We start from the raw sequence: 111,088 nt of genomic DNA, 5'->3' as shown, positions 1-111,088 counted from the left end.
ACCATCTCCATCGACGACGACCTGGCCCGTGATTTCGACGCATGGATCGCCGCGCGCGGCTACGACAACCGCTCCGAGGCCATCCGCGACGTGCTGCGCGCCCACCTGGCCCAGGTGCGCGAGCGCGAGGACGCCGACGGCCTGTGCGTGGCCAACCTGTCCTATGTCTACAACCACCACGAGCGCGACCTGTCCGAGCGCCTGGCCAGCCTGCAGCATGACCACCATGAGCTGCACATGGCCACCACCCATGTGCACCTGGACCATGAGCAGTGCATAGAGACGGTGATGCTGCGCGGCCCGGCCAGCGCCGTGCGGCGCTTTGCCGACACCATCACGGCCGAGCGCGGCGTGCACCACGGCCAGCTCAACGTGGTGATGGTGCGCAGGGCAGAGCCTGGCGGGCACGATCACGCGCACCACCATCCGCATTCGCACGACGATTGAGGCAGTCCGGGGCCGGGCGCGCAGCCCCTGTCATGCAGGTCGGTATGAAGTTTGCTTTTTTCTTCATACAACTCCTGGAAACGCATGACACATCCTCTGAAATTTCCTTCTCGGCCCTGCGCCTTGCACCAGATTGCGGCGGCCGGCCTGCTGGGCCTGGCCGCCATTCCCCAGGCTGGTGCACAGCAGGCGACGGATGCCTCGCCCAGCCTGCAGCCCGTCGAGGTCAAGGGCCAGACCGCGCGCGGCGCCTCGGCCGCCTACACCACCAGCGTGATCGAGGCAGAGGACATCGCCAACGCCCATGTCAGCCATCCGCAGGAGCTGCTGCGCCAGGTGCCGGGCATGAATGTGCAGAACTACCAGCTGTCCGGCGTGGGTGACGCCATCGTCATGCGCGGCTTCGGCGGTGGCGGCCATGGCGGCGATGTGGGCGTGGTGCTGGACGGCATTCCACTGAACGAGGCCATGTCGCATGCCGACGGCTATGTGGACCTGGGCGTGATCGTGCCGCTGGAGATGGAGCGCATCAGCATCTACAAGGGGCCGGTGTCGGCGCTGTACGGCAACTTCAACCGCGCAGGGCTGATGGCGATAGAGACGCGCAAGCAGGGCGACTACACCCCCTACCGCGAGGCCGACGTGAGCCTGGCCTCGCACGGCACGCTGGACGCCCAGGCGGCGCTGGGGCTGAAGCCGGGCGAGGGCGAGTTCCTGAACCTTGCGGCCCAGCACTACCGCACGGACGGTTTCCGCGCGCAGTCGCAAATGCAGCGCAGCACGGCATCCCTGCGCTGGAGCAAGCGGCTCTCGTCGCAGCTGGAGGTGGCGCTGTCGGCACGGCTGCACCACGGCGAGGGCGACTCGCCTTCGTACCTGACGGCGGGGCAGTTCGCACGCGATCCGCATGGCATCGATCCGCGCGCCATGAACGATGGCACGCGCAAGAACTTCGCCACGCTGCGCGCCGATGTGCAGTACGCGCTTTCGCCACGGCTGACCTGGCTGGGCCATGCCTACACCACGCAGCAGAGCTTCACGCGCTGGTTCAGCCGGCCCATCGACGCACTGCAGTGGCGCCAGCGCGAGGAAAGCTATGACCGCGCCGTCTACGGCGCAGGCACCAGCCTCAATGGCCGCCATGTCACGGCGCTGACCCCGATCAACTGGGTGGCTGGGCTGGAGGCCGTGCGCGAGTCCACCGACTACCAGTTCTACGATGGCCTGCAGTGGCGCGAGCGCACCGGCGCTGCCCTGGATGACCGCAATTCCAAGCTCAACACCCTCTCGGCCTTTGCCGAGGTGGATGCGCCCATCCACCGCCTGCTGCAGCTGTCCGCCGGCCTGCGCTGGGATCGCTTCACGGGCGGCTGCCGTCCCAATGGCCCCGAGACGGGCAGCGACCCCTGCGGCCCGCTGGCGCGCACCTCGCATGCCAGCCCCAAGCTGGGCCTGCGCTCGCAGGTGGCGCCGGGTGTGCTGCTGCGCGCCAGCTGGTCCGAAGGATTTGCGCTGGCCAGCGATTTCGCCAAGTACGCGCTGGGCGCCGCGCAGCTCGATCCCAATATCTTCCGGCAGACCGAAGTGGGCGCGCAGATCAAGCCCATGCCGGGCCTGGTGCTGGATGTGGCCGCCTACCGCCTGCAGTCCTCGGGCGAGATCCGCAACGTGGCGCCTGGCGTGTACGAGAACTTCGGCGCCACGCGCCGCACGGGCGTGGAGGCCAGCGCGCTGTGGGCGGTGCGCAAGAACCTGGACCTGCAAGTGGCCTGGGGCAGCGCCCATTCGCGCGTGACCGAGAACGGCAACCCGGCCCTGGTCGGCAACCAGGTGGCCGGCGTGCCCCGGCAGACCGCCACCGTGGGCCTGGCCTGGCGCCCGCTGGCGCAGTGGGAGGGCACGCTCACCTGGCGCCGCGTGGGCCGCTATGCCGTCACGGCCGACAACAGCGTCTTCTACGGCGGCTACGCCACCTGGGACCTGGGCCTGAGCTGGCGCCTGCCTTCGGCGCGCAGCCGCATCTATGCCGTGGTCTCCAACCTGGGGGATAAGGCCTATGCCACGTCGGCCTCGGTCATCCGCGGCGTGCCTCTGTTCGCGCCCGGCGCGCCGCGCACGCTCAAGGTCGGCGTGCAGACACAGTTTTGAGGAGGAAAAAATGAAATCCAACCCCTGTTTCGCATCCGTCGCAACCGCCGCATTCGTGGTCCTGCTGGCCTGCGCGCCGCTGGCCCAGGCCCACAACGTCTGGCTGGAGCCCGACGCCGACGGCGCCTACACCGTGCAGTTCGGCGGCCATGAGGGCCAGCTGGAGAACTTTGCGGCCGGCAAGCTCAAGAGCGTTGAGGCGTATGACGCGCGCGGCCGCCGCATCGACGTGGCCGTGCAGCCCGTGCCCGGCGGCGCCCGCGCCACGCCGGCGCGCAAGGCCGCGCTGCTGGCCGCGCATTTCGACAACGGCTTCTTCAGCCGCGTGGGCGAGGGGCCGATGGTCGAAAAGCCCATGACCGAGAACCCCGGCGCCACCAGCGGCGTGCATGCGCTCAAGTTCCACAAGACCATCCTCGAATGGGGCCCGGTCACCCGCGAGAAGCTGGGCCAGACCCTGGAGATCATTGCCAGGACCCGCCGCTCGCCCCACGCGGGCGAGCCCCAGCAATTCCAGGTGCTGCTCAACGGCCAGCCCCGGGCCGGCGTGCGGGTGTCGCTGGGAGAAAAGGGCGAGCCCCTGGAGACCGATGCCGACGGCTTGGTGACCGTGCTGCCGCGTGCCGGGCTCAACCAGCTGCTGGCCATCGTGCGGCTGCCTGTCTCCGGCGATGCGCGCACCACCAGCCTCAGCTACGAATACCTGCTGGGGTTCTCAGCGCATTGAGTGGGGGCGGCGCCCGGCCGCGCTCAGGACGCTCAGGCGGAGACGGGCGTGGAGCTGCCCCCCAGGTGCCGGGCCGGCCGGTGCGTGTAGCGGTCCAGGGCCAGGCCGTCGGTGCTGATCTCCGGGCTGCGGCCGGTGATCAGGTCGGCGATCAGGCGGCCCGAGCCGCAGGCCATGGTCCAGCCCAGAGTGCCGTGGCCGGTGTTCAGGAACAGGTTGGCATAGCGCGTGGCGCCGATGATGGGCGTGCCGTCCGGCGTCATGGGCCGCAGCCCGGTCCAGAAGCTGGCGCGCGCCACATCGCCGCCCGGGAACAGGTCGTTGACCACCAGTTCCAGCGTGGCGCGGCGGCGCGGGTCCAGGCGCAGGTCGAACCCGCCCAGCTCGGCCATGCCGCCCACGCGGATGCGGTCGTCAAAGCGGGTGACGGCAATCTTGTAGGTCTCGTCCAGCACCGTGGACTGCGGCGCCAGCGCCGGGTTGCCCAGCGGCACGGTGAGCGAATAGCCCTTGACGGGGTAGACGGGCAGGTCCAGCCCCAGCGGCTCCAGCGCCTGGCGCGAGTAGCTGCCGAAGGCCATCACGTAGCGGTCGGCGGTCAGCAGCTCGCCATTCACGCGCACGCCGGCAATGCGGCCGCCTTCGACCACCAGGCCATCCACGTTCTGGTTGAAGCGCAACTCCACGCCCAGCCCGCTGGCGATGCGGGCCAGCTCGTTGGTGAAGCGGTGGCAGTCGCCGGTCTCGTCCTTGGGCAGGCGCAGGCCGCCCGTCAGCCGGTCGCGCGCCTGGGCCAGGGCGGGCTCCACCTGGGCCAGCTGGTCGCGGTCCAGCAGCTCGAAGGGCACGGCGCATTCGCGCAGCACGGCCACGTCGCGCTCCACGGCGTCCAGCTGGGCCTGGGTGCGGAACAGTTGCAAGGTGCCGCCGGTGCGCTGCTCGTAGGCGATGCCGGTGTCGGCGCGCAACTGCTGCAGGCAGCTGCGGCTGTACTCGGCCACGCGCATCATGCGTTCCTTGTTGACGGCATAGCGCTGGGCAGAGCAGTTGCGCAGCATCTGCGCCATCCAGCGCAGCTGGAACAGGCTGCCGTCCAGGCGCACGGCCAGCGGCGCGTGTTCCTGCAGTATCCACTTCAGGGCCTTGAGCGGAATGCCGGGCGCCGCCCAGGGCGTGGAGTAGCCGGGCGAGACCTGGCCCGCGTTGGCAAAGCTGGTTTCGGACGCGGGCGCATCCTGCCGATCCAGCACCGTGACCTCGGCGCCGGCCCGCGCCAGGTAGTACGCACTGGTCACGCCGATGACACCGCCGCCAAGAACAAGGACTTTCATACGATTCACCGCCAGGTCAACAAGATGAAATCAAAGTCTATTGACGATGAGGCAGTGGAAACCACTGAAATATTGCTACTCTCCAGTGATTGATAAGCCCCGGGAATCGCCGCCATGGCCGCCAAAAGTGAAAACCGCGTGCTCGACCGCACCGACCGCAAGATCCTCGACATCCTGCAGCGGGACGGCCGCATCTCCATGACCGAACTGGCCGAGCAGGTCAGCCTCTCGGCCACGCCCTGCTCGGAGCGCGTGCGCCGCCTGGAGCGCGATGGCGTGATCACGGGCTACCACGCCCACCTCTCGCCCGAGGCGCTGGGCAAGACGCTGCTGGTGTTCGTGGAGATCAAGCTCTCGTCCAAGTCGGGCGAGGTCTTCGACAAGGTGCGCCAGGAACTGCTGCACGTGCCCGACGTGCTGGAGTGCTTCCTGGTCTCGGGCAGCTTCGACTACCTGGTCAAGGCCCGCCTGGGCGGCATGCGCGAGTACCGCCGCCTGCTGGGCGACATCCTCAAGAAACTGCCCGTGCCGGCCGAGTCGCACAGCTATGTGGTGATGGAAGAGGTCAAGGAGACGCTGGCGCTGCCTGTGGACCGGTGAGGGAGCCGTCCTCGGCGTTCCAGGTTCGGATCTACCGCCATTCATCACTGTCATTTACTATTTGAAACTTTTGTCACAATATATTCGATTCAAATTGGGTATTGTGCATTCAAATAAAGAAAGATATTGGGCGGCAGATGGGTTGTTATGCAGTTCCGCATTCATCGGCGCTCTCCGTTGAAAAGTAGGCAGGACGACAACTTGGAGTTCCATTCCAATGGCGGGATTGCAAATATTTGTCATTGGATGGTGGCTGTAGGGGATTGGTGATTTTTAAAGTTCAATACCAGTGATACCTTGATAGCGCAAATCTATCTATCACTGGGAGTTCTATGAAAAATCACGCCCTCATGGCTGCCTTGATGGCCGGCGCAGCACTCTCGGCCTGCCCCCTCGCCAGCGCGCAAGTGACCCGTTACTACGGGGAGATGAGAACCTCCTACTCGGATTTCCAGGATCGCACGGCTTGTCCCCTGGGGTCTCACGGCTCATGCCAGGATTTTCCGAGGACCGCCCGTCTGGCCGGCTGGTTTGAAACGGCCGCACCCTTGCAGCCCAATCTGGACGAGAGCGAAATAAGGGCGCTGGTGACTTCCTATAGTTTCTCGGACGGATTGAACACCTACAGCAGCTCCGATCCGGATGTGCGCGCATTCATATTCAGGGTTTCCACGGACAGTGGGTCCAATATCGTGAGAAACAGAATCCACCTTCAACGCTGGCTGACGGGAAACAATCCGCACCGCTCCATCAATCAAATTGGCCCGGGTGGATCTACCAATGATGTGGATATGCTGAGCCGGTTTGAAATGGCCACGGAACAGGTGGGTGCCGTGAACAACGCGATGTGCGCTTCCTTGTTCTCGGAAACATCCCAGCAGGTCAGTTATTCGGGGGAAAGCGACACCTGCTTGGGGACCTACGAGATACCCGGCAACGGCGTGTCCGTTGCGTGGACCGGGGCGCCCGTGCAAAACCAGAACGTCATGTCCTGGCACAGGGAGGCCGTGCATCCTGCCCTGTCGTTGACCCACAGCATCTCGCCCGCAGGCCAGGTGCAGGCGGGGCAGGAGGTGCGCTACACCATCACCGTCAGGAATACGGGGACCGTGCCCGCCACCCAGGCGCAGATTGCCGACAGCCTGCCTGCCGGCCTGGAGCGCGCCACCTGGACCTGTACGCCCGGCGCCAGCACGCCATGTCCCGTGGCGTCAGGCTCCGGATCGCTGGCAGTCACGGTGCCCGTGTTCGCGGCAGGAGATTCGCTGGTTTTCACCGTGATGGCCAGCGTGTCCAACCCGGCGCCCGCAACCATTACCAATGTGGCCACCGTGGATGCCGGGGACCCGTCGGTGCAGTGCATGCAAGCAGGGCAGGTCGTGGGAACGGTGCCGTGCATGGCTTCCGCGTCCATCAATACGGTGGCGGCTCCCCCCGGCGGTGGCCAGGTGACCCCCGTGCCGACGCTGCAGCACACAGCCCTTGCGGTCCTGAGCCTGCTGGCTGCAGCCATCGGATGGATGGGGCTGGGGCAGCGCCAGCGGGTCGGCGCGGGCCGCTGACGCGGCCAGGACGCGCCGGCCCGGGCTCAGTCGATCAACCGCCCGTCCGCATCCCAGAACGGGTGTGGCCCGTCGAATTGCCCGCTGGCCACGGCATGGCTGACCAGTCGGCCGCCGTGCGGCAGGGCGTGCAGCATGAAGCCCGGCGGCTCCAGCGTCCAGGCCGATGCGGCATCGGGTGCCAGGTCCAGGCAGACCTGGTGGGCGGGCGCGGGCGAGGTCATGGCCACCGTGCCGCCGAAGGCGACCTGGATGCTGCGGTGCAGGTGGCCGCAGATGACGCGCTGCACGTTGGGGTGGCGGCGCACAAGGTCTTCCAGCGCCTGGGCGCCTTGAAGCAGGCCGATCTTGTCCATGTGGCCTATCAGGGTCTCGAAGGGCGGGTGGTGCATGGCGATCACCACGGGGCGGCCTTCGCTGGCGGCCAGCTGCAGCTCCAGCCATTGCAGGCGTTCCTCGCACAGCGCGCCCTCGCTGTGGCCCGGCACCACGGTGTCCAGCGCGATCAGCCGCAGATCGCCGATGTCCACCGCGTACTGTATGAAGCCGTCGCTGCGCAGCCAGGTGTGCTCGGGAAAGGCGGTGCGCAGCGCGTCGCGGTCATCGTGGTTGCCGGGCAGCAGGTAGGTGGGAAGCGTGCCCAGCGGCGCCAGCAGGCTGCGCAGGTGGGCGTATTCGGCGGGCCGGCCGAAGTCGGTCAGGTCGCCCGTGATCACGACGGCGTGCGGCTGCTGCGGCAGGGCCAGCACGCTTTGCACCGTGCGCTCCAGGTATTGGGCGGTATCGATGCGGCGGTAGGTCAGGCGGCCGGGTTCGCGGATGTGCAGGTCGGTGAGCTGGGCCAGGAAGGTGGTCATGGAAGTGCGGGAAGTGCGATGGCTTTCAGGCGTGGGCATGGTTGGGCATCCATTGGTGGGGGGCGATGCGCAAGGCCACGCGGTCGCCCGATTGCGCGGCGTGGTCGCGGGCCACGTCGGCCATCAGCGGCGTGTGGCCCGCCAGTTCCAGCGTGAGCTGCAGGCGGTCGCCCAGGAAGACGCGGCGCGCCACCGATGCGGGCACGCCGCCCGGCGTGCCGGCGGCGCAGACCTCGATGTCTTCAGGGCGCAGCAGCAGCCGGGCTGCGCCCGTGCATTCGGCCGGGCAGGCCAGCTCCATGCCGGCCAGCGCCAGCCGGTTGCTGCGCGCATCGTCTTCGCTGCGTTCGACCTGGTTCACGCGCCCCAGGAAGGTGGCGACAAACGGATGGGCCGGTCGGCGGTACAGGCTCTCACCGTCGCCCACCTGCAGGATGCGGCCTGCCTGCATGACGGCCATGCGGTCGGCAATGGCCATGGCCTCCTGCTGGTCGTGCGTGACATGGACGGCGGTGATGCGCAGCTGGCGCAGCAGCTGTGCCAGCTCGTCGCGCAGGGTTTCCTTGAGCTTGGCGTCCAGCGCGGTCAGCGGCTCGTCCAGCAGCAGCACGCGCGGGCGCGATGCCACGGCGCGGGCCAGGGCCACGCGCTGGCGCTGGCCGCCGGACAGTTCGGCCGGGCGCTTGTGCTCCAGGCCGTTCAGGCGCACCAGGTCCACCAGTTCGCCCACCACGCGGCGCTGCTCCTGCTCGGACACGCCGCGTATGCGCAGGCCGTAGGCTATGTTGGCCTGCACGCTCATCTGCGGGAACAGCGCGTAGTGCTGGAACACCATGCCCACCTGGCGCTTTTCTATGGGCACGCGGGTGACGTCGGTGTCGCCGAAGGCGATGCGGCTGCCCGCGTCCGGTGTCTCCAGCCCCGCGATGATGCGCAGCAGCGTGGTCTTGCCGCAGCCCGAGGGGCCGAGCAGGGCCAGCACCTCGCCGGGCTCCACGCGCAGGTCGGTGGCCTGCAGGCCGCGGGTGCCGTCGGCATAGGTCTTGGCGCATTGCCGGATGTCGATGGCGACGCTGTTACTTTCCATAATGCTTCTCGATGAAATGCCCCAGCGCCTGCAGCAGCCACATCACGGGCAGGATGACGATGAGGAAGATGAGGGTGTAGGCCGAGCCCACCTCAATGCGCATGGACGCATAGCTGTCGGCCAGGCCCACGGGCAGGGTGCGCGTCAGCGGCGTGTGCAGCATCCAGGTCAGGTTGAACTCGCCCATGGACAGGGTGAACACCATCAGGCAGGCGGCCACGATGGCGGGCAGCACGGCAGGCACCAGCACGCCCAGGAAGCGCTGCGTGAACGAGGCGCCCAGGCTGCGCGCAGCCTCCTCCAGCGCCACCAGCTCCTGGCGGCGCAGTGCCGAGCCCACCATGCGCACCATGAAGGGCAGGGTGAACACCACATGGCCCACCAGGATGAAGGCAAAGCTCTGGCGGAAGGCGGCCACGCTGCCATAGGCCAGCAGCAGGGCCAGGGCGCTGGCCAGGCCCGGAATCGCCACGGGCAGCGTCAGCAGCTCCTCGAAATGCCGGGCCCAGGGCGAGCGGCTGCGCGCCAGCGCATAGGCGCAGGGCACGCCCAGCACCAAGGTCATGGCCACGCAGGCGCAGGCCAGCAGCAGCGACATCAGCACGGTATTGCCGTAGCCGGCCCAGACCTCGGCCAGCCAGCGGGTGGTCAAGCCACTGGCCAGGCCCTGGCCGTAGTTCTGCACCAGCCCGGCCAGCACCGACAGCAGCATGGGCGCCAGCATGAACACGGTGACGGTGGCCGTCACCAGCCACATCAGCGGCGGCATTTTTGGCCGCCGGGCCGCCCCAAGGCAAAAAGCGGCCCCTTCGGGGGGCAGCGGACCTTGCGCTGCAAGGGCAGCGTGGGGGTTATTTTTTTGTGTGGTCCGCATGTTCAGACTCCTGTGGCGGCCGGGCCCGCCCAGCGCCGCGACAGCCACAGCACCAGCCAGGTGATCAGCCCCAGGCTGATCGACAGGCTGGCGGCCAGGGCGAAGTTGGCGTAGTTGGTGAACTCGTTGTAGATGGTGATGGGCAGCACCTCGAACTTGCTCGACAGCGTGAAGGCCGTGCCGAAGGCGCCGACCGACGTGGCGAACACGATGGCGCCGCAGGCCAGCGTGGTGGGCAGCAGCTGCGGCCACCACACATCGCGCGCCACGCGCCAGCCATTGCCGCCCAGCGAGCGAGCGGCCTCTTCCAGGTGCGGGTCCAGCGCCTCGGCCGCTGCCGTGTAGGAGGCAATGGCGCGCGGCAGCGAGAAATACAGGTAGCCCAGGAACAGGCCCAGCAGCCCGTAGGCGAAGGTGATCCGCTCGCCGCCCAGGGCCACCGACAGATCGGCCAGCGCGCCCTGGCGCCCGCCCAGCAGGATGATGAAAAAGCCGATGATCACGCCCGGAAACGACAGCGGTAGCGTCAGCAGCGACAGCAGCAGGCCGCGCCCCGTGAAGCGGTGGCGCGCCAGCGCAATGCCCATCACCGCGCCGATCAGCAGCGTGGCCAGGGTCACTGCCAGCGACAGGGCCAGCGTCTGCAGCAGGCTTTGCAGATACAGCGCGTCGGTCAGCGTGGCGAAGTAGGTGCGCCAGCCTTCACGCGCCGGCAGCGCCAGCAGCAGGCCGGCCGGCAGCAGCCAGAACGCGGCGAAGAAGGCCACGGCCGGCGCGCTGCAGGCCAGCAGCAGCGCGCGGGCGCGCCAGTCGCCTGGCGCTTGGGAGGGAATGCCCACGATGCAGTCCGCCTGGCTCAACGCACTTCACGCAGGTAGCGCGTGGAGAAGCCCTTTTGCACATCGGCCATCTTCTGGTAGTCCACCGAGGTGGCGCGTGCGTACTCGCTGGCGGGCAGGAAATGGCCGGCCACCTCCTTGGGCAGGGCCACGTCGCGCACGGGGCGCAGGTAGGCGTTGGCCCAGATGGACTGGCCCTTGTCTGACAGCACATAGTCCAGCACCTTCTTGCCGTTGTCCGTGTGCGGCGCCTTGTTCACCAGGCTCATCACATAGGGCATGACCACGGTGCCTTCCTTGGGGATCACGAAGTCCACGTCGGCCTTGTCCTTGTAGCGGGCGCGGTAGGCGTTGAAGTCGTAGTCCAGCAGGATGCCGATCTCGCCCGACAGCAGGCGTGCATACGAGGTCTGCTTGGGCACGATGGGCTCGTTCTTCTGCAGCTTCTTGAAGTAGTCGATGGCCGGCTGGAAGTTGTCCAGCGTGCCGCCCATGGCCTGGTTCACCGCCACGGCGCCCACATAGCCCACGAAGGCCGAGGCCGGGTCCAGGTAGCCGACCAGGCCCTTGTATTCGGGCTTGAGCAGGTCTGCCCAGGACTGCGGCACGGGCTTGCCGCCCAGCGCCGCCTTGTTGACCATGAAGCCCAGCGTGCCCGAGTGGATGGTCACCCACTCGCCCTTGGGGTCCTTGAGGCCGGCGGGAATCTGGTCCCAGTTGGCGGGCTTGTAGGCGGCAACCACGCCGTCTTTCTGCGCCTGGATGGCGAAGGTCACGCCCAGGTAGGTCACATCGGCCACGGGGCTGGCCTTCTCGGCCACCAGCTGGGCCAGCGACTGGCCCGAGTTCTTGTTGTCGGGCGGCACGGTGATGCCGGTATCGGCCTTGATGGCCTTGATCTGCGTGCCCCAGTCGGCCCATTCGGGCGGGCAGTTGTAGCAGATGGCGCTCTGGGCCAGGGCCGTGCCGCAGACGGCGGTGGTGGCGGCCAGCAAGGCAAGGCGCTTGATGGAGGGCTTGAAGGAGAGCTTGAAGGGGAGGGCAGTCAGTTTCATGGTGCGTACTCGAAGAGGTTGGGGAGCGTGGGGAAGGGAAGGGCGCGGCCTTGGCTTGCGCGGGCCGCTGTTGTTGGTTTCAGAGCCTGCAGGACTCGCCGCTGCGCCAGCCATGCGGCAGGCACAGGCTGTCTTGCGCGGCCAGGGTTTTCTTGCCCGCCAGCGCATCGCACAGCAGGCGCACGCAGGCCGAGCCGATCTCGTGGTTGGGTTGGGAAATCGAGGCCAGCGAAGGCGTGAGATCGCCCGCCATGGCAATCCCGTCAAAGCCGACCACGCTCAGGTCCGCAGGCACGCGGAACCCGGCCAGCGATGCCGCGCGGATGGTGCGTATCGCCAGCAGATCGTTGCTGCAGACGATGGCCGTGGGCGGAGCCTGCTCGCTCAGGTGCTGCTTCAGCATCTGCACGGCGGTGGAGGCAAAGGGCACCTCCCAGACCGGCAGCGGCGACAGGCCTGCGGCCTGCATGCCCAGCGCATAGCCACGGCAGCGCTGCTGGGCGCGGTCGGACGCGCGCAACTGGCCCGTGACCATGCCGATGCGGCTGTGGCCTGCCGCAGCCAGGCGCAGCACCAGCTCCCTGACGGCGCCCGTGTTGTCCACGCCCACGCAGGCATGCTCATGGGTGTGGTGATAGGCCAGCACATAGGGCTTGCCGGCCTGGCGCACACGCGCCAGCGCCGCCGAATCGCCAGGATTGGAGACCACCAGCACCAGCGCATCCACCCCGCTGGCCAGCAGCCGCGTGGTGGCCGCGTCTTCACCGGCGTGGTCGTATTCGGTGGTGCAAGGCGAAATCGCATAGCCGCGCAGCGCCGCCTGTGAGGCAATGCCCTGCAGGCACTCGGCAAATACCGGATTGGTGAGCGTGGGCAGCACCACGCCCAGCACCTTGCTGCTGCGCGTGCGCAGCGTGCGGGCGCTGGCATTGGCCACATAGCCTACTTCCTGCGCCACGCGCAGCACCGTGCTGCGCGTTTGCGCATTGACCACCTCCGGCGAATTGAAAACCCGCGAAACAGTGGCGACGGACAGCCCCGCGCGGCGTGCAACCTCGGTGATGCTCATGGATGTAAACGATTTCTTGAAAACGTTTACATTGCACCCGCTGCGCGTGACGGTGCGGTGACGGAGGAGTGAAGGTTTTGTTGCGTATCAGGCGCTTGGCGGCTTGGGCCCTGACGTTGCCCGGTACCTAGACTGCCGTAGATGCAGCTCGCTGGCGCCGAATCCAGCTGATGAAGGCCGAAAGCTCTGCGTTGAAACGAGCTCTGGGTGCCTCGGGCGTCCTTGACTGCGCCAGAAAGAAAGCCATGGACTGCGCCATTTCCGGATAGAGCTGCGCAAAGCAATCGGCGAACTCCTCCAGCGTGCGCGGCCAGAAGCCGCCTGAGCAGGGGCGCAGCACATTGGTGGCCCGGATCAGCTTGCGTGCGGCTTCGCGTTGCAGACGCAGGGCCTCCATGTCGTCCCTGGTTCCGGAAATGCGCTGCAGGTAGTCGTTCAGCACCTGCACGTAGTCGCCATTGACGGCCTGTGCAATCGCCCTGGACGGCTCGAACGCCTCAAACTGCTGCGCCAGGTCCGCGCCGTGGATGCAGCGGCACTCATGCTTGAGCCAGTAGCCCCAGCTGTAGAGATGGGCCGGGTCCAGCACCTCTTGCCGAGTGCCCAGGTCGAAATCGATCTTCGCGACTTCTTTGTGACGTAGTTGCAGGTCCTGGCGCCGCTGCTCCAGCCGGGCGCTCTCCTGCCTGGACAGGGGGCGGGCCAGCACGATCGTCAGGTCCAAGTCCGAGAAGCCCGCCCTTGCGCAGCCGCGCGCCACGCTGCCATACAGGTAGAGGCTGTCCAGCGCCTCGCCAAGGTCGCTGGCGATGGCTGCGCGCGCATCGTCCACCAGGCGCTGGAACTCGGGCTGGACAGGATCGTTGGGGATGAGGTCCAGAGTGCGGGTCGCGTGAGGATCGTTGCAGGAGTGCATGGGGATGCCTGGGCTTATCGCCCGCTCATTCGTCTGCCGCAAGCCGCGCATAGAGCGCATAGTCCCTGGGCATTCCGCGAACCAGCCTGAACGAACGCAGCAGCCCCTCATGCCGGTACCCGCAGGCCTGCACGACCTTGGCCGAGGCCTGGTTCGACTCCAGCACCGCAGCCTGGATGCGGATGAAGCCGTATTCCTGAAAGGCCCATCGTGTCACTGTCGCGCACAGGGCCTTGGCTATGCCGCGTCCCCAGTACTCCGGGGCGAGGTCGTAGGCGATTTCGGCGGTGCGGTTCACGTCGGAGATGGTGTGGAAGCCGATGCTGCCCACCATCCGGCCACTGCGGGCATCGACGACGGCCAGGCGGCGCTGGGAGTCGGCGGACGGGGACTCGAACGCATCGAACAGCGGCAGCAGATCGTCGCCTGAGGCGAGGTTCCAACTGGTGTGCTCGGTGACGGCGGGCAGCCTCAGGTAGGCGTACCAGGCACCGATGTCCGAGCGTTCGATCTGGCGAAGGGAGATTCCGGGCAGCTCCGGTACGGGGGGATGGTGTATGCGCATGGGTTCCGGGATGGCAGCACCGGGCTTGCCCGGCAGGCACGATTGTGGACCGGCGCCAGCGCGAACTCTGTGAACAAGCCTGAAACCTACAACCCGCCGACAGGCCCAGGCATACGATTTGTAGCGATTGGAAACTGCCTACCGCTTGCGGCATGCCGCAAGCGCGCAGGCGGGCTCCAACGCCAAGAATCACAACTCCAAGCTTCCTATGTCTTCATTCGATACCCAACTGCTGCTCATCGCGCTGGCCAGCGTGCTGGTCCTGGTCGCGCTGATCGTCTCGCGCATCCGTCTTCATCCCCTGCTGGCCCTGCTGGTGGTTTCCATCGGCGTGGGCTTTGCCACGGGCATGGCGCCGGGCGAGATCGTCAAGAACCTCACCAACGGGGCCGGCAAGACGTTGGGCGCGGTGGGCGTGGTGATCGCCCTGGGCGCCATGCTGGGCAAGATCCTGGCGGACTCCGGCACCACCGAGCGGCTGGCCAGTGCCATCCTGCAGCGCACGTCCGAGCGCATGATTCCCTGGGCCATGACCCTGGTGGCCTTCGTGATCGGCATTCCCATGTTCTTCGAGGTGGGGCTGGTGGTCATGCTGCCGCTGATCTTCAGCGTGGCGCGCAAGCTGGAAAGCAATGAGCGCTTCAAGGGATCGGCCTATGTCTATGTGGGCGTGCCCGTGATCGCCGCGCTGGCCGCCATGCATGGCATGGTGCCGCCGCACCCGGGCCCGCTCACCGCCATTGCCACGCTGCACACCACGGTCGGCCCGACCATGCTGTACGGCTTTCTGGCCGTGATTCCCGCCATGGTGCTGGGTGGCCCGCTGTACGGCGCCTTCATCACGCCGCGCATGAGTACGCGCCCCGATGCAGCCCTGCTGGAGCAGTTCACATCAGGCAAGAAGGAAGGCGGGGAGGGCAGTGCGCCCAGCATCGGCATGGGCGTGCTGTGCGCCTTGCTGCCCGCGCTGCTGATGCTGGTGCATGCGCTGGCCGAGGTGCTGCTGCCCAAGGATTCGGGCCTGCTGCATGCGGCGGCCTTCCTGGGCAATCCGCTGGTGGCCATGCTGCTGGGCGTGGTGTTTGCCTCCATCACCCTGGGCTATCTGCGCGGCGCCGATGCAGAGAAGTTGCGAGACGCGCTGGGCCAGAGCCTCAAGCCCATCGCCGGCATCATGCTCATCATTGCGGGCGGCGGCGCCTTCCAGCAGATCCTGACCAGCGCCAAGGTGGGCGATGCCATCGTCCACATGACCCAGCAGTTCGCCCTGCCTCCGCTGGTGCTGGGCTGGATGATCGCCATGCTGCTGTCGGTGTCCACCGGCTCGGCCACCGTGGGCATCGTGGGCGCGGCGGGCCTGCTGGCGCCGCTGGCGGCCTCCGATCCTTCACTGAACGTGCCGCTGCTGGCGCTGGCCATTGGCTGCGGCTCGCTGTTCTTCAACTACGCCAACCACGCGGGCTTCTGGATGGTGAAGGAGTCCTTCGGCATGAGCATGGGCGAGGCCACCAAGACCATTACCGTGGTCCAGTCCATCGTGTCCTTTGTGGGCCTGCTGATGGTGCTGCTGTTCAACCTGCTGCCCAAGCTGGGATAGGTGAAAGGCATGAGGCGGGCTGCCGGCGGCCGCTGCGATGCCGCGGCAACCACCAAGAGAGGGCACTACTTCCGGTTCGACTGCGAATTGCCCCAGTCGCGACAGGGAAAATGCCGCCCCGTACAGGTGCGGTACCTGGCGCCGCTTCAACGCATGGCCGGCAATTCACCTATACTGATGGAGGTGCTGTCCTTGTTGTTCGCCTCCTCAGTGCCCGTCTGACACCTTCGCGGTCTCCGGGCTGCCGTTAGCCGCCCACTGTCACAAAGTCTGTGACGAGGTCCGCAACTGTCACTCTCAACGGCGAGCACCACGCGAATCCAACCCACCTCCCGGGTCCGCACTCTCCCTGCCACCTGCAGGGTCCTCTTTTCCCTTTTTCGATGCTCCGCTGTCTGCGTGCAGCGGTCATCCTGCGCTGGCCCAAGGCCGCAGCATGGTGCTGCACCAGCAACTTGCGGCGACGCAACCCTTTCAACATGTACTCACAGGAGTCCCATTGGCTAAAGAAGAACTGATCGAAATGCAAGGCCGGGTAGACGAAGTGCTGCCTGATTCCCGCTTCCGCGTAACGCTGGAAAACGGCCACCAGCTCATCGCCTATACCGGCGGAAAAATGCGCAAGCACCGCATCCGCGTGCTGGCCGGCGACAAGGTGACGCTTGAAATGTCGCCCTATGACCTGAACAAGGGTCGCCTCACGTTCCGCCACATCGAGCAACGCTCCGGCGCACCGGGCCCGCGTCCTCCGCAGCGCCGCTGAAGCCCGCCGGCCCGCTTCTGTTGCAGAGCGGGCATTCGGGGCGCAGGCAGGACCGGGCTCTGTGCCTGGTTGCCTGATCGGCAGCCCCAGTCAGCTTTCCAAGTAGCCCCGACGGCCCGACCGCCTGGAGGGCACCAGACGGATCAGGCGAGTCCGTCTGCTTATTTGGACATGGCGTCCTTGCCCATGGAATCCTTCTTCATTCCATCCTTGGACATGCCGTCCTTGTGCATGCCGTCCTTGGACATCGAGTCCTTCTTCATCCCGTCCTTGGACATGGAGTCCTTCTTCATGCCGTCCTTGGCCATGGAGTCCTTCTTCATTCCATCCTTGGACATCGAATCCTTGGACATGGCTCCGTTGGACATGCCGTCCTTCGCCATCTCATCCGCAGCGAATGCCGTGGTGGCGCCAGCCAGGGCGAGGCAGGTGGCGAGCAGGGTGGTGGTGAGCTTGGTCATTTGAGTCTTCCTTTGGATTAGCGGTTTGCGGGATTGCAAATCGGCCGGCTTTGGATGGGCCCGGCCTCGCACCTTCGTTGGCGGCCCAGCGGCTTGGAAGGCCGCTCAGCTGCCTCCGAACCAGTTGTAGCCCTGGTCTTCCCAGTAGCCGCCGGAGTAGGTGTTGGTGACGAACATGGCCTGGATGTGCTTCGGGTTCTTGTAGCCCAGCTTGGTGGGCATGCGCAGCTTCATCGGAAAGCCATATTTGGGCGGCAGGGGCTGCCCGTCGTAAGTCAATGCCATCAGCGTCTGCGGATGCAGGGCCGTGGCCATGTCGATGCTGGTGAAGTAGTCGTCAACGCACTTGAAGCCGACGTACTTGGCGCTGGTGTCGGCGCCTATGTGGCGCAGGAAATCGGCAAAGCGCACGCCGCCCCAGCGGCCTATGGCGCTCCAGCCTTCCACGCAGATGTGGCGCGTGATCTGTTCGTCCTGCGGCATGGCGCGTAGCTCGGCCAGGGTCCAGGCATGGCGGTCGGCGACCATGCCGGTCACCTCCAGGCGCCAGCTGGCCCCGTCCACCTCGCGCACCTCGTCCTCTCCGTAATAGGCATTGAAGGGGAAGGGACGCGTGATCTCGGCTGCGGAATAGGTGGGCGCCAGCCGCGTGGGGCTGAAGAGCAGGCCCTGCATGCGGTCGTTGAAGCGCGATACCTGGCTGAGCGCGGCCTCGACGTGGCTGTCATCGCTGATGCTGCAGCCCGTGAGCAGGGACAGGCCGCCCAGCGTCAGCGAGCGTTGCAAGAAGGCGCGGCGTGCGGGCTGGTCCAGCTTGCGGGCGATCAGCGAGCGTGCCTCGCGCACCACGGCCTCGCCATCGACGCCGGGCAGGGAAGGGGCTTTGAAGATTTTCATGGGGACTTGGGCGCACGGCCGTGGATCATGGTCAGGAAGGTCCGGGGCACCAGGGCGACCATTGCCAGGTGCACCACCACAAAGGCGACCAGTGCAGCCATGCCGAAGAAGTGCACGCGCCGTGCGGATTCATAGCCGCCCAGCAACTCGCGCAGCAGCGGGAACTGCACCGACTTCCACAGCACCAGGCCCGACAGCACGATCACCACCAGGTCCAGCACCACGAATAGGTAGGCCAGCTTTTGCACATGGTTGTAGCGGGCCGGGTCGGCGTGCGAGAGCCGGCCCTTGAGGGCGGCCACCAGGTCCTGGCGCACGCCCTGCACGCTGACGGGAAAGAACTTGCGCAGCCACCGGCCGCTGGCGATGTTGAGCAACAGGTACAGCAATCCGTTGAACACCAACAGCCACATGGCCGCGAAATGCCATTGCAGCGCCCCGCCCAGCCAGCCGCCCAGCGTGATCGAGCCCGGAAAGCTGAAATCAAAGAACGGCGCCGCGTTGTAGATGCGCCAGCCGCTGGTCACCAGGATGACCACGGCCAGCGCATTGAGCCAATGCGTGAGGCGCAGCCACAGCGGGTGGATGCGCTGGCCATCCTGGGGCTGTGCCGGTTGGGGGGTGATGAGGGCGGTGTTCATGGGTCCCATTGTTGGAGGGACCCTGTAGCGGATGTATCACGCAAACTTCAATTAATCGTGATAACTCCCAAGGCCTGTTCAGCCCGCCTGGGCGCACCCGGCCAGATAGTCCACCAGCGTGCGCGCCGCAGGCGATAGCCGGCTGCCGTCCCTGAAGCAGATGGCGAACTGCCGCCGCGCCCAGGCATCGGTGAGCGGCACCATGTGCACACCCTGCACACCCTGCGCACCCTGACCGCCCTGACCGGAGCCCGCCATGCCCAGGATCTCCCTGGGCATGATGGCCACGCCCAGGCCGGCGCGCACGCAGCGGATCGTGGCGTCGAAGGAGCTGACCACGGCGCGGTAATTGAGGGGCCGGCCGATGATGGCAGCCGCCCGTGCCAGCATGGTGTAGACGGCCGTGGAGGCGGGCAGGCCCACATGCTCGCAATCCAGCGTTTCGCTGAAGCTGCAGCTGTCGCGCAAGGCCAGCGGGTGGCCGGCCGGCACGGCCACGGCCAGGGTGTCGCAGCGGTAGGGCAGGGTCTGCAGGCCCTCCAGATCGGCCGCGTTCCAGCACACGCCCACCAGGGCCAGGCCTTCGCGGATGGACCGGATGATTTCGCTGCTGGTCAGCTCCTCGATGTCCACGCGGATCTGCGCGTGCTCGGGCTTTTGCAGAAAGGCCGCAATGTCATCGGGCAGCGACTCGGCAATCGACGAGACCGAGGCCAGTATCCGCACCTGTCCCTTCACGCCATGCTGGTAGGCCGCCATGTCGCGCGCCGCGCGGTCGGCGCTGGCCAGCATGGCGCGTGCATGCTCCAGCAGCATCAGCCCGGCTGCCGTGGGCACCACGCCCCGGCGGTGGCGCTCCAGCAGCGGGGCCTGCACCTGCTCTTCCAGCAGCGCCATGCGCTTGCTGATGGCCGATGAGCCGATGTGCTGCTGCTCGCCAGCGCGGGCAATGTTGCCCAGGTCGCAGGCCGCGACAAAGAGCCGCAGGGTGGTCAGGTCCAGGTCTTTCATGGCGGTTATGGATTTCCATTTGGGAAACTCTGAGGCGAAAAATTATCGCTTCTGCACGCTGATGGGAATGTCTAAAGTGCCATTCAAGACAAACCACCCCACGCGAACCTTCCCATGCCAGAACCCATCCGTGCCCCGCAGTCCGCCGTCATCCGCGAGGTCGGCCTGCGCGATGGCCTGCAAAGCATCCAGACCGTGCTGTCCACCGAGCGCAAGAAGGAATGGATACGCGATGCCTACGCTGCCGGCCAGCGCGAGATCGAAGTCGGCTCCTTCGTCCCCGCGCGCCTGCTGCCCCAACTGGCCGACACGGCCGAGCTGGTGGCCTATGCCCGAACGCTGCCGGGCCTGTTCGTCTCCGTGCTGGTGCCCAACATGCGTGGTGCCGAAAGCGCCATCGCCAGCGGGGCCGACCTGATGCTGGTGCCGCTGTCGGCCAGCCATGCCCACAGCCTGGCCAACCTGCGCAAGACGCCCGATGAGGTCGTGGCCGAGGTGGCCCGCATGCGTGCCGCACGCGATGCGGCGGGTTCGACGATGCTGATCGAGGGCGGCATTGGCACGGCCTTCGGCTGCACGCTGCAGGGCAGGGTGGAGCCGGCCGAGGTGCTGCGCTGCATGCAGGCGCTGCTGGACGCAGGGGCCGACCGCGTCAGCATGGCCGACACCGTGGGCCATGGCGGGCCGGGCCAGGTGCAATCGCTGTTCGAGCAGGCGCGGCGCATTGCGGGCGAACGCTTTTGGTGCGGCCACTTCCACGACACGCGCGGCCTGGCGCTGGCCAATGTGCATGCGGCCCTGCAGACCGGCGTCACGCGCTTTGACGCCACGCTGGCCGGCATTGGTGGCTGCCCCCATGCGCCCGGCGCCAGCGGCAATGCCTCCACCGAAGACCTGGCCTTCATGCTGGACACCATGGACATCGACACGGGCCTGGACATCGAGGCCCTGCTGCGCCTGCGCGCCAAGGTGGCCGCCTGGCTGGACGGCGAAAGCCTGCATGGCGCGCTGTGGCGCGCGGGCTTGCCGCGCAGCGTCACCGCCGACGCAGCCCCCGCCGCTGCATGAACCCCTTACCTTCCCACGAGCACACCTGTATGGCCACCGAACCCCTGCTGCCGCTGTCCGGCATCCGCGTCATCGAATTCACCCACATGGTCATGGGCCCCACCTGCGGCATGATCCTGGCCGACCTGGGCGCCGAAGTCATCAAGGTCGAGCCACCGGGCGGCGACAAAACGCGCACGCTGCCCGGCCTGGGCATCGGCTTTTTCCGCAGCTTCAACCGCAACAAGAAAAGCGTGGTGCTGGACATCACTACCGAAGCGGGCCGCGCCACCGCTGCCGAGCTGGCCGCTGGCAGCGACGTGGTGCTGGAGAACTTCCGCCCCGGCCTCATGCAATCCCTGGGCCTGGACTACGCCACGCTGTCGCAGCGCTCGCCCGGCCTCATCTACGTCAGCCACAAGGGCTTTCTGCCCGGCCCCTACGAAAAGCGCCTGGCGCTGGACGAGGTGGTGCAGATGATGGGCGGCCTGTCGTACATGACCGGCCCCGTGGGCCGGCCGCTGCGCGCGGGCACCAGCGTCAACGACATCATGGGCGGCATGTTCGGCGCCATCGGCGTGCTCGCCGCCCTGCGCGAGCGTGAGCGCACCGGGCGCGGCCAGGAGGTGCAAAGCGCGCTGTTCGAGAACTGCGTCTTCCTGTCATCCCAGCACATGCAGCAGTACCTGATGACGGGAGAGGCACCGCCGCCCATGCCCTCGCGCGTATCGGCCTGGAGCGTCTACGACGTGTTCACCCTGGCCGGTGGCGAGCAGCTGTTCATCGGCGCCGTCAGCGACAAGCAGTTCGCCACCCTGTGCCGCGTGCTGGACCGCGCCGACCTGCTGCAGCGCCCCGAATACGCCGACAACGCCGCCCGCGTGGCCGTGCGCCCCCAACTGCTGGCCGAGCTGGGCGCCATCCTGGCCGGCCATGAATCGGCCCGGCTCGCGACGCAGCTGGAGGCCGCAGGCATTCCCTACGCGCCCATCACGCGGCCCGAGCAACTGGTGGACGACCCGCACCTGCGCCAAAGCGGCGGCCTGGCTTCCATGCAGACCGAAGACGGCGGCCAGACCGACGTGGTGCTGCTGCCCCTGCTCATGAACGGCCACCGTCCCGGCGTGCGCATGCCGCTGGCCGGAATTGGCGAGCACACCGAAGAAATCCTCGGAGCCCTTGCATCACGGACCTGACAGCCAACCCCGGGCGCCGAAGGCCGCAGAAAAACCACCCCGGCGCGCATGAGACAACACAAAAAGGAGACAACCCCATGCACTCGTCCCATCCCTTCCGCCGCCGCACCCTGCTGGCCCTGGCCGGCGCATCGCTGGGGGCCGCTGCCCTGGGCGTGCGCGCCCAAAATGGCACGCCGCTGCGCGTCATCCTGCCCGTGGGGGCAGGCTCGGGCGCCGACACCATCGTGCGCTCGGCCCAGACTGCGCTGGTGCGCTCGCTGGGCGGCCAGCCCGTGGTCATGGAGAACCTGCCGGGTGCGGGCGGCATCACGGGAACGCAGATGCTGGTCAAGGCGCCGGCCGATGGCAACACCATCGCCTTCATCTCCAACAACCACGCCGTCAACCCCAGCGTCTTCAAGAAGCTGCCCTACGACAGCCTGGCCGACATCACGCCGCTGTCCATCGTCGGCGGCTCGCCCTTCGTGCTGGTCGTCCATCCCAAGGTGGCGGCGCGCAATGCGCGCGAACTGCAGGCGCTCATGAAGGCGCGGCCCGGCGACCTCAACTACGCCTCGTCCGGCAACGGCACCATCTTCCACCTCGCGGCCGAAGTCTTTCTGGACGCGGCCGGCACCACGGCACGCCACATTCCCTACAAGGGCGTGGGCCAGATGGTGGTGGACCTGCTCAGCGGGCAGGTGGACTTCGGCGTGATCGCCGTGGGCACGGCGCAGGCGCACCTCAAATCCGGCGCGCTGCGTGCCATCGGCATCATGGGCCGCGAGCGCGTGGCATCGCTGCCCGATGTGCCCACCGTGGCAGAGCAGGGCTTTCCCGGCGTGGACATCGCCGGCTGGGTGGCCGCCATAGGCCCCAAGGGCATGCCGCCCGCCCAGGTGCGGCGCCTGCACGACGGCATCGCCACCGCCTTTGCCGACCCCGAGGTCAAGGCCGGCTTTGCACGGCGCGACGAATACACCGTGCTCAACAGCCCCGAGGCCGCAGCCCAGTTCCTGCGCTCCGAGCAGGAACGCTTTGCGCGCCTGGTCAAAAAAGCCAATGTCACGCTGGAGTAAGCGCATGGCCCTCTATCGTTATCGGAACAAGGCACCGCAGCTGCCCGCATCCGCCTATGTGGCGGCCGAGGCCACGCTCATCGGCGACGTCACACTGGGCGAGGGCGCCAGCCTCTGGCCCGGCGCCGTGGCGCGCGGCGACAACGAACCCGTGCGCATAGGCGAGGGCAGCAACGTGCAGGAAGGCGCCGTGCTGCATGCCGATCCCGGCTTCGCGCTCACCCTGGCTGCCCATGTCACCGTGGGCCACCAGGCCATGCTGCATGGCTGCAGCGTGGGGGAGGGCTCGCTCATCGGCATACAGGCCGTGGTGCTCAACGGTGCCGTCATCGGCGCGCACAGCCTGGTGGGTGCCGGCGCCATCGTCACCGAAGGCAAGCAGTTCCCTCCGCGCTCGCTGATTCTTGGCGCCCCCGCCAAGCTGGTGCGTACGCTCAGTGACGAAGAAGTCGCGGGCCTGCTGCAAAGCGCCGCCAGCTACGTGGAGCGTGCAATGTCCTTTCGCCAGGAGCTGCAGCGCATTGACTGATTCCCTGAACCCGCTGACCGACGCCGTGCGCATGCCCGCCGCAGCGCTGCAAGCCTGGGCTGCTGGCGTGCTCCAGGCCTTTGATGTGAGCGCATGCCACGCGCAGGCCACCGCCCAGGCACTGGTGCGCACCAGCCTGCGCGGCGTGGACACGCATGGCGTGGCAAGACTGCCGCCCTATGTGCAGCGCATCCGCGAAGGCACCATCCATACCCGGGCCAAGCCCAACCTGCAGGAGCACAACGGCCTGCTGCGCTGCCATGGCGACCATGCCCTGGGCCAGCCCGTGCTGGAGCTGGCGCTGCAAGCCTGCCTGGACAGGGCCGCAAGCCAGGCCGTGGTGGCCTGTCACATCGAGGCCTGCGGCCACCTCGGCGCCCTGGGCGTGCTGCTGCTGCCCGCCGTGGAACAGGGCTGCATGGCCCTGCTGTGCCAGCGCACGCCGCCCATCATGGCCATGCCCGGTGCCACGCGGCCTGCGCTGGGCAACAACCCCATCGCCTTCGCCGCGCCCGTGGCCGGACGGCCGCCACTGGTCTTCGACATGGCCCTGAGTGCGGTCGCACGCGGCGCCGTCATGGCTGCCGTCCGCGACGGCCATGCGCAAATCCCGCCGCATTGGGCGCTGGACGAACACGGCCATCCCACCACCGATCCCCACGCCGCACTGCAGGGCGCCATGCAGCCCATGGCCGGCCACAAGGGCCTGGGCCTGGCCATGGTGGTCGAATGCCTGGCGGGCGCGCTGGGCGGCGGCCTGTTCCAGCCCGCTGTACCCGGATCGGCGGAAGGTTCCACCGCCAACGCCTGCGCCTTTCTGCTGGTCATCAACCCAGCCCTGGCCGCACCGTCACCCCGGGGATTTGACAACTACATGGCCAGCTGGATCACCGGCCTGCTCGCGGCCCAGGGCACCCAAGGCCGCTATCCCGGACTGCGCCAGCATGAATGCGAGCTCCAGCGCCGCGCCGAAGGCATCCCTCTGTCGTCTGCGCTGATCAATGAGTTGCAAGCGCTGGCGCGGCTCAGCGGGGTGGCACTGGCGTTGTGAGCGACGGATCTGCAGCCGATTGGCCGGACGACATCGCCGCCTCCAGCCCGCTTCTCGGGAAGACCGGGCTGTAGTTCACCTGGATCTCGGAGAGCTTGTCATTCACCCGCGTCGTCATGAAATAGCGTGGCATGCCGAATCCCACTTTCATCACCAGACCGCGAAGCTCGGAGAGGGCTCCGACCTTCACATCGGGATCGACCAGCACGGCAATGCGTGCCGTGCTTTTGGCATCGGGGGCTGCGGTCAGCTTCTTGGAGAGTGTGTTTCTCAACTGAGCCGGACTGACCCGCTGGCCATCCAGGCTGTACGGCCGATCATTGCCGCTTGCCGCATGCATTTCGATCACGGTCAGATCTGCAGCAAGAGCGGGTGGGCCGAGCAGGGCGGCCAGCAGCAGGAATCTTGTTGGTTTCATGGTTCTGTTGTGCGATGCAGAGCTTGTTGACCCACTCGCTCTGTGAGCTTGTACCAGCTCGTCCCCACTTCTCCCAATTTCCCCCCAGATTGGTCGCAAGAATTCCTTGGCAACTCCAGGAAAAGACCATGATTGATTTCTCGCAAACCAACGCTTCACGCATTCGCCCGGCCCTTGTGCTGGCTGTGGCGGCCTTCGCGGCGGCCTGCAGCCATGCGCAGGGCCACGGGGGGCACGGCAATCCGCCGTCGCCGCCGCCCGAGGCCTATACCGCCTGCCAGGGCAAGGCCGAGGGCGACAGCGTGACGCTGACCATGCCCGATGGCAAGACGCTGGCCGGCACCTGCCGCAGCCTGAACGGGCAGCTGGTGGCCATGCCGGCCGGCGGGCCCGGCGCAGGCGGGCCGCCGCCCCATCCGCAGCAGTGATCGCGTGGCCCGGCGGGCCACGCCGCCGGGCTGTCTGCAACCCCACGGGCCTGCGCACAGGCCCTCATGAAAAAGCCATCCCCATGAACCACTCTCAAGATGCCCATGATCTTGCCCACGACCTGGGCCTTCAGCACGATCTGCAAGTCATGGCGCGCCGCCTGTTCGACCGGCGCCGCATGCTGGGCCTGATGGCCACTGGCGGCGCTGCAGCGCTTCTGTCCGCCTGTGGCGGCGGTGGTGATTCCAGTGATTCGACAGGAACCGGCACGGGCACCGGAACCGGGACAGGAACGGGCACCGGCACGGGTACGGGCACAGGTACGGGCACGGGTACTGGAACCACGACCGGCACCTGCATGGTCGATCCCACGGAAACCGAAGGCCCTTACCCCGCCGACGGCTCCAACGGCTCGCGCGGCAGCCTGGTCAATGTGCTGTCGCAAAGCGGCGTGGTGCGCAGCGACCTGCGCAGCAGCTTTGGCGGCATGAGCGGCACGGCCGCAGGCCTGCCGCTGACGCTCAAGATCACCCTGGTCAACGTCAGCACCAACTGCAGCCCGCTGGAAGGCTATGCCATCTACCTGTGGCACTGCACCCGCGAGGGCGAGTATTCGCTGTACTCCACCGACCTGCTCAACCAGAACTTCCTGCGCGGCGTACAGGCGACGGACAGCAATGGCGAATGCACCTTTGTGACCATCTTCCCGGGCTGCTATGACGGGCGTTGGCCGCACATGCACTTCGAGGTGTTCCGCAGCCTCAACACGGCCGGCAGCTACACCAACAAGCTGCTGACCTCGCAGATGGCCATGCCCAAGGACATCGCCAGCGCCGTCTATGCCGGTGTCAGCGGCTACAGCGCCAGCGTCTCCAACCTGTCGCGGGTCAGCGTGACATCGGACAATGTCTTCGGCGACAACACCAGCGAGCAGATCGCCTGGCAGACGCCCACCTTCACCGGAGACACCACCAATGGCCATACCGCCACGATATCCATCGGCATTGCCGTCTGACGCAGCAACTGAATGAACCTCCGCCTCCCGCGCCTGAAGCTGCAGCACAAGGCCTTCTTCGCCCTGGCCGTGCTGCTGGTGGCCCTGCTGCTGGTGTTTCTCGGGTTCTCGCGCCTGGGGCTGCAGCGGGGCCTGGGCCCGTACATGGCCGAGGTGGAGCTGACCGGCATGGACGGGCTGGCCGAGCGGCTGGTCCAGCACCATGAGCAAAACGGCGGCTGGGATGCGGCGCGCGCCAACCCCGGTTTCTGGCGCGACATGGTGCGCCCGGGCGCAGGCATGGGCCGGGGCTTTCCTGCGGGCGAGCCCGGGCCACGGCCCCCCATGCCCATGCCCATGCCGGAGCCGAGGCCTGGTTTTGAAGGAAGCCACGGTCCGGGCCCGGGCCCGGAGTTTCCCCCGCCACCTGGGCCGGAAGGCGGAGAGCCTGCAGATCGCTCCGACCGCCCAGACCGCCCTGGCCCGCCGCCAGACCGCCCGTTCGGCGGCCCGTGGGCGCGCGTGGGCCTGCTGGATGCCCAGGGCCAGCTCATCTCCGGCATGGCGCCGCAGCCCGGTGCGGCGCACCGCGTTCTGCGCGCCGCCAATGGGCAGGCCATTGGCGAGATCGTGCTGTCCCCCGTGCAGACCGGGCAGGGCATGCAGCGCGACCTGGACCGCGCCTTCCTCGCGCAGCAGATGGACTTCGTGGCCTGGACCGGGCTGGCCGGCCTGCTGTTGGCGCTGCTGCTGTCGGCCTGGCTCACGCGGCGCTGGCTGGAGCCGCTGACCGCCTTTGTCGACGGCCTGCGCGGCATTGCGGCCGGGCGGCTGGACACGCGCGTGGCCATCAAGGGCGATGCGGAGCTGGCCCGCCTTGCGGAAACCTTCAACGACATGGCCGTGCAACTGGCCACCATGGAGGCCTCGCGCCAGCGCTGGCTGGCCGACGTGGCGCATGAGCTGCGCACACCGCTGTCCACCATGCGCGCCGAGGTCGAGGCCGTGCAGGACGGCGTGCTGCCGCTGGACGACCGCATGGCGCTGCGCCTGCACCGGCAGATCATGCGGCTGATACGGCTGGTCAGCGACCTGCGCGTGAGCCTGGACGACCCGCAGGCCCTGCACGGCTCGGGCCATGTGCCCGTGCATGTGCTGACCCTGCTGGGCGAGGCGCTGGACGGCGCGCGGCCCGGCTTCGAGCAGGTCGGCATTGGCCTGGACCGCTCCACCGTGGACCAGCTGGCCGCGCGCATTCCGCCGCCGCTGGTGCAGGGCGACCCGCACCGGCTGCACCAGGTGTTTGCCAACCTGCTGGAAAACAGCCTGCGCTACACGGCTGCGGGCGGGCAGCTGCAGGTGTCTGCCGAAATTGTCCAGATGCAGGACCGCAGCATGCTGCAGCTGTGCTGGGACGACACGGCTCCCGGCGTGGCCAGCCCGCACCTGCCGCGCCTGTTCGATCGCCTCTATCGCGTGGACGCCTCCCGCGTGCGCGACGGCGACGGCCTGGGCGGCTCCGGCCTGGGGCTGGCCATCTGCCGCACCATCGTCCAGGCCCATGGCGGCAGCATCGAGGCCGCCGCCTCGCCGCTCGGCGGCCTGCGCATCACGCTGTGGCTGCCCTTGCTGGAAAATCCCGCGCCATGAAGCCTGCCCGCATCCTCCTGGTCGAAGACGAGACCGACATGGCCGCCATCGTCATCGACTACCTGCGCCATGCAGGCTACGAAGTCGAGCACATCCGCCACGGGCGCGAGGCGCTGGACCGCATGCTGCGCTCCCCGCCCGACCTCACTTTGCTGGACATCATGCTGCCGGGGCTGGACGGCCTGGACATCCTGCGCCAGTTCCGCCCCCACAGTGCCAGCCCCGTCATCCTGCTCACCGCGCGTGTCGAGGAAATGGACCGCCTGCTGGGCCTGGAGCTGGGCGCGGACGACTACATCTGCAAACCCTTCGCCCCGCGCGAAGTCGTGGCCCGCGTCAAGGCCGTGCTGCGCCGCAGTGCCGGCCCCGGCCCCGCGCAGCAACGCCTGACGCTGCTGCCCGAGCAGGGCCGCGCCATGCTCAACGGCAGCGTGCTGCCGCTGACCAAGCGGGAGCTGACCTTGCTGCAGGCCCTGATGCGCCAGCCCGGTCGCCTCTACTCGCGCGCGCAACTGCTGGAGCTGGCCTGCGCCGACACGCTGGACGTGAACGAGCGCGCCATCGACAGCCACATCAAGAACCTGCGCAAGAAACTCAAGGCGGCGGACGACCGCCATGAGTGGATTCGCTCCGTGTACGGCGTGGGCTTTGCGTTCGAGCCCGATGGCGGGTCCGACACGCGGGCTCAGTGAAGGCCCGGCGAGGGCAGGGCGCAGCCCCTACCTCGACTCTTCGAGGTGCTCCATGAACGTGGTGCCCGTGTAGCGGGAGCGGAACAGGCCGGCCTCCACCAGGCGCGGCACCAGCTGCTCCAGCACGCAATGCAGGGACTCGACGGAGCCGCCGGGCGCGGCCAGAAAGCCGTCGATGGCGCCGGCGGTGCTCCACTCGGTGATCTGCGCCACGGCATCGTCCACCGTGCCGACCACCTGCCAGTGCGCGGCGGAGAGGATTTCCGGCCGCAGCAGCAGCTCGTCGATGCGCAATGACTCGCGCTCCATCAGGCGCCTGAGCAGGCCCGCATGCGTGCGGCTGGACGGGGTTGCCACAGGGGCCGGAAGGTCGGCTGCGGTGATCGGCCGGTCTGCGGGCCAGTCCGTCAGGTCCAGGCCGACCATGGCCTTGATCGATGCCAGCTTGCGGCCCCTGTCCACCCGGCCGTGCGTCTGCTGGAACATCTCCCGGGCCTGTTCGCGGGTGTCGGCCAGGTACAGGCTCAGGCCGGGCAGCAGGCGCACATCCTGCGCCCGGCGGCCATGGCGCTGTGCGCGCCGAGACAGGTCCCGGCGCAGCTCCAGCGCCGCGTCCAGGTCCGGCGTGGGCGCGAAAACAATGTCTGCCACCGATGCGGCAAAGTCGCGCCCGGTGCTGGATGCTCCCGCCTGCACCAGCGGAATGCGCGGGCCGCCGAACTCCGGCAGGTTCAGCGGGCCGCGCACCTTCAGGTGCGGTCCCTCGTGGTCTATGGGGTGGACCAGCGAGGCATCGGCGTAGCGGCCGCTGTCCCGGTCGATCTTCAAGGCCTCGTTGGGGAAGCTGGCCCACAGCCGGCGCACCACGTCGGTGAACTCTGCGGCCCGCGCATAGCGTTCATCGGCATCGGGCATGGCCTGCAGCCCGAAGTTCTCGTGGCCCTGCAGGGCCGTGACGATGTTCCACCCGGCGCGGCCGTTGCTGATCCAGTGCAGCGACTGCAGCTGGCGCGCCACCGCATAGGGCGGGAAAAACGTGGTCGATATCGTGGACACCAGGCCGATGCGCGAGGTCTCGCGCGCCAGCGCGGCCATCAGCACCGTGGGGTCCAGGCTGGCGAAGCCCGCGCCCGTCTCCAGCGCCTCCATGGGCAGAAAGCTCACGTCCGGGCGGAAGACGAAGTCCAGGTGCGCGGCCTCGGCGCGCCGGGCCAGGTCCAGGGCGAAGTCGCTGGAGTACAGCCCTTCGATATTGCTGCCGGGCCGCCGCCAGGCGTCGCCGCTCAGCCAGGTGGGGGCCAGCGAAAGGCCGATGTGCAGGGGTTTGCGGGTTGTCATGTCTGCTGTCATTCCCATCTCAGAACGTTCCGCGCACGCCCACGCCGATCATGCGCGGCGCGGTCATGCTGGCCTCGATGCCGCCGATGCCGCGGTTTTGCTGCAGGTACGTCGGTGCGCGCCTGTCGAAGACGTTCTTGATATAGCCGTACAGCTGCACGCGTGGGCTGTAGGCATAGGTCATGCGCAGGTCGGCGATGGTGTTGGAGCCGACCGCATAGGCGCGGGTGTTGGCGGTATCGGAGTAGTAGCCGTCCAGGTGGCGCACCTGGCCGGAGACATTGAACCGGGGGCTGGCGTCCCAGCTCACGCCCAGGCTCAGGTTGTAGCCGGGCGAGCGGGCGAAGCGGTTGTGCTCGTAGCCGGGGTTGCTGCCCATCTCTTCGATGCGGGTGCGCAGCACGCCCACGCCGGCCTTGATCCGCAGGTTGTCCAGCGCGCGGTAGTCGGCGCCCAGCTCGAAGCCGTAGGCATGGGCCTTCTCCGCGTTGATGGTGTAGGACTGGGCCACGCCCGGGGAGATGACCACGGGGATGTTGTACTGCGCATCCCGCATGTCCATGTAGAACAGGTTGGTGTTGAGCATCAGCCGGTCATCGAGCAGGCTGGCACGGCTGAACAGCTCGTAGTTCCAGATCGACTCCTTCTTGAAATACGCCCATTGGCGGCTGGTGAGGTTCAGCGACACGCCGCCCGGGTTGTAGCCCCGGCTGACCAGCGCGCCCACGGTCCAGCGCGGTGTGGCGGCATAGGCCAGGGACAGCTTGGGCAGCAGGGCCGAGAAGGTTTTCGTGTAGTCGAGGGCGGTGGGTGCCAGCACCGAAGTGCCGGTGCGCACCACCTCGTCCTGTTGGTAGCGCAGGCCGCTGGTCAGGGTCCAGCGGTCGGCCAGGCGCCAGTTCAGCTCGCCGAAGACGCCCAGGTTCTTCTTCGTGTCGTCGAAGGCGGACAGGCCGCGCAGCAGCAGGCTTTCGTCCGTGCCGGTGCGCGCGTAGTAGACGCCGCCGAAGCCGCTCAGGCGGTCCTTGTCGCTGCCCACCAGGGCGCGGAACTCATTGGAGACATTGTTCTGGCGGATATCGGCATCGCCCTCGCCGGGAATGCCCGTGTATCGCTGCACGGACGAGCGCGAATACTGGGACTGGTTGACCAGCCGCACGCCGTTGCCCAGCTCGTAGCTGAGGTCGAGGATGCCGGTGTCGGTCTTCTGCTTCCAGCTGGGCATGGTCGTCGTCCAGTGCTCCAGCGCGTTGAACGGAGCGGACGCTGCCTCCTGGCTGGGGCGGTTGCTGTCGTTGTGGGAATAGGTGAACTTGGCCTCCAGGCCCGGAATGCGGCTGGGCAGCCACAGGAACTTCATGCGTGCGTTCAGCGCGCGGAAATCCTGATCGGCCTGGCCCCGCTGGAACTGCGGATTGGTGTAGTCGATGAAGGTATCGCGCCCCGAGTAGTCCACGGCCAGCCGCGCGGCCAGCTCCTCGCCCACGGGGCCGGAGACGGCGATGGACGCACGCCGCGAGTGGTAGTCGCCCGCCTCCAGCTGGTAGGCCCCTTCGCGCTTGAAGCTGGGGTCCTTGGTGTTCACGACGATGGCGCCCGCAATGGCATTGGCGCCCTGCGAGGTGGTCTGCGGGCCGCGGAACACCTCGATGCTCTCCACATCCCAGACCGAGGTCGCGCCGAAGAACATCTCGTTGTAGTTGAGGTAGTGCCCATCCAGGTTGATGGTGGCGCGCGGCACCGTGCCGCCCCAGAAGACGTTCTGGCCGTTGTTGGGGCCCTGCGTGTCCTGCCCGCGGATGATGGGCGCGCCCACCGTGTCGGTGTAGACCACGTTGGGCACATCGTGCAGCACCTCGTGGACCGAGGCATTGCCGGACTCCTGCCGGGCCAGGTCCTTGCCGGCCTTGACCGACACGGAGGAGGCCGTGTCCTTGAGTTCGCGCCTGACCTTTTCTCCGCTGACCACGACCGCTTCAAGCGCGTTGGATTCCCCCCCGGAACCCGATGCGCCCTGCGCGAAGGCGCCGGCCGGCGCCATCAGGGTAGAGAGTGCGATGGCGCCCGCCCGGGACGGGAGCCTGCGATGGAAACACAGCTTCACAGCATCTTCCTTTGATGAGAATGATTCGTATTTTTCAAAGGTCGCCATCATGCATTGAAATTCCACAGTAGGGAATGCATTCCCACATGCGGAAGAAAAAAACAGCGGCGAAATGGTGTGTGCGCACCTGTGCAGACCCTTCGGCAGAGCCGGTATCATCGACACCGGCGGCGCCTGCGCCCCCACCTGCGATGCGCCTGGTACAGGCAAGAAAGCCCAGCCCTTGAAAACAACAACACCTCAGACGACAGCCGGCGAGAAGCGCTCCGGCACCATCCAGTCCGTCTCCATCGCCACCCGGTTTCTCATGGTCCTGGCCAATGCCGAAAGCGAGCTGGCGCTGGGCGAGGTGGCCCGGCGAACGGGAACGGGGGGCTCCACGGCCCACCGCTACCTGCAAAGCCTCGTCAAGGAAGGCCTGGCCAAGCAGGACCCGGCCAGCGGCCTGTATGACTTGGGCAGCGCGGCGCTGAGCATCGGCATTGGCGCGCTCAAGCGTGTGGATGCGGTGGAGATTGCGGCGCAGCGCATGAAGGCGCTGACGCACAGCCATGCGCTCAGCGGCGGCGTCGCCATCTGGACCGACCGGGGGCCCACCCTGGTGCGCTGGTACCGCAGCGCCTACTTCTCGATCAACCCGCTGGCGCTGGGCGACATCCTGCCCATAGACAACACCGCCTGCGGCCTGGTGTTCCAGGCCTTCCTGCCCAAGGCCACCATCGACGCCGCACGGCGCCAGCAGCCCGCCCATTTCCGTGGCAAGCCGCCGGCCAAGGCCGTGCTCGACGAAGTGCGCGAGCGCTGCTGGTCCGAGATGACCAGCCACCTGCTGTCCAACGTCACGGGCCAGGCGGCGCCGGTGTTCGATGCGCAGCATGAAATCGTCTGCGCGGTCACCACCGTCTCGGACCTGGGCCAGCTCAAATCACCGGAAGACCGGGTCGCGCTGTTCCGCGAGGCCAGCCTGATCAACCAGTCCACGGGCGGGCGGGCCTTCAGCGCAGATTCGCCTTGAAAGCCGCGCCGGGAAAAATGCCCGGGCGCCTCAGTTCCCTGCAGTGCGCTCCATGGCATTCACGGCCCTGCGTCCCCTGGGCACCACCAGGGGTGTCCCCGACACAGGGTCTGCCATGATCACGGCCGGCAGGCCGAACACCTCCTGCACCAACTGCTCCGTGAAGATCGCCCCGGGCGCGCCCTGCGCGGCAATGCGCCCGTCGCGCATGGCGATCAGGTGCGAGGCATAGCGGCAGGCCTGGTTGAGGTCGTGCAGCACCGCAACCACCGTGCGGCCGGCATCGTTGAGATCCGCCAGCAGCTCCATCAGCTCGATCTGGTGGGCGATGTCCAGGAACGTCGTGGGCTCGTCCAGCAGCAGGATCGGCGTCTGCTGCGCCAGCACCATCGCAATCCACACCCGCTGGCGCTGGCCGCCTGACAGCTCGTCCAGCAGTCGGTCGGACAGCGCTGCCACATCGGTGGCCTGCATGGCCTCGGCCACGGCCTGCTCATCCGCGTCCGTCCACTGCCTCAGGAAGGATTGATGGGGGTAGCGCCCCCGCGCCACCAGGTCCGCCACCGTGATGCCCTCGGGCGCCACCGCGCTTTGCGGCAGCAGGCCCAGGCGCCGCGCCACCTCCTTGGCGGGAAATTGCGAGATGTGCCGGCCGTCCAGGATGACCTGCCCGGCCACCGGCACCAGCAGCCGCGACAGCGCGCGCAGCAGGGTGGACTTGCCGCAGGCGTTTGGTCCCACGATGACGGTGAAGGAGCCATTGGGAATGGCAAGGGACAGGCCCTGCGAAATCGTGCGCTCGCCGTAGCGCAGCGTCACCGCATCAGCACTCAGGCGCTGCGTCATGGCCGGTCATTTCCCACAATCGATAGGTCCTTCGGTGTTTGCAATGTGGAATAAATTCTACAATACGGAATATGCTGAAGACGCCGCCCTGGCGCCCGGCCCCGTCGCTTCGGATCGAGATGAACAGACTCAAACTTGCCGCCCTGGGCGCGGCCGCCGCACTGGCCGTGCTGGCCTGTTTCGCATGGTTTCCACGCGCCGCCGTTCCCGTGGCGGGCGCCGCACCGCATACATCGGATACGCCGGCTGCAGCACACGCAGACCATGCACCGCTGCCCCGACGCATCGTCTCCACCTCGCCCAGCGTGACCGGCATCCTGCTGGCCATCGATGCGCCGGTCGTCGCGACCGCCGCGACCACGCCCAGCCGCATGACCGACGACAAGGGCTTTTTCTCGCAATGGGCCGCAGTTGCTGACAAGCGCGGCGTGCAGGTGCTCTACCGCAACCTGCAATTCGACATCGAGGCCGCCATCGGCGCCAGTCCCGACCTGCTGGTGGCCTCCGCCACCGGGGCCGACAGCGTGGCCCAGCACCGCACCGAACTGCAGGCGCAGGGCGTGCCCATGGTCGTGGTCGACTACTCCAGCCAGTCCTGGCAGGACATCGCCACCGAGCTGGGCCGCATCACGGGCCATGCGAAGCAGGCCGCCGCAGCCATTGCCCGCTTCGATGCCCATGTGGCGCAGACCGCCGCCTCCATCACGCCCCCGGCCCAGCCCGCCAGCATCGTCGCCTACAACCTGGCCGGCAGCTACTCCATAGCCCGCGCCGCCAGCCCCCATGCGCGGCTGCTGGCCGCACTGGGCTTCAAGGTGGAGGGCCTGCCGCCCGCGCTGGCCGCCCAGGTCACACGCGCCTCGGACTTCGAATTCATCTCCCGCGAGAATCTCTCGGCCGCCATCACCGGCGACTCCGTCTTCCTGCTCGGCGCCTCGCAGGGCGACGTGCAGGCCTTCCTGGACGATCCGCTGCTGGCCAACCTGCCCGCCGTTGCCGGCCGGCGCGTCTATCCGCTGGGACCGACCTCGTTTCGCATCGACTACTACTCGGGGCAGCAGATGGTCGACGCCGTGGCAAGCCATTTCCGCTGAGCCATGCGTGCACGGCTCCAAGGCGCGGTGGCTCGGCCTGCCCAGCGCTCCTGTTCGCGCTCCTCCCTGCTCTGCAGGCGTTGGCTGGGCCTTGCAGGCGGGCTGCTGGCGCTGGCCATCATCGCCGTGCTCGGCATCACCGTCGGCTCGCGCGACATTGCGCTGGCCGACATCCTCGGCGCGCTGCGGGCTCCGGACCTGCGTGATGACCAGCACCTGATCGTCAGCCTGCTGCGCATGCCCCGCACCGTGGTGGCCATCCTGGCCGGCATGGCGCTGGGCGTGGCTGGCGCGCTCATGCAGGCCGTCACCCGCAATCCCCTGGCGGAGCCGGGCCTGCTGGGCGTCAACGCGGGTGCGGCGCTGGCCGTGCTCATCGGCATGACGGCCTTCGGCCTGACGTCCGTGCTCCAGTACGTCTGGTGCGCCTTTGCCGGCGCGGGGCTGGCGGGCGCTGCCGTCTTCGCGTTCGGCCAGTCCCGGGGCGCGGGCGCGCACCCGGTGCGCCTGGTCCTGGCCGGGGCGGGCCTGTCGGTCATGCTCACCTCCAGCGCCGGCATCATCCTGCTCAACGCGCCCCCGGAAGTCTTCGACGGCTTCCGCCACTGGGCGGCCGGCTCCCTAGAGGGCAGCGGCTATGCCAGCGCCGCCGTGCTGGCGGCCGCCGTGGCGGCAGGGCTGGCGGCGGCCTGGGCCATCGTCGGCCAGCTCAACGCCATGGCGCTGGGGCATGACGTGGGCCTGGCGCTGGGCGTCAATGTGCGCGCCACCGCGCAACTGGCCTGCCTTGCGGTCATGCTGCTGGCCGGGGCGGCCACGGCGGCCGTGGGGCCCATCGCCTTCGTCGGCCTGGTGGCGCCGCATCTTGCACGCCTCTCGTGCGGGCCGGACTACCGCTGGATACTGCCGCTGTCCGCGCTCTACGCGGCGGTGCTGCTGCTGGGTGCCGACGTGCTGGGCCGCGTCGTCGCGGCACCTGCCGAAGTGGCTGCGGGCATCGTCGCCTGCCTGATCGGCGGGCCGTTCTTTGTCTGGGTGGCGTGCAGATACCGGTTGAGCAGGCTATGAAGACCTCCGTGAACACATCGGTTGTGCGCTGGGGAGCCTGTTCGTTTCTCTGGCGGCCCAGGCCGCTGGCCGTGGGCATGGCGCTGGTCGTGCTGGCCCTGGTGCTGGGTGTGCTGCTGCTGGGCACGGGAACCCTGTCCCTCAGCCCCGCCGAAGTGCTCGACAGCCTGCTGGGCACGGGCTCCAACCTCGCAGCTGAGCGCATCGTGCAGCGGGTGCGGCTGCCGCGTGTCCTCACGGCCGTCTTCGTGGGCGCGTCGCTTGGCATGGCGGGCGCCATCTTCCAGTCCATCTCCCGCAACGCGCTGGGCTCGCCGGACGTGATCGGCTTCACCACCGGCGCGGCCAGCGGGGCGATTGCGCTCATCGTGCTGGGTGACGCCGGGCCGCTGTGGACATCGCTGGCCGCCGTGCTGTCGGGCATGGCCACGGCGGCGGTCGTGCTTGCGCTGTCCGGTGGCCGGCGTGCTGTCGGCGGTTACCGGCTGGTGCTGGTGGGCATAGGCGTGGGGGCCACGCTCTCGGGCCTGAACACCATCTTGCTGGTCATGGGGGACCTGGACCGGGCCGTCGCCGCGCAGCGCTGGCTGGCCGGCTCGCTCAGCGCGCGGACCTGGGCGCATGTCGTGCCCGCCGCGCTGGGCTTCATCGCCATCGTGCCCGTCGTGCTGTGGTGCGCCCGCCGCATCAACCTGCTTGAGCTGGGCGACGATGCCGCCACCCAGCTCGGCGTCAACGTGCCGCGCACGCGGCTCACCATGGTGATGGCTGCCGTGGCCCTGACCGCCATCGCCACGGCAGCGGCGGGGCCCATCGCCTTCATCGCGCTGGCCGCGCCCCAAGTGGCCAGGCGCCTGGGCCTGTCGCCCGACGTGCCCCTGTTCACGGCGGCAGCCATGGGCGCCGTTCTGCTGCTGGCGGCCGACATGCTCAGCCAGTGGGCACCCGTGCGCCTGCATCTGCCCATCGGGTTGGTAACGGGGCTGCTGGGCGGGGTGTATCTGCTGTGGCTGCTGTTTCGCACGCGCAAGGGGTAGACGGCCATGCAGGGTGCAGCGGCGCGCAGACCCGTTGCCTCCGGGACTACCTGCCGCCGCGCGCCACCGCAGGCCCCGCCACGGTGTACACATGCCCGGCCTCTTCGGCAGCCACCTTGGCCGCCTCGCTGCGGCGCACCTCCGCCTGGTCCTCGTACTCGCAGTTCATCACCCGGGCTTCACTGCCCGCGAACTCCGCGAGCGATTCAGCGCTGTTGCGAATGGTCACCAGCGCCTGCGCCACCACGTCCAGCCGCTGATGGCCCTCCGGGATCTCCAGCCATGCCAGCGCCAGCTGGGCCAAGGCGGAAACCTCGGCACAGCCTTGCTGCACGAAGCGGTCCATTTCATACAGCGCTGTTGCGAGCTTCTGGGCGTGGGTGTTTTCGGGGGGAGGGGATGGGGGGATGTGCTTCATGGGTTCGACTCTCCACGAAGCATTCCATTGGCGTCTGACATTGCATCTCCTTCAGAAAGGGATGATGCTTGCCGGTTTGCCGTGACGCAGATACTACGAGTTGCGTAGCTGATTAACAGGGCGTTCAAGAAGATGGGGGCTGCCGGATGGACTTGAGGCAGGTGCCTACCAGTTTGTGGTTGGCCACGGGTCAATCGCTATGAGCTGGGGAAGCACAGACCGGACCTCCTGACCGTGCGCAAGTTGGCGGAAGTGCTCAAGGTTCCGATGGCGTTTTTCTATTCGGATACGGATGATGAGGTGGCGGAGTTGTTGCTCAGGTATGGGCAGGCGAGCAGGGCGGGGCGCAAGAGGGTGGGCGAGGTGTTGGGGTAGGGCGTTCGGGTGGCGTGGAGGGCGGCTTGCGACCCACTACAGACCTTCAGCTCGCTGATCTTGCAACCTCAGAGGGGTCGTTCAACTTCCAAGATGCGACGCAGGCAAGAGCTGGCCCCGCCAAGGCAACAACGACAAGACGCCGCGGCGGGGCCAACTCTTGGCGGCGCAAAAATCAACGCGGCTTGTCGCCATGAGCCAGTCTCATAACACTTAGCAGCGGTCAGACCTTCTGCTTGGTTCGGGCACCCCCTACAGTTTTCCGACGTATCGAGGGCAAAAGGCCTCCCCACCAAAACTTAGGACCTGGCCATGAACATCATTCGCAACGGCACCAAGCCGTCCGTCAAGGGGTCCTCCACATACTTCACCGGCACGGTCCGCATTGACAGCCCGTTTCAGGCGGACGGAGAAGGCCGCTCCGGTGGGGCCATCGTGACCTTCGAGCCGGGTGCCCGCACCAACTGGCACTTGCATCCGGCCGGTCAGACCCTCGTCGTCCTCTCCGGCGTGGGCTGGACACAGTGCGAAGGAGGTGCGCGCACTGAAATTCGCGCCGGTGACGTGGTCTGGTGTCCATGCCGTCGACGCCACTGGCACGGCGCCACCCCCACCAACGCGATGTCCCATTTGGCCATCACTGAAATTGTCGACGGCAAGAACGTCGAATGGATGGAGCCGGTTTCGGACGAGCAGTACCAGGCCGGTCCGCTCGAGACCGCCTGAAGCCCCGCAACCCAACGACCGGATTGCCTATGCGCAAGCTCTTCGCGGCGGCTTTGCTTGCCTGCTACTTCTGCCTCGCCATATCGGCCGCCACTCCCGCCACCGCCACCGCCACCGCCACCGCCACCGCCATGATGAACTCGCAACCCGCATCAGACACACTCTCCGCTCGACAGCAAGCCATCGTCCCCATCGCCGCGCTCGCTGCGGCCGGCGACATCCCGCGCCTGAGCGTCGCCCTCAACCGAGGTCTGGATGCCGGCCTGACGGTGAACGATGCCAAGGAGGTCCTGGTCCAGTTGTACGCCTATGCCGGGTTCCCCCGCAGCCTCAATGCCCTCGGTGAGCTCATGAAGGTCGTCGATGCCCGCAAGCACCGCGGCGTGCAAGACGCGTGGGGAAAGGAACCGACGCGTCCCACCCCGCAAGGCGACGAGTTGCTAGCCGCTGGCACTGCCAACCAGACCCGGCTTGTCGGTGCGCCGGTCAAGGGCGCGCTGTTCGACTTCGCACCGGCAGCGGACGTCTACCTGAAGGCCCATCTGTTCGGCGACATCTTCGAACGCGACAACCTCGACTGGCAGAGCCGCGAGTTCGCGACGGTCGGCATGCTCTCCGCATTGCTAGGCGTGGAACCGCAACTGCAGTCGCATGTGAGCATCAGCATGAACGTCGGCATCACAGAGGCCCAATTGAACCAGGTTGCGGATGTCGTGAGCGAGCAAGTCAATGCCGACGCCGGAAGTCGGGTTCGCGCGGCCATCAAGCGCCATCTGGCGACGAAGACCGCGAAGTGATCCGCCGCTCTCCAGCAACCACGAAGGCACTTGCCGCATTATTGACATCGCTCGCCCTCATCGGCGGTGTGCAAGCCGCCGACATGGTGGTCACCCGCAACGGCTCTCAAGCGTCAGTCAAGGGCGCAGCCGCGACCTTTACCGGGTCGGTGCGTGCCGATCCGCTGTTTGATGCGGTGGCGCCGTCAAGGACCTCGGCTGGCCTCGTCACCTTTGATGCCGGAGCCCGCTCGGCCTGGCACACCCATCCGCTGGGCCAGACGCTGATCGTGACGGCCGGCAAGGGCTGGGTGCAGCAGGAAGGCGGGCCACGCATCGAGATTCACCCCGGCGATGTCATCTGGACGCCGCCCGGCGTGAAGCACTGGCATGGCGCCACTACCACCACGGGCATGAGCCACATCGCCATCCAGGAGGCCCTGGACGGCAAGCGGGTCGAGTGGCTGGAGAAGGTCTCTAACGAGCAGTACGGCAAGTAGCAGCCCAGCCCATCGTCGGAAGACGCTGGTAATAACCGGCTTCACGGCCGAGGTTGCAGTGCTGCAAGCGGCCATCGACGGCATCGCCGTTGGCGACACGGTGCAAGTTCTCTTGATGCCATCGGTAGCCGCTCGGAGCGCACCGAGGCGCCAGCAATCCGATAGATTGAGGTGGCGGGCGGGATGACGAGCTCAGTCCCGAGCCTGGTCACACGATGGCCCCCTGATTTCTCGCGTCCACCAGGGTCAGAGACGCTCAAGGCCTTGGCGGCCTCAGGTAGAGCTCCGTCTCAAGCCCGTAGTTTGAGCGCCTCAACCACGAGCGCGAACGCAGGCAAGGACTGGCGGCGGCTGGGGTAGTAGAGGTGGTAGCCCGGGAAAGTCGGGCTCCAGTCTTCCAGCACACGCACCAGACGCCCTGCCTCCACATGCGGCTGGATGATGTCCTCCGGCGCGTAGGTCAGGGCATAACCTTCCAGCGCGGCGTTGAGCAGCTGTACCGAGGTGTTGAAGATGATTTGCCCAGGCACCTGGACGTTCAACTCCTTGCCATCCTGCGCAAACTCCCAGGCGTACAGCCCCCCATGAGTTGCCATGCGCAGGTTGCCGCAATTGTGCGAGGTGAGGTCCTGGGGCGTCTGAGGCTTCGACCGGTTCGCAAAGTAGGCGGGCGAGGCCGCGACGGCCATCCGGAAGTCCGGCGAGATGCGCACCGCAATCATGTCCTTGGCAATCTGGTCGCCGATGCGCACGCCGGCGTCGAATCGCTCGGCCACGATGTCGATCAGCCCGTAGCCGATGTTTATTTCCAACCGGATGTCGGGGTACTCGGGCAACAGCTTGGAGAGCTTGGGCCAGAGGATGGTGGAGGCCGCGTGGTCGTGGGTCGTGATGCGGATGGTGCCCGCGGGCTTCTCGCGCAGCTCACTGAGGGCGGCCAGCTCCGCCTCGATGCCTTCGTAGTGCGGAGCCAGGCTCAACAGCAGCCGCTCCCCCGCCTCGGTCGGCGATGCACCCCGGGTCGTCCGGGCCAGCAGCCTCACACCCAGGCGCTCCTCGAGTGCTCGCATGCTGTGACTCAGGGCCGACTGCGTCACGCCTAGTTGGGCTGCCGCGCGCGTGAAGCTGCGTTCGCGCGCCACCACGATGAAGGACGAAAGGCTGTTGAGGTCGATCCGATCTGCCATGAACAAAACTCATATCGTTTAGACAAGTATGCCGGGTTCTCACATGGCCTTCAAATTTCTAAAGTACGCACATGCCTTCCGGACACCGCCATACCGGCACCTCCAAGGGGGCAACCACCAACCTTTTGAAGGAGCTGAAAATGCAAAAACGCACACTGGGCAAGAACGGTCTCGAGGTCTCAGCCATCGGCCTGGGCTGCATGGGCCTGACCTTTGGCTACGGCCCCGCCACGGAGATGTCGGCTGGCATCGAATTGATTCGCGCGGCCTTCGAACGCGGCGTCACCTTCTTTGACAGCGCAGAAGCCTACGGCGCGGTGAACGAAGAGATGCTCGGCGAGGCCGTCGCACCCTTCCGCGACCAGATCGTCCTGGCCACCAAGTTCGGCTTCAAGGACGGCATCGCTACCGCTGGCCTTGACAGCACCCCGGCCCGCATCCGCCTGGTCGCGGAACAGTCCCTCAAGCGTCTGAAGACCGACCGCATCGACTTGTTCTACCAACACCGCGTCGACCCGAACGTTCCGATGGAAGACGTCGCCGGCACCGTGCGCGACCTCATCAAGGAAGGCAAGGTCAAACATTTCGGCCTGAGCGAAGCCGGCGTGAAGGCCATCCGCGCCGCCCACGCCGTGCAGCCTGTGGCCGCTCTGCAGAGTGAATACTCGATGTTCACCCGTGAGCCGGAACAGGAAATCATTCCGACCCTGGAGGAACTGGGCATCGGCTTCGTGACCTTCAGTCCGCTGGGCAAGGGTTTCCTGGCCGGCAAGATCGACGCCTCCACGACCTTTGCTGACGGCGACGTGCGCAAGAACTTGCCGCGCTTTGCCGATGAGGCCCGTGAGGCGAACCACAAGCTGGTCGAGCTAATCGGCGACGTGGCCAAGCGCAAGAACGCGACGCCGGCGCAGGTGGCCCTGGCCTGGCTGCTGGCACAGAAACCTTGGATCACCCCGATCCCGGGTACCACCAAGCTACATCGCCTGGAAGAGAACATCGGTGGCGCCACCGTCGAACTATCGGCCGCCGACCTGAAGGAACTGGCCGATGTGATGGCCAAGGTCCCCGTCACCGGCGAGCGCTACACCGCCGCCATGATGAAGACCGTCAACCGTTGAGACGACCGCGATGACTGCACAAACACTAGAAGGGCGCGTCGCGCTCGTCACTGGCGGCACCACGGGCATCGGTTTCGGCTCAGCCAAGCGACTGCTTGAGCACGGTGCGACCGTCTACATCACGGGGCGCCGGCAAGAAGTCCTCGACGCGGCGGTGGCCAAGCTTGGCGACGGAGCCCTTGGCATCCGGGCCGACGTGAGCGTCAAGGCCGACATGCAGCGGGTGGCTGACACCATCCAGGCGGCCCATGGCCGGCTCGACATCTTGTTCGCGAATGCCGGCGGTGGCCATGCCACTCCGCTCGAAGAGCTGACGGAAGCGCAGATCGACAGCGAACTGTCCATCAACATCAAGGGCGTCGTGCTGACGATGCAGACGATGTTGGGCGTGCTGCGCAACGGTGCCTCGGTGGTGCTCAACGCGTCCATCACGGCGGACATGGGCTTGTCAGGCTTCGCGGTCTATGCCGCAACCAAGGCGGCGGTGCGCTCACTCGCCCGCAGTTGGACGACGGACCTCAAGCGCCGCGACATCCGGGTGAACACCATCAGCCCTGGCGTGGTGCCGACCGAAGGGTACGGTAAGGAGCAAAAGATGACCGACCAGCAGGTGGTCGACTACGTCGAGCGCGTTTCGACGGAAATCCCGGCAGGGCGTGTCGGTTCCACGCAAGACATCGGCGATGCCCTGGTGTTCCTGGCGTCGGATACCAGTTCCTACATCCGCGGCATCGACCTGGTGGTGGACGGCGGCATGACCCGCGTCTACGCCGGCAAGAACTGAAGGGCGAGACACCATGCCTGCAAACCGATTGGACGAAGTCCACATCATCTGCGAGCTGCGCTGCAAGACGGCTGACAGGGAGCGTGTGAAAGAGCTTGCGTTGCAGTTTGTTGAACCGGCAAGGCTGGAAGAGGGTTGTCTCTACTACGACCTGCATCAGAAGCGCGATGAGCCCGACACTTTCTTCATCGCCGATGGTTGGGTGAACCAAGCAGCCGTCGATGCCCACGCTCAAAGCAGCCATGTGGCCGAGGTGATGAAGGAACTGGGGCCGCTGCTGACCTTCGGTCCCTCGCTCACCTTCACTTCAAGGGTGAGCGAGTAAGAAGCTCAACCGCCACTGCTGAATCCCACCATCGACGTGAACACGTTCATCCAGGACGTCATCGCCGTGGTGGAAGCAGAGAAGCTGCAAGGGATCACGTTGGTGGTCCACAGTTTCCATGGATACGTGGTCAGTGGTGTCATCCGAACGGTTCAGGAACGGCTCAGCCTCGTCGACGTCGCCACGACCGTGATCTACACGCATGTAGTCAAAGTCGGCAGTGGAGCCGTGCGCAGCCCCATGGACTCGATGCTTGCTTGATCGAGCGCTTGAATCAACAGTGCTGGGGCGCCGTAAAGTTGCCGGTCGTCGGTGCCCGCTTTTGGCCGGCAGTACTCATTCGTTGGCAGGGACTGTATCTCAGCAAACAGCCTAAGTGGGTCGTGCGGTGGTGCACTGCGGCTGTCCGCAGGTGGCCGCTATCAAGCGCCTTGGAACCATCTTCGACAAGTCTTGGCAAGACGGAACATGAGTTGGTGCAATCCATGATGAGGCTGTTTGCTTACGCAATTTCGGCGGGGCGGACCTCATCGAAAATTCTGGCATGGGCTTAAAACATGGTCGAGGCGGGGTGCATCCATCTCTTCCTCATCTTCGAGGAGAAGGCCATGACTGCATCGATTTCACTGAGGTCACTGCTTGGCAGGCCGCAGGACCCTGATCTTGCCGACCAGGCGGTTCCAGGGCACGGTGTTCCTTCGCAGGACCCCGACCCGGCAGCACAGATTCGAATGGGCAAGGCAGAGGCCTTGCGGGAGTCCAAATCAACCATGGTGGCCGGCTTCATGATTTTTGGCGCAGCACTGGGGTCTGTGCTTGGCGCGGCCGTGGGAGGACCGGTTGGAATATTCGTTGGGGGCGCCGTCGGTGGCCTGGTGGGCGCCGGATGCGGGGAGGCGGCTGGAGCCACGTGGATCAAACACAAGGATTGATGGACCGGCCGAATGCAGAAACCCGTCCTTTGCGTCCATTGAAATCAAAAAGGGCCCGAGGGCCCTTTTTCGTTACGGAGCGGCTGGATTACTGCTTCGGTTGCCCTTGATGGGCTTGCTTCTTTTGCTCTTCAGCGGAGCCCGGCTGATGCTGCTTGGGAGCAGTTTGCTGTGGCTGGGGCTTGCTGGGCTGGCCAACGGGCTGCTGGCTTTTGCCTGGCGTGTTCTGGGAAACGGACATGTGAAACTCCTATGGTCTTCAAAAGCCAAGATGGCTCCTGAAAGTCCACTGTGTTCCTGGTCCAGGTGATGGGATGTAGTCAAACCGGCCGCGGACAGATTATGTTGTAAGCGTGGCGGCACAAGGGTTTTCGGGGGGCTTTCTGGATGCGGGGGTCCCGCAGGGCCAGGTACAGATGCCACTGCCGGTATGTGCGGTACCGCACAGAGCTGGTGGGCCTGGCCCGTAAGATGCAAGAGCGTCATTTCTGCTGCCTCCAGACTCTCTTGAAGTGCCGGGATGACTGCACTGGAATTGCCTTTATGCCCTCTTGCGCCGCGTCCACAGGCAATCATTTGCTCGACTCCTTGCCACCCGAGCCATGGCAGCGGTGGGAGCCTGCGCTGGAGCCTGTGGAGCTTGCCCTGGGCCAGGTGCTGTATGAAGCGGGCCGGGTCATGAGTCACGTGTACTTCCCCACGACGGCGATCGTCTCCCTGCTGTACGTGATGGAGAACGGTGCGTCGGCGGAGATCGCGGTGGTGGGCAACGAAGGGATTGTGGGCATTTCCCTCTTCATGGGCGGAGGGTCCACGACCAGCAGGGCGGTCGTGCAAAGCGCCGGCAGGGGCTATCGGCTGAAGGTCGGTGCCATGCAGGCGGAGTTCGAGCGCGGTGGCCCGGTTCTTCACTTGTTGCTGCGCTACACGCAGGCGTTGATCACCCAGATGGCCCAGACCGCCGTCTGCAACCGTCACCATTCACTTGACCAGCAGCTTTGCCGCTGGTTGCTGCTGAGCCTGGACCGGCTCCAGGGCACGGACCTGGTGATGACGCAGGAGCTGATCTCCAACATGCTCGGAGTCCGCCGCGAGGGAGTGACCGAGGCCGCGCTGAAGCTGCAGCGCGCCGAGATCATCCGCTATTCGCGTGGCCGCATCAGTGTGCTGGACCGTACGGGCCTGGAGCAGCGCTCCTGCGAGTGTTATGCGGTGGTGAGAAAAGAGTACGACCGGTTGCTGCCGGACATCACGGCTTGCTAGGTCCCGATCGCGGCCTCTTGCAAAGGGATGACAAAGCAGCTGTGCGCTGCCAGCTCTGTCCAGCGCAGCCTCTGCGATACCTGCAGCATGACCGCCCCCTCCCCGTCACACCTGGCCGCCAGCGCGTCGGTGCTGCCGCGGATCAGGAGAAAGCGCATGCTGCGGCCCTCCCGTTTCAATACCAGTTCGGCCTGGGGCCAATGGGAAGGAAGGCAGGGGGTGAAGAACAGTTCCCCGGCGTGGATGTGCAGCCCCAGGATGGATTCCACCGCGGCGCGATGCATCCATGCAGCCGAGCCCGTGTACCAGCTCCATCCGCCCCGTCCGACAAAAGGGGGCTGGGTGTATACGTCTGCTGCCATGGCGTAAGGCTCGATGGCGTATTGGCTGCCCCATACGGGATGGCTGGCGCGATGGGCCGGACTCAGGTAGGTGAAGTACCGGTAGGGTGTGTCCTGGAGGCGCTCGCTGCCGGTGGCGGTGGCGGTGGCGGTGGCGGTGGCGGTGGCGTGCGCCGCCTGGCGCAGGGCCAGCGAAGCGGCGGCCATCACGGCCCACGCTCCGGCATGGGTGTACTGCCCGCCGTTTTCCCGCACCCCTGCCGGGTAGGCCTGGATGTAGCCCGCATTCGGAAGGCCATGGACCAGGGGCGGTGCCAGCAGCGGGATCAGGCCTGTATCGGGCTGGACCAGCTCCGTGTCCACCGCTTCCATGGCAATGCGCGGGCGCGAGGTGCCTGACGTGGTGACCAGGACCGACCAGGCCTGCGCAATCAGATCGATGCGCGCCTCGGGCTGCCGGGCCGAGCCCAGCACCGTGCCGTCATCGAAGAACGCCCGCCGGTACCAGCGCCCATCCCAGCCCGCAACATCCAGGGCCTGGCGCCAGCCGGCCAGGGCTGTCTGCCAGGCGTCGGCGCGTGCTTCGTCGCCGCAGCCGCGTGCCAGCGGTATCCAGTCCGTGACGATGGCGCACAGGAACCAGGCGAGCCATACCGATTCGCCCCGGCCTTGGTGACCAACAGCGCTCATGCCATCGTTCCAGTCTCCTGCGCCCATCAGGGGCAGGCCGTGCACGCCCACGGCAAGGCTGCGGTCGATGGCGCGCGCCGCATGCTCGTAGACCGATGCCGAAACTTCGCTGATGCCCGGTGTTTCGTAGACATCGTCCACGCCGTCGGCAATGGCGGGCGCCTCCAGGAACGGAACCTGCTGCTGCAGCAGCGCCGTGTCGCCAGTGGCCTGGAGATAGTGCGAGCAGGCGAAGGGCAGCCACAGCAGGTCGTCGCTGCAGCGGGTTCGCACGCCGGCACCCGCAGGCGCATGCCACCAGTGCTGCACGTCCCCTTCGAGGAATTGCCGTGACGCGCACAGCGTGATCTGTTGCCGCAGCACGCCGGGATCGGCCCAGACAAGCGCCATGGCGTCCTGCAATTGGTCGCGGTAGCCGGTGGCGCCTCCCGCCTGGTAGAAACCGGCCTTGGACCACAGCCGCGAGGAGACCGTCTGGTAGGGCAGCCAGCGGTTCACAAGCACGTCCATCAGCGGGTCGGGCGTGTGGATCTGCGTGGCCTGGAGCAGGCCATCCCAGTAGTCGCTGTTGGCCTGTTCTCGTGCCCGGGGGGCCAGGACGGTGGCTTGCTCCAGCAACTGGCGCGCCGCATCGGGACTCGTGGCATGGCCGATCAGATAGGTCTGCTCCCAGGTCACGCCGGGCCGAAGCGTGGCCAGGCGCGACAGGGCTGCGCAGGGTTCGAGCCCGTATCCGCTGCGCTGCCCCAGCTGTGCCGGGAGCTGCAAATGTCCGTCGGATGCAAAGAACTCGCTGCGGTCGCAGGTCCAGTCAAGGCTGTCGTGCTTTCCCGGGAGGGTGCCTTCGCCGGCATGCGATTCGCAGAAGAAAGCCGTGCCGCCGCCAAAGCCGCCCGCAGCCTCGGTCTGGGTGCATAGCAGGCCCAGAAAGCGCTTGTCGGGCGCCGGTGCCCACAGGGCCATGGTCTCCAGCGTGGCGCGGTCGGCCCGGCGCTCGCCCAGCATCCACTCCACCATGCCCGCCATCCTCAGGTGCATCTTGGAGTTGCCATGGTTGACCACGGTGATGCGCACTTGCTTGACGGCCGTCCTGATGTCCACGCACCAGCGCGCACGGATGCCCAGGTCGCCATGGCGGTGGGCGATTTCAGTGAAGCCCTGGCCATGCACCACGCTGTAGCGGGCCTGGGCATGCCCCCAGGCGCTGGGGGCCACGCTCCATGTCTCGCGTGTGCGCCGGTTCTGGAGAAAAAACCACTCGGACGGCATGTCGCAGACGGGATCATTGGACCAGGCCGTGACCTGATTGAGCCGGCTGTTGATCGCCCAGGTATTGCCTGCGCCGCTTTCGGATATCTGCCCTCCGAAGCCGGGGTTGGCCAGGACGTTGATCCAGGGCCTGCCCGGACGCCGGGATGCGCTGACATCGAATTGGAAGTGGCCATGGTCGCCGAGGAACTGTCCGGTCGATGCGGGGACAGCTGAGCCCCGGCTTGGCTGGACCGGTATTTTCTGGGGCAGATCCGCTGTGCGCCGCCGGCTGGCCTGGACCTCGAACTGCTCGCTCCAGGCATGGATCTGTTGCAGCAATGCACGGCCATCGGCATGCAGGCGCACACATGCCAGGCGCTCCAGGCAGGCTGCCTGCGCGGGGGTGAGCGTGTCCTGGCCCAGGACATGAAAGCCTGTCGTGCTCAGCCCTGGGCGGGCGTTGCCGGCCGCCTCATGCTGTTCGCCGATGGCGTTCAGCTCGGCCTGCACCGGCATGTAGTAGGAGTGGAACTCGCTGCTGAGCACGACCAGGTCGCAGGCCACGCCGGCGCGCGACCATTCGCCCAGGGCCTGTCCCAGTATGCGCAGCAGGCCCAGGCCCTGGGGCGCCGCGGCACTCACCACGATGATCGGCCTGTCGCCCGAAAGGCCCAACTGCCACAGCACGCGCCGGTCCTGGATCTGCGGCAGGCGGACGGCGCCTGCGCGATGCGGGTGCAGGCCGGGCTGCAGCTTGGGCAGGGTGAACATCAGCGCCGTGCCCAGCAGTTGCAGTGCCGGCAGGTACTCGGGCCGGGGCCGGTGCTGCAGGGCATCCTGGCCCTGCGCCAAGGTGGCGGAGATCACGGAGGTGCGCTCCACATAGCTGGGCTGGCGGTACTTGTCCAGGATGGCCATGAGGGTGCTGGCACTGTCGCAGGCAGCCGTCGCAAACACCACGCTCACTTGTCCGCCAGGGCCCACGCGCATGCGCACACCCAGCACGGCGACGGGGTCCAGGCCGGTGTCCAGCGCGACAGCTTCACCCGGTGCGGGCTCCAGGCACGCCAGCGGCTGGCTGGCCGCGTGATTGCGGCCGGCCCATTTCGCCCGATCGCTCTGGTAGCGCAGGCCCAGGACCTCCCCCTGCGTGCCGGCCACGAAATGGGCCATCTGCACCACCTTCTCCTCCTTGTGGCGGGCCACCCGCTCAAAACGCATGCCCTGCTGCTGCGCCAGCCACTGCGCCTTCACGAACATGCTGGAGAACGCCGGGTGGGCCTCGTCCGCGCCCGCGCCGGCCAGGACCACCTCCATGGCCGATATCAGCTCCACGTCCATGGGCAGGTTACCCAGGTTGTTCAGCACGACCTTGCGCAGCTCGATATCGTCTTCAGGGCTGATCCAGACCGTGGTGCGCACACGCCATTGCGGCCAGCGGGCATCGAAGCACATGCGGTCCGGGTGGAACGTGCTGGTGTAGGCCGCCTGCGGATCGGGTGCCGGGCTGCGGGTCACGGACACCGGGGCGCTGTCCCTGTCCGTTCGCAGGTAGACAAAGCTCCCGTGCGCATCGCGCAGCAGGTCGTCGCGCCAGCGCGTGATGTGGGTGTTGCCCAGGCGGCTCCATCCGGCTCCGTTGGCGCGCAATGCAACGCTGTAGCGCCCATTGCTCAGCAAGAGGGTCGGCTCGAGGGCCCGGGCCCCCGGGACGACGGTGCGGATCGCGTTGGCAGGCCTTCGGGACTGGGCATGCAAAAAGGGTGCGGCCAGCGCGCCGGGCCTCAGGCCTGCAAGCTCGCGGGGGGTGCGCTCCTGCAGCAGAGTGGACATGGCCTGGATGCGGGGGTGGTCAGAGCCCCAGCGCTGTGCAACCCCTTGCAGCAGCACATTGGCCAGGGCCACGATGGTCATGCCCTGGTGATGGGCCATGTAGGTGCTGACGAGCGTGAACCTTCCGCCATGGATTTGCCGTGCGGCAGAAAAGTCCAGGGCCTCGTAGAAGCCATAGCGCCCGCGCGCAGCCAGGGCGGCCAGCGCGCGGAAGTTCGCGCACGCAGGTACCGCCGCCACCTGGCAGGCCAGCGCCGTGGCGTAGGGGGCGATGACTTTCTCTGCCATCGGCGTGCGGCGCAGTGCCAGGCAGGGCACTCCCTGGGATGCGTACTGGTAGGCCAGCGACTGGTCGCGCGCCGCATAGGCGCTTTCCGACATGCCCCAGGGAATGCCCAGGCCCTTGGCAAAAGCCATCTGTTCGCGCAGTGCGCAGCGGTTGGCCTCGTCCAGCGCGCTGCCCGCTGGCTCCACTGCCACCAGCGAAGGCATCAGATACTCGAACATGGACCCCGACCAGGACCGCAAAATCGCGTTGCGGCCATGGGCGAAGAACGGCCGGCCCAATGCCTTCCAGTGCCTGGCGGGAAGGTCGCCCTTGGCAATGGCCAGCAAGCTGGTGGTGCGGGACTCGGAGGCCAGCAGGTCGTAGAACGATGCGTCGAGCTGCTGCTCCTCGAGCCGGTAGCCTATGTGCAGCAATTGCCGCCGCGGGTCGAGCAGGAAACGGAAATCCGCATCCCACGCCAGCTGCTCCAGGGTGTGGGCCATCGTCCGCAGGCGCAGGGAGATCGCATCTTGCTGCCCCGCGCCGACGGCGCTGACGTCCAGGGCCGCCGACTGCAGGGTGGCCAGCAGGTCGGCCAGCAGCCATGGCAAGGGGGCCTGCGGCCCGGGCGGGGTGTCGGCCACGGCCCCAGGTTCCGGCAGATCGAGCGCGTGAAGCTCCGCAAAGGCGTCGCGCAGCAATCCCTGCAGCATCATCTGGGCCGATATGTCTGCGGGATCGGCCAGGGGGCTGTCCAGCAATTGGCCGATCGCCGTCTGCTGCAGCGGGCGCTGCAACAGGCGCGCTGCGCCCGCCAGGCAGGGTTTCAACCGGCGCCTGGCCGCATGGATCGCCTGCTGGCTGGCCGCAGGATGCAGCGGGGCGCGGGCCAGCTCAAGGCAGGCGCGGGATACGGCAAGCAGATGGGCTCCGAGGTTGCCGCTGTCCACGGTGGAGACATAGCGAGGCAGCAGCGGCTGCAGGCTCTGGGTGTCATACCAGTTGAGGAAGTGGCCGTTGTGGCGCTCCATCCTGGCCAGCGTGGCCGAGGTCGCTTCCAGGCGCATCAGCAGATCCTGGGTGCCGATCCAGCCGAACTGCCGCGCACAGGCGGCGCTAAGCAGATAAAGGCCGATGTTGGTGGGAGAGGTCCGGTGGGCGAGCACCTCGAACGGCGCCGTCTGAAGGTTGTCCGGGGGCAGGTGGTTGTCGCCTTCGCTCACGCAGCGCTCGAAAAGCCGCCAGGTGTCACGCGCAATGTCCTGCAGCAGTTCGCGGTCTGTGGTCTGCAGCCCTGCATGGCTGAAAGGGGCCCGCCACGGGGCATTGCACAGCCAGACCAGGGCCGGGGTGAAAACCCAGGCGGACAGCAGCAGCCATGCCGCGGCTGGCAGCGGGGCGGGCAGCAGCCACAGGGCCGCCAGCAGCGCAAGCGCGAGCACGGTGCTGTGCCAGTGCCTTGACAAGGCCGGCGCCCAGCCGGGCCGGATGGCGGCATGGGATGCTTCGGCGGTGGTCCATTCCAGCAGATGCCTTTTGCTTACGGCCATGCGGTACAGCGTGCGGGCCACGGCATCCGCGTGGAGCATGGCCTGCGGCAGCAGTTGCGCCAGGTACCACACGCCGGACAGTGCCACCTGCAGCAACTGCCTTGCGCACTGCAGGGCGAAGCGGCTGCCCACGAATCGCGCATGGTGGGGAAGGGCACCGGCGATGGCGCCTATCAACGGCCCGGTGATGCAGGCCGCCGCCGCCAGTGCCAGGGACAAAGGCAGGGCCAGGCCATGTCCTGCCATGGACAGCACGATCAGCAGCAGCGACACGGGCGCAACCAGGGAGCGGCGCAGGTTGTCGAACAGCTTCCAGCGGTGGATGGCCGCCAGTTGCCAGTACCTGCCGTGCCACAGCACGGGCAGCAATTGCCAGTCCCCGCGCACCCAGCGATGCAGCCGGGCTGCTGCCGTGTCGCTGTGCAGCGGGTCCGACTCCATCACGGTCACATCGGAGATCGCCGCGCAGCGGGCCAGCGAGCCTTCCAGCAGGTCATGGCTGAGGATGCGGTCCTCGGGCAGGCGCTGCGACAGCACGGCGTGCAGGGCCTGCACATGGAGAAGGCCCTTGCCGATGAAACTGCCTTCTCCAAAGAGGTCCTGGTACACATCCGAAGTGGCTGCGCTGTAGGGGTCCATGCCCCGCTGTCCGGAAAAAAGCCACTGCCAGGCAGAGGTTTGCCGCGTCTGCGGCAAGGGTGCCACCACGTGCGGCTGCAGGATGCCGTAGCCGCGTATGACCTTGCGCCCGGTGGCATCCAGTTCAGGCTGGTTGTGCGGGTGCTCGGCGATGCCTACCAAGGCCCTGACCTGGCCCGGCGGCAGTTCGGTGTCGCTGTCCAGCGTCAGCACATAGCGCACGCCGGCAGGCAGGTCGGACAGCACGCCCATCTCCAGGAAGGGGGCCGGCATTTCCGTCGCCAGCGCCGTCACCAGTTGCTCGAGCTTGCCGCGCTTGCGCTCCCAGCCCATCCACAGGCCCTGCGTCGCGCTGAAGGACCGGGGGCGGTGCAGCAGCAAAAAGCGCTGCGCCTGGCCCTCGCCGGCGGGGTAGCGCAGGTTGAGCGCCTGTATCTGTTCGCGTGCCTGCGCGAGCAGCGGCTCATCGTCGGCCGTGCCCTGCCGGTCCGCATCCGCCCAATCGCTCAGCAGCGCGAAATGGACACAGTGCTCCGGATTGGCGAGATAGTGCAGCTGCAGGCGGTGTGCCAGTTCGGAGATGGCAGCAGGCTTGCTCAGCAGCGCAGGAATGACGACCAGGGTGCGCGCCGAGGGGTCGATCCCCTCCTTCAAGAGAAAGCGCGGCAGATGCGCTGGAGTGGCGGACTCGCAGATGAGCCGGTTCACCAGGGCCAAAACCGCCTCGGAGGCCGGGAAAAACATGAGCAGTCCCAGCAGGGCCAGGCCTGCATGGCCCACCCATGCGTCCAGCGGGCCCAGGGGACCCAGCGGACCCTGCATCGCGGCGGCATTGCCTGCGCCGTTGAGGTGCAGCATCCATGCCACCAGGGCCAGCGAAGCTGCCACAACGGCGCCGATGTAGGTGACCGTGCGCGACAGCAGGAGGATGGCATACCAGCGGTCCGCCAGGGGCCGTCGCGCGCCGAACATGTCCTCCAGTTGGGCGCGTCCCTCGCCCTGCAGCCAGTACCCGGCCAGTTGGGCTGCGCCCTGCGACTGGCCCATCAACCGGATGAGGGCCCTGGCCACGGCGGCCTCGGAGCGATCAGGGCTGCGCGCGGCCAGGCGCTCTATGCCATGCAGCGTAGTGTTGCGGCTGGCATCGTCCTCGGCCAGGAAAACGGGCGAGGCTTGCAGTGCGCGCACAACCAGGCTGGTCCTGCCCACGATACCGGGCCAGTCCCCGGCGCCCACCAGCCGCAGCGAGGCCACCGCATTGCCCACGCTCAGGTGGTCGGCCGCGCTGTCGGCATGCTGCTGCACCTGCAGTGCCGCCAGATCGGGCACTGCACTGCGCAGCCACTCTTCGATCTGCATGTACGCGCCGTCGCTGAAGACCGAGCGATGCCCAAAGAGTGTTTGCGCCAGATGGGACAGGAAGACCTGACCTACACCGCGCAATTGCATCAAGCGGTGGATTTCGTGGAAGCCGGCGGCATCGAGCCTGTCGATATGGCCCGCAGCCAGGGTGGCCACCTCCTTGGCCGCCGCCTGGCACGCAATCCGCTCCGCCAGGCGCCTCAAATTCTCGACCAGAATCACCCGCAGCGTGGTGGGCAGCGCCCAGAGCTCACCCTGGCTGAGTTCGCTCTTGCTCTGGTATGCGTCAAGAAAGCAGGTCAATAGCGATTCATCGAAGGCACCATCGGTGTGGGCGACAAAGGACCATGCCACCTGGTAGATGCGAGGAAGGCCTGTGAGCGGGGCCTCCTGCAAGACGGGCAGCGAGCGGTAGTAGCGGGTGGAAAGGCCTTCGCTGATCTCCCGCAGCTGATCCTCGATCAGGTGGAAATTGTCGAAAAGCCACTCTGCGCCGGATCCCAGCTCATGGCCCTCCTGGTGCAGGCCGGCGATGTACCTGAATGAGGTGCGCAGGGATCTGAGATTGTTTTCAAGACGTGGATAGAACGTCGCCTGGCCAAAACGTGGGCGGCCCACGGCATGCGCGCCCCCCAGGGTCATCCCATACTGTTCAAAGTGTGCGCAGCCAAAAAGCTCCGACCTGATGGGTGCCAGGACTTCTCCATGGCGGGCATCCAGCAGGTGGCTGATATGTGGCGGTATCCATTTCCAGCGCTTGCGCATTTGCATTCATGGCTTCCGGGCAGCGCACTACAGAGCAAGCCACACGACGGCGGCCAGGGTTGCGATCAGCAGCATTCCCGTCAGCGTGCGCTCGCCCAGCATGCGGTGGATGGCCGTGAATCCCGTCCAAAGCGCGAGCAATGGCCTTCTCAGCGCATCGCAGTGCGCCAGGTGATCGGTGAGCATGAGGCGATCCATCTGGGACAGGCTGGCAGGCCCGCCGACGCAGGAGGTGTCCCAGGTCGGGACGAGGTTGGAAAAGCGGGGCATGGGCGGAACTCCTGGTGCGGATTGCGCGGATGCAATCCCTTGGACACATGCCCTCTTGTAGGGAGCGCAGGCCGCGGCGTCTGTGCGCAGACGAACATTCACGGGCAACACGCGGCGATGTGCCCTACCGCACCGACGGCGATGTGCGAACAGGCCACTGTGGGACGGCATGGCAGGCACAGCGCAGCGCGTGGGTGCGGTGGACGGCGTTCCTGACCAGGGCGGGCAGCCTCCACGCCATGCGCCAGTCCACTACGTTTCAAAGAGGTTCTCCCATGAAAAAAATCAAGGTCAATGCGCTCGCCCTGGCGGCGACAGTCCTGCTGATGGGCCTGGCCGGCTGCGGCAATATGTCCAAAAGGGATCAAAGCACGGCGATCGGTGCGGGTGCAGGAGCGATCGGCGGGGCCGTGCTCACAGGAGGCAGCGCTGTGGGAACGGTCGGTGGTGCCGCCGTGGGTGGAGTCATCGGCAACCAGGTCGGCAAGGACAAGAAGTAAACCTGGCCATGCAAGCTTGGCATCCTGCATGGCCATGCAGAAATCGCTGGCGGATCAAGGGCTTGTCTGTGAAATGGTGAAGGCGATATTCATCTTCCGGATCTGCGAATCATCCGTTTCCCTCAAGCATGGCGAATTCTGAGGAACACCATGGCTCAAAGGTATCCAAGGCACATCGGATCAAGAAGAACAGGTGCTTTTTTTGCAGACGAAGCAGGCCTTCGCCCCAACGCCATCCAGTCGGATTTCGAGCGAAATCACTGGCTGGGCATTTCCGTGGAAAATCGAATGCGCAAGGGGCTTGAAGCCTGTTTGCAAGGCCTGCAGCGGCAATGCGACTCACTGCGCGAGGAGTTGCACAACACGCGTATCGCCCTGGGAAAGGCGCATTTCGAGCTTGACAGGACCAAGGCGGATGAACGCGCAGCGCATCACCTGGCGACACATGACCATCTGACCTCCCTGCCGAACAGGTTCTCATTCCTGGATCGGCTTTCCAGAGCGATCGGCTTTGCCATGCCCCAGGCCATTCCCATCGCGGTGTTGTATATGGATCTGGATGGCTTCAAGACAATCAACGATCTCCATGGCCACAGTGCAGGAGATGAAGTCCTCAAGGTCGTATCGGGCCGCCTGAGATCCTTCATCCGCCGCGAGGATCTGGTGTGCAGGCTGGGAGGCGACGAGTTCGCATGCCTGCTGGAGCCCTCTCCGGAAATGGAGCAGCTGCGCGCCTTGGCCAGAATGATCTGCAGGGAAATAGCCAACCCCATTCACTGCAACGGGCTGGAGCTGAAAGTGGAGGCCAGCATGGGCATCGTGATCGCACACGAATGGCCTGTGTCTGCGGAGCAATTGATTGCTGATGCGGATCGCGCCATGTATCGGGCCAAGCGCATGCGCAGCGGCTATCAGTTCAGTGTTTTTGAGGGCACTTAGGCCCGCCCCGTAAGCAGCAATACCACGACCACCACCACCAGCAGGCTTATCGCGATGCTGGGAGCGTATCCCCAATTGCGGCTGTGGGGCCATGAAGGCAGAGCGCCTACAAGCACCAGGATCAGGATGATTAGAAGAATGGTGGTCAGACTCATGATGCTCTCCAAGGCGCTTTGCAATGCACTGCGTAGAGTTGCATTGCATCCTGTTCCCAAGCGATGGTCTGTGCGCTGGCGCACGTCCTTGGATTTTTGACTTGTTGACTTTTGGCCTTTCAGGCCGGGGTGCCCATGATTCTTGAATAGATTTGTCTGTCTGCCGCGTAGCAGCTGCACGCCCTGTTTTCCAGCGCTGCGCGGTTCAATACCATCATCTCGCCACGTTTGTAGGCAATCATGCCGTCGTTCTGAAATCTGCTGGCGATGTTGGTGATGCTGACACGCCGTACGCCCAGTATCAATGCCATGAATTGCTGTGTGACATGAAAGCTGCCGGCACATCGGTCGCTGCTCATCAACAGCCATCGTGCCAGACGGGAGGCTGCCGTATGGTAGTTCAGGCAGACTGTGAAACGTGCCTGTTGATGCAAGCGTACAAGTATGAATTTCCTGATCAATTCACCGAGCATGGGGATCTCTGTGCACTGCTTTTCTAAATCCGTGAGGCTTATTCGCCAGCAGGTACCAGTTTGCTGTACCAAGATCTTCCAAGGAGGAGGTGTTGCATGGCCTAGAATGCTTTCGGACCCGACCATCGCCTCGTTCCCTACCATGCCTATTCCCAGGGAATGTTCGTTGTTGATTTCCATAACCAAGGAGATGCATCCGCTTTCAGGAAAGTAAGCGTGCTCCATGGGGTTGCCTGCTTTGCTCAATTCTGATGATGCGATCAATTCGAAGATTTCACAGTGCTCAACAAAGTCATCTGCCGATGAAGGATAAAGCAGGCGTATTATCCTGTTTTCAATATTGGCATGATGGGTGCCCGGATTTTTCATACAATTCCAATGAAATGATTTTCTTTCATTTCTCGTGACGGATACCTCGATGACTGAGGCTGCAGCCGTGTCATCAGATGATTTTTCTTCGAGCAGCCCGCACTATTGATCATGGTGCTTTTTTGATTCCATGTATGTGCGGCTGCGTACGCAAAGCCAGCTGCCGGGAAGGCGATGCTTCATGGCCAGCACTCCTTGCGTCAGGTGCAGTCATTGTGTTGCATCGACCGGTTGAATTCACAGTCGACAGCAGCCAACCGAGCTGCGCGAAGTCGGTTCTTCGAACCGATGCACGGCGAATGGAGCAATCGGCTGGCGGCTTCCAAGGATGAAGACGTCGTCTACGACCGGAAGGGTTCAACGGCCGGTGGTGCTGGTCGTCGCGGTCACTCGCGCACTGCACCGCGAATGTCGCAGAACAGCCTGCCGCGCTCAGCCGTTGAGAACATGTTGACCGCTGCTTCTGGCCCTAACCCGCTCCCCACCAACCGCCAAAACCCTCACCCAAACAACCCCCCCTCATCCAACAACTCAAACGCCACCTCCGGCGTCCTCTCCATCCCCCGCCGAATCGCCGCAGGAATCGCCTGCCGTGTCTTGCTGCATAACCCGCGCATGGGCAAGACCTCGATCTGGATGCCGCGCACGGTGCGCACTTCGCTGGCGCCGGGCTCGATGCGCACGCGGATGCCAAGCTGCTCATACATGCGCTGCTCCACATGGCGCAGGTCCTGCAGGCTGGTGATCTGCTCCAGCCGCTGCAGCAGGCGTTTTTCCTCTTCCCTGGTGAGTCGCAGGATGCGCTGGTCGGCCATGGAGTCGGCTAGCAGGGCGTCGTGCTCGCAGATGCAGGCGCCCGGAGGGCAGGGGACTCGGATCGGAATCTGAACGGGAAAGCTCATCGATGTCCAGGGAAGATCCGCCCCGGCCGGGGCGGTGCCGGCCATGCTAGTTCAAGGCTGCAGCGGGGCCAAGGGGAAAGTCCTGGGCGCGCCTGCTGCCTGCGCCTGCTGTCTCGTCCCCCTCCCGTATGTCCGCGCCTGCGTCGTGGCGGTTGCGGGGTTGCAAGCCTGCCGAAGGACAGGCTTGCTTCGTCATCTGACTCGCCGTGATGTTTGAGTGAAGCGCGCAGCGCGCAACGAGTTTCACGGCGAACCCCGCAGCCGTCACGACGCAGGTGGCCCCGCAGCGAAGCGAAGGGGTCGCGGACATCCGGGTCGCCTTCTTTGATCTGACCTTTCTTGGCGAATCAAGAAAGGGCAGTCGGCTGCCGGGCCGAGACCCGGCCTCTAAAAGAAACCGCCCGGCAGGGGCAAGAAGAGCGCGCGGCGCTCAAATTTACAGACGTTCAACAACGCAAGGCCGCAGCCGCCAAGTCACACAAACTGACCCGCCCGCCTCACGACTTCTGACTCCTCCCATAAAGATTCTCCAACCCCGCCCACACCCTGCGCGTGAGCGGCTTGCTCTGCGCCGCAGGCCGCCGGTAGAGCCGCACGTTGATGGGCACGTCCTTGTCGGGCCCGGCCGCGCGGGCCAGGCGGCCCTCGGTCAGGTCGGCTTTGACGAGGGTGAGCGGCAGCCAGGCCAGGCCCAGGCCCTGGTGGACCATGGCGTGCAGGGAGTCGGCGAGGTCGGCCTCGTAGACAGTGCGCAGGCGCGTGGTGTCGCACAGCTCGTGCAGGTGGCTGCGCAGGATCTTGCCCAGGGACATGCTTTGCGCGTAGTCCAGGTAGGGCACCAGCGGGCCGCCGCCGTGGGCGGGCAGGGCGTACTTGGGCAATTGGGGGACCAGGGGGATGCTGACGGGGATCAGCGTGTCCTGGCCCACGGGCAGCCAGGCCAGGTGGTGGCCCTGCAGGCTGCCTTCGATGGCGGGCTGGGCGTGGCACATGAGCAGGTCCACCTTGCCTTGCAGCAGCATTTCCACGCCGTAGTCCAGGCTGGTGGTGACCACTTTCCAGCACAGCTGGGGCATGGCCTGGTTGAGGGCGGTGATGATGCCCGGCAGGACGGTGTGCGACAGCGTGCGGCCGGCCGCGATGGTGATGGTTTCATCGCGCGTGCGGTGGGGGCGCTGCAGCAGGCCGTGGGTCTGCTCCAGGATGCCCAGCACTTCATGGGCCGAGGCCAGCAGCGTCTTGCCGGCGGCCGTGAGCGTGGTGGATTGGTGGCCGCGCTCGACCAGGGGCGTGCCCGCCCATTCCTCCAGCGCGCGGATGCGGCGGCCAAAGGCAGGGTGGGTGATGTGGCGGCGCTCGGCGGCCTTGTAGAGGCTGCCGGTGTCGGCCAGGGCCTGCAGGTCCTGCAGCAGTTTGAGGTTGAGTTCGTGCATGGGTAGGGTGGGTGCAGGGCTGTGCTGATCCGGCACAGCCCCGCCGCAATCGGCACAGCACCAAGGCGGGGCATGCCTAGCATGGCGGCATGCGAGAGAAGCCCTGTTATGCCTGAAGTTTGCCTCAGGAAGATGCAAAGCCATTTCATTGGCGGTGCGCAGCGCACGGTGCGGGATCTGCCGATCCAGCACAGGGAAGTGGTGCGCAATGGCGGCGAGCGGCCGCTGGACATGAATGGCAGCTATGCCGTGGGCCAGATGTATGCCATGGAGTACCGGCTGGCGCGTCCGCGCAGCCCCCTGCCCGTGCTGCTGTGGCACGGCGGCGGCATGACGGGTGCGCAGTGGGAGTCCACGCCCGATGGGCGCCAGGGCTGGCTGTGGCGCCTGCTGGAGGCGGGCCACGACGTGGTGGTCTGCGATGCCGTGGAGCGCGGCCGCGCGGGCTGGGCGATGTTCCCCGAGATCTATGCCGAGGCGCCCGTGTTCCGCAGTGCCGAGGAGGCGTGGCAGCTGTTTCGCATAGGCCATGGCGCGCCCTCGGGCGACGGTGTGGGCGAGCCCTTCGTCGGCCAGCGGTTTCCACATGAGAATTTTGGCGCCCTGGTGCGGCAGATGGTGCCGCGCTGGCTGGGGCATGAGGCCATGGCCATGGCGGCCTATGACGCGCTGCTGGAGCAGTTCGGCCCCTGTGTGGTGATGGGCCACAGCCAGGGCGGTGGCTTTGCCGCGCATGCGGCCGTCCGCAAGCCGCACCTGGTGCGCGCCGTGGTGGGGGTGGAGCCTACGGGCATGCCGGTGGTGCAGCAGGAGCAACAGGGGCAACAGGGGCAGGAGGGGGCGGATGCCTTCGCGCCTGCCTCGGCCATCCCGCACCTGGCGGTGTGGGGCGACCATTTCGCGCACAGCCCGCAGTGGCTGAAGTACCGCGCGCAGACCGATGTGTATTGGCAGCTGCTGCGCCGCCTGGGCGGCCGTGCCGAGGTGCTGGACCTGCCGGCCGCGGGCATTACCGGCAATTCGCATTTCTGCATGCTGGACACCAATGGCGACGAGGTGCTGGGCCGGGTGCTGGCCTGGCTGGAGCGCCTGGGCCGGTGACTGGAGAGTGCTGGTCCCGAAGAATTTCAACGAGGAGAAAAATCTCATGCAACGCCGCAATTTCATGATCCGCAGCCTGTCTGCAACCACGGCGGCCCTGGCCCTGGGCACCCTGGCGCCCGCGCAGTCGGCCCTGGCGGCCGATGCCGGCTGGCCCACGGCCGAGCCCATCCGCCTGATCGTGCCGTTCCCGCCCGGAGGCACGGCCGATGTGGTGAACCGCCTGTTCGCGCAGCAGCTGGGCAAGGTGCTGGGCGCCTCGGTGATCGTGGAGAACAAGGCCGGGGCCGGTGGCTCGCTGGGCACGCGCTTCGTGGCCGATGCCAAGCCGGATGGCTATACGCTGCTGGGCGCCACGTCCAGCACGCACGGCACGAATCCGGCCGTCTACACCAAGCTGCCCTATGACGCGGTGAAGGATTTCACGCCCATCACCCAGGTGATCACGGTGCCGGGCGTGCTCAGCGTGCATCCCTCGGTCAAGGCGGCCAATCTGAAGGAGCTGATCGCGCTGGCCAAGGCGCAGCCGGGCCATCTGTCGTATGCGTCCTCGGGCGCGGGCGGTCTGGGCCATCTGGCCATGGAGCTGTTCAAGGCCAAGGCGGGCGTGCAGATCATGCATGTGCCCTACCGCGGCGCGGGCCCGGCCTTCACCGATCTGATCGGCGGCCAGGTGTCCATGCTGTGGGAGCCGCTGCCGGCTTCGCTGCCGCACATCAAGTCCGGCAAGATCCGCCCGCTGGCCGTGGCCACGGCCCAGCGCAGCAGCGAGCTGCCCGATGTGCCGACCTTTGCAGAGTCCGGCGTGTCCGGCTACGCCGTGCAGGCCTGGAACGGCCTGCTGGCGCCCAAGGGCCTGCCCAAGGACATCCGCGACAAGCTGCACAAGGCCAGCGTGCAGGCCCTGGCCGATCCGCAACTGCGCCAGCGCCTGGCAGAGCTGGGCGGCACGGTGGTGGCCAATACGCCGGAGCAGTTCGGCGCGGTGATCCTCAAGGATGTGACGACCTGGAAGCAGGTGGCCTCTTCGTCGCAGATCAGCCTGGATTGATGCGGCGGGCACCGGGGAAAGCCCTGTGTCCCGGCGCCCACGGGTGGCGGGGCCAGGCGTCGTGACGGTGCCATAGTCCGGGGGTGGCGGTCCGGGCGCGTTGCCTGCGGCCGCGCACAAGGCCGCGAACAAGGCGGACCGCCTGACCTGCCGCTCTCAAGCCATGGACATCAACCTCATCCGCAATTTCGTAGAGATCGTGGACGCTCGCAGCCTCAGCGCTGCGGCGCGCAAGCGCGACATCACGCGCTCCAAGGTGAGCAAGGAGCTCAAGGCGCTGGAGACGGCGCTGGGCGTGACCCTGCTGCACCGCACGACGCGCAGCTTTTTGCTGACGGCGGCGGGCGAGGTGCTGTACGAGCACGGGCGCAGCATCATCCAGGAGGTGGAGGCGGCGCAGGGCGCCATCGACGCGCTGCAGCATGTGGTGACGGGCTCGGTGCGGCTGAGCATTCCCACGGGCCTGGGCGAGCTGTACCTGGCCGACATGCTGCTGGCCTTCCAGAAACGGCACCCGCAGGTGCGCATCCGCGTGCTGTTCTCCAACCGGGTGAGCGATCCCATGAGCGCCCAGGTGGATGTGGCCGTGCGCGTGGCGCGCGACGTGCAGGAGCACCTGGTGGCGCGCGACCTGGGGCCGGTGGGCTTTGGCCTGTATGCCAGCAGCGCCTATGCCAAGGCGCGGCCGTTCCACGACCCTGCCGAGATTCCCCACGGCGTGCTGCTGACGCCGCCCGGCGACGGCAAGACCTATGCCGTCTCGGTGAAAAAGGGGCAGCAGGAGATTGCGCTCAAGTGCGAGCCCTGCATCACCAGCGAGCATTTCCCCTTCCTCAAGCAGTCCATGCTCCGGGGCAGCGGCGTGGCCACCTTGCCCAACTACATGGTGATGGACGAGCTGCGATCGGGCGCGGTGCAGCGCGTGTGCCCGGACTGGACGGTGTCCGGCCTGGGCGACAGGCTGTACATCATCACGGCCGAGGACCGGCGGCCCTCGCATGCCGTCAAGGTGATGACCGAGTTCCTCAGGGCCAGCCTGCTGCGCTTCGTGGAGCAGGCCGAGGTGTCCGGCCCTTAGGCCCTTAGTTCATCACCTTTTCGGTCTTCAGTTCTCCAGCGCAATCGCGTTGTCCGCGATCACCTTGCGCCACATCTGGCCGTCAGCGGCCAGGAAGTCGTCGAGCTGGGCCTGGGTCTGGGGCTTCCTGGCGGCCAGGGTCTGGTTGCCCAGGGCACTGGCGAACTCGGGGTTGAGCATGACCTTGTTGACGGCTGCCTGCAACGTGTTGCGCGCGTCCGCGGGCGTGCCTGCGGGCACGGCAATGCCGAACCAGGTGGAGGCCCTGAAGCCGGGCACGCCCGATTCGGCAATGGTGGGCGTCTGCGGCAGGAACTGCGAGCGCTCCGGCCCGGTGGTGGCAATGGCCACCAGCTTGCCGGCCTTGATGTGGGGCAGGGAGGTGCCGGCCACGTCCACCATGAGCTGGGTGTCGTTGGCCATGAGGGCGGTGAGGGCCGGCGCGCTGCCGTTGAAGGGAATGTGGGTGGCGGCCACGTCCAGGCGGGACTTGATCAGCTCGGTGGTCAGCTGCAGCGGGTTGCCCAGGCCGACCGAGCTGTAGTTGAGCTTGCCCGCGTGCGCCTTGGAGTAGGCCTTGAGGTCGGCCACGTTTTTGATGCCGGTCTGGCTGTTGGTGACCAGCACCAGCGGGGCCTCGGCCAGGATGTTGGTGAGCTTCAGCTCCCGGTCGGGGTTGTAGCTGAGCTTCTTGTAGAGCAGGGGGTTGAGGACCATGCTGGCATTGCTGGCCAGCAGCAGGGTGTAGCCGTCGGCCGGCGAGCGCGCCACGGCCGAGGCGGCAATCATGGTGTTGGCGCCCGGCCGGTTCTCCACGACCACGGACTGCTTGAGCTCGGTGGACAGGTGCGTGGCCAGGGTGCGGGCCAGCACATCGACCGAGCCGCCCGGCGCATACGGGGCGATGAGCTTGATGGGCTTGCTGGGGTAGTCGGACTGGGCGAACCCGGGGGCTGCGGCTGCGGTGGCCGCAGCGGCAAGCAGCAATGCGATGGCCTTGTTCATGCGTTGTCTCCTTCTCTTTCGGTGTTGGCGGGTTCAGATCTTGCGCTGCGTCGCGCCCCAGTGGGCGTCGCGCAGCTTTCTTTTGGCGATCTTTCCGTTGTCGTCGCGGGGCAGGCGCTGGAAGACGAAGCTGCGCGGCAGCTTGTAGGCCGCCAGCCGGCCGCGCAGCCATTCTTTCAGTTCCGCCTCGGGCAGTGTGCCTGACTGGCCGGGCTCGACCAGGGCCAGCAGCCGTTCGCCGTACTCGGCATCGGGCACGCCGATGACGGCGCAGTCTGCTATGCCGGGGTGCCTGAGCAGCTCGTTCTCAATCTCGGCCGGGTAGATGTTCACGCCGCCGGAGATCACCATGTCCGAGTCGCGGTCGCAGACGTAGAGAAAGCCTTCCTCGTCCAGGTAGCCCATGTCGCCCAGGGTGATCAGGCCGCCCTGGTCCATCTTGCGGCGGGCCTCTTCATTGCCCTTGTAGGTGAAGTCGGCATAGGCGGGCTGGCGCACGTAGATCAGGCCCACCTCGCCGGTGGACAGGGCCTGGCCCTGCCTGTCGAGGATGCGGACTTCGGCGTCCTGCAGCGGCAGGCCCGCGCTGCCCGGGTGGGTGAGGGCGTCGGCCGAGCCGATGAAGGTGACCAGGCCCGACTCGCTGGAGGCATAGGTCTCGTTGATGATGGGCCCCATCCACTCGATCATGGCCTTCTTGACCTCGGGCGCGCAGGGCGAGCCGGTGGAGGCGATGAAGCGCAGCGAGGAGATGTCGTAGCGCTCGCGCACTTCGCGCGGCAGCCTGAGCAGGCGCACGTACATGATGGGCACCATGTAGGCGGTGTCGATGCGGTGCTCCTGCACCAGCTGCAGGAAGCGCTCGGGGTCGAAGCGCGGCTCCAGCACCACCAGCTCGCTGAGCATGAGCGCGTTCTGGAAGTACAGGCTGGGCGCGCTGTGGTAGATGGGCGCGGTCAGCAGGGTGCGCGCGCCGGGCTGCAGGCCGTAGGCGGTGGCGATCAGCGCCTGGTTCACGGCCAGGCGCCGGGGCAGTTCTTCCACGGGAAACGCCTTGCGCAGCACGCCCTTGGGGCGGCCCGTGGTGCCCGATGTATAGGCCATGTGGCCGCGCGGCGCGACCAGCGGCCCGTCGTAGGGGGCCTGGGCGGCCAGCCAGGTTTCGTAGTCCTGCTCCGGCTCGCGTGCGTGGGCGACGCGCCGGGGCAGGTCCGCATAGAGTTCGCCCTTGAGGCCGTCGAGCAGGTCCTGGCTGGTGATGAGGGCGCGGGCGCCGCTGTCGGCCAGGATGTAGTCGATCTCCGTGGCCGTGAAATGCCAGTTGATGGGGCAGTAGTAGATGCCCGCAATGCGGCAGGCATGGACCACGTCGGCGTATTCGATGCCGTTGCGCAGGAAGACGGCCAGCACGTCGCCTTCGGCCAGGCCCAGGCTGCGCAGGCCCTGGGCCAGCTGGCGGCCGCGCTGCTGCTGGGCGGCGCCGGTCAGCGTGCGCTGTTCGAAGACCAGGGTGGAATGGGGCGTGGCGGCGGTGCTCATGTGGGCGTGGCCTCCTGCTCCCCATCGTTGACGTTGGGCTGGTTGGCGGCCTTGGCCATCTGCCGGGCGCGCGCCCAGTCGGCATCGTCCCAGGCCTGGTATTCGGTGAAGTAGGCGCCGTTGGCCAGGGCGTCGCCGCCGTCCAGCGTGATGGTCTGGCCGTTGAGCCAGGTGTTGCCCGGGGCCAGGATGAAGGCGGCCATGTTGCCGATGTCCTCGCCCGTGCCCAGGCGGCGCGTGGGGTTGTCCAGGCGGCGGCGGTCGGCCGAGTCCTCGTTGCCGTCGATCCTGGGGCGCAGGCGCTGGCTGGCTCCCTGGGTGGGAATCACGCCCGGTGCAATCGCGTTGAACCGTATGCGCTTGGGGCCCCATTCCACGGCCAGCGATTTGGTCATGGCGTCCAGCCCGGCCTTGGACATGGCCGAGGGCACGACGAAGGGCGAACCCGTGTCCACCCAGGTGACGACGATGGACAGCACCGAGCCCGGCAGCCCTTCGGCGATCCAGCGGCGGCCCACGGCCTGGGTGACGTAGAAGGTGCCCCGGAAGACGATGTCCGATATGGCATGGAAGCCGTTGATGCTCAGGTCCTCGGTGCGGCTGACGAAGTTGCCGGCCGCGTTGTTGACCAGGCTCGTCAGCGGGCCGTGTTCGGCCCAGATGCGGTCGATGACGGTGTGCACGGCCTCGGGCTGGCGAATGTCGAGTTCATGCGCAAAGGCCTGCGCGCCCGTGTCGTTGTTCAGCATCTCGCAGGCCTGCTGCACCACGGAATGCCGCCGGCCGCACAGGTGCAGCTCGGCACCCAGCTCCGCCAGCTTGGCCGCCATGGCCAGGCCCAGCCCCGTGCCGCCCCCGGTGATCAGGACGCGCTGGCCCTGGAATAGATTGGCTTCGAACATGCTTGTCTCCTTTTGCTTTCACTCTAGGGAGACAGGGGCGGCTGGCAAAGGAGGGTGGTGGAACGCGGTTGGTTCCGTGGTGGAAACAATGGGCGGGGTTTCGGGCTGTGATCACAGCCAGTTCACGAAGCAGTCCTGTCCTTCGGCAGGACTGCAACCCCGCAACCGCCGCAAGCTGCAAGACGCAGGCGGGGCATACGGGGCGGGGTCTGCAGAACCGCCCGGGGGTTCAGGGCGCAGCCCTGTGTCCCGCCTTGCCCGCTGCGCTGCGCAGGTCGGCCACCTGGGCGGCCGTCACGTCGGCGGGCTGGCCGCCCAAGGTGGCGCGGGTGTAGTTGGCCAGGGCGGCGACTTCGCCATCGGTCAGTTCCTGCATGAAGCCGGGCATGCCGGGCAGGGGCGTGGGGCCCTGCTGGGTGGCCGGGTGCTTGGGCAGGCCGACGAGGATGGCCAGCACCAGGTTGCGGGCGTCGGCCTGGCGCACGGTGCTGTTGCCCTTGAGCGGGGGCATGGTGAGGCTGCGGCCCAGGCCCTCGCTGCCGTGGCAGCTGGCGCACAGCGCCATGTAGTGGCCCCGGCCCGCGTCCAGCGTGCCCGCGCCGGAGCTGTTGCCGGTGCCGGAATCCGGGGGCGCGGCGGCCGGCAGGGACTGGGGCGCGGGCGGGTTGTCGCCCAGCAGGAAGGTGGACAGCGCCGTCATGTCCTCGGCCGTGAGGTGCCGGGTGCTGTTGGCGATGACCTCGTGCATTTCATCGAAGGCGCTGCCGTGGGCCGAGAAGCCCGTCTGCAGGAACTGGGCCATGCCCTCGCGCGTCCAGCCGCGTGCGGCCAGGGCTTCGGCGGTGATGCCGGGGGCCGTGAACAGCGACAGCGTGCCGCCCTGCAGCCAGCGGTCCTTCTGCATCTGGCCGAACATGCCGCGCGGCGTGTGGCATTCGGCGCAGTGGCCCATGACATTGCCCAGATACTGCCCGCGCAGCCAGGCCGGGCTCTGGCCCTGCGAGCCTACGGGCAGGGGAGCGCTGGACAGGAACAGCGTCTTCCAGCCGAACATGAGCACGCGCAGGTTGAAGGGGAAGGGCAGGGCGGGCTTGGTGTTGGGCTGGGCCACGGGCCGGATGTTCATCAGGTAGCCGTAGATCAGGTCCGAGTCTTCGCGGCTCATCAGGTGGTAGGAGGCATAGGGCATGGCCGGGTAGAGCTGGCGCCCGCCCGGTGCCGTGCCGCGGGTGACGGCGGCGTGGAATTCCTCGGCCGTCCAGCGGCCTATGCCGTGGTCCGGGTCGGGGGTGATGTTGGTGCCGTAGAGCGTGCCGAAGGGCGTGGGCAGGGGCTTGCCGCCCGCAAAGGGCTGGCCTTCCCGGGCGCCACCCATGCCACCCACCCCGTCATGGCAGGCCATGCAGTCGGCGGCGCGCGCCAGGTACAGGCCCTGGGCCAGCTGCTGGGGGCTGCGGTGCACGGCCTGCGGCTCGCGCTGGGGCACATGGGGCCGGTTGCCCCAGACGGCGGCAATGGCAAACAGCACGGCCAGCAGCAGGAGGACGAGCAGCAACCCGCGCCAGCGGCGCCTGGGCCTGCGCGGTGGCGGGGGGCGGGCACCGCTGTAGTCGGCAGGTGGCGCGGCGGTGGCGGCGGTGGGGGCGGCTGCGCTGGGGTCGGCGGCGGACATGGCGCTCATCCTTTCAAGGTCAGCCCGGGCGTGTTCAGGACCAGGTCCTTCACGGCCGCGTAGTAGCGCACATAGCCGGTGCAGCGGCACAGGTGGGGCTGCAGCGCCTCGCCCACGACCTGTTCCACATCGGCCGCGCGGATGGGCGCCTTGGCCAGGCGCTCGACCAGCACCGTGGCCGCGATGACGAAGCCCGGCGTGCAGTAGCCGCACTGGAAGCTGAAATGCTCCAGGTACTTCTGCTGCACGGGGCTGATGGCGATGACCTTGCGCGGCTGGCCCGAGGTACCCGAGGCGCCCGGGGCTGATGGGGGGGCGGTGTCCGCGCCGGCCGGGTCGGCAATGCCTTCGATGGTGCGGACCTTGCGGCCCTGGAAGTAGTGGGCGCCGGTGATGCAGGTGCGCATCTCGCGGCTGCCCTCGGGACCGTCCACGATGATGGTGCAGGCCCTGCATTCGCCGATGCCGCAGCCCAGGCGCGAGCCGGTGAGGTTCAGGTATTCGTGCAGGAAGTCGATCATGGGCATGCCTTCGGGCACGTCCATGGGGCCAACGGTCTGGCCGTTGACGGTCAGCGACAAGGGGCGCGGGACAAGGCTCATGGTGCGAGTGCCTCCCTGATCTTTTGCGGGGTCACGGGCAGGTCGTGGAAGCGCTTGCCTATGGCGTGGTGCAGTCCGTTGACGATGGCGGCGACGATGGGAATCATCACCACCTCGGCAATGCCCTTGGGCGGATCTGTGTCCGACAGCGGTGCCAGCAGCTCGGCCGTCTGCTTCCAGACCGCCACCTCGCTGCCACGCGGCAGGTGGTAGCGGTGGAAGTTCCAGTTGCCGTCGCCGGGGCCGCCCTCGTACAGCGGCATGGTTTCGTACAGTGCATGGCCTATGCCCATGGCGATGCCGCCTTCGAGCTGGCCGTGCACCAACTCGGGCACGATGGGCCGCCCGCACTCCATGATGGAGTGGTGGGCCAGCAGCTCGACCGCGCCCGTGCCCGTGTCCACCGCCAGCTCGACCAGGGCCGCATTGGCGCTGTAGTAGGTGACGCCCGCGTTGTTGCGCTGCATGGGCGGATAGAACAGGTTGCGCCGCGCAATCATGCGGTAGCCGGCGGCGCTGCGCCGCGCGGTGACAGAGGCCTCGACGGGCGTGGCCGCCTGCGGCGTGTCGGTGGCGTCAGGGGCCGGCGTGACGGCGCCGGCATCGGGCGCGCTGCCCAGGCGCACGGCCAGCGCGTCCAGCGGCCGGCGCGCGCTGGTGCCCAGGATGTCGAAGTCCGCCTCGGCCCATTGCCAGCGGTTGAAGGTATGGCCCACGGCGCCCGTGACCAGCTGCATGGCATGGGCCTTCTGGGCCAGCGCCTGCAGGGACAGCGGCTGCATGCCGTTGGCCGTGAGCATGCCGTTGACCCAGCGCGCGTCCTCGCGGCGCACCACGTAGGGCGCCTTCTGGCCGCCGCCCGTGCCCTGGCTCCAGATGGCGACGGCGGCCGGCCACAGGCCGTGCTCGAAGACCACGCGCGCCGTCTCGCTGGTGGCGTGGCTGTAGTAGTAGGCCGAGTTGCTGGCGCTGGCCGGCGAGGCGTAGACCGGCGTCCACAGCGGCCGGGTGGCGAAGCGGTCCTGGTCGGCCTGGGGCATGGTGTAGTTGTCGCCCTCGGCCTTGAGCGGCAGCTCCGGCCAGTCCAGGCAGGCGGTCTGCAGCTCGTCGGCGGGCTTGCCGAACCATTGCACGCACAGCTGGGCCTGCGAGGTGCCCATGCCCGTGCCGATCTCGGTGCCCGAGTGGTGCAGCAGCACGCGGCCCTGGGGCGATATCTCGATGCGGGCGAAGGCCGCCTCGCCGCCCGTGCCGAAGTCCTTTTGCACGCAGGCAAAGCCCACGCCGTAGCGCTGGCCCGGGTGGCTGGCCTCGTAGGCGGTCTTGCGCTTGGCGCGCTCGGTCCACAGCGGATGGCGGCGGGCGCGCTCCAGCACCTCGTCGGCGCGCAGGGCACCGGCGGCAATGGCGCCCTGGGTGTTCTTGGCGCCCGAGGTCAGCACGTTGCGCAGGCGCAGCTCGATGGGGTCGATCTGCAGCAGTTCGGCGATTTCGTCCACCATCATCTCGGTGGCCGCCATGCTCTGCAGCGTGCCGTAGCCGCGTGCCGAGCCCGCGTCCAGCGCGCGGCTGGCCAGGGCCACGGCGGTGATGTCGTTCTTGGGAAAGTAGTAGATGGACTGCGCCGCCGTGCCGCCGACCATGGCGACCGAGGGCGAGAAGTTGGCCCGGCCGCCGCCATTGGCCGTCATGTTGGCCACCAGGCTCTGGAAGAGGCCGGTCTTCCTGTCGATGGCCATGGTGTAGTCGATCTCGAAGGCATGGCGCTTGAGCGAGGACTGGAACTGCTCGAACCGGTCATTGGCCAGGCGCACGGGCTTGCCGTCCGCATACAGCGCGCAGACCAGGCCGTAGTAGGGCATGGGGGCGTGGTCCTTGGATCCATATCCCACCGTGTAGCACGGGTGGATGAAGAGGTTCTTGAGCGGGAACCTGCTGGCCTGCACCATCTGCGCAGCCCATTCGGCCACCTCGTGCGGCGACTGCGTGGCCAGCACCATGTGCAGGCTTTGCGTGGCCGCGTCATACCAGCAGTTGGCGTTGTCGGGCTCCAGCGCGGCCGTGTCCACCGATTGCGTGGCGTAGTGGCGCTGCAGCACCAGCCAGTCGGCGGGCGGCGTGGCCAGCTCCTGGGCGATCTGCTCGGCAGCGCGCAGGCCGCGTGCCGTGACCGCGTCGGCCTTGGAGATCTGCGGCCAGACCAGCGGCTTGCGTTCGGCGGGGAACAGCGGGGCATCGCGCAGGCTGGAGAACACGTCGTCGTCAAAGGCCGTGGCGCCGCCCTGGCGCACATAGCGGAACACGCCCCAGGGCGGACGGTCCAGCGCGCCCGTGACGCGGCCGTAGCGGATGACGCCGGCCGTGGCCTGCAGCCTTTCCTTGGCAAAGCGAAAGCGCGCGAAGTCGTGGTAGATGAGGATGGCTACGGCCTGGCCCAGGTATGCGGGGGTCTTGCCTGCGGGCAGCAGCATGTCTTCGCCATAGAACTCGGGAAAGGCCAGGCCATCGCGCGCCAGGTCCTCGGCCGTGACCACGCGGTCGGGCGCCAGTTCGCCGTCCAGGGAAGACAGGTCCATGCCGTCGAACAGCCGGTCGGCCAGGGTGGTGCGCACGATGAAGGCATGGGATTGCTGCTGGGGCCAGTGCGGCATGTCGCGTGCGCGGATGTCGCGGGCGAAGACCTTGGCGCCCATGACCTTGGAGCGGCCATCGAGCCGCATGCGCGGCAGCTGCGTGGCCGGCTCGCGGGCCACGCTGCCCAGGACGCGGTCTTCAAAGAGGGCTGCATAGGCCTGGCTGGCCAGCGGCGCCACCCAGACGCTGACGCCTGCGATGCTGGCGGCCTGCAGAAAGCCGCGCCGCGACAAGGGAGCCGTGCCGGCCTGGCTGCCGGCGCCGGAGTGTTGTTCTGGGCGCATGGCGCTCTTCTCCTGTGGGGTTGAGCCCACTGTAGGAGGGCGCATGCCGCGCGGCCTGTCAGCAAAGGCTGCTTCTGGCGTCAGCGCGGCGGCAGCGGCAGGTGCCTGCCATCGTCAAAAGCAGGAGCGGGCCAGGGCCGCCAGGCCGCGATGGCAGCGTGCCGGCCGCACTGTCAATCAGATGCCGCCGCAAGAAGGGCCTTGCCGCCGTGCTCCGTGGCGCCGCGCATAGCCCGGCAGGGCCAGGGCGTGTCCACATTCAGGCATAGTTGAGGGTTGTGCAGAAAGTAGTGAAGTCCCGGGCATAACCGGAGCTTCTTATTACTTTATTTTTTTATAGTTTGCGTTTTTATACGCGCAACCTATATTTGCTCCCACTTCCCAACAATGCGCAGCGGCGTCCCCAGGCCGTCCTGCGCCGCGGCGTTTTTTCATGATCGAGATTCGGGATCTTTCCCTGACCTACAAGGGCCCCACCGGGCCCGTCCATGCCTTGCGGGGCATCAACCTGCAGATCGAGTCGGGCGAGGTGTTCGGCATCATCGGCCGCAGCGGCGCGGGCAAAAGCTCGCTGGTGCGCTGCCTGAACCTGCTCAACCGCCCGACCTCCGGCCAGGTGCTGGTGGGCGGCCGTGACCTGATGCAGCTCAGCGATGCCGAGCTGCGCACGGCGCGCCGCGACATCGGCATGGTGTTCCAGCATTTCAACCTGCTGTCCTCGCGCACGGTGTTCGACAACGCCGCGCTGCCGCTGGAGATGGCGGGCATGTCGGCCGACGACATCAAAAAGCGCGTGGACCCGCTGCTGGACCTGGTGGGCCTGAGCGCGCTGCGCGACCGCTATCCGGCGCAGATCTCGGGCGGGCAAAAGCAGCGCGTGGGCATTGCGCGCGCGCTGGCCAGCCACCCCAAGGTGCTGCTGTCGGACGAGGCCACCTCGGCACTGGACCCCGAGACCACGCGTTCCATCCTGGACCTGCTGCGCAAGGTCAACCGCGAGCTGGGCCTGACCGTGGTGCTGATCACGCACCAGATGCAGGTGATCAAGCAGATCGCCGACCGCGTGGCCGTGATCGACGGCGGCGAGATTGCCGAGCTGGGCCCCGTGATCGACGTGTTCACGCGCCCGCAGCAGGCCATCACGCGCAGCCTGATCGACGAGATCGTTCCCCAGCAACTGCCCGAGTCGGTGGCCGTGCGCGTGAATGCGCTGGCCGCCCAGCTGGCGCCCGGCCAGCAAGGCCGGCTGCTGCGCCTGTCGTATGCGGGCGAGAGCGCCTACCAGCCCATCCTGTCGCACCTGATCCGCGAGCTGGGGCTGGACCTGTCCATCCTGCATGGCCAGATCGACGAGATCCAGGAGCAGACCTTCGGCTCGCTGGCTGTCTTCGCCAGCGGCGACGCGGCAAAGATCGATGCCGCCGTGGACCATCTGCGCGCCACCGGCGTGCAGGTGCAGATCGTTTCCACCAGGGATTGAGCGATGTTTGAGAATTTTTCGGAAATGATGCTGGAGCTGTTCGTCAGCTCGCTGTGGGAGACCATCATCATGGTCGGCGTCTCGGGCCTGGTGGGTGGCCTGATCGGCATTCCCCTGGGCGTGTTCCTGCGCCTGACCGACCACGGCGGCGTGCTGCAGAACGGCCCGGCCAACAAGATCGTGGGCTGGATCGTCAATGCCCTGCGCTCCACCCCCTTCATCATCCTGCTGGTGGCCATCATCCCGCTGACGCGTCTGATCACGGGCTCGTCCATCGGCACCTGGGCAGCCGTGGTGCCGCTGACCATTGCGGCAGCGCCTTTCGTGGCGCGCCTGGTGGAGACCGCGCTGCGCGAGGTGGACAACGGCCTGGTGGAAGCGGCCCAGTCCATGGGCGCCACCACGGGCCAGATCGTCTGGAAGATCCTGCTGCCCGAGGCGCTGCCCGGCATCGTGGCGGGCCTGACCATCAGCTTCGTGAGCCTGACCGGCTACTCGGCCATGGCCGGCGCCATTGGCGGCGGCGGCCTGGGCGACCTGGGCATCCGCTACGGCTACCAGCGCTTTTTGCCCGATGTGATGCTGGCCGTGGTCATCATCCTGATCTTCTTCGTGCAGGCCATCCAGAGCCTGGGCGACTGGGCGGTGCGCAGGTTGAGCCACCGCTGATCCAACGGCCGCAGTGGCAGCAGCGGCAAGGAGCCGCGAGATTTTCCAAAAGAGGGATTCCATGAAAAAACGCGCCTTGCTCCAGTCGCTGGCCCTGGCTGCCGTCCTGCCCCTGGCGGGAATGGCGGCGCTGCCGGCCCATGCGGCCGACGGCTCGGTCACCATCGGCGTGACCTCGGGCCCGCACGCCCAGATCGCCGAGGTGGCCAGGAAGGTGGCCGAGAAGAACGGCCTGAAGGTGAAGCTGGTCGAGTTCGGCGACTTCATCCAGCCCAACGCTGCCCTGTCGCAGGGCGAGCTGGATGCCAACATCTACCAGCACCAGCCCTTCATGGACGCCCAGAACAAGGACCGTGGCTACAAGCTCGTGCCCGTGGCCCGTGCGGTCAACCAGCAGATGGGCGTGTACTCCAAGAAGATCAAAAGCCTGGCCGACCTCAAGAGCGGTGCGCGCGTGGGCATCCCCAACGACCCCACCAATGGCTCGCGCGCACTGATGGTGCTGGCCGCGCAAAAGCTGATCGAACTGAAGACCGGCGCGGGCGCCCGTGCCTCGGTGCTGGACATCACGGCCAATCCGAAGAAGCTGCGCTTCGTCGAGCTGGAGGCCGCCCAGCTGGCGCGCTCGCTGGATGACCTGGACGCCGCCGCCGTCAACAGCAGCTATGCCGTGGCCGCAGGCCTGTCGCCGCAAAAGGATTCGCTGGCGCTGGAAGCCACGGACACGCCCTATGTCACCGTGCTGATCGCCACGCGCGCCGGCCATGAAAAGGACGCCGGCCTGCAGGCCTTCGTCAAGGCCTACCAATCGCCCGAGGTGCGCCAGTTCATCGACACGCAGTTCAAGGGCGCCTACACGGCGGCCTGGTAAGAGCATGGGCGCCCTCGCATCCCACCGGGTTTCCGACGCGGACTTCGTGGCCGCCATCGGCGTGCAATGGCAGCGCCGCCCGCTGGCGCCCGAGCCCGGCCTGGCCGCGCTGCTGGCGCAGGCCCAGCTGGACGATGGCGGCAAGGCCACCGTGGTCCAGGCCGTGGGCATGCTGGTGGTCGACGAATGCGTGGCCCATGGCTACCACAGCATGGACCTGGTCGTGCTGCACCGGGACACGCAGGGCCTGGACGAGGCGCTGGAGCGCTTCGACAAGCCCCACACCCATGCCGATGACGAGGTGCGCTACATCCTCGAAGGCGAAGGCCTGTTCGGCTTTTTTGATGCCCACGGCCAAGAGCGCGTGCTGCGCGTGCAGCCCGGCGACTACCTGCGCATACCGGCCGGCGTGGAGCACCGCTTCACGCTGACCGCCACGCGGCGCATCAAGGCGCTGCGCCTGTTCGCCGATACGGTGGGCTGGGTGGCTCAATATACCCAGCGGCCCGCCGCTGCCATGGAGGTGCCCGCATGAGCCTGCCTGTCCCGACACTGTTCCAGACACTTGACGAGGCGCTGTTCACGCGCGCCCAGGACCTGCTGGACGAGGAATGGCTGGCCAAGGATGCCGACCTCGCCCCTGTGCTGCCCGTGGTGCTGGCGCGCGGCGTGGGCCAGGACTGGCACAAGGCCGGCACCTTCCGCCACCACCTGGCGGGCGTGGCGCGTTCGCTGGCGCTGTGGCGCCAGCCGCGCGACGTGCGCCTGCTGGGCCTGCTGCACAGCGTCTACGGCAATGCCTTCGTGGACCTGGTCAAGTTCGACGCGGGCAGCGAGCGCGGCCGCCTGCGCGAGCTGGTGGGCGAGGGCGCCGAGCACCTGGTCTACCTGTTCTGCACCATGAGCCGCACGCAGTTCATGCAGAAGATACTGGCCGGCGACCTGGCCGAAGACGGCTCCATGGCTCTGGAATCCGCCGGCCGCAGCCAGCGCCTGAGCGCCTATGAAGTGGCGGCCTTCACCATCGTGAGCATGGCCGATGCCATGGAGCAGTGGTTCAGCTGGCAGGAAGACATCTACTCGCAGTTTCCGCAGGTGCAGAACCAGCGGCAGCAGGGCGTGCACTGGGCGGCCTCGCTGTGGCCCGGTCCCATGCGGCCTGCCAGCCGCATGCTCAGCCAGATCAGCGACCTGGGCCGTGCGCTGCAGCACCCGGCGCTGCGCGCCCAGCTGCCGCTGCCGCCGGTGTTCGACCATTGCAGCCGGCAGCTGTCGCCCGGCGACGAGGCCGCTGCCGTGTCGCTGTACTGGTCGGTGATCCAGCTGGACCAGCCGCTGGTGGACCTGGACGCCGCCACGGCCGTGCTGGAAAGCGCCGTGCGCCTGAACCCCTGGGTGGGCGAGCCGCAGATGGTGCTGGCCCAGCTCTACCTGTCTGCCGGCCGCGCCGACGACGCCGCGCGCGCAGCCGCCAGCGCGCTGCAGTGCTTCAGCGGCTGGGGCAATGCCTGGGACAAGCGCGTGCAGTGGGACGCCTGGATCGCCTGGACGCGCATCCTGCTGCAGTCGGCGCAGCAGGGAAGCTGGCCTGAACGGCTGGACAAGCTCAACAACCTAGCCCTGAAGGGCTGAGATGCAAAAAAGCCTGGCGCGAGAGCCAGGCTTTTTTGTGATGGGTGCGCGCCCGTGCCTTATTTGGCCGGCGCCGTTTCGGCCTTGGCGGCCGGCGCAGCGCTGGCGGGCGCGGCGCCATCCTCGATCGCCTCGGGGTGCATGGGCCGGCGTGCATAGCGCTGGGCCAGCACGGCGCAGACCATGAGCTGCAGCTGGTGGAAGACCATCAGCGGCAGCACGATGGCGCCCACGGCGCTGGACTCGAACAGCACCTTGGCCATGGGCACGCCGCTGACCAGGCTCTTCTTGGAGCCGCAGAACACCAGGGTGATCTCGTCCTCCTTGGAAAAGCCCAGGCGGCGCGCCGTCCAGGACGTGATGACCAGCACCAGGGCCAGAAGGATGGACGACAGCAGCAGCAGGCCCAGCAGCGCAGGCAGGGGCGTCTGCTGCCACAGGCCGCTGATGACGGCGGCGCTGAAGGCCGTGTACACCACCAGCAGGATGGAGCCCTGGTCCACGAACTTCACGCGCTTGGCATGGCGCGAGATGAAGCCGCCGATCACGGGCCGCAGCAGATGGCCCAGCACAAAGGGCAGCAGCAGCTGCAGCGCGATCTTGCCGATGGCCTGCAGCGCGTCGCCGCCTTCGGCGCTCTTGTGCAGCAGCATGCTGACCAGGATGGGCGTGATCACGATGCCCATCAGCGTGGAGGCCGATGCGCTGCACACGGCAGCGGGCATGTTGCCGCGCGCCATGGCCGTGAAGGCGATGGCCGACTGCACCGTGGCCGGCAGCGTGCACAGGAAGAGCACGCCCATGTACATCTCGGGCGTGACCAAGGGCTCCAGCACGGGGCGCAGCGCCCAGCCCAGCAGGGGAAAGAGCACGAAGGTGGCCGCGAAGATGGTCAGGTGCAGGCGCCAGTGGCCTATGCCGGCAAAGATGGCCTCGCGCGAGAGCTTGGCGCCGTGCAGGAAGAACAGCAGGCTGACCATGAGCGTGGTCGCCACCTCCAGCCATTGCGAGACGGCGCCCGAGGCGGGCAGGAAGCTGGCCAGTGCCACGGTGGACAGCAGCATCAGCGTGAAATTGTCAGGGGCGAAGCGGGGGCGTGCCATGGGAAAACTCTCTCCAACTAACTATCGGTTCGTGCAGCCAGGCTGCAAGGCCCCGATTGGACGCCACGGCCATTGAAAAGAGAAATGGATTTATCTGATGGTTTTATAATTTTTCCGTATGAATATCAGCCTGCGCCAGCTGCGCGCCTTCCTGGCCGTGGCGGAAAGCCGCAACTTCAGCCGTGCGGGCGAGCTGATGGCGCTCACCCAGCCCGCCGTCAGCCGCAATGTCACCGAGCTGGAGCAGGCCCTGGGCGTGCAGCTCTTGCACCGCACCACGCGCGAGGTGGAGCTGACCGATGCCGGCCGCCTGCTGCAAGGCCATGCCACGCGCGTGCTGGACGCGCTGGATGAATGCCTGCTCGAAGTCAGCGGCTTGGCCACCCAGCGCCTGGGCAAGGTGCGCGTGGCCAGCAGCCCCACGCTGTCGGCCCACCTGATGCCGCGCTGCATTGCGCGCTGCCGCGAGCAGGCGCCGGGCATCGAGCTGCTGCTGCTGGACCGCATCCAGAGCGATGTGCTGCAAAGCGTGCGCAGCGGCGAGGTGGACTTCGGCGTGGTCATCGACCCGCAAGGCCGCGATGACCTGCACTGCGAAACCATACTCAGCGAGCCCTTTTGCCTGGTCTGCCCGGCCACGCACAGGCTGGCCCGCAAGCGCCAGGTGGCCTGGAGCGACCTGGCCGGCCAGCCGCTGGTACTGCTGGACCACGCCTCGGGCAGCCGCCGCCTGATCGACGCCGCGCTGCAGGCCCACGATGCCGAGGCCGCCGTGGTCCAGGAAGTCGGCCACACCACCACCATCTTCTGCATGCTCCAGGCGGGCCTCGGCCTGAGCGTGGTGCCGGAACTGGCCGTGCCGCAGGAATGGCGAACTCCCGCGAGTGGAGCCGCCCCCGACGCCCTCGCCAGCCGCCCCCTGCTGCCGCGCGTGCAGCGCGACATCATGCTGGTGCGCCGCCGCCAGCGTGAACTGTCGCCGGTGGCGCAAAGCGTGTGGGATTTGATCAGGGGGGAGGCGGCGCAGCTGTGAGCTTCGCCGCCCCATCGCGTAGCGGAAAGTCAGCGAAACGGCCCGCCAGTTCCAGACAGTCCTGAGGCCACTCTCCCCTGAAGTGGTTCTGAATGGCCAGGGCCATCCAGCGGCTCTTTGACATGCCCTGGGCCTTGGCTGCCTGCTCCAACAAGCCGTACGTGGCGTCATCCAGATCAAGTGTGAGTTTGTGCATGGCAACCATCCCGCGTTGGATTGTCAGGGCAGCCCCCACAAGCCGCCGCATACGGCCTGATCGCCTCGCGCACGCGGTCCAGCACCAGCGCGTGGGGCGAGGGTGCCAGCCGCCCGGCGCGCACGGCCTGGTATTGGGCGGGGAGGAACTGGCTGAGCATGTTCTCGGGCAGGGCGCAGGCGGACAGGTTGTCCAGCAGCCGGGCCACGGCGGCGTTCACCGTGGGGTCGGCCCAGTAGTAGCGGATGCGGTCGCTGTAGCTGTAGATGCGCAGCAGCCTTTGGGCGCCGGGATCGGGCTGCTCGCCGCGGTAGTAGCGTTCCCAGCTGGCGGGGCGGCCCAGCATGGCGGACTCCAGCACGGCGGGCAGGTGGGAGCGCTGGTGCGCGTCGATGAGCTGCTCTTCGATGGCGGCCAGCGCGAACAGCACCTCGCGCAGCGCAAAGGTGGCGCCGGGGCCGACCTTGAGGATGGCAAAGCCGTCCTGCACCAGCTGGCGCAGGGCCTCGGGCCGCTGGTAGTCGGTGGAGTGGGCCTCGAAGACCAGTTGCGGGTGCTGGGCCAGCAACTGCTTGAGGTCGGCCGCTTCGCCGGGCGCGTAGTCCACCACGCGCGTGTGATCGAACTCCACGCCGGGCTGGACCACCATGGCAATGATGCGCGGCCAGACGGGGTCCAGCCCCTGTTGCGCGAAGACGTCGCGGTGCACCTGCAGCGTGCGCTGGGCGTCGGCGCGGGCAGTGACTTGCACATGCTCCAGCGCATGCGCGGCGCCGCCGGGCACGGGCACTTCGGTGCCGATCACGTAGACGGGGCCGGGCGCCGGGCAGGTGCTGCCGCGCTCGGCCGCCTGGCAGAGCAGGGCAGCGCGGCGGGCCACGGTTTCGTCGTCCAGCGCCTGGGGGTCGTCTGCGCAGGCCATGCTGGCGTCCAGGTGCAGCTTCACGAAGCCGGCCGCTGCATAGGCGTGTACCAGGTCCTGCGCCAGGTCCATGGCCTCGGCGGCAGGCAGGTGCGTCCACGCCGTGGGGCCCAGGTGGTCGCCGCCCAGCAGCACGCGCTCCAGCGGCAGGCCGACGCGGCGGGCGATGGTCAGCACGAAGCGGCGGAAGTCGGCGGGCTGCATGCCGGTGTAGCCGCCGAACTGGTTGACCTGGTTGGCGGTGGCTTCCACCAGCAGGGGCGTGCCGTCGTCCAGCGCCTGGTGCATGGCGGCCTCGATGACCAGGGGATGGGCCGAGCAGATGGAGTAGATGCCGAGTGCGTTGCCTGTTGCGCGCGCATCGCCTGCGGCTGCTGGCGTTTGCGTGGAGCGTGACTGCACCAGGCGGGTGAAGTGGGTGAGATGGGTGGGGTGGGTGAGGTGGGTGGGGTGGGTGGGGTGGGTGAGGTGGGCGGGCATGGTTTCAGCCCTCCATCACCGCATGCCGCAGGTGCTGCGGCTGTTGTGCCAGCAGTGCGTCGAGCCCCGCAAAGCCGGATGTCCCCTCCATCGGCCCCTTGCTGGAGACGGCGAGCGCGCCGGCCGCATTGGCGTAGCGCAGCGATTGCAGCGCGGTCTTGCCCAGGCGCCGGCAGGCGATGAAGGTGGCGCCAAAGCAGTCGCCCGCACCCGTGGGGTCGGCCACGTTCACGCGGAGGGCGTCGAGGTCGATGCGCTCGTCGGCACTGAAGTAGCTGCAGCCGTCGGCGCCGCGCTTGACCACGATTTCGCGCACGCCGCGCGCGAAGATCTCGGCGATGGCGCCGGCCTCGTCGGCCGAGCGGGCCAGCTGCGTGACCTCGTGGCCGCTGGGCAGGAAGATGTCGGTGAACTCCAGGATGTAGGCCAGGGCTTCGCGCATTTCGGGGATGCGCAGCATCTCCTTGCGCACGTTCGGGTCGAAGGACACGGTGCCGCCCTGGGCCTTGACGATCTCGATGGCCTTCTTCATGGCATCGATGATGCGAAACGAGAACAGCGACGAGCCCATGACATGGAAGTGCGCGCAGTCCTTGAGCACGGCCTGGTTGACCTGCTCGGGCTGCAGCTGTGCCGAGGCGCTGTTGGTGATGTTGAAGATGAAGTCGCGCTCGCCGCTGTCGCGGTAGGTGACGAACGCGCTGCCCGTGACGGCGCCCTTGCACACGGCGATGGCGCTGGTGTCCACGCCGTCGCAGCGCAGGCGGTCGATGTTGAGCCAGCCGAAGTCATCATCGCCCACGCAGCCGATGATGGCGGCCGGATGCCCCAGCCGGGCCACCTGGTCGATGAAGATGGCGGGCGCCCCGCTGGCATAGGGCCCGGCCAGCGGCCCCGGCGCGCGAAAGCTCTGGCCTTTTCGCTCGGCCATGATTTCGACGAGGATCTCGCCCATGGTCATGATGGATTGCATGCTCTCCCTCCCTTTGAAATCAAACCCCGTGCGCCGTTCGCTGCACCGCCGGCCCATGCGTCAGCGCCTGCGCCTGCTGTGCACATCGATGCACACGGCCACCAGAATCACGCTGCCCTTGACGATGAGCTGATAGAAATAGGGCACGCTCATCAGGTTCATGCCGTTGTTGATGACGCCGATCATCAGCGCCCCTATCAAGGTGCCCGCAACGCTGCCGTGGCCTCCGGCCAGGCGCGTGCCGCCCAGCACGGCGGCGGCAATGGCGTCCAGCTCCCAGCCCATGGCCGCGTTGGGCTGGGCCGAGTACAGGCGGGAGGTGAGCAGCAGGCCGCCCACGGCCGCCATCAGCCCCGACAGCATGAAGATGGCGATCTTGAGCCGCCCCACCCGTATGCCCGCATAGGTGGCCGCCTCGGCATTGCCGCCTGCCAGATAGGTCTTGCGACCAAAGACGGTACGGGCCAGCACGAAGTGGTTGGCGGCCAGCAGTGCGGCCAGGATCCAGATGGGCACGGGCATGCCCAGCCATTCGCCGTTGCCGATCCACAGAAAGGCCTCGTTGTCCACCGGCGCCGGCATGCCGCCCGAGACGATATAGGCCAGACCCCGGAAGATGCCCATGGTCGCCACCGTCACGATGAAGGACGGCAGATGCAGCAGCGCCGACAATGAGCCGTTGAGTGCCCCCAGCAGCAGGCCGCACAGCAGCACGGCGGGCAGCACCAGGGCGGGCGCCAGGCCCTGGCCCAGCATCAGGCCGGCCACGCTGCCTGCCAGGGCGACCACCGATCCCACCGAGAGATCGATCTCGCCCAGCAGCAGCACATAGGTCATGCCGAAGGCCACGATGGCGATGATGGACACCTGCAGCAGCACGTTGCGCAGGTTGCCGCCCGTCAGAAAGGCCGGCGACAGCAGGGAGAACAGCAGCACCAGGGCGGCCAGGCCCATGAGGGTGCCGGCGTGGCGCCGCAGCGATCGCCAGCCAGCTCGCAAGCCGTCTCGCCATGTTTCCTGACTGTCCGGGATGCCTTCGGCGGCGTCGGCAGCGTCGGAGGCTTTGGAGGAGCCAGGCGCGGTGATGCTCAGTTCGGAAGGGGTCATGGCAGTCCTGCTCCGGTGGCGTGCGCCATCACGGTCTCCTGGCGCAGATGGAGGGTGTCCAGGCTCTGGACGAGGCGCTTGTTGCGCATGACCAGCAGCCGGTCGCTCAGGGCCAGTGCCTCGGGCAGTTCCGACGACACCAGGATGACGGCCGTGCCGGCTGCTGCCAGCTCGCGGATCAGGGCATAGATCTCGAACTTCGCGCCCACGTCGATGCCGCGCGTGGGCTCGTCCAGCACCAGCAGCCGGGGGCGCATGGCCAGCCATTTGGCGAACACGATCTTTTGCTGGTTGCCGCCCGACAGCTGGCGCACGGGCTGGTACAGGCCGGCAACGCGTATCTTCAGCCGCTGCACGCAGGCGCGGGCCAGCGATTGCTCGGCGGCCTCGTCGGTGAGCAGCGCGCCGCCGCGCCCGCTGTGCACCTGCACCATGCAGATGTTGTGCTGCACGGACTGGTCCAGCACCAGGCCTTGCTCCTTGCGGTTCTCGGTCACGAAGGCCATGCCCTGGCCAATGGCGTCGGCCGGCGAGCGCAGGCGCAGCGGCCGGCCGTGCATGAGGATGCTGCCCGTGCAGCGGTGCATGCCGAACAGCGCATCCATGACATCGGACCGGCCCGAGCCCACCAGCCCGAAAAAGCCCACGATCTCGCCCGCGTGGACCCCGAAGTCAATGCCTTCGAAGCGCCCGGCCAGGCCCAGTCCGCGCACCTGGAGCAGGGCGCGCGTGCTGCGGTCAGGGGCGGGGCCGCGCGGCGGATAGATGTCCTGCATCTGGCGCCCCACCATGAGCGCGATCAGCGCCCCGATGTCGGTCTCGTCCCGCGCCAGGGTGCAGATGGAGCTGCCATCGCGCATGACGGTGATGTCATCGGAGATGCGCATGATCTCGTCCATGCGGTGCGAGACATAGATGATGGCGCGCCCCTCGGCCTTGAGGCGGGCGATGAGGGTGAAGAGAATCTGCGCCTCGCTGTCGCTGAGCGAGGACGTGGGCTCATCCATGATGACGATGCGCGCGGGCTGGCACAGCGCCTTGGCGATCTCCACCAGCTGGCGCTGGGCCAGGGACAGTTCGGCCACCTGCGCGTTGGGGTCCAGGTCCATGCCCAGTCGGGCCAGCAGCGCGGCGGCGTCGCGGCGCAGTGCGCGGCGGTCCACGCAGCCGGCCCGCTGCGGGAGGCGCGCGGCAAACAGGTTGTCCGCCACACTGAGGTTGGGCGCCAGGCTCAGCTCCTGGTGAACGATGGCGATGCCGTGGCGCTGCGCATCGGCGGGGCTGGCCAGCTCGGTGCTGGTACCCTCGATCAGCAGCTGGCCGCCATCGGGCCGGTGCACGCCGGCCAGGATTTTGAGCAGGGTGGATTTGCCGGCCCCGTTCTCGCCCAGCAGCGTGTGCACCGTGCCTGCGCGCAGGCGGAAGGACACGCTTTTGAGCGCCTGCACCGCGCCGAAGGATTTGGCCAGCGCCCGGGCCTCGAGCATGGGGGGCTGCGCAACGGCGTCGAGCATGGCACGGCCTGGGTGGCTGTGTGCAGTGGGGCCTGGCATGGCGGGCTCCGCAGGTCCATTTACCTGGCGGCAGCCGTGTACACGCCGGGCAGCACGGGGTGGAATTTTTCCACCGGCTTGCCCTGCAGCAGCTGCGCGGCAATGGCCACGGCTTGCAGTCCCAGCTGGTCGGGGTACTGGCGGATCACGCCCACGAAGGCCGGCTCCCGGTCCACGGCCGCGCGCGCCTCGGCCATGCCGTCAAAGCCGACGATCTTGACCTGCTCCAGCTTTCTTGCGCCCTTGACGCTGGCCAGTGCAGCCAGGGCCGCATCGTCGCCAAACCCGAAGATGCCCGCGAGATCGGGGTGGGCCTGCAGCATGTTCTGCGAAGCGGCCAGGGCCTCGGCCCGCGTGACGCCCGGCTGCACGGAGACGATCTTCATGCCGGGAAAGGTGGCGATGGCGGACTTGAAACCCTCCACGCGATCGACCACGGACTGTATGGACGGGTAGTGCAGCACGCCGATCTGGCCCTTGCCGCCCGTGGCGCGGCCCATGAGCTGGCCGGCCAGCACGCCGCCGGCGCGGTTGTCGGTGGCCACGTGCGATGCGACCTCGACCCCGCTGGCCGCAATGTCCACGGTGATCACGGGAATGCGGGCGGCGGCAGCCTTGAGCACGGCGGCCTTCACGCCCCGGGAATCGACGGGAGACAGGATGATGGCATCGACCTTCTTGCTGACGAAGTCCTCCACATCGGAGATCTGCTTGCCCAGGTCCTGGTTGGCAATGCTCAGGTCCAGCTTCAGCCCCTGCCGCGCGGCTTCCTGCTGCATGGCCTGGGCCAGTTCCAGGTAGAACGGGTGCTGCTGCGTGAGCAGGGACACGCCGAGGGTGCGGGCAGGGCTGGGGCCGGGGCCCGGCTGTGCAAGCGCCGGGCTGGCCGGCAGGCCGAATGTGAATGCGCCGGCCAGCATGCGCCGGAGAAACGTGTTGCGGTCCATGGCTGTCTCCCTCCCTCTGTCGTTGTGGAAAAAACTCAGGTTCTGGCGAATTCGATGCGGCCCTCGGCCTTGCGGGTAGCCTGCAGCCGGTGGTGCGCCAGCAGATCGAAGGCGCCCGGCTCCATGTCCTGGTGGGCGCACAGGCCGTCGATCTGGGCGATGTCGCAGACCGGGTGCCCGCCCGTGGTGCTGTCCAGATCCAGGGCCAGCGCCACGGCCTTGGTGCTGTGCTCCACGGCCGCCGAATACAGGCGAGCCGCGCCTGGGTCGCGGCACAGCAGGCGGTTGCGGTCGTCGATGCCGCAGATCTCAAACAGGCAGATGTCCAGCGGCCGGGCCCGCAGACCCGCTTCTGCCCCGGGGCCGATGAGGCCGGGCTCGTCGCCGGCCAGCGCGCCGCCCGTGACGTGGATGGCGCAATCGAGAAACTGCCGCGCCGTCGCCACCATGGCCAGGTCGTGCAGCGTCAGCGCAATGCCCTGGCGGCTGGCCAGCAGCGGCAGTACGCGGTGGGTGATGCGGCCGCTGCCCAGGAAGACCGAGGCGTCGTCCTCGATCCAGCCCAGCGCGCCCTGGGCCACCTGGGCCTGCGCCGGGCCTTGCGCGGCGGCAGGGGCGCCGGGCAGCTCGGCGGCCGTCTTGAGCAGGGCCGGGTTGTAGCGCGCCTTGCCGAAGGCGCGCACCACATAGCCTTGCTGCTCAAGGTAGTGCAGGTCGTTGCGGATGGTGACGGTGGAGACGCCGAAGAGCACGCTCAGCGCCTCCACCCGCACCTCGTCGGTCTTGCGCGCCAGCTCCACGATCTGCAGCCTGCGCTTGAGTGAACTGTTGCCTTGGTCTTGCATGGATTCTTTCGATTCGAAAGTTTTTTATTTCTTATCGAAAGTTTCCCTGCGTGCAAACGCCACGTCAAGCGCTCCCCGGGTATTCACCGGGGCGTCCGCTCCGGGGAGGGCTATCGGCTGGCCACGCCCAGATTCACGACCACCGGGCGCTGCAACTGTGCCGTCCAGGCCCGGTAGGTCCGGTGGGCCAGGGCGTTCAGCACGGGAATGCGCAGGTCCAGGTGGCGCAGGATCTCGCTCTCGGTCTGCGCCGCGGGGCCGCGTGCGCGCAGCAGCTCGTCATGGCCTTCGGTGCACCAGGCAGCCACGCTGGCGGCGGTCACTTCCATGTGGCCCTGGAAGGCCCAGTGCCGGCCGTGGCGAAAGCCCTTGTTCAGGCAGTGGCTGCCGTACATGGTGCGCACGGCGCCGCGCGGGATCTCGAAGGTGTCGTAGTGCCAATGGAAGATCGTCGCCTCGCGCGGCAGGTCCATGACCTGCTGGGCGGCGGCCGTCACCCAGATGCGGCTCCAGCCAATGTTGGGGCAGGGGTTGCGCCAGACCCTGGCGCCCATGGCGCGCGCCAGCATCTGTGCGCCAAAGCAGTGGCCGAGCACGGGGATGTCGCTGCGCAGCGCATCGGCCAGCAGGGCCTGTTCATCCTCCATCCACGGCAGGCCCTCGTTCACGCTGTGGTTGCTGCCCAGCACCACGATGCCGCTGTAGTCGGCGGCGTGCACAGGGGCTGTGCCATCGAGGGCGGGCTGCAACAGTCGGTAGGGAATGCACTGCTGCTCCAGGTGTTCACGCAGAACGCCGGGGCCCTGGGCGGATTCGTGCTGGAGGATGGCGACAGGTCTCATGGCGGCGCGGCTTCATCGGGAAGCCATTTGTTGTGAGGCCTTGACTCTAGGCACGGCTGCCTCAAGGGCGGATTGTGTTTGCGCACAACGCCATCAAGGCCGCATCAAGGCCGCCCCATGCCTTGCGCAGGCCCAACGCAAAAAGGCGCCACGGCCGTGGCGCCTTTGATGGTGGCAACTCCGTCAATCGTGGTGCCGCCCGGAGCGCTGCGGGCCCGCCTGCCTGCCACGGCGGCGCAGTCCCAGCGCCGCCGCGCCCAGCAGGAGCAGGGAGGCCCAGGCCCCTCCCACGGGGATGGCTGCGACGGAGTCGCTGCCTGGGACATCGTCCGCGCCAGGCGTGGTCTTGGTGGTGGTCGCAGTGCTTGAGTCGACATCGCCCGTCGCCTGGGTCTGGGTGACCGTGATGGTCACCGATCCCTTGGGCAGGCCGCTCACGTCTGTGGCAGGAGTGGTCCAGTGGCCATTGCCATCGCAGGGCACGGTCACCACCACGGCCTTGGGTGCCGTGCCGATGGTCACCGTCACGCTGCCACCGCCGGCCGTGCAGGTGCCAGAGAGGATGTAGCCGCCCTGGTTGCCCGCGTCTATCGGGGGAGGATTCACCACCGTGACCGAGGGCGTGGTGGGCGGCGTGGTATCGACCTTGGTGACCGTGGCATCGGCCGTGCCCGAATTGCCGGCGGCATTGGTCTGAGCCACATGGATGCCCACCGTGCCCGCAGGCAGTGCGCTCACGTCGGTGGCTGGGATGGTCCAATCGCCATTGCTGTCGCAGGGCGCAGTGGCCACCACCGCGTTGGGCGCCGTGCCTATGGTCACCGTAACGCTGCCTGCGCCGACTGTGCAGGTGCCAGAGAGGATGTAGGCGCCCTGGTTGCCGGCATTGATCTGGGGCGGGGTGCCCACTGTGACCACAGGCAGCGTGGTGTCTGCCTTGGTGACGGAGACATTGGCGGTCCCTGTATTGCCAGCCGCATCGGTCTGGCTTGCCTGGATGGGCACCGTGCCCGCAGGCAGCCCGCCCAGGTCGGTGGCGGCAGTGGTCCATTGGCCGTTGCTGCCGCACGCTGCGATGGCTTCCACGGAGTTGGGCGCCGTGCCGATGCGCACCCTGACATCGCCATCGCCGGCCGTGCAGGTGCCCGAGACGGTGTAGCCGTGCTCATTGCCGGCATTGATCGCGGCTGCGTTGTCCACCGCGACCAGGGGTGCCGTCGTGTCCGTGGCTGCGGCCGTGGTCTTGGTGGTGATGACACTTCGCGTGCCGGTGTTGCCGGCCGCATCGGTCTGGGTGGCCGTGATGTCCACCGGACCCAGGGGCAGGCTGGCCACATTGGCAGCCGGTGCCGTCCAGGCTCCGGCTGCATTGCAGGCCGTCGTCATGGTCACGAACTTCGGGGCCGTGCCGATGGTCACCTTCACATTGCCATCGCCCGCGGTGCAACTGCCTGCGACGATGTAGGCCTCCTGGTTGTCTGCATTGATCACCGGGGACGTGGTGATGTCTACCGCAGGTGGCGTGGTATCCCCTTGCGCTGCGGTGCAGTCGGCAAGCGAGGCTTGCGAATGGCCCAAGACGAGGTTGACGTCGGCGAGGGTGGGTATTTTCGCGCCAATGCGCAGGGCATTGACTTCCATTCCCCCATCCACAGGAGTTTGCTCATTGAAAACGATTTCCAGGATTCCGGTATTCAGTCCGGTATTGGGGGATGGATTCAGTGGAATTGGGACAGGGATACCGAGCACGGAGATGCTCAGGTTCTCGATGGTCGCGGCCCCGGTAGGCTGGATGGCGCCATTGACGCAGGTTGCATGCACTTGGGACTGCAGCACATCAGCCTTGATGGCCACGACGCCAGCGATGGACAGGTTGATGTCACTGATGCCTGCGGTTGTTTCGACGCGGTTTTGCGCCAGCGAGCTCCCGGTGCTTGCCGAGAGCACACCCGCCTTCAATGAAATCAAGCTGTTGGTGGCGCCCCCGATGTCTGCAGCAAGCATTTTCATGGAGACATTGAACGCCGGCGGCGCACTCTGCAGTCCGGTATCTACCAGCGGGATATCCAGCCCGAGGTCTACCAATGAAACGCCGGCCTTCACTTCCAGCGCATAGCCGCGACCTTCCCCTGCCGAGGCGGCCCATGCGGTGCCACCCGTCCCCAAAACGATTGTGCAGCTGACTGCCATTGCCGCCGTAAAGCCGGCCAATTTCCGTCGATTTCCCGCGCCACGCTTTTGCATGCCATCGCCCTTTCATGAGTTCCTGAATTGAATGACCATCAAGCCGATGAATGGCTTGCCTGTTTTCAAAAGCGGAATCTAAAGGGTTGATTGCGTTTTGTAATGATCTTTTTGATGAAAATCGGATTTTCAGAGTCGTCCTAGGATTATTGAGGAAATGGATTTATCCTAGGAATAGCTTATTTGATCTCGGATGTTTCTGATTGATTATGAAAATACCGTTTTTCAAGAGCTTCTGAGAAGTGTCCTGGCCGGGTTTTCGAGGCGCCTGGCATGCCCCCGCTATTGGTCCTGCGCAGCAATTCGCCTGTGGCCTTGCCGCAAGGTGGGACAGGTGCGGCCCAGCACGCCGGGGGCCGCAGCCGGGGTGCGTTACGGCTTGGGTGTTTGCCTGCCCAGGCGCAGCTCGCTGACCAGCACCCCGCCCACGATCAGCGCGGCCCCCAGAATTGCCAGCCCCGGCAGCCGGTCGCCGGCCATGCGTCCCACGATGCCGGCCCAGACCGGCTCGCTGGCATAGATCACGGTCGCACGCGTGGGCGACAGGGACTTCTGGGCCCAGTTCATGGTCAGCTGGATCAGGATGCTGGCGCAGGCCATGGCCACCGCGGCGGACAGCCAGACCCAGGAGAAATCGGGCACGGATTCGCCCGCCACCGGCATGGCCAGCAGCGCCATGACGCCGGCAGCCAGCAACTGCACCGTAGTCACGCGCCGCGCATCGACCTTGCCCGCGAAATGCCCGATCAGCAGCACCTCGGCCGCAATGGCCAGCGTGCTCAGCATGGTTGCCATCTCGCCCACGTTCAACTCCATGCCGCCGGACTCCGGTCCCGCCACCAGCATCAGGCCCGTGAAGGCCAGGCCAATGCCTATCCAGCTCATCAATCGCGGCGGCTTGCCCATCACCAGCCATTGCACAAGAGGCACCAGCGGCACATACAGCGCCGTCAGAAACGCCGACTTGCTGCTGCTGATGGTCTGCAGCCCGAAGGTCTGCAGGCCATAGCCCAGGAAGATGCTGGCGCCGATGGCGATGCCTGCCACCAGCTCGGTGCGCGTGAGCCCGGCCATGGCCTTGCGAAACACCAGCAGCCCGATCAAACCCGCCGTGACAAAGCGCAGGCCCACAAAGAACAGCGGCCCGCTGTACTGCATGGCCAGGTGGACCACGAGAAAGGTGCCGCCCCAGACCATGGTGACGGCAATGAGGGCCAGCTCCTGCCGGCTGAGCAGCGGCGTGCGCGAACTGTGAGAAGATGACGTGTGCAACATATTGCGCAGATCATATGAGAAATATATTGCACAGCGCTGGCGAGCGCTCCGATGTCCTGGCTTTCGTCAGCGAAAACCTGCGCCGCCTGCGCCAGCGTGCAGGACTGAGCCAGGCGGCCCTGGCCCAGGCCGCAGGCCTGAGCCGGCGCATGGTCGTGCAGCTGGAAGGCGGCGACACCAACATCAGCCTGTCCAGCCTGGACAGGCTGGCCGATGCGCTGGGCGCCAGCTTCATAGAAATCGTCAGCGACCCGGCCGCGCAGCGCCTGCGCATGGATGCCATGGCCTGGCGCGGCACCCGGCCCGAAAGCCAGGCCATGCTGCTGGGCAGCGTGCCTGCCACGCGCGAGGCTCAGCTGTGGTCCTGGTCCCTTGGGCCCGGCGAACGCTACCAGGCCCAACCCGACCCGGAAGGCTGGCATGAAATGATCGTCGTGGTCGAAGGCCGCCTGCTGGTGGACCTGAGCGAAGGCCCCATGACCATCGAGGCCGGCGACTATGCCATCTACGGCAGCGCCCAGGACTACGCCTACGTGAACCTGCACGAAGGTGTGACGCGGTTCATCCGGAATGTGATTTCCTGAGGGGCGCTGCAGCGGTCTGTGCCGTGCTCTGGGCAAGGCACTGTCGTCAGTGAAATGCGGTGGGCTGCGGTGCCGCTTCAGACTGGCAGTTGAAGAAATACACAAGGTCGGACGCTGTCATGACGCGGCCGTAATGGGGATTGGATTGCGCGCCTTCCAGTGACCTGCCCGAGCGGCGTGCAATGGCTGGCGCAACGCTCATGTCCAGATCATCACCGTCCAAACCGAGTTCTTCCTCAAGCCGGTCGGGTGCGCGGACAGGGAAGCTCTTTTGGTAGCTGAGCAGTTCTCCCTGAAGCTGTTCATACACAGCGCGGACTACCAAAGGATCTGTGCTGCGCAAATCAAAGGAACGGGCAAAGCCGAAGATCGACTCGCCGTTTTTTCCGGGGCTGGCACATCGTGGGCGCTGTCCATGTGCTGCTGGCGCTGATCTTTGGCGCGGCCTATTCGTTCACGGGTTGTGCGCGCCGCAGCAGCTGTGCGTGCAGCGGACCCAGGCGCGCTTCGATGCGCTGGCGTTCGCTTTCGCCAAAGACGGCCGCCTTGTCCCGCCCGTCAGGCTCAAAGCGCTGGTCCAGTGCCTTGGCATGCTGGCGAAGGCGTGCGGCGATGCGCTGGCGCGCCGCCTCGCCTGCATGCAGGTCGAAGCGCCGGGCTATCTGCTCCATGGCTTCGGCATCCAGCTGGCGATAGTGCAGCACAGGAACGCCCTGGCTTTCGTGCAGATCCCGCATCCGCTCCATCATTGCCTGCAGCACGCGCATGCGGTGGTCGAGCACGGAGACAAAGGGTTGGTTACCACTGCCGCAACAGAAAACCGGACCGGCGCCAGCCAGCGATGGGTCGCCCGACATGTGCCGGCCGGCCTGCCTGTGGTGTGAGGCCAGGATCTCCACAGGATCGCGGACCAGCATCAGGCCGGGCACCTCGGGGTAGAGATCGTGCAGCAGCTCCCACTGGAAAATGTCCCAGGCATTCCACTTGACCACCAGGTTGCGACGCCCCGGCACGGCCGCGGTGATGGCCGACACCAGGCCGGCAATGCCATCGCGCTTTTGCGCCCGGTCCAGCGAGCTGTCCAGCAGCAACTCGGTGAACACAGGTGGCTCCGACAGGACCAGCGTGCCGTCCAGTTCGGAAAGGCAGCCCGAGACCAGGGTGGAGCCGCAGCGCGAGAGGTGGAAGATGAAGCCGGCAGGCGGATGGCCCCCGGGCCTGGGAAGGGATTCCGCGCACAGGCCGGCCAGCGGCGTGCGCGGCCGGATGAACTGGTTCAGCAGCCTGCGCTGCAGGCAGCGGCTGATGTACTCGTCATGAAACGGCTCGGTGGCAGCGCCGTCCGGCAGGCACCAAAGAATGCTGCGCGTGCGTGCCTCATACCTGTGTGGCAGCCAGCCACCGGCCAGCAGTGCGGCAGTTGGCACGGCGGCCGCCTGGTTCAACTGCTGCAGCGCCTGCATGAGGCGACCATCGTTCCAGGCGGGAAGACACCACAGCAGGCGCAGCTGCACCAGTAGCGACTCCATGCTCCTGGCCTGCTGGAACAGGGTGTGCTGCCGGGGGCTTGCGATCAGTTCGGCAAAGGCCGCCTGCAGCTCATGCATGGGCGTGTCCCTTGCCGATGCTGTCTGCCAGCCAGGCGTTGGCAAGGCAGTCGATGACCAGGTGGGTGCGGTCCCGGGTGCCCCGGTTCACCACTTCATGCGTGGCATCGGCATTGAAATACCAGAGCTCCCCTGCGGCCATGGGGATCGTGCGGCCTTCCACGATGAACTGCACATCGGGATGTGTGTGCACGGGCACATGCAGCCGAGCCTGGCCATGCGCCAGGCCCAGCCCACGGTCGCGATGGGGCTTGATGGATGAGCCGGCCTTCAGCTGCATCAGGCGCACAGAGCGCAGCGGGCACTGCAGTTGCTCCAGCACCTGGCGTATGGCGGGGCAGTGTTGCAGCAGGGGCAGGTCCTCCCAATCCTCCTCGGGGTCCTCGATGGAGAAGCTCTGGAGAATGGGGTGGGCCGCCACATGCTGGCGCTGGCAGCGCAGCGGCATCACACGCCATACGCCTTCGTAGCCGCCGTGGTTCACGTGGTCGCACCATGGCGAGGACAGCAGCGCATCCACCTCGTCGCGCAGCGCCTGCAGCGCAACCCTGGCATCAAGCCGCGCAAACAGGGGCGTGCCGGCACAGGCGTCTTCATGCGCGCAGGGCAGGGCGGGCCTGGCATTCATTGCAGCGCCTTGGCCAGTGGCAGGGGGCAGGTCATCAGCGGCGCCATGCCCTGGACGGGCGTGCCCGGCGCCGTCAGCAACGCCTGCAGGCGCGAAACACATGCGGCCACGCTGAGCTGGTCCGTGCGCAGGGTCAGCTCCGCTGCCACAGGAGGTTCATAGGGCGAGTCGATTCCGGTGAACTGACGCAGTTCGCCGCGGCGCGCTTTTCTGTACAGGCCCTTGGGATCCCGCCGCTCGGCAACGGACAGGGGAACATCCACGAACACCTCCAGGAAGTCACCCTTGTCGAACAAGGCCCTGGCAGTGTCGCGCTCGCTACGGAAAGGGGAAATGAAGGCCGCGATCACGATCGTGCCCGCATCCACGAAAAGCCGGGCGACCTCCGAGACCCTGCGGATGTTCTCCGCCCGGTCTTTTTCGGAAAAGCCCAGATCGCGGTTCAGCCGGCTGCGGATGTTGTCTCCGTCCAGCACATAGGTACGCTGGCCCGCCGCGTGCAGATGCGCCTGCAGCGCATTGGCGATGGTCGATTTGCCGGACCCCGAAAGTCCGGTCAGCCATATCGCAACCGCTTTATGACCATGCAGTATCTCCCGGTCTTGCCTTGAAACGGAAGACAGTTGGTCATGTATGTCGGGCGGCGGATTCTGGCCGGAAAACAGCATGGATTCAATACGGGAAGGAAGGAAAGGCCTGGAGTGGATGCTGAGCGCATCAGGTAGGCAGGAATATCGATGGATTGTAAGAAATTTTCAAGAAGAAATTGCTGAAGCGGTTTTTCGTTGTGTGGCCGGATTCAAGCGCTTTCATTGGTCATTTATTTTCTTCTTCAGAGGAGGGTGGCGGACAAGAGATGTGCTTTTGGTGATCATCAGTAAATGCTTATATTTTTCATGATTCTTGATAATTCATTTGCAATAGTCGTTGATTATGTCGATTGAACATGCTGCTGTCGGTTTTTGGTGAGTGATTGATTTCTTGTTATCAATAGCATTGTGCGAATTGAGAATATAAGACAGAGAGATCTGCGTCTGATGCGAATGGTTGGACAACCTGTTCAATGCATATGCGCGACATATCACTGAACCCAGGTACTGGCTGCAGATTCCAGATGTCCGGTGCCCGGCGCTGTCCCGCATGCCTGAAGGAGGGGGGAGGGGGGCAGCTCAGGGCTGACTTTGAAAGTGAGAGGCTGCGCGGTTCCGGCGCAGAGGGAAGGCGCCGCCTCCAGGCGAAGCACCGATCAGCCGTTGGTGGCTATCATGGTGGCGTCACTGTTGTCAATATGCATCAAGTAACAAATTTAAATAACAGATACAAGAATTTTTTTACCCTCGATAGCTACAATGCATCGTTTTTTTAAAGCCAGCGGCCAGTAGCTACTGGGCGTGACATTCAAACATAGGCATCGGGGGGAGATTTTCGTGCGCCGCGTTTTTGCGATTCGGGCGTGGTCTGCGCTTGCGCCCGGACTGCAGGAACCTGTCCAGTGGCGGCAGTGGGCAAGGCAGCCCGTCTTGCCACAGGGCGAGGTCCGCCCGGATCTTGCCCATATCCCCCCAATCGCCCGCAGGCGCCTCGGCCCATTGGCCAGATGTGCCGTTGTTCCCGCCGATACCGTTGCGGCGCAGGCTGCATTGGCTGACCTGCCCGTGGTCTGGGCCTCGCGCTATGGCGATGCTGAAAAGTCGCTTGCCCTGCTGCAGGCGCAGGCGCTGGGGGAGGCGGTGTCTCCCACGGCATTCGGCCTGGCGGTGCATAACGGCATTGGTGCCCAGCATTCCATTTTGCGAGGCATGCGTGCCAATGCACTGTGCGTGGCATCCACCGATTGCGCGCCGGAGGCGGGCATGGTGGAAGCATTGGGTCTGCTGCACGAAGGCGCGCCGCAAGTCATGCTGGTCTGTTACGACGCGCCACTGCCTGCTCCGTATGACTGCTTTCATACAGAGCCCCAGGTGGTATTCGCCTGGGCGGTATTGCTGCAATGGGCAGCACCCGGAGAGTCCGGGTTCCTGTTGAGCAGGCAGCCCGGGATGGACGCCGCGCAGCCGGAGCCGGCCCGCGCGCCGCATTTGCAGCATTTACCGCACGGGTTGCAGGTGTTGCAGTTTCTGTTGCACGACGGCCAGGCATCCCTGGCAGGCCCGCAGCGCCCGGCACAGCGCCGTGGTGCAGGCGGATGGCGATGGGAGCGCGCTCATGGCTGAGTGGCTCAATCGTCAGTGGCGCCTGGCGGCCACCGGCCTGTGCTTTGCCGTGTTCGGCCTGGGTGGGCTGGTGGTGCGCTGCGTGGTCTATCCGGCCTTGCTGCTGGCCATCCGCCAGCCGCAGTCGCGCCAGCTGGCTGCCCAGTCGGTGATCCATCACAGCCTGCGCTGGTTCGTGGCCCTGATGACGGGCGTCGGCGTGCTGTCCTATGAAGTGCGCGGCCGTGAACGTCTGCAGCGACGCGGCCTGCTGATTCTTGCCAATCACCCCTCGCTGATCGACGTGGTGTTCCTGATCTCCTTCGTTCGCCATGCCGATTGCATCGTCAAGGCGGCGCTGGCGGGCAACCCTTTCACGCGCGGTCCCATCCGGGCGGCCGGCTTCATTGCCAACAGCCGTGGCGAGGGCCTGCTGCAGGACTGCCTGCGCTCGCTGGCATCAGGCAACAACCTGATCATCTTTCCCGAAGGCACGCGCACACCGCTGCATGGCCAGGTCCGGCTGCAACGCGGCGCAGCCCATGTGGCGGTGAAGGGCTGCGTCGATATCACGCCGGTGCATATCCACTGCAGCGTGCCCATGCTGACCAAGGGCGCGCCGTGGTGGCAGGTGCCGCCGCGCAAGCCCCACTTTTTCATCGAAGTTCGTGACGACATCGGTATCGAGGCCTTTTGCCAAGGGGCGGCCAGCGACTCCGTGGCGGCCCGACATGTCACGGACCACCTGTCCACACAACTATTCAAGGAACCGTCCCGTGCCTGAGCTTGAGCAAGAAATCAAAGAACTCATCATCGAGTCCCTGGCGCTGGAGGACATCACGCCGCAGCAGATCAATGCGGGCGAGCCCCTGTTTGTCGAGGGCCTGGGACTGGACTCCATCGATGCGCTGGAGCTGGGCCTGGCGCTGCAAAAGCGTTTCGGCGTGAGCCTGTCCGGGGACTCGGAACAGACGCGCCAGCATTTCCGCAGCGTCCAAGCGCTTGCCGCCTTCGTGGCGGCCCAGCGCACGCACTGAGTGCGGCCCTCCGCGCAGACCGCAGCAAAGACATTTTCATGAACAAAGAAACCATCTACGAACGCATCGTCGAAATCCTGACGGAAACCTTCGATATCGAGGCGGAGCGCATCACGCCCGAAGCCCGGCTCCATGACGACCTGGACATCGACAGCATTGATGCCGTGGATCTGATCGTCCAACTGAAGCCTCTGGTCGGCAGGCGGCTCAATGCCGAGGCCTTCAAGTCGGTGCGCACCATCCAGGACGTGGTGGATGCGCTGCATCAGCTGATGCAAGAAGACAGCGCCGTCGCCTGAGGAACACGCCTGCCATGCGCAAAACCGCGACAGGCCTTGTGCTGCTGGCCACGGTGCTCTATCCGCTGGCCGTCTATGCCGCGTTGGGGCGTGTGGCTGCGCACTGGATTGCCGCCGCATTGGTGGTGCTGGCGCTGGCGCGTGCCTGCAGCAGCCGCGAAGGATTTTGGTGGGTGGTCGCTGCGGGGGCGGCGGCGCTGTCTGCCGTCTCGTGGTGGCAGGGCAATGGCCTGGCGCTCAAGTTCTATCCGGTGCTGGTCAATGCCGTGCTGCTGGCCGGCTTTGGCTGGAGCCTGTGGTTTCCGCCGTCGGTGGTGGAGCGCCTGGCCCGGCTGCGGCAGCCCGATCTGCCTGCGCCGGCCGTGCGCTACACCGCCCGGGTGACGGCCGTTTGGTGCGTCTTCTTTGTCTGCAATGGCGCGGTGGCGGCCGGTACGGCCCTGTATGGAAGCGACGAGGCCTGGGCCTTGTACAACGGTTTGATCGCCTATGGGGTCATGGGGCTGCTGATGGCGGTGGAGTGGCTGGTGCGCCAGCGTGTGCGCAGGCGCCATGGACATGTGTGAGGCAAGGATGACGGCCACAAAGAGCGAACAAGGTCTGGCACTGGCATGGGTGGCATTGGCGCAGGTGGCACTGCCGCAGTCCAGAGACGCAGGGCATGTGGTGGCAAGGCCGCAGGATGCGGCGGTCACGCACGCGCAATGGGTCGATGCTGTCCGGGCGTGGTGCGCGGCCTTCCAGCGTGTGCAAGGGGCGGAAGTGGCCTTGTACTGCGGCAATCCGCTGACCTTTGCCGCTGCGCTATGGGGTGCCTGGCACGCGGGCAAGACGCCGGTGCTGGCCAGTGACCTGCATGCGCACACGCTGTCGGCGCTGCTGCCCCAGGTGGCGGCCTGCGCGGGCGAGTTGCCCCAGGCCCTGGTGCCTGATGCCGCTGGCGCGGACGGCGTGGTACTGCAGCCCCTGGACATGCACAAGGCGCGCGTCGTGCTGTTCACGTCCGGCTCCACGGGGGTGCCCGAGCGCATTGAAAAGCGGCTGTCGCAGCTGGATGCCGAAGTGCAGGCCCTGCAGGCCGTGTTCGGTGTCGGCATGGCGCAGGGGCCGCACGTGCAGGTGCTCTCCACCGTCGCGCACCATCACATCTACGGCCTGCTGTTCCGCATTCTGTGGCCGCTGGCGGCTGGCCGCGCCATGGGCACGCATCTGGCGCACTATCCCGAGGATCTGGTGCAGCCACTGCAGCAGGCGCCGCGCAGCCTGCTGGTATCGAGCCCCGCCATGCTCGGCCGCTTGCCGGCGCACCTGGACTGGTCGCAGGCGATGGAGCGGCTGGGCGGCGTGTTTTCCTCCGGCGGCCCACTGGCCGAGAGCGCCGCGCAGCACACGCTGCAACTGCTGGGCCATTCGCCCACCGAAGTCTTCGGCAGCTCTGAAACGGGCGGTATCGCCTGGCGCCGCCGCGCAGAACACGGCGAATCCTGGCAGGCCCTGCCTGGCGTGGAGCTGCGCCTGTCGGACAGCGGGCTTCTTGCCGTGCGCTCGCGCCATCTGCCTGATGCGCAGCTTTGGTGGGAGACGGCCGACCGTGCCTTGCCCGGCACCGACGGCCTGGGCTTCGTGCTGCAGGGGCGTGCAGACCGCATTGTGAAGATTGCCGAAAAAAGGGTGTCTCTGACCGCCATGGAGCGTGTTCTGGAAACCCATGGTGGAGTCCGGCAGGCCAGGGCTGTGGTGCTGGAGCAGCCGCCCGGCGCCAGCGGCATCGCTGGCGGCGCGCCGCAGCGCGTGGGCATGGTGGTGGAGCTGTGCGAAGCGGGCTGGCAGGCGTTGCAGCAGCAGGGCCGTCGCGGCATGGGTCAGGCGCTGCGCTCGCTGCTGCAACCCTGCGTGGACCGCGTGGCCTTGCCGCGCCACTGGCGTTATGTGGAGCGCATGCCCATGAATGCGCAGGGAAAGACTACGCATCACAGCCTGCTGACCTTGTTCAATCCCGTGATTCCCTTGCCGGCATGGCAGGAGCGCAGCGCGCAGCGCGCCACGGCGCAACTGCTGGTGCAGCCCCGGCTGCGCGTGCTGGAGGGGCATTTTCCCGAGGCATCCCTGGTGCCCGGCGTGGCGCAACTGCATTGGGTGGTGAGCCTGGCGACCCAGGCCTTCGGTCTGGAGCACGGATTTGCCGACGCGCAACTGCTCAAATTCCAGCAGCCCATCCTGCCCGGCGATACGGTGCAGATGCAGCTGCAGTGGCAGCCCGAGAAAGGCTGCCTGCAGTTCGAATTGAGTTCCGCGCGGGGCATGCATGCCAGTGGCCGACTGCTGGAGCGCAGGCCATGAGGGCGCCTGACTTTCGTCCCACGGCCCTGATCCCCGTCTACAACCACCCCGACACGGTGGGCGTGATGGTCCGGGGCTGCCTGCACGCCGACCTGCCGTGCCTGCTGGTGGACGACGGCTCGGAGCCGCGCTGCGCCGCCGTGCTGGATGCGCTGGCAGCGCAGCACGCTGGGCAGGTCCAGGTGCTGCGCCTGGCAAGCAACCAGGGCAAGGGTGCCGCCGTGATGGCCGGCCTGCGCGCCGCGCTGGCCCAGGGCTGCACGCATGCGCTGCAGATCGATGCCGATGGCCAGCACGCCGTCAGTGACATTCCCGCCTTCCTGGCGCTGGCTCGTGCCCACCCGGGGAGCATGGTCTGCGGGGCACCCGCCTATGACGCCAGCGTGCCCAAGGCGCGTCTTTATGGCCGGTACCTCACCCATGTGTGGGTGTGGATCAACACCTTGTCGTTGGACATTCGCGATTCCATGTGCGGCTACCGCGTGTATCCGCTGAAGACCACGGTGGCGGTGCTGGACCGCACCCGCATGGGCCGGCGCATGGAATTCGACACCGAAGTGCTGGTGCACCTGCACTGGCGCGGCGTGGCCTTCGTGACCTTGCCCACGCCCGTGACCTATCCCGCCGATGGGCTGTCGCACTTCAGGGTCTGGAGCGACAACCTTCGGATCTCCGGCATGCACGCGCGCCTGTTCGGCGGCATGCTGCTGCGCAGCCCGCAACTGTTGGCGCGCCGACTGCGAACGCGGGGGGCGTCATGAGCGGGCCTTCCACACGCAGCCCGCACCACTGGGCGCAGATCGGTGAAAGCACCTGCGTGGGCGGCATGTGGCTGCTCTACCAGCTTCACCGCTGGCTGGGCCGCTGGCCCTTTTTGCTGTGCCTGTATCCAGTCGTCGGCTACTACTGGCTCACGCGCCCGGTGGCGCGGCGCGCTTCCCTGCAGTACCTGCAGCGCCTGCAACAGGCGCATGGCCTGTGGCCGCGCGGGCCGGGCTGGGTGCACGGCCTGCGGCACTTTGGTGTCTTTGCCCAGGTGATCCTGGACAAGCTGCTTGCCGTAACGAACAGCTACCGCACCGAGCACGTGCGTTTGGAGGGGCAACAGCCCTTGCTGGACCTGATGGCCCGCGGGCAGGGGGCCGTGCTCGTGACCGCGCACATGGGCTGCGTCGAGCTGTGCCAGACCCTGGCCCGGCAATGCCCTGGCCTGCAACTGACCATCCTGGTGCATACCCGGCATGCCGAGCGCTTCAACCGCCTGCTGCGCCGCATGGCGCCGGACAGCGGGGTGCAGCTGCTGCAGGTCTTGGACTTCAACATGGCCACCGCCATGGCACTGGCCGACCGCGTGGCGCGCGGGGAGTTCATCGCCATTGCCGGTGACCGCGTTCCTGTGCATGAGAGCAAGACCACGCAGGCCCTGTTTCTGGGCCATGAAGCCGCCTTCCCCTGCGGGCCCTACATCCTGTCTGGCCTGCTCAAGTGCCCGCTGTATTTCATGGGCTGCGTGCATGAGGGGCGGGGCTATGCCGTCGAGTTCGTGCCGCTTGCCGCCCAGGTTGAACTGCCGCGTGCGCGGCGCGCGCAGGCGCTGGCCGGCTATGCCCGGCTCTATGCCCGGCAGCTTGAACGCCTGCTGTGCAAGGCGCCTTATGACTGGTTCAACTTCTTCCCGTTCTGGGAGCAGGGCATGCCTGCACCTGCACCCAGGCATCCTCTCAACCATGGGTAATTTGCCCTTCACGCGGAGCCTTCATGGCCACTGACCAGGAAATCGCCTCGCGCGAGCGGCTGAGCTACGAGATCGAAGTCACGCCGGCGTTCTACGACATCGACGTGATGGAAATCGTCTACCACGGCCACTACGTGCGCTATCTCGAACTGGCTCGCAGCGCCTTGCTGGCCCACTTCGACTACGACTATCCCCGCATGCGCGACTCCGGCTACGGCTGGCCCGTGGTGGACATGCGTCTCAAATACGTGCGCCCGGCGCTGTTCGGACAAAAGCTCCGGATCAAGGCCACCATCACCGAGTGGGAAAACCGCCTGCGTATCGACTACCTGATCAGCGATGCCGCCACGGGCGAGAAAGTGAACACCGCCCACACCACCCAGGTGGCCGTGGACATGCGCACGCGCGAGATGTGCTTTGTCTGCCCTCCCGTGCTGTGGGAACGGCTGGGGGTGCAGCCATGACTGCCCGAGGGACGCGCCTGGCTGCATGGGGCATGGCCTGCGCCCTGGCCTGTACCTTGTCTCTTCCGGCTGCCTTGCAGGCCGCGCCTACTGCCGGTGTTTCCGGCGTTGGCGACGGTTCCCAGACCGCCCCGGCCTCCCAAGTGTCACAGCAGGCTCTGTTGGCCCAGGTGCGTGAGCGCGTGCAGAGCGCGCCTGTGGTGCGTGGTCAGTTCACGCAGCTCAAGACCGTGCAGGGCTTCAGGCAGCCGCTCAAATCCTCGGGCGACTTCGTCGTGGCACGTGGCAAGGGCATCGCCTGGCAGGTGCGCCAGCCCTTTGCCTCGACGCTGATCGTCAGGCCCGACAGCCTGCTGTCGCGCGGCGCCGATGGCAGCACGGCCGTGCAGATGCGCGCGCAGGACGAGCCCGTGCTGCGCACCATCAATGCCATGCTGTTTGCCGTGGTGTCGGCGGACCTGGCGCAGCTCACCCACTACTTCGAGGTCAGCGGCCAGGTGCAGGGTGCCGGCTGGAGGCTCCACCTGGTGCCGCGCGACCCCGTGCTGGCCCAGTGGCTGCAGGCGGTGGACCTGAGCGGCCAGCAGTTTGTGCAGTCCGTGCAATTGCAGGAGGCGCGCGGCGACCGCAGCCAGATCCAGATGGCGAACCCCGTTGCCGAGCAGGCGCTGCGTGCGCAGGATGCCGCACTGTTTGACTGAGCCCGCGCCATGAGCACCAGTCCATCCCCCGCGCACGACACCCGCAGCCAGGACCGTCCCGGCCTTCTGTGGCGTGCAGCCGCATTGGCCTGGCTGCTGGCCGTGCTGGTGGTGGCCGTGCACCAATGGCATTTCTGGCATGGCCAGCGCATGGACACCGATGTGCTGGCACTGTTGCCGGTCAATGAACAGGCGCCCGAGGTGACGCGCGCCACGCAGCAGTTGGCCGACCAGTTGTCGCGCCAGGTCACCGTGCTGCTGGGTACGCCCGACTGGGCCGGCAGCCGACAGGCTGCACAGCAGTTCCGGCAAAGCCTTTCACGTCAGGCGGCCGTGCCGCTGCGCGAGCAGGCGCTGGCGCAGCAGGTTTCCATGCAGGCGGCCCTGGATTTCTACCAACCCTGGCGCCAGTCCCTGCTCACGCCGCAGCAGCGCGACCGGCTGCAGCACACGCCGGGCGAGGTCCTGGTGCAGCAGGTCCTGCAGGACCTGTACCAGCCCGGCCTGCAGGCGCGGTTGACCGACTGGATTCGTGATCCCCTGGGCCTGTGGACCCCCTGGTGGACGGCGCGCGCTGCGCAAAGCCATGCGCGGCCGCGCGACGGTGAGCTGTGGGTTGCCGGGCAGGGGCAGCAGTGGGTGCTGCTGCAGTACGCGCTGTCGGGTTCGGCGTTTCGCCTGTCGGGCGAACCCGTGCTGCAGGACGCGCTGCAGCAAGCCCTGGCCGATGTGCGCCGGCAGTGGCCCGATGCGCAACTGCTGATGGCCGGCGTACCGCTGCATGCCGAGGCAGCGGCCACGCAGGCGCATGGCGAGATCAACACGATCGGCTGGGGCTCCCTTGCCGCTGTCCTGCTGCTGGCGTGGCTGGCATTTCGCGCCGTGCGCCCGATGGCCCTGGTGGGCCTGTCCCTGCTGATCGGCACGGCGGTGGCGCTGAGCGTGACGGCGGCCCTTTTTGGCCAGGTGCATTTGCTGACCCTGGTGTTCGGCGCCAGCCTGGTGGGTGTGGCCGAGGACTATGGCATTCACTACTTTGCTGCCCGGCAGGGCGCCCCACGGCGCACGCCGCATGCGCTGATGCGTTCCCTGCTGCCGGCACTGTGGCTGGCGCTGGGCACCAGCGTGATTGCCTACCTGGCATTGGGCGTCGCGGCTTTTCCGGGACTGCGGCAGATGGCGGTTTTCTCCGTGGTGGGACTGGCCGCCGCCATGTTGACCGTGGTCTGCTGGTTCCCCTGGCTGGACCGGGGCCACATGCCCGCCAGCCCCGCTGCACGGCGCATAGGCCTGAGCCTGATGGCCTGGCCGCGATGGCGCGCAGCGCTGCCGGGTTCGGTGGTGCTGGGCGCAGCCATGGCGGCCTGGCTGGCGTGGGGCGGGCGCCTGAACATCCAGGACGATGTGCGCCAGCTGCAAAACGGCGCGCCTGCCCTGGTTGCCCAGCAGCGCCAGGTGGGTGACATGCTGGGCCTGCCCAGCCCGGCCCAGTTCTACCTGCTCGACGGGGCCAGCGACCAGAAGCTGCTGCAGCGCGAGGAGCTGCTCAAGCAGCGGCTTGATGTGCTGGTGCAGCATGGTCAGCTTGCCGGTTACACGGCTGTGTCCGACTGGGTGCCTTCCGCCCGGCGCCAGAGCGAGGATCTGGCCCTGGTGCGCCGTGTCGAGGACCAGGCGCTGCAAGGGATCAATGCCCAATTGGGCGAGTCTTTCAGTGCGCCTGCCGCCGCACCGGTGCAGCCCCTGACCGTGCAGGCCTGGCTGGAGCAGTCCATCTCCGCGGCGGCCGGCCCCCTGTGGCTGGGCGAGCGCGATGGCCGTTGGCGCAGCATGCTCATGCTGCGCGGCGTGGCCGGTCAGGCCGCACTGCCGGGGCTGGCGCAGGCAGCGCAGGGGCTGGAGGGCGTGGTCTGGGTGGACAAGCCCGCCGAGATCTCCGGCCTGCTGCAGCGCTACCGCCTGTCGATGACGCAACTGCTGGTGCTGGGCCACGGCATGGTGCTGGCCGCTCTGTGGCTGCGCTTTGGCCGCAAGGCCTGGCGAGCCTGGCTGCCCACCGTGCTGGCCAGCCTGGCGGTGGCGGTGGTTCTGTCCGTCTGGGGCCAGCCCTGGCAGCTTTTCAACGTGCTGGCGCTGATGCTGTTGCTGGGCGTGGGCATCGACTACGGCATCTTCCTGCAGGAGCACGAGGACGATCCCCACGCCTGGCTGGCCGTGGTGATCGGCGCGGCCAGCACCTGGCTGTCGTTCGGCCTGCTGGGCCTGTCCCAGACGCCGGCCTTGCGGGCCTTTGGCGTCACGCTGATGCTGGGCCTGCCGCTGGTGCTGGTGCTGGCGCCGCTGTTTCGCGCGCCGCCGCAGGCGCCTGCCGGCACCCCTCTCTGAAAAAGACACCGTACATGCAACGTACCGAACAGACTGAAATCCTGATCATTGGCGCCGGTCCTTCCGGCGCCGTGGCGGCGGGCCTGCTGCGCCGGCAGGGGCGCCGGGTGCTCATCCTGGAGAAGGAAGAGTTCCCGCGCTTTTCCATTGGCGAGAGCCTGCTGCCGCAAAGCATGGCCTACATCGAGCAGGCCGGCATGCTGCAGGACGTGGTGGAGGCGGGCTTCCAGCACAAGAACGGCGCGGCCTTCGCCCGGGGCGATCTGCGCACGGCCTTCGACTTCCGTGACAAGTTCTCTTGCGGATGGGGCACGACGTACCAGGTGCAGCGCGCCCATTTCGACAAGGTGCTTGCCGATGCTGCCCAGAAGGCGGGCGCCGAGATCCGCTATCGCCATACGGTGACCGGCGTGGACGTGGCAGGCGCCCAGCCGCAGGTCACGGCCCGCACGCCGCAAGGCGAGGAATATGTGGTGCAGGCCCGCCATCTGCTGGATGCCAGCGGCTTTGCGCGCATCTTGCCGCGCATGCTGGGGTTGGAGCGGCCCTCCGGTTTTCCCGTGCGCGCGGCCCTGTTCACGCATGTCGAGGATCGCATCGCCGCACAGGACATGGACCGCGACAAGATCCTGATTTCCGTGCATCCCGAGCACCGGCATGTGTGGTTCTGGACCATTCCGTTTTCCAATGGCCGCAGCTCGCAGGGCGTTGTCACCACGCCCGAATTTCTGGAGCGCTATGCGGGCTCCGAGGTCGAGCGCCTGCGCGCCATCATTGCCGAGACGCCCAGCCTCGCGCAGGTGCTGCGAAATGCCCGGTGGGACACGCCGGGTCGTTCGCTCACGGGCTACTCGGCCAATGTGACGGCGCTGTGGGGCCCGGGCTATGCCTTGCTGGGCAATGCGGGCGAGTTTCTGGACCCGGTGTTCTCCAGCGGCGTGACCATTGCCCTGAAGTCGGCCAGTCTGGCCGCCGACTGCATCGCCCGCAACTGGCAGGGCGAGGCGGTGGACTGGCAACAGGACTATGCCCAGCCGCTGCAGGCAGGTGTCGATACCTTTCGTGCGTTCGTGCAGGGCTGGTACGACGGCAGCTTCCAGGATGTGATCTTCCACCCGTCGCATGCGCCGGACATCCGCCGCATGATCTCGTCCATCCTCGCCGGCTACGCCTGGGATGGACGCAACCCCTATGTGGCCGAGCCAGAGCGCCGCTTGAACGTGCTGAGCCAGCTTTGCCAGCCTGCGCAAGGGGTGATGGCATGAGGCGGCTGCGCGATTTCCCGGCTTTTGCGCGCCGGCATGCGCCGGTCTTGCGCGCGGCGTGCTCCGTGAGCGCTGCCATCATCACGGCCAGCACGCTGGCAGGCTGCTCCACCGCACCAGAGGCGCGTGCACCGCAGGGCGATGCCGCGCCGCCGCGGCTGGCATTGCCGCCGGCCGCGCTGGGCTGCGAGCTGGCGCTGCAGCAGCATCTGGTGGTACACGCGCCTGGCCAGCCCGCGCAGGAACTGGACGCGCTGCTGGAGGTCGATGCGCAGACGGTGCGCCTGGCGCTGGTCCACCTGGGGCAGCGCGTGGGCGTGATCGTCTGGGATGGGCAGCAGCTGCAGGCCGAGCTGTCACGCTGGTGGCCGGCGCAACTGGCGCCGGCGCAGGTGCTCGGCGACATGCAACTGGCGCTGTGGCCGGTGGACGCCATTGCGAGGGCCTTGCCCGCGTCCTGGATGCTGCAAGAGGTCGGAACACCCAGCGGATCGGCCAGCGGATCGGCCAGACGCCTCTCTCACCAAGGGCAGACGCGCGTCGAGATCCGGCCTGCCGGCAGCGACGGGTTCGAGATCGTGTATGCCGCAGGCGCCTGGCAACTGCGCGTTGCCTCGCCCGGCGGCATGCGTCCCTGTGCCAATGCAGGGGAGGGCGCATGACCGCGATCACCCCGACGGCACAGGCCGTGTTTGTGCAAACCCTTTCAGCCACCAGCGCCCTGGGCGCCGATGCGGCCAGCCTGCGCGCCGCATTGTTCGCCACCCAGGCCCCCGACAGCCTTCAGTGCAGCGACCGCTACAGCCCGGGCCGGCACCTGCCGCTGGGCTGCCTGCCGCCCCACGTGGTGCTCCCCACGCTGGACTGGGCACCGCCGCCGCAGCGATCGCGCAACAACGCCCTGGCATGGCACACCGCCCAGGGCGTGCGCGGCTCGGTGGAGCAGGCACTGTCGCGCTGGGGGCCGGCGCGTGTGGGCGTGGTGGTGGGCACCAGCACGGCCGGCGTGCAGGAGGGCGAAGCCGCTGCCGCCCATTGGCAGACACAGGGCCGGTTCCCGCAGGACTTTGACTACGCCTTGCAGGAAATGGGCAATGTGTCGGAGTTCCTGGCCCAGCACCTGGGCATCCAGGGGCCGGCGCACACCCTCTCCACCGCCTGCTCCTCCGGGGCCAAGGCGTTGGCATCGGCCGCGCGCTGGCTGCAGGCCGGCCTGGTCGATGCCGTGCTGGCCGGCGGGGTGGATGCGCTGTGCGCCTTCACCGTGGCCGGTTTCAGCGCGCTGCAGGCCGTGTCGGACAAACGCTGCAACCCGCTGTCTGCCCGGCGCAGCGGCATCAACCTGGGCGAGGGTGCGGCGTTCTTCCTGCTGACGCGTGAACCGGGTCCCGTGCGCCTGGCCGGTTGGGGCGAGACGCAGGATGCCCACCACATGTCGGCTCCCGACCCATCCGGCCAGGGCGCCATCCAGGCCATGGAGCAGGCGCTGCGGCGTGCGGCCATGCGGCCCGGTGACGTGGACTACATCAACCTGCACGGCACGGCCACGGTGCACAACGACGCCATGGAAAGCCTGGCCATACACAGCGTGTTTGGCGAAGCAACGCCCGTGAGCTCCACCAAGCCGCTGACCGGCCACACCCTGGCGGCCGCTGGGGCGCTGGAAGCGGCCATGGCCTGGCACCTGCTGCACGACAACCCGCAGGGCCGGCTTCCTGCGCACTGGTGGGATGGCGAGCAGGCGCCCGAACTGCCCGCCCTGGCCGTGGTCCGCCCGGGTATGGCGCTGGGGCGTGCGCCCCGGGCCGTGCTCAGCAATTCCTTTGCCTTTGGCGGCAGCAACTGCGCCCTGCTGCTGGCCGCTGCCTGAGGAGCCATCGAGATGAACGCATTTCTACCGATTGAAAACTACGTGCCCCATCGCGGCGTGATGCTGCTGCTGGACTGCCTGCTAGATGCATCCGCCGACAGCGCCCATGCGCAGGTCACCGTGCCGCGTGATGGCCTGTTTCTGCAGGACGCCGGCATGCCCGCCTGGGTGGGGCTGGAGTACATGGCCCAGACCGTGGCCGCCTGGGCCGGCTGGCAGGCGGTGCAGGCCGGGCGGCCCGTCAAGCTGGGTTTTTTGCTGGGCACGCGCAAGTTCCAGGCGGCCTGCGCGCATTTTTCCCCGGGCAGCGTGCTGCGCGTGAGCGCGCACTGCGAACTGGTGGGCACCAATGGCCTGGGCATGTTCGATTGCCGCATCCAGCCCCAGGGCGAGGACAGCGTGCTCGCCCACGCCCGCATATCCGTTTACGAACCAGACAATGGCAGCGCATTCATACAGGCGCTGGAGCAAGAAGGAGTTGGACAAGCATGAGTGCAATCGCCCAGCCAGCCACGGTGCTGGTGACAGGGTCGAGCCGGGGCATAGGCCGGGCCATCGCCCTGCGCCTGGCGCGCGATGGTTTCGACATCGTGGTCCATTGCCGCAGCGGCCGCGAGCAGGCCCTGCAGACGGTGGCCGACATTGCCGCGCTGGGCCGCCAGGCCCGCGTGCTGCAGTTCGATGTGGCAGACCGCTCTGCCTGCGCTCAGGCGCTTGAGGCCGACATGGAACAGCACGGCGCCTACTACGGCGTGGTCTGCAATGCCGGCATCGCCAGGGACAACGCCTTCCCTGCCATGACGGGCGAGGAGTGGGATGCCGTGGTGCATACCAACCTGGATGCGTTCTACAACGTGCTGCACCCGGTGGTCATGCCCATGGTGCGCCGCCGCAAGCCGGGACGCATCGTGACGCTTGCCTCGGTCTCCGCCCTGATGGGCAACCGGGGGCAGACCAACTACAGCGCGGCCAAGGCCGGGGTGATCGCTGCGACCAAGTCCCTGGCCGTGGAGCTGGCCAAGCGCGAGATCACGGTCAATTGCGTGGCGCCCGGCCTGATCGACACGGAAATGGTCAGCGAGGAAGTGCTCGAACATGCCTTGGCGCTGATTCCCATGCGCCGCATGGGCACGGTGGACGAGGTGGCAGGTGCGGTCGCCTTCCTCATGGGCGGCGAGGCCTCGTACATCACGCGCCAGGTCATCTCCGTCAATGGAGGGATGGTGGGATGAGCGCAGCAAGCAAACGGCGTGTGGTCGTCACGGGCGTGGGCGCCTTGAGTCCCCTGGGCCACGACTGGTCTGCGGTGCGGGAGCGACTGCGCACCGGGCGAACGGCCATCCGGGTGATGGAGGAATGGGCTGCCTATGAGGGCCTGAGCACCCGGCTGGGCAGCACCGTGCCATCCTTCGATCTGCCGGCGCACTACAACCGCAAGACCATGCGCAGCATGGGCCGCGTTGCCCTGATGGCCACGCGCGCCAGCGAGCTGGCACTGGCCGATGCCGGCCTGCTGGGCGATGCCTTCGTCAAAAGCGGGCACATGGGCGTGTCCTATGGGTCTTCTGCGGGGACGCCCTCGGCCATCGGCGACTTCGGCCGCATGATGGCCGACAAGAGCACCGAGGGCATCAACGCCAACACCTACATCAAGATGATGTCGCACACGGCGGCAGTGAACATCGGCGTGTTCTTCGGAACCACGGGCCGCGTCATCACAACGTCCAGCGCCTGCACCTCGGGCAGCCAGGGCCTGGGCTATGCCTTCGAGGCCATTCAGAGCGGCAAGCAGCTTGCCATGCTGGCCGGCGGGGCCGAGGAGCTGGATGCCACGCAGGCGGCGGTGTTCGACACCCTGTTTGCGACCAGCGTCAAGAACGACAGCCCCGAGTGCACTCCCCGTCCATTCGATGCCCGGCGCGACGGCCTGGTGCTGGGCGAGGGCGCCTGCACCTTCGTGCTCGAAGAGCTGGAGCATGCACTGGCCCGGGGCGCATGCATCCGGGCCGAGTTGATCGGCTTTGCCAGCAACTCCGATGGCACCCATGTGACGCAGCCTAACGCCGCCACCATGGCCCAGGCCATGCGCATGGCGCTCGAAGACGCGGGGATCGAGCCCTCGGAGGTCGGCTACGTCAACGCCCACGGCACGGCCACGGACCAGGGGGACATTGCCGAATCGCTGGCCACCCGCGAAGTGCTCGGCAGCCAGGTGCCCATCAGCAGCCTCAAGGGTTACATGGGCCACACGCTGGGCGCCTGCGGCGCGCTGGAAGCCTGGATGAGCATCGAGATGATGCGTGAAGGCTGGTTTGCAGCCAACGCCAATCTGCAGCAACCCGATCCGCGCTGCGCCGATCTGGACTACGTCATGGGCGAGCCGCGTGCTTTGCACACCGATATCGTCATGAGCAACAACTTCGCCTTTGGCGGCATCAACACCTCATTGATTTTTCGACGTTGGAAGCAACAGGAGCCAGTGAAATGAAACAGACGAGAACCGCCGCCATTGTCCTGGTCCTTGCCCTGGCCGCAGGCAGCGCGGTGGCACGAAGCACGGACATCTATGAACCCCCGGCGGTCATGTGGACCGCCTCGCCCGAGACCACGACGCAGCAGTTGCACGATCGCATCGTGGTGGCGGCAAAGTCGCTGGGCTGGATGGTGGTCGGCGACGAGCCGGGCCGCCTGGAGCTGCACTACGACAAGCAAGGCAAGCACCAAGTCAACATCGCGGTGCACTACAACACAGATACCTACCGGATCAGCTATCTGCACAGCGTGAATCTGAATTACTCGGAAGGCGATGGCAAGCGGGAGATCCATCCCAACTACAACCGCTGGGTCCGGAATCTGATGAAGAAAATCAGTACCCCGTAGTCCATCGCTGTCCCTGTTCCAGGCTTTTTTACAGAGAGGGAGTTTCCATGAGAAAGATGATCTTGGCAGCCATGGCGCTGGTGGTCGCAACGGCGGTACATGCCCGCAACGAAGCAGTGATGCTGCCGCTGGCCGACGTGGTGAAGCTCGGCCTGGAGCAGGGCAAGCTCGACGGCAGCGTGAGCTTTCACCTGTCCGGTGCTAGCACGCCCGCCATCTCCGAAAAGCTGGGCGATGACGTGTCCAACAAGAAAACCAACGGCGTGGGCAAGGACGATGCCACGGCCTGCAACTGGGCAGCGCTGTCTGCCCTGATCGCCTTCGAGGCCAAGGCCAAGCAAAAGGGCGCCAACGCCGTGGTGGACCTGCACAGCTTCAACAAGAAGCAATCCACCCGGGATCCAGTCAATTTCGAATGCCGTGCAGGCAATGTGATGGCCGGCGTCACCTTCAAGGGCACCTATGCCCGCGTAGGCCGGTGATTTGAGCGCGCCGGCCGCCTGCGCCTTGCTGGTGGGTGCGCAAGCGCCCTTGTGGGCAAATGCGCAGTCGCTGGCAGCGGGCTGGCTGACGGACTCGGAGCGGGAGCGCCATGCCGGCATGCGCGAGGCGCGCCAGCGCGAATTCATCGCCTGCCGCTATGCCATGCGCCTGCTGCTGGCCGGCGGGCACGATGCCGCATCGACCTGGCGGCTGGCAGCGCCCCGCAATGCTGCACCCCACGTGGAGCAAGGCGGGGAGGGTGGCATTTTTGGAGTGCAGCCCCATTTGAGCCTCTCGCACAGCGCCGGCTGGCTGGCCTGCGCCGCCGCACAAGGCCCGGTGGGCGTGGACATTGAGCGGCGGGCAGAGCACCGCCAGCGCGATGTGCATGCCATGGCCGAGATGGTGTGCTCCCCGCCCGAACGCGCATGGCTTCAGGCGCAGGACGGAGCCCGCCTGCAGCACGGCCTGGTGCAGCTGTGGAGCCTGAAGGAGGCCTATTTCAAGAGCCTGGGCCAGGGCCTGGACTTTGTCCGGATGCGGCAGCTTGCGTGGGCACCGGCCTCCGCTGCGCTCGACACGGCCCGGCAGCCCCTGGCCCGCGGCCGCCTGTGGCAAGGCAGGGATTGCGATGCACAGGCCGTGTGCCTGGCGCTTTGCATGCCTGGGCCCCTGCCCGAAGTGGCTATATCAGGAAGCGAAGAAGTGCATTGGCAGCCCGCTGCGGATTGGCAACTTGTCGTGCTGGCCTGATGGCACAAGACACATGTCCAGCTGCAGAAATTCTGGCCACCGGGGTGGTTTCGCCGTTAGCTTTGCGTGTTAACGAACGATTACAATGAGTCAGTTTGTCGTCAAGCGCACCGCTGAATTTGATGCATGGCTGTTTGGCCTTCGGGACACGGTGACGCGTATCCGTCTGGCCAAGCGTCTGGACAAAGTACAGCGCGGCCTGTTTGGCGATAGCAAGCCGGTGGGTGACGGGGTGCATGAGCTGCGCGAGGACTTCGGTCCTGGCTGGCGCATGTACTACGTGCAGCGCGGCGACGTGCTGGTAGTTATGTTGGGTGGTGGCGACAAGGCAACCCAGCAGGTGGACATTGCGGCTGCAATTGCCCTGTCCAAGACCCTGGAGAATTGACCATGACCAAGATTGCTGACCTTCCCACCTTTGACATGGCCGAGCACCTGAAAACCGATGAGGACGTGGCTGCCTATCTGTCCTTGGTGCTGGAAGAAGATGACCCCTCCGAACTGGCCCATGCCCTTGGCGTGATCGCACGCACGCGCGGCATGAGCGAGATAGCCAGTGCCAGCGGTCTGACCCGGGAGGCTTTGTACAAGGCACTGCGGCCGGGCAGCCAGCCTCGGTTTGACACCATCCGTCGCGTCTGTGGCGCTCTTGGCGTGCGTCT

General features: G+C 66.9%; 112 protein-coding genes (2 of these 112 running past the window's edge). 66 read left to right on the top strand and 46 right to left on the bottom strand.

Annotation, left to right across the window (positions count from 1 at the left end; translation table 11 throughout):
* The 3 genes from nikR to IB269_RS18305 all read left to right on the top strand — a co-directional run.
* A protein-coding gene (nikR, locus tag IB269_RS18315; RefSeq protein ID WP_034392370.1) for a nickel-responsive transcriptional regulator NikR crosses the window boundary here: on the top strand, positions 1–447 show its 3' portion. 12 nt of this gene lie to the left of the window's left edge; the window shows 447 of its 459 coding nt (coding positions 13–459); its start codon lies beyond the left edge, outside the window; the stop codon is at positions 445–447.
* Between the two features lie 123 nt (positions 448–570).
* Positions 571–2,595 (top strand): TonB-dependent receptor, encoded by a 2,025-nt coding sequence (locus IB269_RS18310; RefSeq protein ID WP_225614184.1) that lies wholly within the window; start codon positions 571–573, stop codon positions 2,593–2,595.
* A gap of 10 nt (positions 2,596–2,605) precedes the next feature.
* Positions 2,606–3,322 carry a DUF4198 domain-containing protein gene (locus tag IB269_RS18305; RefSeq protein WP_192367901.1) on the top strand — a complete coding sequence of 239 codons (717 nt, stop codon included), beginning with the start codon at positions 2,606–2,608 and terminating at the stop codon, positions 3,320–3,322.
* A 32-nt stretch (positions 3,323–3,354) separates the two neighbouring features.
* Here IB269_RS18305 and IB269_RS18300 read toward each other — a convergent pair whose 3' ends face one another.
* Complete coding sequence (locus IB269_RS18300; RefSeq protein WP_192367900.1) at positions 3,355–4,653, bottom strand: D-amino acid dehydrogenase; 1,299 nt, start codon at positions 4,651–4,653, stop codon at positions 3,355–3,357.
* Positions 4,654–4,767: 114 nt separating this feature from the next.
* Here IB269_RS18300 and IB269_RS18295 point away from each other — a divergent pair, with 114 nt between their 5' ends.
* Entirely contained in the window at positions 4,768–5,253 is a 486-nt protein-coding gene (locus IB269_RS18295) for a winged helix-turn-helix transcriptional regulator (protein ID WP_012204957.1), read from the top strand.
* A gap of 332 nt (positions 5,254–5,585) precedes the next feature.
* The gene (locus tag IB269_RS18290) at positions 5,586–6,815 is read left to right on the top strand and encodes a DUF11 domain-containing protein (protein WP_192367899.1); all 1,230 of its coding nucleotides are present in this window, start codon (positions 5,586–5,588) and stop codon (positions 6,813–6,815) included.
* A gap of 26 nt (positions 6,816–6,841) precedes the next feature.
* Here the strand turns inward: IB269_RS18290 and IB269_RS18285 are convergent, their stop codons facing one another.
* The 8 genes from IB269_RS18285 to IB269_RS18250 form a co-directional block, all read right to left on the bottom strand.
* Entirely contained in the window at positions 6,842–7,711 is an 870-nt protein-coding gene (locus IB269_RS18285; protein ID WP_192367898.1) for a phosphodiesterase, read from the bottom strand.
* Positions 7,698–8,759: an ABC transporter ATP-binding protein gene (locus IB269_RS18280; RefSeq protein WP_192367897.1), complete on the bottom strand. Its 1,062-nt coding sequence runs from the start codon at positions 8,757–8,759 to the stop codon at positions 7,698–7,700. The genes IB269_RS18285 and IB269_RS18280 overlap by 14 nt, the downstream gene beginning before the upstream one ends.
* Entirely contained in the window at positions 8,749–9,516 is a 768-nt protein-coding gene (locus IB269_RS18275) for an ABC transporter permease (protein ID WP_043783412.1), read from the bottom strand. Before IB269_RS18275 ends, IB269_RS18280 begins: the two co-directional genes overlap by 11 nt.
* Before the next feature lie 119 nt (positions 9,517–9,635).
* Positions 9,636–10,493: an ABC transporter permease gene (locus tag IB269_RS18270; protein ID WP_096915995.1), complete on the bottom strand. Its 858-nt coding sequence runs from the start codon at positions 10,491–10,493 to the stop codon at positions 9,636–9,638.
* The gene (locus IB269_RS18265; RefSeq protein WP_043822681.1) at positions 10,490–11,527 is read right to left on the bottom strand and encodes an ABC transporter substrate-binding protein; all 1,038 of its coding nucleotides are present in this window, start codon (positions 11,525–11,527) and stop codon (positions 10,490–10,492) included. Before IB269_RS18265 ends, IB269_RS18270 begins: the two co-directional genes overlap by 4 nt.
* A gap of 79 nt (positions 11,528–11,606) precedes the next feature.
* Positions 11,607–12,596 carry a LacI family DNA-binding transcriptional regulator gene (locus IB269_RS18260; protein WP_192367896.1) on the bottom strand — a complete coding sequence of 330 codons (990 nt, stop codon included), beginning with the start codon at positions 12,594–12,596 and terminating at the stop codon, positions 11,607–11,609.
* A 127-nt stretch (positions 12,597–12,723) separates the two neighbouring features.
* A complete protein-coding gene (locus tag IB269_RS18255) occupies positions 12,724–13,512 on the bottom strand; it encodes a nucleotidyltransferase domain-containing protein (protein ID WP_192367895.1) in 789 nt (262 codons plus the stop codon).
* A gap of 25 nt (positions 13,513–13,537) precedes the next feature.
* Positions 13,538–14,077, bottom strand: a complete 540-nt coding sequence (locus tag IB269_RS18250) for a GNAT family N-acetyltransferase (RefSeq protein WP_141833400.1) — start codon at positions 14,075–14,077, stop codon at positions 13,538–13,540.
* Between the two features lie 208 nt (positions 14,078–14,285).
* Between IB269_RS18250 and IB269_RS18245 the strand changes: the two genes are divergently transcribed.
* Together IB269_RS18245 and infA are read left to right on the top strand one after the other, a co-directional pair.
* Positions 14,286–15,674, top strand: a complete 1,389-nt coding sequence (locus tag IB269_RS18245; protein WP_016453662.1) for a GntP family permease — start codon at positions 14,286–14,288, stop codon at positions 15,672–15,674.
* Positions 15,675–16,173: 499 nt separating this feature from the next.
* Complete coding sequence (infA, locus tag IB269_RS18240; protein WP_012204971.1) at positions 16,174–16,437, top strand: translation initiation factor IF-1; 264 nt, start codon at positions 16,174–16,176, stop codon at positions 16,435–16,437.
* Between the two features lie 161 nt (positions 16,438–16,598).
* Here the strand turns inward: infA and IB269_RS18235 are convergent, their stop codons facing one another.
* The 4 genes from IB269_RS18235 to IB269_RS18220 all read right to left on the bottom strand — a co-directional run bounded on the left by IB269_RS18235 (position 16,599) and on the right by IB269_RS18220 (position 19,447).
* Entirely contained in the window at positions 16,599–16,898 is a 300-nt protein-coding gene (locus tag IB269_RS18235) for a pentapeptide MXKDX repeat protein (RefSeq protein ID WP_065347205.1), read from the bottom strand.
* Positions 16,899–17,003: 105 nt separating this feature from the next.
* Positions 17,004–17,795, bottom strand: a complete 792-nt coding sequence (locus IB269_RS18230; RefSeq protein WP_063326435.1) for a molybdopterin-dependent oxidoreductase — start codon at positions 17,793–17,795, stop codon at positions 17,004–17,006.
* Positions 17,792–18,445: a cytochrome b/b6 domain-containing protein gene (locus tag IB269_RS18225; protein ID WP_063326434.1), complete on the bottom strand. Its 654-nt coding sequence runs from the start codon at positions 18,443–18,445 to the stop codon at positions 17,792–17,794. Before IB269_RS18225 ends, IB269_RS18230 begins: the two co-directional genes overlap by 4 nt.
* A 69-nt stretch (positions 18,446–18,514) precedes the next feature.
* A complete protein-coding gene (locus IB269_RS18220; protein WP_192367894.1) occupies positions 18,515–19,447 on the bottom strand; it encodes a LysR family transcriptional regulator in 933 nt (310 codons plus the stop codon).
* A 114-nt stretch (positions 19,448–19,561) separates the two neighbouring features.
* Here IB269_RS18220 and IB269_RS18215 point away from each other — a divergent pair, with 114 nt between their 5' ends.
* The 5 genes from IB269_RS18215 to IB269_RS18195 all read left to right on the top strand — a co-directional run bounded on the left by IB269_RS18215 (position 19,562) and on the right by IB269_RS18195 (position 24,331).
* On the top strand, positions 19,562–20,515 hold the full coding sequence (locus IB269_RS18215; protein WP_192367893.1) for a hydroxymethylglutaryl-CoA lyase: 954 nt from the start codon (positions 19,562–19,564) through the stop codon (positions 20,513–20,515).
* A 29-nt stretch (positions 20,516–20,544) separates the two neighbouring features.
* Positions 20,545–21,690 (top strand): CaiB/BaiF CoA transferase family protein, encoded by a 1,146-nt coding sequence (locus IB269_RS18210; protein ID WP_412523749.1) that lies wholly within the window; start codon positions 20,545–20,547, stop codon positions 21,688–21,690.
* A gap of 77 nt (positions 21,691–21,767) precedes the next feature.
* Complete coding sequence (locus IB269_RS18205) at positions 21,768–22,751, top strand: tripartite tricarboxylate transporter substrate binding protein (protein ID WP_192367891.1); 984 nt, start codon at positions 21,768–21,770, stop codon at positions 22,749–22,751.
* A 4-nt stretch (positions 22,752–22,755) separates the two neighbouring features.
* Entirely contained in the window at positions 22,756–23,280 is a 525-nt protein-coding gene (locus IB269_RS18200) for a gamma carbonic anhydrase family protein (protein ID WP_065347208.1), read from the top strand.
* A complete protein-coding gene (locus tag IB269_RS18195; RefSeq protein WP_225614183.1) occupies positions 23,273–24,331 on the top strand; it encodes an Ldh family oxidoreductase in 1,059 nt (352 codons plus the stop codon). The genes IB269_RS18200 and IB269_RS18195 overlap by 8 nt, the downstream gene beginning before the upstream one ends.
* Here the strand turns inward: IB269_RS18195 and IB269_RS18190 are convergent.
* Positions 24,306–24,749: a hypothetical protein gene (locus tag IB269_RS18190; RefSeq protein WP_192367890.1), complete on the bottom strand. Its 444-nt coding sequence runs from the start codon at positions 24,747–24,749 to the stop codon at positions 24,306–24,308. The genes IB269_RS18195 and IB269_RS18190 overlap by 26 nt on opposite strands.
* 128 nt (positions 24,750–24,877) lie before the next feature.
* On the opposite strand from IB269_RS18190, the gene IB269_RS18185 reads away from it, so the two are divergent.
* From IB269_RS18185 to IB269_RS18170, 4 genes are all read left to right on the top strand, one after another.
* Positions 24,878–25,177, top strand: a complete 300-nt coding sequence (locus tag IB269_RS18185; RefSeq protein WP_016448111.1) for a hypothetical protein — start codon at positions 24,878–24,880, stop codon at positions 25,175–25,177.
* 83 nt (positions 25,178–25,260) lie between these two features.
* Positions 25,261–26,193 carry an intradiol ring-cleavage dioxygenase gene (locus tag IB269_RS18180; RefSeq protein WP_192367889.1) on the top strand — a complete coding sequence of 311 codons (933 nt, stop codon included), beginning with the start codon at positions 25,261–25,263 and terminating at the stop codon, positions 26,191–26,193.
* A gap of 12 nt (positions 26,194–26,205) precedes the next feature.
* Positions 26,206–27,822: an ATP-binding protein gene (locus IB269_RS18175; RefSeq protein WP_192367888.1), complete on the top strand. Its 1,617-nt coding sequence runs from the start codon at positions 26,206–26,208 to the stop codon at positions 27,820–27,822.
* Positions 27,819–28,514 (top strand): response regulator, encoded by a 696-nt coding sequence (locus IB269_RS18170; RefSeq protein WP_043822656.1) that lies wholly within the window; start codon positions 27,819–27,821, stop codon positions 28,512–28,514. Before IB269_RS18175 ends, IB269_RS18170 begins: the two co-directional genes overlap by 4 nt.
* 27 nt (positions 28,515–28,541) lie before the next feature.
* Here IB269_RS18170 and IB269_RS18165 read toward each other — a convergent pair whose 3' ends face one another.
* Both IB269_RS18165 and IB269_RS18160 read right to left on the bottom strand, forming a co-directional pair.
* Positions 28,542–29,852, bottom strand: a complete 1,311-nt coding sequence (locus IB269_RS18165) for an NtaA/DmoA family FMN-dependent monooxygenase (protein WP_192367887.1) — start codon at positions 29,850–29,852, stop codon at positions 28,542–28,544.
* Positions 29,853–29,871: 19 nt separating this feature from the next.
* Positions 29,872–31,821, bottom strand: coding sequence for a TonB-dependent receptor (locus IB269_RS18160; protein WP_318652172.1), 1,950 nt, complete (start codon positions 31,819–31,821; stop codon positions 29,872–29,874).
* A 358-nt stretch (positions 31,822–32,179) separates the two neighbouring features.
* Between IB269_RS18160 and IB269_RS18155 the strand changes: the two genes are divergently transcribed.
* Positions 32,180–32,971, top strand: a complete 792-nt coding sequence (locus tag IB269_RS18155) for an IclR family transcriptional regulator (protein WP_096916011.1) — start codon at positions 32,180–32,182, stop codon at positions 32,969–32,971.
* Between the two features lie 30 nt (positions 32,972–33,001).
* On the opposite strand, the gene IB269_RS18150 is transcribed toward IB269_RS18155, so the two are convergent.
* Positions 33,002–33,817, bottom strand: a complete 816-nt coding sequence (locus IB269_RS18150; RefSeq protein WP_192367885.1) for an ABC transporter ATP-binding protein — start codon at positions 33,815–33,817, stop codon at positions 33,002–33,004.
* Positions 33,818–33,936: 119 nt separating this feature from the next.
* Between IB269_RS18150 and fepB the strand changes: the two genes are divergently transcribed.
* The 3 genes from fepB to IB269_RS18135 are packed head-to-tail and all read left to right on the top strand — an operon-like array spanning position 33,937 to position 37,016.
* A complete protein-coding gene (gene fepB, locus IB269_RS18145; protein WP_192367884.1) occupies positions 33,937–34,911 on the top strand; it encodes a Fe2+-enterobactin ABC transporter substrate-binding protein in 975 nt (324 codons plus the stop codon).
* 3 nt (positions 34,912–34,914) lie between these two features.
* Complete coding sequence (locus IB269_RS18140; RefSeq protein ID WP_192367883.1) at positions 34,915–35,979, top strand: FecCD family ABC transporter permease; 1,065 nt, start codon at positions 34,915–34,917, stop codon at positions 35,977–35,979.
* A complete protein-coding gene (locus tag IB269_RS18135; protein ID WP_192367882.1) occupies positions 35,976–37,016 on the top strand; it encodes a FecCD family ABC transporter permease in 1,041 nt (346 codons plus the stop codon). The genes IB269_RS18140 and IB269_RS18135 overlap by 4 nt, the downstream gene beginning before the upstream one ends.
* 46 nt (positions 37,017–37,062) lie before the next feature.
* On the opposite strand, the gene IB269_RS18130 is transcribed toward IB269_RS18135, so the two are convergent.
* Positions 37,063–37,434, bottom strand: coding sequence for a hypothetical protein (locus IB269_RS18130; protein ID WP_192367881.1), 372 nt, complete (start codon positions 37,432–37,434; stop codon positions 37,063–37,065).
* Positions 37,435–37,638: 204 nt separating this feature from the next.
* On the opposite strand from IB269_RS18130, the gene IB269_RS29320 reads away from it, so the two are divergent.
* The 4 genes from IB269_RS29320 (at position 37,639) to IB269_RS18110 (ending at position 39,811) form a co-directional block, all read left to right on the top strand.
* Positions 37,639–37,809 (top strand): XRE family transcriptional regulator, encoded by a 171-nt coding sequence (locus IB269_RS29320; protein WP_192368198.1) that lies wholly within the window; start codon positions 37,639–37,641, stop codon positions 37,807–37,809.
* Positions 37,810–38,121: 312 nt separating this feature from the next.
* A complete protein-coding gene (locus IB269_RS18120) occupies positions 38,122–38,535 on the top strand; it encodes a cupin domain-containing protein (protein ID WP_123692063.1) in 414 nt (137 codons plus the stop codon).
* Positions 38,536–38,666: 131 nt separating this feature from the next.
* Positions 38,667–39,332, top strand: coding sequence for a carboxymuconolactone decarboxylase family protein (locus IB269_RS18115; protein ID WP_192368197.1), 666 nt, complete (start codon positions 38,667–38,669; stop codon positions 39,330–39,332).
* 83 nt (positions 39,333–39,415) lie between these two features.
* The gene (locus IB269_RS18110; RefSeq protein ID WP_192368196.1) at positions 39,416–39,811 is read left to right on the top strand and encodes a cupin domain-containing protein; all 396 of its coding nucleotides are present in this window, start codon (positions 39,416–39,418) and stop codon (positions 39,809–39,811) included.
* Positions 39,812–40,101: 290 nt separating this feature from the next.
* On the opposite strand, the gene IB269_RS18105 is transcribed toward IB269_RS18110, so the two are convergent.
* Positions 40,102–40,998 carry a LysR family transcriptional regulator gene (locus tag IB269_RS18105; RefSeq protein ID WP_123692188.1) on the bottom strand — a complete coding sequence of 299 codons (897 nt, stop codon included), beginning with the start codon at positions 40,996–40,998 and terminating at the stop codon, positions 40,102–40,104.
* Between the two features lie 140 nt (positions 40,999–41,138).
* On the opposite strand from IB269_RS18105, the gene IB269_RS18100 reads away from it, so the two are divergent.
* The 5 genes from IB269_RS18100 (at position 41,139) to IB269_RS18080 (ending at position 44,160) form a co-directional block, all read left to right on the top strand.
* Positions 41,139–42,119, top strand: a complete 981-nt coding sequence (locus tag IB269_RS18100; RefSeq protein WP_192368195.1) for an aldo/keto reductase — start codon at positions 41,139–41,141, stop codon at positions 42,117–42,119.
* A 10-nt stretch (positions 42,120–42,129) separates the two neighbouring features.
* Positions 42,130–42,903: an SDR family oxidoreductase gene (locus IB269_RS18095; RefSeq protein WP_123692059.1), complete on the top strand. Its 774-nt coding sequence runs from the start codon at positions 42,130–42,132 to the stop codon at positions 42,901–42,903.
* A 28-nt stretch (positions 42,904–42,931) separates the two neighbouring features.
* Entirely contained in the window at positions 42,932–43,228 is a 297-nt protein-coding gene (locus IB269_RS18090; protein ID WP_225614182.1) for a putative quinol monooxygenase, read from the top strand.
* 36 nt (positions 43,229–43,264) lie between these two features.
* Positions 43,265–43,489, top strand: a complete 225-nt coding sequence (locus IB269_RS18085; protein WP_192367879.1) for a hypothetical protein — start codon at positions 43,265–43,267, stop codon at positions 43,487–43,489.
* A gap of 347 nt (positions 43,490–43,836) precedes the next feature.
* Complete coding sequence (locus IB269_RS18080) at positions 43,837–44,160, top strand: hypothetical protein (RefSeq protein WP_083829121.1); 324 nt, start codon at positions 43,837–43,839, stop codon at positions 44,158–44,160.
* 88 nt (positions 44,161–44,248) lie between these two features.
* Here IB269_RS18080 and IB269_RS18075 read toward each other — a convergent pair whose 3' ends face one another.
* A complete protein-coding gene (locus IB269_RS18075) occupies positions 44,249–44,401 on the bottom strand; it encodes a hypothetical protein (RefSeq protein ID WP_013801894.1) in 153 nt (50 codons plus the stop codon).
* A 302-nt stretch (positions 44,402–44,703) separates the two neighbouring features.
* Here IB269_RS18075 and IB269_RS18070 point away from each other — a divergent pair, with 302 nt between their 5' ends.
* Positions 44,704–45,423: a Crp/Fnr family transcriptional regulator gene (locus IB269_RS18070; RefSeq protein WP_034398720.1), complete on the top strand. Its 720-nt coding sequence runs from the start codon at positions 44,704–44,706 to the stop codon at positions 45,421–45,423.
* On the opposite strand, the gene IB269_RS18065 is transcribed toward IB269_RS18070, so the two are convergent.
* Positions 45,420–54,128 (bottom strand): GH36-type glycosyl hydrolase domain-containing protein, encoded by an 8,709-nt coding sequence (locus IB269_RS18065; protein ID WP_192367878.1) that lies wholly within the window; start codon positions 54,126–54,128, stop codon positions 45,420–45,422. The two genes, IB269_RS18070 and IB269_RS18065, sit on opposite strands and share 4 nt — an antisense overlap.
* A 21-nt stretch (positions 54,129–54,149) precedes the next feature.
* Positions 54,150–54,392 (bottom strand): hypothetical protein, encoded by a 243-nt coding sequence (locus IB269_RS18060; RefSeq protein WP_192367877.1) that lies wholly within the window; start codon positions 54,390–54,392, stop codon positions 54,150–54,152.
* Between the two features lie 275 nt (positions 54,393–54,667).
* Between IB269_RS18060 and IB269_RS18055 the strand changes: the two genes are divergently transcribed.
* Together IB269_RS18055 and IB269_RS18050 are read left to right on the top strand one after the other, a co-directional pair.
* Positions 54,668–54,892 (top strand): glycine zipper 2TM domain-containing protein, encoded by a 225-nt coding sequence (locus IB269_RS18055; protein WP_013801898.1) that lies wholly within the window; start codon positions 54,668–54,670, stop codon positions 54,890–54,892.
* Positions 54,893–55,042: 150 nt separating this feature from the next.
* Positions 55,043–55,831: a GGDEF domain-containing protein gene (locus tag IB269_RS18050; RefSeq protein ID WP_192367876.1), complete on the top strand. Its 789-nt coding sequence runs from the start codon at positions 55,043–55,045 to the stop codon at positions 55,829–55,831.
* On the opposite strand, the gene IB269_RS18045 is transcribed toward IB269_RS18050, so the two are convergent.
* The 4 genes from IB269_RS18045 to IB269_RS18030 all read right to left on the bottom strand — a co-directional run bounded on the left by IB269_RS18045 (position 55,828) and on the right by IB269_RS18030 (position 59,163).
* Positions 55,828–55,986 (bottom strand): DUF3309 family protein, encoded by a 159-nt coding sequence (locus tag IB269_RS18045; RefSeq protein ID WP_013801900.1) that lies wholly within the window; start codon positions 55,984–55,986, stop codon positions 55,828–55,830. The genes IB269_RS18050 and IB269_RS18045 overlap by 4 nt on opposite strands.
* A 119-nt stretch (positions 55,987–56,105) precedes the next feature.
* Positions 56,106–56,828: a Crp/Fnr family transcriptional regulator gene (locus IB269_RS18040; protein ID WP_192367875.1), complete on the bottom strand. Its 723-nt coding sequence runs from the start codon at positions 56,826–56,828 to the stop codon at positions 56,106–56,108.
* Positions 56,829–57,328: 500 nt separating this feature from the next.
* Positions 57,329–57,730, bottom strand: a complete 402-nt coding sequence (locus IB269_RS18035) for a hypothetical protein (RefSeq protein WP_071957113.1) — start codon at positions 57,728–57,730, stop codon at positions 57,329–57,331.
* 497 nt (positions 57,731–58,227) lie between these two features.
* Positions 58,228–59,163 carry a LysR family transcriptional regulator gene (locus IB269_RS18030; protein WP_012205000.1) on the bottom strand — a complete coding sequence of 312 codons (936 nt, stop codon included), beginning with the start codon at positions 59,161–59,163 and terminating at the stop codon, positions 58,228–58,230.
* A 132-nt stretch (positions 59,164–59,295) separates the two neighbouring features.
* Between IB269_RS18030 and IB269_RS18025 the strand changes: the two genes are divergently transcribed.
* The 3 genes from IB269_RS18025 to IB269_RS18015 all read left to right on the top strand — a co-directional run bounded on the left by IB269_RS18025 (position 59,296) and on the right by IB269_RS18015 (position 62,393).
* Positions 59,296–60,264: an alpha/beta fold hydrolase gene (locus IB269_RS18025; RefSeq protein WP_192367874.1), complete on the top strand. Its 969-nt coding sequence runs from the start codon at positions 59,296–59,298 to the stop codon at positions 60,262–60,264.
* A gap of 46 nt (positions 60,265–60,310) precedes the next feature.
* A complete protein-coding gene (locus IB269_RS18020; protein ID WP_192367873.1) occupies positions 60,311–61,315 on the top strand; it encodes a tripartite tricarboxylate transporter substrate binding protein BugE in 1,005 nt (334 codons plus the stop codon).
* A 163-nt stretch (positions 61,316–61,478) separates the two neighbouring features.
* Positions 61,479–62,393 (top strand): LysR family transcriptional regulator, encoded by a 915-nt coding sequence (locus tag IB269_RS18015; protein WP_016448094.1) that lies wholly within the window; start codon positions 61,479–61,481, stop codon positions 62,391–62,393.
* A 27-nt stretch (positions 62,394–62,420) separates the two neighbouring features.
* Here IB269_RS18015 and IB269_RS18010 read toward each other — a convergent pair whose 3' ends face one another.
* The 6 genes from IB269_RS18010 to IB269_RS17985 form a co-directional block, all read right to left on the bottom strand.
* Positions 62,421–63,398, bottom strand: a complete 978-nt coding sequence (locus tag IB269_RS18010; RefSeq protein ID WP_012205004.1) for a Bug family tripartite tricarboxylate transporter substrate binding protein — start codon at positions 63,396–63,398, stop codon at positions 62,421–62,423.
* Between the two features lie 33 nt (positions 63,399–63,431).
* The gene (locus IB269_RS18005) at positions 63,432–64,937 is read right to left on the bottom strand and encodes an acyl-CoA synthetase (RefSeq protein WP_192367872.1); all 1,506 of its coding nucleotides are present in this window, start codon (positions 64,935–64,937) and stop codon (positions 63,432–63,434) included.
* The gene (locus IB269_RS18000; protein WP_016448092.1) at positions 64,934–65,839 is read right to left on the bottom strand and encodes an SDR family oxidoreductase; all 906 of its coding nucleotides are present in this window, start codon (positions 65,837–65,839) and stop codon (positions 64,934–64,936) included. The genes IB269_RS18005 and IB269_RS18000 overlap by 4 nt, the downstream gene beginning before the upstream one ends.
* 229 nt (positions 65,840–66,068) lie before the next feature.
* Positions 66,069–67,511, bottom strand: coding sequence for a c-type cytochrome (locus IB269_RS17995; RefSeq protein WP_192367871.1), 1,443 nt, complete (start codon positions 67,509–67,511; stop codon positions 66,069–66,071).
* A gap of 5 nt (positions 67,512–67,516) precedes the next feature.
* Positions 67,517–68,113 carry a (2Fe-2S)-binding protein gene (locus tag IB269_RS17990; RefSeq protein ID WP_046988347.1) on the bottom strand — a complete coding sequence of 199 codons (597 nt, stop codon included), beginning with the start codon at positions 68,111–68,113 and terminating at the stop codon, positions 67,517–67,519.
* Positions 68,110–71,031, bottom strand: a complete 2,922-nt coding sequence (locus IB269_RS17985) for a xanthine dehydrogenase family protein molybdopterin-binding subunit (RefSeq protein ID WP_192367870.1) — start codon at positions 71,029–71,031, stop codon at positions 68,110–68,112. Before IB269_RS17985 ends, IB269_RS17990 begins: the two co-directional genes overlap by 4 nt.
* Positions 71,032–71,464: 433 nt before the next feature.
* Between IB269_RS17985 and IB269_RS17980 the strand changes: the two genes are divergently transcribed.
* The 5 genes from IB269_RS17980 to IB269_RS17960 all read left to right on the top strand — a co-directional run bounded on the left by IB269_RS17980 (position 71,465) and on the right by IB269_RS17960 (position 75,683).
* Positions 71,465–72,511, top strand: coding sequence for a methionine ABC transporter ATP-binding protein (locus IB269_RS17980; protein ID WP_012205010.1), 1,047 nt, complete (start codon positions 71,465–71,467; stop codon positions 72,509–72,511).
* Positions 72,512–72,514: 3 nt separating this feature from the next.
* Positions 72,515–73,180 carry a methionine ABC transporter permease gene (locus IB269_RS17975; protein ID WP_012205011.1) on the top strand — a complete coding sequence of 222 codons (666 nt, stop codon included), beginning with the start codon at positions 72,515–72,517 and terminating at the stop codon, positions 73,178–73,180.
* A 61-nt stretch (positions 73,181–73,241) separates the two neighbouring features.
* Positions 73,242–74,051, top strand: a complete 810-nt coding sequence (locus IB269_RS17970; RefSeq protein ID WP_012205012.1) for a MetQ/NlpA family ABC transporter substrate-binding protein — start codon at positions 73,242–73,244, stop codon at positions 74,049–74,051.
* 4 nt (positions 74,052–74,055) lie between these two features.
* A complete protein-coding gene (locus tag IB269_RS17965; protein WP_192367869.1) occupies positions 74,056–74,586 on the top strand; it encodes a cupin domain-containing protein in 531 nt (176 codons plus the stop codon).
* Positions 74,583–75,683, top strand: coding sequence for a DUF6817 domain-containing protein (locus IB269_RS17960; RefSeq protein ID WP_016448086.1), 1,101 nt, complete (start codon positions 74,583–74,585; stop codon positions 75,681–75,683). The genes IB269_RS17965 and IB269_RS17960 overlap by 4 nt, the downstream gene beginning before the upstream one ends.
* Before the next feature lie 59 nt (positions 75,684–75,742).
* Here the strand turns inward: IB269_RS17960 and IB269_RS17955 are convergent, their stop codons facing one another.
* On the bottom strand, positions 75,743–76,786 hold the full coding sequence (locus tag IB269_RS17955; protein WP_141833257.1) for a bile acid:sodium symporter family protein: 1,044 nt from the start codon (positions 76,784–76,786) through the stop codon (positions 75,743–75,745).
* Between the two features lie 118 nt (positions 76,787–76,904).
* On the opposite strand from IB269_RS17955, the gene IB269_RS17950 reads away from it, so the two are divergent.
* Positions 76,905–77,819: a LysR family transcriptional regulator gene (locus tag IB269_RS17950; RefSeq protein WP_192367868.1), complete on the top strand. Its 915-nt coding sequence runs from the start codon at positions 76,905–76,907 to the stop codon at positions 77,817–77,819.
* Between the two features lie 176 nt (positions 77,820–77,995).
* Here IB269_RS17950 and IB269_RS17945 read toward each other — a convergent pair whose 3' ends face one another.
* The 8 genes from IB269_RS17945 to IB269_RS17910 form a co-directional block, all read right to left on the bottom strand.
* On the bottom strand, positions 77,996–79,417 hold the full coding sequence (locus IB269_RS17945) for a D-tagatose-bisphosphate aldolase, class II, non-catalytic subunit (protein WP_192367867.1): 1,422 nt from the start codon (positions 79,415–79,417) through the stop codon (positions 77,996–77,998).
* Positions 79,418–79,421: 4 nt separating this feature from the next.
* Positions 79,422–80,390, bottom strand: coding sequence for a sugar kinase (locus tag IB269_RS17940; RefSeq protein WP_192367866.1), 969 nt, complete (start codon positions 80,388–80,390; stop codon positions 79,422–79,424).
* 60 nt (positions 80,391–80,450) lie between these two features.
* Entirely contained in the window at positions 80,451–81,497 is a 1,047-nt protein-coding gene (locus tag IB269_RS17935; protein WP_192367865.1) for an ABC transporter permease, read from the bottom strand.
* Positions 81,494–83,011, bottom strand: coding sequence for a sugar ABC transporter ATP-binding protein (locus IB269_RS17930; RefSeq protein WP_225614181.1), 1,518 nt, complete (start codon positions 83,009–83,011; stop codon positions 81,494–81,496). The genes IB269_RS17935 and IB269_RS17930 overlap by 4 nt, the downstream gene beginning before the upstream one ends.
* A 59-nt stretch (positions 83,012–83,070) precedes the next feature.
* On the bottom strand, positions 83,071–83,997 hold the full coding sequence (locus IB269_RS17925) for a substrate-binding domain-containing protein (protein ID WP_192367863.1): 927 nt from the start codon (positions 83,995–83,997) through the stop codon (positions 83,071–83,073).
* Between the two features lie 35 nt (positions 83,998–84,032).
* Positions 84,033–84,842 (bottom strand): DeoR family transcriptional regulator, encoded by an 810-nt coding sequence (locus IB269_RS17920; protein WP_013802836.1) that lies wholly within the window; start codon positions 84,840–84,842, stop codon positions 84,033–84,035.
* Between the two features lie 110 nt (positions 84,843–84,952).
* Positions 84,953–85,684, bottom strand: a complete 732-nt coding sequence (locus IB269_RS17915; RefSeq protein WP_012205023.1) for a type 1 glutamine amidotransferase — start codon at positions 85,682–85,684, stop codon at positions 84,953–84,955.
* A 183-nt stretch (positions 85,685–85,867) separates the two neighbouring features.
* Positions 85,868–87,262 carry a hypothetical protein gene (locus IB269_RS17910; RefSeq protein WP_225614180.1) on the bottom strand — a complete coding sequence of 465 codons (1,395 nt, stop codon included), beginning with the start codon at positions 87,260–87,262 and terminating at the stop codon, positions 85,868–85,870.
* On the opposite strand from IB269_RS17910, the gene IB269_RS29105 reads away from it, so the two are divergent.
* Complete coding sequence (locus IB269_RS29105) at positions 87,254–87,646, top strand: hypothetical protein (RefSeq protein ID WP_225614179.1); 393 nt, start codon at positions 87,254–87,256, stop codon at positions 87,644–87,646. The genes IB269_RS17910 and IB269_RS29105 overlap by 9 nt on opposite strands.
* Positions 87,647–88,300: 654 nt before the next feature.
* Here the strand turns inward: IB269_RS29105 and IB269_RS17905 are convergent.
* Positions 88,301–89,203 carry a DMT family transporter gene (locus IB269_RS17905; protein WP_097202615.1) on the bottom strand — a complete coding sequence of 301 codons (903 nt, stop codon included), beginning with the start codon at positions 89,201–89,203 and terminating at the stop codon, positions 88,301–88,303.
* 14 nt (positions 89,204–89,217) lie between these two features.
* On the opposite strand from IB269_RS17905, the gene IB269_RS17900 reads away from it, so the two are divergent.
* Positions 89,218–89,787: a cupin domain-containing protein gene (locus tag IB269_RS17900; protein WP_012205026.1), complete on the top strand. Its 570-nt coding sequence runs from the start codon at positions 89,218–89,220 to the stop codon at positions 89,785–89,787.
* A gap of 46 nt (positions 89,788–89,833) precedes the next feature.
* On the opposite strand, the gene IB269_RS17895 is transcribed toward IB269_RS17900, so the two are convergent.
* From IB269_RS17895 to cysC, 4 genes are all read right to left on the bottom strand, one after another.
* A complete protein-coding gene (locus IB269_RS17895; RefSeq protein ID WP_225614178.1) occupies positions 89,834–90,097 on the bottom strand; it encodes a hypothetical protein in 264 nt (87 codons plus the stop codon).
* Between the two features lie 136 nt (positions 90,098–90,233).
* Positions 90,234–91,394, bottom strand: a complete 1,161-nt coding sequence (locus IB269_RS17890) for a sulfotransferase family protein (RefSeq protein ID WP_099733942.1) — start codon at positions 91,392–91,394, stop codon at positions 90,234–90,236.
* A complete protein-coding gene (locus IB269_RS17885) occupies positions 91,387–92,022 on the bottom strand; it encodes an aspartyl/asparaginyl beta-hydroxylase domain-containing protein (RefSeq protein ID WP_192367861.1) in 636 nt (211 codons plus the stop codon). Before IB269_RS17885 ends, IB269_RS17890 begins: the two co-directional genes overlap by 8 nt.
* On the bottom strand, positions 92,019–92,690 hold the full coding sequence (cysC, locus tag IB269_RS17880) for an adenylyl-sulfate kinase (RefSeq protein WP_192367860.1): 672 nt from the start codon (positions 92,688–92,690) through the stop codon (positions 92,019–92,021). Before cysC ends, IB269_RS17885 begins: the two co-directional genes overlap by 4 nt.
* Between cysC and IB269_RS17875 the strand changes: the two genes are divergently transcribed.
* From IB269_RS17875 to IB269_RS17765, 23 genes are all read left to right on the top strand, one after another.
* Positions 92,689–92,922, top strand: coding sequence for a hypothetical protein (locus IB269_RS17875; protein WP_192367859.1), 234 nt, complete (start codon positions 92,689–92,691; stop codon positions 92,920–92,922). The two genes, cysC and IB269_RS17875, sit on opposite strands and share 2 nt — an antisense overlap.
* A 491-nt stretch (positions 92,923–93,413) precedes the next feature.
* Positions 93,414–94,235 carry a beta-ketoacyl synthase chain length factor gene (locus IB269_RS17870; RefSeq protein WP_318652171.1) on the top strand — a complete coding sequence of 274 codons (822 nt, stop codon included), beginning with the start codon at positions 93,414–93,416 and terminating at the stop codon, positions 94,233–94,235.
* Entirely contained in the window at positions 94,228–94,998 is a 771-nt protein-coding gene (locus IB269_RS17865) for a lysophospholipid acyltransferase family protein (RefSeq protein WP_088165511.1), read from the top strand. Before IB269_RS17870 ends, IB269_RS17865 begins: the two co-directional genes overlap by 8 nt.
* Positions 94,991–95,251 (top strand): phosphopantetheine-binding protein, encoded by a 261-nt coding sequence (locus IB269_RS17860; RefSeq protein ID WP_088165059.1) that lies wholly within the window; start codon positions 94,991–94,993, stop codon positions 95,249–95,251. Before IB269_RS17865 ends, IB269_RS17860 begins: the two co-directional genes overlap by 8 nt.
* A 38-nt stretch (positions 95,252–95,289) precedes the next feature.
* Positions 95,290–95,550 carry an acyl carrier protein gene (locus IB269_RS17855; RefSeq protein ID WP_017406831.1) on the top strand — a complete coding sequence of 87 codons (261 nt, stop codon included), beginning with the start codon at positions 95,290–95,292 and terminating at the stop codon, positions 95,548–95,550.
* A 14-nt stretch (positions 95,551–95,564) separates the two neighbouring features.
* Entirely contained in the window at positions 95,565–96,116 is a 552-nt protein-coding gene (locus tag IB269_RS17850; protein ID WP_192367857.1) for a hypothetical protein, read from the top strand.
* Positions 96,117–96,123: 7 nt separating this feature from the next.
* Positions 96,124–97,890 carry an AMP-binding protein gene (locus IB269_RS17845; RefSeq protein ID WP_192367856.1) on the top strand — a complete coding sequence of 589 codons (1,767 nt, stop codon included), beginning with the start codon at positions 96,124–96,126 and terminating at the stop codon, positions 97,888–97,890.
* Positions 97,887–98,651 carry a glycosyltransferase family 2 protein gene (locus IB269_RS17840; RefSeq protein WP_192367855.1) on the top strand — a complete coding sequence of 255 codons (765 nt, stop codon included), beginning with the start codon at positions 97,887–97,889 and terminating at the stop codon, positions 98,649–98,651. Before IB269_RS17845 ends, IB269_RS17840 begins: the two co-directional genes overlap by 4 nt.
* Positions 98,648–99,625, top strand: coding sequence for an acyltransferase (locus IB269_RS17835; protein ID WP_192367854.1), 978 nt, complete (start codon positions 98,648–98,650; stop codon positions 99,623–99,625). Before IB269_RS17840 ends, IB269_RS17835 begins: the two co-directional genes overlap by 4 nt.
* A 23-nt stretch (positions 99,626–99,648) precedes the next feature.
* Positions 99,649–100,089, top strand: coding sequence for an acyl-CoA thioesterase (locus tag IB269_RS17830; protein WP_017406826.1), 441 nt, complete (start codon positions 99,649–99,651; stop codon positions 100,087–100,089).
* A 170-nt stretch (positions 100,090–100,259) separates the two neighbouring features.
* Positions 100,260–100,790, top strand: a complete 531-nt coding sequence (locus IB269_RS17825) for an outer membrane lipoprotein carrier protein LolA (RefSeq protein ID WP_238003544.1) — start codon at positions 100,260–100,262, stop codon at positions 100,788–100,790.
* Between the two features lie 9 nt (positions 100,791–100,799).
* Positions 100,800–103,175, top strand: coding sequence for an MMPL family transporter (locus tag IB269_RS17820; protein WP_225614176.1), 2,376 nt, complete (start codon positions 100,800–100,802; stop codon positions 103,173–103,175).
* Between the two features lie 14 nt (positions 103,176–103,189).
* Positions 103,190–104,440 (top strand): NAD(P)/FAD-dependent oxidoreductase, encoded by a 1,251-nt coding sequence (locus tag IB269_RS17815; RefSeq protein WP_192367853.1) that lies wholly within the window; start codon positions 103,190–103,192, stop codon positions 104,438–104,440.
* A 65-nt stretch (positions 104,441–104,505) separates the two neighbouring features.
* Positions 104,506–105,102 (top strand): DUF3261 domain-containing protein, encoded by a 597-nt coding sequence (locus IB269_RS17810; RefSeq protein ID WP_192367852.1) that lies wholly within the window; start codon positions 104,506–104,508, stop codon positions 105,100–105,102.
* Complete coding sequence (locus IB269_RS17805) at positions 105,099–106,310, top strand: beta-ketoacyl-ACP synthase (protein ID WP_192367851.1); 1,212 nt, start codon at positions 105,099–105,101, stop codon at positions 106,308–106,310. Before IB269_RS17810 ends, IB269_RS17805 begins: the two co-directional genes overlap by 4 nt.
* 12 nt (positions 106,311–106,322) lie before the next feature.
* Positions 106,323–106,802: a hotdog family protein gene (locus IB269_RS17800; RefSeq protein WP_192367850.1), complete on the top strand. Its 480-nt coding sequence runs from the start codon at positions 106,323–106,325 to the stop codon at positions 106,800–106,802.
* The gene (locus tag IB269_RS17795; RefSeq protein WP_097202601.1) at positions 106,799–107,542 is read left to right on the top strand and encodes a 3-ketoacyl-ACP reductase FabG2; all 744 of its coding nucleotides are present in this window, start codon (positions 106,799–106,801) and stop codon (positions 107,540–107,542) included. Before IB269_RS17800 ends, IB269_RS17795 begins: the two co-directional genes overlap by 4 nt.
* Positions 107,539–108,798 carry a beta-ketoacyl-ACP synthase gene (locus tag IB269_RS17790; protein WP_192367849.1) on the top strand — a complete coding sequence of 420 codons (1,260 nt, stop codon included), beginning with the start codon at positions 107,539–107,541 and terminating at the stop codon, positions 108,796–108,798. Before IB269_RS17795 ends, IB269_RS17790 begins: the two co-directional genes overlap by 4 nt.
* Positions 108,795–109,190 carry a hypothetical protein gene (locus IB269_RS17785; RefSeq protein ID WP_071955351.1) on the top strand — a complete coding sequence of 132 codons (396 nt, stop codon included), beginning with the start codon at positions 108,795–108,797 and terminating at the stop codon, positions 109,188–109,190. Before IB269_RS17790 ends, IB269_RS17785 begins: the two co-directional genes overlap by 4 nt.
* Before the next feature lie 47 nt (positions 109,191–109,237).
* Positions 109,238–109,672 carry an excinuclease ATPase subunit gene (locus IB269_RS17780; RefSeq protein WP_071955352.1) on the top strand — a complete coding sequence of 145 codons (435 nt, stop codon included), beginning with the start codon at positions 109,238–109,240 and terminating at the stop codon, positions 109,670–109,672.
* 1 nt (position 109,673) lies between these two features.
* A complete protein-coding gene (locus IB269_RS17775; protein ID WP_192367848.1) occupies positions 109,674–110,426 on the top strand; it encodes a 4'-phosphopantetheinyl transferase family protein in 753 nt (250 codons plus the stop codon).
* A gap of 85 nt (positions 110,427–110,511) precedes the next feature.
* Positions 110,512–110,814 (top strand): type II toxin-antitoxin system RelE/ParE family toxin, encoded by a 303-nt coding sequence (locus IB269_RS17770; RefSeq protein WP_192367847.1) that lies wholly within the window; start codon positions 110,512–110,514, stop codon positions 110,812–110,814.
* A 2-nt stretch (positions 110,815–110,816) separates the two neighbouring features.
* Positions 110,817–111,088, top strand: the 5' portion of a protein-coding gene (locus IB269_RS17765; protein WP_017406814.1) for an addiction module antidote protein. The gene runs 25 nt beyond the window's last position; the window shows 272 of its 297 coding nt (coding positions 1–272); the start codon lies at positions 110,817–110,819; the stop codon falls past the right edge of the window.

Source organism: Delftia sp. DLF01, assembly GCF_014852125.1.
Lineage (GTDB): Bacteria > Pseudomonadota > Gammaproteobacteria > Burkholderiales > Burkholderiaceae_C > Comamonas > Comamonas acidovorans.
This window is presented reverse-complemented; position numbering and strand designations above follow the sequence as displayed.

Excerpts from the sequence above, each read along its gene's own strand:
- IB269_RS18305 (WP_192367901.1), top strand. The coding sequence starts at position 2,606 with ATGAAATCCAACCCCTGTTTCGCATCCGTCGCAACCGCCGCATTCGTG.
- IB269_RS18300 (WP_192367900.1), bottom strand. The coding sequence starts at position 4,653 with ATGAAAGTCCTTGTTCTTGGCGGCGGTGTCATCGGCGTGACCAGTGCG.
- IB269_RS18295 (WP_012204957.1), top strand. The coding sequence starts at position 4,768 with ATGGCCGCCAAAAGTGAAAACCGCGTGCTCGACCGCACCGACCGCAAG.
- IB269_RS18290 (WP_192367899.1), top strand. The coding sequence starts at position 5,586 with ATGAAAAATCACGCCCTCATGGCTGCCTTGATGGCCGGCGCAGCACTC.
- IB269_RS18285 (WP_192367898.1), bottom strand. The coding sequence starts at position 7,711 with ATGCCCACGCCTGAAAGCCATCGCACTTCCCGCACTTCCATGACCACC.
- IB269_RS18280 (WP_192367897.1), bottom strand. The coding sequence starts at position 8,759 with ATGGAAAGTAACAGCGTCGCCATCGACATCCGGCAATGCGCCAAGACC.
- IB269_RS18275 (WP_043783412.1), bottom strand. The coding sequence starts at position 9,516 with ATGTGGCTGGTGACGGCCACCGTCACCGTGTTCATGCTGGCGCCCATG.
- IB269_RS18265 (WP_043822681.1), bottom strand. The coding sequence starts at position 11,527 with ATGAAACTGACTGCCCTCCCCTTCAAGCTCTCCTTCAAGCCCTCCATC.
- IB269_RS18260 (WP_192367896.1), bottom strand. The coding sequence starts at position 12,596 with ATGAGCATCACCGAGGTTGCACGCCGCGCGGGGCTGTCCGTCGCCACT.
- IB269_RS18255 (WP_192367895.1), bottom strand. The coding sequence starts at position 13,512 with ATGCACTCCTGCAACGATCCTCACGCGACCCGCACTCTGGACCTCATC.
- IB269_RS18250 (WP_141833400.1), bottom strand. The coding sequence starts at position 14,077 with ATGCGCATACACCATCCCCCCGTACCGGAGCTGCCCGGAATCTCCCTT.
- IB269_RS18245 (WP_016453662.1), top strand. The coding sequence starts at position 14,286 with ATGTCTTCATTCGATACCCAACTGCTGCTCATCGCGCTGGCCAGCGTG.
- IB269_RS18235 (WP_065347205.1), bottom strand. The coding sequence starts at position 16,898 with ATGACCAAGCTCACCACCACCCTGCTCGCCACCTGCCTCGCCCTGGCT.
- IB269_RS18230 (WP_063326435.1), bottom strand. The coding sequence starts at position 17,795 with ATGAAAATCTTCAAAGCCCCTTCCCTGCCCGGCGTCGATGGCGAGGCC.
- IB269_RS18225 (WP_063326434.1), bottom strand. The coding sequence starts at position 18,445 with ATGGGACCCATGAACACCGCCCTCATCACCCCCCAACCGGCACAGCCC.
- IB269_RS18220 (WP_192367894.1), bottom strand. The coding sequence starts at position 19,447 with ATGAAAGACCTGGACCTGACCACCCTGCGGCTCTTTGTCGCGGCCTGC.
- IB269_RS18215 (WP_192367893.1), top strand. The coding sequence starts at position 19,562 with ATGCCAGAACCCATCCGTGCCCCGCAGTCCGCCGTCATCCGCGAGGTC.
- IB269_RS18210 (WP_412523749.1), top strand. The coding sequence starts at position 20,545 with ATGGCCACCGAACCCCTGCTGCCGCTGTCCGGCATCCGCGTCATCGAA.
- IB269_RS18205 (WP_192367891.1), top strand. The coding sequence starts at position 21,768 with ATGCACTCGTCCCATCCCTTCCGCCGCCGCACCCTGCTGGCCCTGGCC.
- IB269_RS18200 (WP_065347208.1), top strand. The coding sequence starts at position 22,756 with ATGGCCCTCTATCGTTATCGGAACAAGGCACCGCAGCTGCCCGCATCC.
- IB269_RS18190 (WP_192367890.1), bottom strand. The coding sequence starts at position 24,749 with ATGAAACCAACAAGATTCCTGCTGCTGGCCGCCCTGCTCGGCCCACCC.
- IB269_RS18185 (WP_016448111.1), top strand. The coding sequence starts at position 24,878 with ATGATTGATTTCTCGCAAACCAACGCTTCACGCATTCGCCCGGCCCTT.
- IB269_RS18180 (WP_192367889.1), top strand. The coding sequence starts at position 25,261 with ATGAACCACTCTCAAGATGCCCATGATCTTGCCCACGACCTGGGCCTT.
- IB269_RS18175 (WP_192367888.1), top strand. The coding sequence starts at position 26,206 with ATGAACCTCCGCCTCCCGCGCCTGAAGCTGCAGCACAAGGCCTTCTTC.
- IB269_RS18170 (WP_043822656.1), top strand. The coding sequence starts at position 27,819 with ATGAAGCCTGCCCGCATCCTCCTGGTCGAAGACGAGACCGACATGGCC.
- IB269_RS18165 (WP_192367887.1), bottom strand. The coding sequence starts at position 29,852 with ATGACAACCCGCAAACCCCTGCACATCGGCCTTTCGCTGGCCCCCACC.
- IB269_RS18150 (WP_192367885.1), bottom strand. The coding sequence starts at position 33,817 with ATGACGCAGCGCCTGAGTGCTGATGCGGTGACGCTGCGCTACGGCGAG.
- fepB (WP_192367884.1), top strand. The coding sequence starts at position 33,937 with ATGAACAGACTCAAACTTGCCGCCCTGGGCGCGGCCGCCGCACTGGCC.
- IB269_RS18140 (WP_192367883.1), top strand. The coding sequence starts at position 34,915 with ATGCGTGCACGGCTCCAAGGCGCGGTGGCTCGGCCTGCCCAGCGCTCC.
- IB269_RS18135 (WP_192367882.1), top strand. The coding sequence starts at position 35,976 with ATGAAGACCTCCGTGAACACATCGGTTGTGCGCTGGGGAGCCTGTTCG.
- IB269_RS18130 (WP_192367881.1), bottom strand. The coding sequence starts at position 37,434 with ATGAAGCACATCCCCCCATCCCCTCCCCCCGAAAACACCCACGCCCAG.
- IB269_RS18120 (WP_123692063.1), top strand. The coding sequence starts at position 38,122 with ATGAACATCATTCGCAACGGCACCAAGCCGTCCGTCAAGGGGTCCTCC.
- IB269_RS18115 (WP_192368197.1), top strand. The coding sequence starts at position 38,667 with ATGATGAACTCGCAACCCGCATCAGACACACTCTCCGCTCGACAGCAA.
- IB269_RS18110 (WP_192368196.1), top strand. The coding sequence starts at position 39,416 with ATGGTGGTCACCCGCAACGGCTCTCAAGCGTCAGTCAAGGGCGCAGCC.
- IB269_RS18105 (WP_123692188.1), bottom strand. The coding sequence starts at position 40,998 with ATGGCAGATCGGATCGACCTCAACAGCCTTTCGTCCTTCATCGTGGTG.
- IB269_RS18100 (WP_192368195.1), top strand. The coding sequence starts at position 41,139 with ATGCAAAAACGCACACTGGGCAAGAACGGTCTCGAGGTCTCAGCCATC.
- IB269_RS18095 (WP_123692059.1), top strand. The coding sequence starts at position 42,130 with ATGACTGCACAAACACTAGAAGGGCGCGTCGCGCTCGTCACTGGCGGC.
- IB269_RS18080 (WP_083829121.1), top strand. The coding sequence starts at position 43,837 with ATGACTGCATCGATTTCACTGAGGTCACTGCTTGGCAGGCCGCAGGAC.
- IB269_RS18075 (WP_013801894.1), bottom strand. The coding sequence starts at position 44,401 with ATGTCCGTTTCCCAGAACACGCCAGGCAAAAGCCAGCAGCCCGTTGGC.
- IB269_RS18070 (WP_034398720.1), top strand. The coding sequence starts at position 44,704 with ATGCCCTCTTGCGCCGCGTCCACAGGCAATCATTTGCTCGACTCCTTG.
- IB269_RS18065 (WP_192367878.1), bottom strand. The coding sequence starts at position 54,128 with ATGCAAATGCGCAAGCGCTGGAAATGGATACCGCCACATATCAGCCAC.
- IB269_RS18060 (WP_192367877.1), bottom strand. The coding sequence starts at position 54,392 with ATGCCCCGCTTTTCCAACCTCGTCCCGACCTGGGACACCTCCTGCGTC.
- IB269_RS18055 (WP_013801898.1), top strand. The coding sequence starts at position 54,668 with ATGAAAAAAATCAAGGTCAATGCGCTCGCCCTGGCGGCGACAGTCCTG.
- IB269_RS18050 (WP_192367876.1), top strand. The coding sequence starts at position 55,043 with ATGGCTCAAAGGTATCCAAGGCACATCGGATCAAGAAGAACAGGTGCT.
- IB269_RS18045 (WP_013801900.1), bottom strand. The coding sequence starts at position 55,986 with ATGAGTCTGACCACCATTCTTCTAATCATCCTGATCCTGGTGCTTGTA.
- IB269_RS18040 (WP_192367875.1), bottom strand. The coding sequence starts at position 56,828 with ATGAAAAATCCGGGCACCCATCATGCCAATATTGAAAACAGGATAATA.
- IB269_RS18035 (WP_071957113.1), bottom strand. The coding sequence starts at position 57,730 with ATGAGCTTTCCCGTTCAGATTCCGATCCGAGTCCCCTGCCCTCCGGGC.
- IB269_RS18030 (WP_012205000.1), bottom strand. The coding sequence starts at position 59,163 with ATGCACGAACTCAACCTCAAACTGCTGCAGGACCTGCAGGCCCTGGCC.
- IB269_RS18025 (WP_192367874.1), top strand. The coding sequence starts at position 59,296 with ATGCAAAGCCATTTCATTGGCGGTGCGCAGCGCACGGTGCGGGATCTG.
- IB269_RS18020 (WP_192367873.1), top strand. The coding sequence starts at position 60,311 with ATGCAACGCCGCAATTTCATGATCCGCAGCCTGTCTGCAACCACGGCG.
- IB269_RS18015 (WP_016448094.1), top strand. The coding sequence starts at position 61,479 with ATGGACATCAACCTCATCCGCAATTTCGTAGAGATCGTGGACGCTCGC.
- IB269_RS18010 (WP_012205004.1), bottom strand. The coding sequence starts at position 63,398 with ATGAACAAGGCCATCGCATTGCTGCTTGCCGCTGCGGCCACCGCAGCC.
- IB269_RS18005 (WP_192367872.1), bottom strand. The coding sequence starts at position 64,937 with ATGAGCACCGCCGCCACGCCCCATTCCACCCTGGTCTTCGAACAGCGC.
- IB269_RS18000 (WP_016448092.1), bottom strand. The coding sequence starts at position 65,839 with ATGTTCGAAGCCAATCTATTCCAGGGCCAGCGCGTCCTGATCACCGGG.
- IB269_RS17995 (WP_192367871.1), bottom strand. The coding sequence starts at position 67,511 with ATGTCCGCCGCCGACCCCAGCGCAGCCGCCCCCACCGCCGCCACCGCC.
- IB269_RS17990 (WP_046988347.1), bottom strand. The coding sequence starts at position 68,113 with ATGAGCCTTGTCCCGCGCCCCTTGTCGCTGACCGTCAACGGCCAGACC.
- IB269_RS17985 (WP_192367870.1), bottom strand. The coding sequence starts at position 71,031 with ATGCGCCCAGAACAACACTCCGGCGCCGGCAGCCAGGCCGGCACGGCT.
- IB269_RS17980 (WP_012205010.1), top strand. The coding sequence starts at position 71,465 with ATGATCGAGATTCGGGATCTTTCCCTGACCTACAAGGGCCCCACCGGG.
- IB269_RS17975 (WP_012205011.1), top strand. The coding sequence starts at position 72,515 with ATGTTTGAGAATTTTTCGGAAATGATGCTGGAGCTGTTCGTCAGCTCG.
- IB269_RS17970 (WP_012205012.1), top strand. The coding sequence starts at position 73,242 with ATGAAAAAACGCGCCTTGCTCCAGTCGCTGGCCCTGGCTGCCGTCCTG.
- IB269_RS17965 (WP_192367869.1), top strand. The coding sequence starts at position 74,056 with ATGGGCGCCCTCGCATCCCACCGGGTTTCCGACGCGGACTTCGTGGCC.
- IB269_RS17960 (WP_016448086.1), top strand. The coding sequence starts at position 74,583 with ATGAGCCTGCCTGTCCCGACACTGTTCCAGACACTTGACGAGGCGCTG.
- IB269_RS17955 (WP_141833257.1), bottom strand. The coding sequence starts at position 76,786 with ATGGCACGCCCCCGCTTCGCCCCTGACAATTTCACGCTGATGCTGCTG.
- IB269_RS17950 (WP_192367868.1), top strand. The coding sequence starts at position 76,905 with ATGAATATCAGCCTGCGCCAGCTGCGCGCCTTCCTGGCCGTGGCGGAA.
- IB269_RS17945 (WP_192367867.1), bottom strand. The coding sequence starts at position 79,417 with ATGCCCGCCCACCTCACCCACCCCACCCACCCCACCCACCTCACCCAC.
- IB269_RS17940 (WP_192367866.1), bottom strand. The coding sequence starts at position 80,390 with ATGCAATCCATCATGACCATGGGCGAGATCCTCGTCGAAATCATGGCC.
- IB269_RS17935 (WP_192367865.1), bottom strand. The coding sequence starts at position 81,497 with ATGACCCCTTCCGAACTGAGCATCACCGCGCCTGGCTCCTCCAAAGCC.
- IB269_RS17930 (WP_225614181.1), bottom strand. The coding sequence starts at position 83,011 with ATGCTCGACGCCGTTGCGCAGCCCCCCATGCTCGAGGCCCGGGCGCTG.
- IB269_RS17925 (WP_192367863.1), bottom strand. The coding sequence starts at position 83,997 with ATGGACCGCAACACGTTTCTCCGGCGCATGCTGGCCGGCGCATTCACA.
- IB269_RS17920 (WP_013802836.1), bottom strand. The coding sequence starts at position 84,842 with ATGCAAGACCAAGGCAACAGTTCACTCAAGCGCAGGCTGCAGATCGTG.
- IB269_RS17915 (WP_012205023.1), bottom strand. The coding sequence starts at position 85,684 with ATGAGACCTGTCGCCATCCTCCAGCACGAATCCGCCCAGGGCCCCGGC.
- IB269_RS29105 (WP_225614179.1), top strand. The coding sequence starts at position 87,254 with ATGGCCCAAGACGAGGTTGACGTCGGCGAGGGTGGGTATTTTCGCGCC.
- IB269_RS17905 (WP_097202615.1), bottom strand. The coding sequence starts at position 89,203 with ATGTTGCACACGTCATCTTCTCACAGTTCGCGCACGCCGCTGCTCAGC.
- IB269_RS17900 (WP_012205026.1), top strand. The coding sequence starts at position 89,218 with ATGAGAAATATATTGCACAGCGCTGGCGAGCGCTCCGATGTCCTGGCT.
- IB269_RS17890 (WP_099733942.1), bottom strand. The coding sequence starts at position 91,394 with ATGCATGAGCTGCAGGCGGCCTTTGCCGAACTGATCGCAAGCCCCCGG.
- IB269_RS17885 (WP_192367861.1), bottom strand. The coding sequence starts at position 92,022 with ATGAATGCCAGGCCCGCCCTGCCCTGCGCGCATGAAGACGCCTGTGCC.
- IB269_RS17875 (WP_192367859.1), top strand. The coding sequence starts at position 92,689 with ATGGATTCAATACGGGAAGGAAGGAAAGGCCTGGAGTGGATGCTGAGC.
- cysC (WP_192367860.1), bottom strand. The coding sequence starts at position 92,690 with ATGCTGTTTTCCGGCCAGAATCCGCCGCCCGACATACATGACCAACTG.
- IB269_RS17865 (WP_088165511.1), top strand. The coding sequence starts at position 94,228 with ATGGCTGAGTGGCTCAATCGTCAGTGGCGCCTGGCGGCCACCGGCCTG.
- IB269_RS17855 (WP_017406831.1), top strand. The coding sequence starts at position 95,290 with ATGAACAAAGAAACCATCTACGAACGCATCGTCGAAATCCTGACGGAA.
- IB269_RS17850 (WP_192367857.1), top strand. The coding sequence starts at position 95,565 with ATGCGCAAAACCGCGACAGGCCTTGTGCTGCTGGCCACGGTGCTCTAT.
- IB269_RS17845 (WP_192367856.1), top strand. The coding sequence starts at position 96,124 with ATGACGGCCACAAAGAGCGAACAAGGTCTGGCACTGGCATGGGTGGCA.
- IB269_RS17840 (WP_192367855.1), top strand. The coding sequence starts at position 97,887 with ATGAGGGCGCCTGACTTTCGTCCCACGGCCCTGATCCCCGTCTACAAC.
- IB269_RS17835 (WP_192367854.1), top strand. The coding sequence starts at position 98,648 with ATGAGCGGGCCTTCCACACGCAGCCCGCACCACTGGGCGCAGATCGGT.
- IB269_RS17830 (WP_017406826.1), top strand. The coding sequence starts at position 99,649 with ATGGCCACTGACCAGGAAATCGCCTCGCGCGAGCGGCTGAGCTACGAG.
- IB269_RS17820 (WP_225614176.1), top strand. The coding sequence starts at position 100,800 with ATGAGCACCAGTCCATCCCCCGCGCACGACACCCGCAGCCAGGACCGT.
- IB269_RS17815 (WP_192367853.1), top strand. The coding sequence starts at position 103,190 with ATGCAACGTACCGAACAGACTGAAATCCTGATCATTGGCGCCGGTCCT.
- IB269_RS17805 (WP_192367851.1), top strand. The coding sequence starts at position 105,099 with ATGACCGCGATCACCCCGACGGCACAGGCCGTGTTTGTGCAAACCCTT.
- IB269_RS17800 (WP_192367850.1), top strand. The coding sequence starts at position 106,323 with ATGAACGCATTTCTACCGATTGAAAACTACGTGCCCCATCGCGGCGTG.
- IB269_RS17795 (WP_097202601.1), top strand. The coding sequence starts at position 106,799 with ATGAGTGCAATCGCCCAGCCAGCCACGGTGCTGGTGACAGGGTCGAGC.
- IB269_RS17790 (WP_192367849.1), top strand. The coding sequence starts at position 107,539 with ATGAGCGCAGCAAGCAAACGGCGTGTGGTCGTCACGGGCGTGGGCGCC.
- IB269_RS17785 (WP_071955351.1), top strand. The coding sequence starts at position 108,795 with ATGAAACAGACGAGAACCGCCGCCATTGTCCTGGTCCTTGCCCTGGCC.
- IB269_RS17780 (WP_071955352.1), top strand. The coding sequence starts at position 109,238 with ATGAGAAAGATGATCTTGGCAGCCATGGCGCTGGTGGTCGCAACGGCG.
- IB269_RS17770 (WP_192367847.1), top strand. The coding sequence starts at position 110,512 with ATGAGTCAGTTTGTCGTCAAGCGCACCGCTGAATTTGATGCATGGCTG.